Source organism: Paraclostridium bifermentans (assembly GCF_019916025.1).
Taxonomy (GTDB): domain Bacteria; phylum Bacillota; class Clostridia; order Peptostreptococcales; family Peptostreptococcaceae; genus Paraclostridium; species Paraclostridium bifermentans.
Genome location: NZ_CP079737.1, coordinates 461,370 through 576,712 on the forward strand (window position 1 = coordinate 461,370; position 115,343 = coordinate 576,712).

The window sequence follows — 115,343 nt, forward strand, 5'->3', positions numbered from 1 at the left end:
GATGAAGAAGTTGCCAAGTTTTTAGTAGAAAATGCTAAAGTTGCATTAAACAATGGACCTTCATTTGGGATAGGTGGACAAGGATATCAAAGAATAAACTTAGCTTGCCCTAGGTCTATGGTTGAAGAAGCTTTAACAAGAATAAAAAATGCTATAGATTTATTATAAAAAACTTAGACCTCAAAATTATATAAGAATTATTTTGAGGTCTATATCTTAAGGGTTATGAAAACGATACCAAAAAATAATTGAAAAGAAAGGAAGTTTCCCCATGTGTAAAAATGTTGAAAAAAAGAAACCTACATTTAGATTTGCAATTTTAGTTATGCTTGCGATTATATCTTTGACTACAGTTGGAATGGTTGTATTTAAAGCATCTATAACAACTATGTTCTTATTATCTTGGCTAATAGTTGTTCCGGCGGCTATGAAATTAGGTTATACAAATAGTGAAATTGAAGAATTTGGATTTTCTGTGGGAAAAGATGCGTTTCAGTCTAACTTAATTATATTATCGGTTGGGGTATTAATTGCTACATGGATAGCAGCAGGAACAATACCAACTATTGTATATAGCGGGCTTACGATAATAACACCTAAATATTTTTTACTAACAGCATTAATAGTATGTTCTCTTACATCTATAGCAACAGGTACATCATGGGGAACTTTAGGAACTTCAGGTATTGCTTTAATGAGCATAGGGACAAGCATGGGAGTTCCAGCTGGACTTACAGCCGGAGCTATTATATCAGGAGCATTCTTTGGAGATAAAATATCTCCATTATCAGATTCTACAAATTTAGCTGCAGCTGTCTGTAAGACGGATGTAATAACTCATATAAAACATATGATGTACACTACTGTACCATCATATATAATATGTATAGTTTTATACACTGTAATTGGATTTAAATATGCAAACAATACAATCGATTATAATCAAATCAATGAAGTTATAAATGTTTTAAAAGCTAATTTTAATATAGGATTCATTGCATTACTTCCTATAATTTTTTTACTTATATTGCTTTTATTACAGAAACCACCAATAGTTTCTATACTAGCTTCTGCTATTCTTGGTGGAGTTATAGCTGTTCTTCAAGAAGGAGAGAAAATAGGAGATTTACTAAATTATATGTTAAATGGATATTCGGTAGATACAGGACTTGAATATGCAGATAAACTATTAAATCGCGGTGGAATGATGAGTATGGCAGAAACTGTATTACTAGTATTTATAGTTTTTGTTATAGCAGGGATACTTCAAAAAACTGGATTCTTAGAAGTTTTACTACAACCTATGATTGAAAAAATTGGGAACTCTAGAACTAAGTTAGTAGGAGCAACATTTATAACTAGTTATTTTGCAAATGCATTTAGTTCTTCGATGATGTTTACGTCTGTATTTGTAGGAACTGTTATGTCACCTTTATATAAAGAATTCAAATTAAAACCAGAAAATTTATCTAGAATAATAGAAGATACAGCAACTCTTGGAGGACCATTAATTCCATGGAATTCAAATGCAATATTTTGTAGCCAAACATTAGGTGTGAGCCCATTTGATTTTATACCATATTGTTTTTTAAGTTGGATAACTCCAATCATTTCATTTACTTATGGAGTTACAGGTTTTTCTATGAAAAAATATACAGATGAAGAACTTAGAGAAATTAGCGAACTTGAAGTTGCAGATAACCTATAGTAGTTTATAATTATATAAATTTAAGTTAAAAAAGAAGAGGATGATATTCTCTTCTTTTTTATATTTTAATATGATAGTTATTTAAATTAAGTAGTTTACATATTATTTAATATATTGGATAAAAAGATATTAAATTTAAATACAAATATTATGGAGAATATTATATGGAAGTAAATTTAAAAAAAATGAATTGTAAATTATCTTGTTTTGAAGAACTGCCACCACTAGAGTATTTCAAGCAATTAAATGTATATCAAAATTTGCATTTAAGTAGTAAAAATTTAGATATTTCAAATATAGAAAATACAAATCCTAAAATAGAAATATACTCAACTAAAATAATTGATACAAAGATAACTGAAAGTATAAAAGGTACATCTCTAGAGGGTCAACATTTAAGTGGTAAAAATCTTATTGTTGTAGGAAATATAAACATGAGTTTAATATTAGAATGCAGTACGAAAGGCAAAAAAAATAAAAATGTTAAAAAGAGAGAAGTTATTAACTTTAATATGCCTTTTAGTACAGTTATTGTAATACCAGAGGATATATGTGCAACAAATACAATAGATCTAAGATATTTAATTGAAGATATAACCGTTGCTAAAATTAGTTTAAACCAAGTATTAGTAAGTGTTACTATGTTAATACAGTATATAGACTAATGTAATATTTATTAAAATATAACTATACAAAATAGAAAAGGTGATTCAATGAGGGTTGTCAATGAGTGTAGGGTTGATTTTAAATATAGATTAACTGAGGATAGTCCATTAGTGACTAGAACAAATTTTAGCAATGTAGTATCAACAGAAATAGTGAAAGATATGTTGCATGTAGAAAAATTTGTAGATAAAAAATGCACATATGCATTTGATATACTAACATATAGTATAGTTATAACTAATACAAGTAATTTCACGATTACAAATGTGTTCTTTAAAGATAAAATACCAAAAGGAACTGTTTTTATAGAAAATTCAGTAAAAGTGGATGATATCAAAAAAAGATGTTTAAGACCTGATAGTGGTTTTTATATAAATAAAATTAAATATAGAAGTAGTGTAATTATAAGATTTAAGGTGATAGTTTTACCTCAATGTTTCACACAAACAATAACAAACTTTTCAACTATACAGCAAAATCATATATTAAATATAGAGGAAGAGCCTGTTAAATTAAATATTGATAGTAATATTGTAAGTAGTGAATTTCAACGAAAAGTATTTAAACAAATAAACATATGTGAGAATATAAGGCTAAAAAAAGATATTGTTAAAATTTTAAAATATGAGGTTAATGTAAAAGTCTTAAAATCAAAAATAGTAGATAGTCCAATTAATAGAATTAATCAAAAAAATAAATCTAATATGTGCAACTTAGTTGTTATTGGATCGATAGATTATAAAATACATTTTTTATCTGAAAATAAACAAAATAATAATGCAAATATGATTAGATATCAATTTGGATTTTCGTCATATTTAATGACACCTATAGGAATTGCATACATAAAGAATGAAAATATAAAAGTTAATGTGAATTATGCTTCAGCAAATTTAATAAATAAAAATTTGATAGTTACTAGCACAAATTTATATATGTATTTTGAAAATAATTTAAACACAAATAAAAAATAAACTCCCTTATATAAACATTTAAAAATAGCTTTATATAAGGGAGTTTTTTTACTTTAAAAACTTGGATCTATATTTAATACAGTTTTCTCAGGGTAAGGATTAGTAACTGACTTAGCAGTCACTATAAAGTCATATCTAGTTCCAAGTGGATTATTTGAAGGAATTAAAGCATTTATTTGAATAATCTTAGTTGTACTAGGTGCTAAATTTGACATTATAGGTAATGTTTGTTGATAGAGTGTATTTTTTGGAACATCAGATATTTTAACGTTATCGATATAAAGCGTGTAAGGTATTCCTACCTTTTGTATGATTAATGTGAAATCATCGTAACCTCCACCTGTATTTTTGAAGTAGTCTAGTATAACAGCAGTATTACCAGGTTGTGTAACTATAAATGAAGTAGAGTCATTTATTTTAGTTAAAGGATCTGGAGTAAGTGATACACCAGGAACTAAAGTACAAGTTATGATATTACTTTTTTCACCACTGTAAACTTTTGAAGTTGATATATCATTATAGTAAGATACAGCAGTTGCTTGTGTAGATATAGAAGTACCAGCTCTAAGTGTTGATTGAGGAACTACTGTAAAGTATACATATCCCGTTGTGGAAGCATCTAGTTGTGGTATTGATATAATAATTTTCTTTGAAGTAGAGTTATAAGCAGCAGTGCAAAATACTGTAGTATTTATTTCATAAAATAAAAAGTTTCCACTTATAGGTATTTCAACAGTTCCATTTATAAGTTTAATAGCACTATTATTTTGGAAGGTTAATTTAAACTGCATTACTGAGTTTATATTTATATTTGCATTTTGATTATATACTACAGAGTTAGATTTATCCGTTGCAGTTAAATTTAAAACTAAGTTAGGATGGTTTATAGCTATAGTTAAACTTTTACTAATACTAGAAAAACTTCCTCCTTGAATTTGTTGATATAAACATTGAACAGTATTAGATTGAGTTGATGTTGTTGAATTTAAACTTTTATTTGCATTAGTAATTTTACATATCATAGTATAATTAATTGTTTGTATATCGTTTCTAGCATCTATAGTACCTTCACTAGGGAATGTTACTACATTAGAAGAAACTGTTGGAGTAATAGGAATATTGTTTCTTGTAGTTGGCCCTAAATAAGATTGACCTCCACTTGGTAGAGTATCTTTTAGATATAGACCATAAGCAATAGTTCCTTGAGGAACAGTAACTCCTATTAAATAAGTTATATTAGATCCAACTTTAAATAAATCTGATATATTAGTTTTTGAAAGTGATATAGCTAATGAAGATAAAGTTATAGATGCAGTTTTTATAAGATTAGAGTACTGATAATTTGAAGAACCTTCCTCATAAATTTGTGAGTAAGGATTTGTATTAGTAGCTGTGGTTGTTATGTTGACTCCAGGAGCTAATACAGAGCTTATTGTAACCTTATAAGTTAAGGTTAAGGATTGACCAGGAGCTAACTTGCTTATGCTTACAACTATATTATTATTTTGTATATTTATAGAAGAATAACTTCCTGAACCACTAACCTTTAAACTACTTGAGTCAAGTGTAAACCATGATGATAAAGTATCACTAAGTGTAAAGTTAAATGCATCTGTTTCAGTTCCTAAGTTATTAGTATTAGATATAGTAACTGAGTAGGTATAAATTTCATTTGATTTTATAGCATTTTTATTAGGACCATTTACAGATTTAGTTAATTGTAAATTTGGAGTACCTATATTAAAGTTTACTTGTGATCTATTGCTATAAGCATATCCATATGTGTTTGTTCCCTTTAACTTCATTAGGTTTGCATTTTGTGTAGATGAACCTAGTTGAGCTATTGGAACTTTAAAGTTAATTGTAGCGGATGACAACCCTGGAATGTCACCATAATAAAAGTCTACACCATGAGGACTTATAAGTTTAGGAGAAGCAATTGGATTATATCCTGTGTATACATAATTTAAGTTATTTATAGGGTCAGCTGAAAGAGGAAAGAAATCATCTATATAAACTTCTTTTTGAATAGCTTTCAAGTTTGAAGCATTATATGATAATAAATATTCAGCTAAATCCCCTGGAGCTAGGGTATTTATATTCTTAGGAGTTCCATCTTTATAGTATCCTTTTACAAATTGTTTTGTTATAGAACCCACACTTATACTAGAAGATACACTAGAATTATCTGTTACTGTAGATAATGGACCAATAAGAATACCTGATATATTTGTAGTAGCTAAAAATGGGTCAGATGCAACTACAGGAAGATTTAAGGATTGACTGTCTTTTTTATATCTATAGTAGCTATCAACTTTTGCAGATATCGTAATAGTTTTAGTTGAGTTTTGAGTAGCTAAGCTAAAGTTATAAGTTAAATTAAATCCTTGAAGTATTGGGTCATCAACAACAGATGTAGGTGTTGATGAACTAGAAATATAATATATTCCATCTGGTAAAAAATAATTAACAACTATATTTTGAATATTATAATACTGACCAACTTTATATACATAAGTGTATGTTACGGCGCTTTGAACATCTACCAAGCTTTTACTTATAGATGTAGTAATGATTAAATCCATAGCAGAAAAGCTAGTATTGCTATCTGAACTTGAAACAACAAGTGGATCAGCTGAGTTCATATTTATAAGCATGTTTAATTGGGTTCCGTGAACTATAAAATTGCCTTGATTATTATTATATTGATTCCAAACAGCATAATTAAAAGTTAAAGTTGTTGTACTACTTACTGACAAATTAATGTTTCCATAATAAATTTGAGTATAAATTTTACCATTTATACTTATTACGCTTATAGTAGGATTTATAAATTTTGATGAATCTGTACCTGATACATTAATGTTTCCTATATATCTAATACCATCTTCTAATAAAATAGATATATTTACTAAAGATGTAGAATTGGAATTATTATAAAACTTACAAGTAGCGGTATTAATTTGAGTATAATCATTTAAAGAAGCTGAAGTACCTGCTCCTTTTAACACCTTACCTGCAGTAGAAATCGTACTATAAAATCTGACAGTCTTAAATGTCATATCTATTTGTTGAGTTAAAACTTCATTTCCTATATCATAAATTCCTCTTGGCATAGTATCAACTTGACAAGAAACAGTGATCCCTGAAAATGTGTAGTCAAAGGGAATCACTGTTCCGTTTTTAAATTTAGTATTACATTTTACAGTTATAGAAAAAGTGTAATCAACTTCAAGTGGAGCTAAATCTTTTAAATTAACCCAAGAATAAGTAATACTATTATCTGCATTAGTTACACTAGATGTTTGGGTTATAGTTGAGCTGGAAAGGACCATACCATCAGGTAATTTTAAAAATAAGCCTAAATTATATAACCTTTGAGATGTACTTAGATTTTTAATTTTTATATTAAATGTAGCTGTATTGCCGACCAATATAGGTATATTTTGGGTTTTATCAATAGTCATATTTAGTATATTTGAAGACATGAAATCACTCCTTTTAATAGAATATATTCAATCTAAATACTTTGTGATACGACAAATTATTTATAAATAATATTTAGACTAAAAAATGAATAAATTAGTCAACTAAAAAGATAAATACCAATAGTATATAGGAGGGTTATTTTAAAGTTATGAAACCTTAAAAGTATAATAGAAAATTAGGAGGAGATATTGTGTCGTTAACACCTAGATTTACAGCTATAGATAAAGCTGTATTAGTAGCTACAGGAAATAGCTTTGTGGTGTGCGGAAGCACTACGGCTACAGGAGCAAATACATCTGATATGATAAAACCGGATGGAAGTACAACAAGAGATTGGTCAGAAGCTGGAAGTACAGCCAATTTAAATATATTATCAAATAGTACAATATTATATGCAGAACTTTTATGGTATTCAACTGTAAAAAGTAATGTACAAGGGGCACAAGATCTTAGAAGTATACAAGACAACCCAATAAATTTTATAACTCCAAAAGGAAGCTATCAAATTTCACCTCAATATACAGATACAAATACAGGCACATCAGGAACTATAGATAGATATAGAGCGGCAGATGTAACATCATATATACAAAATTCTTTATCAGGAAATTATACAGTATCAAATGTACCAATAAGTATTCCAGACACAGGATTAAGTAATAGTAGAGCAGGATGGACTCTTTCAGTAGTTTATAGAAATGACAGCTTACCACCTCAAAAGGTAATATACTTATCAGGGATATCAGTAGCTAAACCAGGATCTCCTTTACAAACAACTATTTCAGGATTTACAACAAGCGCAGATATTTCAAAGCTTAAAGGAAGTGCATTTATATCGTGTGCAAATGGCGAACCTATAAATGGTAATGACTTTTCTTACGCAGGGCCTTCTTTTGCAGAACTTAGTAATATAGGAAACTCAGTAGACAGTCCGAATCCAAATCCTGGAACGGCACCAAACAATCCAGGAAATAACTTCTTTTCAGGATTAATAAATGTAGTTAATCCATTAAATAGCAATAATGGGTTATTAAATATAAGTGGAACTAACGGAAGTAACAATCATGATGGGTTTGTTCCTACTCAAAAATTAGGGGCTAGAAATAAATGGGATATAACTAATGTAGATATAACTAAAACTTTGATACCAAATCAAACATTACTAGCAGGGCAAGTAAACTCAGCGGAGACAGGAGATGGAGTACAACTTTTAGCAGTGGGAACACAATTAAATGTAAATGCACCTAATATGATAGTAAAACTAGATGCATACGATATAGATGGAGATGGAGAGTATAATATACAAGTTGGAGAGCCATTAGTATACGCATTAAGCATAAAAAATGATGGTGCAGTAGATGCTAACAATGTTATTATATCAGCTAATTTAGATTCAAGTACTACATTTATACCAGGGTCTGTAACTGTAAACGAAGTTTCATATCCATCAGCAAATATATCTGCAGGAATAAATCTAGGAACGATACCATCTAAAGGGGTTAAAAATGTATTATTTACAGTTAGAGTGGCTTCAGTACCAACTGGAGGGTTGCTTCATCAAAATGTAAATTATAATTATCAATTTATATCAGGAATGGATAATATAACAAATTATGCAACTACAAATACTATAGAAGTAATTGTTCAAGATGGATTATTGTCAATTTCAAAATCTTCATCAAAATCAACGGCAGTTGTTGGAGATAATATAACTTATACAGTTGATATAAAAAATATTGGAACAGAAATAGCTAAAGACTTATTTTTCCAAGATAAAATAGATTTAAATTGTTCATTTGTAGATGGAAGTGTAATTATTGATGGAACGGAATACACAGAGTATAATCCTGTAAATGGAATAGTACTTCCAAATTTACCTGTAGGAGTATCTACAAAAATAGTTTTCCAATGTAAGGTAAACTCACTACCAGCTTCGACTAAGGTATATAATAACTCATGTATTTCATTTGGATATATATTTAATCAGTATGGATATTTAAGAGAAAAAACTATATTTAGTAATACTACATCTACAACAATTCAGTATGTTGAAGTAATAGGAGAAAGATGTAATAATAATAATTATCCAAAAGTAGGAGATACGGTAACTTATACATTGAGCTTGACTAATACAGGTAATATAAATGCAAATAATGTTCAAGTACTAGAACCAACAATACCAGGTGCAAGCTTTGTAAATGGAAGTGTTAAAATAAATGGAGAAATAGAGCCAACACTAAATCCATTTAATGGATTTGATTTGCCTGATCCAATTCAACCTAAAGAAACAACTGAGGTGGAATATAAAGTTTTAATAAATGAACTTAATCCAGCCAATTTAATAGAAAATATAGCTCAAGTTCCATTTAAATATCAAATATCTACTGAAAGTGGAGTTATACAATCAGAGAAAGATTCTAATAAAGTAGATACAATTGCAAATTATACATGTATGAATATTGTAGAGAGTGTTGACAAGGATTATGCAACTGTAAATGATATTTTATACTACAAAGTTGAGATAACTAACAATGGCAACATAAGTTCTACAAATACAGTATTTTTATCTAGTATACAATCAGAAACTTCATTTATTGCAGGCTCAGTTAGTATAAATGGAATATCTTATCCTGCATACAATCCTAACCAAGGATTTACATTAGGAACTATTTGTGCAGGCGAAACTGTAGAAGTTTTATATCAAGTAAGAGTAAACTCAGTACCTAATCCAAATATAGTTTATAATCAATCAGATTTAGTATATAGTTATCAACCAGACCCTAATGGAAGTATATTAACAAACACAATTTATAGCAATATTGTTCAAACGATAATAAATAAAGCAGCATATACAGTTACAAAATCTGTAGATAAGGCATATGCACAACCTGGAGATTATTTAGTTTATACAACAGTAATTCAAAATACAGGAAATGTAAATTTAACAAATATTAAATTCGTGGATTATTTAGGAGTATATTTATCTTTTTACGAAGGAAGTTTATATGTTAACGGAATAAATTATCCAAATTATAATCCAAATACACAATTTCCAATAGATAACTTACATCCTGGTGATACTGCGACAATAGTATTTGGAGCAACAATAGTTGGAAACACTCCTGTTGGATATATACCAAACACTTCAGAAGTTACACTTAGCTATAAAGAGACTCCATATAGCCCAATCGTAAGTAAAACTGTATATTCTAATACTGTAAAAACTTATGATCCATATGCTCAAATAGACATTGTAAAAAGCGTAGATAAATCATATGCAGGAGTAGGTGAAAATCTAACTTATTCATTTACAGTTGAGAATAATGGAAGCGCAAGTGCAAATAATGTTATTTTCTCAGATATACTTCAATCTGAAATATCTTTTGTTTTAGGATCTGTTTATGTAAATGGGGTAAGTAAACCAAATTATAACCCTCAAACTGGATTCAACTTAGGGACTATTAATATAGGCCAGGTTGTAAATGTTGAATTTAAAGTTAAAGTAGACAGTTTGCCAAATCCTAATATTATTAAAAATAGTGCAACAGCATCGTATAGTTACTATATAGACCCTAATCAACAGCCAATATCAAAAACATCAACAAGTAACACAGTAACTACTGTAATAAATTCATATTCGGCAACCTTAACTAAATTAGTAAATAAATCATATGCAGTTGTAGGGGATGTACTTGATTATGAAGTTGTAGCAAGCAATACAGGAACAATACCACTAACAAATGTAACTTTCAAAGATTTAATTCCAAATGGAGCAACATTTGTAGATGGATCTGTATTTATAGATGGAATTAGTAAACCAAGTGCAAATCCTAATAATGGATTTACAATAAGCGATATTTTACCTGGAGGAAATGTTGTCGTAATGTTTAAAGCAACGGTATCTAGTGTTCCTAATCCTCCTCAAATTAACAACAGTGCAAGTATTAATTTTAAATATCAATTAAGTCCAACGAGTCCATACATTGATGGAACTTTAACTAGTAACACAACAACTACAAATATAAGAAATATAAATGTAAGTAATACAAAGAGCGTAGATAAAACTTATGCAACTGTAGGAGATAAATTAACTTATACTTCTGTAATAACTAATGATAGTAATATAAATATAACAGACACTATATTTACAGATTTAGTACCAAACAATACAACATTTGTAAGTGGTTCTGTTAAAATTGGATCTACAGCATATCCAGATTATGATCCTAATGTAGGATTTACATTAGATACTATAACACCAGGATCATCAGTTACTGTAAAATTTGATGTTACGGTTGAATCTGTTCCGAACAATGGATATGTAACTAACACATCAAACATTAACTATTCATATAAGATAGACCCAAATGGAAGCAGTATAATAAGCAACACAACTAGTAATTCTGTAACAACGTATATAAGATTAGGAAATTTAACGGTTACAAAGGCAGCAGATAGAACTGTGGTTAGATTAAACAATATAATAACTTATAGCTTTGTTATATATAACACAGGAAATACTATATTAAAGAACTTAATGTTTACGGATATGATTCAAGAAGAGTCTGTATTTAATACTGGATCAGTATATGTAAATGGAGTAAATAAACCAAACTATAATCCAGAAACTGGATTTGGTTTAGATGATATAGATATAGGGCATCAAACTACTGTTAGCTTCAGTGTTACAACAGAGCAATTACCACTAGACAATAAATTGCTTAATAAAGCTAGTGTTCAATACTCTTACTATGTAGATCCTAATGGAAGTCCTACTACTAAGTCAAAAGACTCAAACACAACTACTGTTTATGTGTATGATACTATAGTATCTGCAAATAAATCTGTTGATAAGAGTATTGCAAAATTAGGAGACACTTTAAACTTTAGTATAGATATAACTAATGATGGAAATGTGCCTGCTGAATTTGTAGAATTTATAGATAGCTTAGACACACATTTAAAATTTGTAAAAGACTCAGTATATGTAAATGGGCAACAAAAAATAGGATATGATCCAAATAATGGTTTCTCACTAGCTGATATAGAACCTAATACAACAACTACAGTAACTTTTAAAGCTACTATAGATAGTAGACCTTTAGATAATACAATTTATAACTTTGCTACTATAAATTACAAATATACAGTAGGAACTGAGTTAGTAAACGCAACAATAAATACAAACACAACAATGACGTTTGTTGCAGTTGGAGAATTAACACTTACAAAATCAGTAAATACAAATTATGCTACAGTTGGAGATAATTTAAGCTATTCAGTAATTATAAAAAATACTGGATCAGTTAATGCAACTAATTTAACATTTACAGATTTAATGCCAAATGCAACTTCATTTAACAATGGAACAGTGGTAGTAGATGGAACACCTAAGCCAACGTTCAATCCTGTTGATGGATTTGCATTAAGTGATTTAACACCAAATCAATATCATGTAGTATCATTTAGTATTCATGTAGATTCATTACCTCAAAGCGGAAAAGTAGAAAATACTGCAGATGTAGAATTCACTTATAAATTAACACCAACTGATAATCCAGTTACAATAACATCTACATCTAATAAAGTTACTACTTTTATCAATTTAGGGTTATTAAATCTTACAAAATCAGTAGATAAGATGTATGCAACTATAAATGATATATTAACGTATACAATAAATATAATAAATCAAGGAAATGCAACTTGTTCAAATATTATATTTAAAGATTTAGTTCAAATAGATGCAAGTTTTGTAAGTGGATCTGTTTATGTAAATGGAGAAAATAAACCAAATTATGATCCTAATGCAGGATTTAGCTTAACTGATATAACAGGATATGGAAATGCAACAGTTAGTTTCAAGGTTAAAGTAAATAGTATACCTCCAGGAGATTATACTTTATACAATACTGCTACAACAAATTATAGTTATAAGATAGACCCAGATAAGACTCCAGTATCAAAACAATCAACAAGTAATACAGTAAGTACTGTTATAAATGTAGGTTCATTAACTGCAACAAAATCAACTAGCAAATCATACGCAACAATTGGAGATGTATTAACATATACAGTTAATATATTAAACAATGGGAATGTTTTAGCTAAGAATGTAAACTTTAGAGACGTTATCCCAACAGGATTAACTTTTGTTACAGATTCTGTAACTATAAATGGAGTATCAAAGCCTGGATTTAATCCATATTCAAGCTTTACTTTAGGAGATATAATATCAGGAGATACGGTTGTAGTTAAATTTGATGCAACTGTAAGCTCATTGCCTACACCTTCATTAATCAGCAATATGGCTAATTTAACATTTGCATATAAAATAGACCCTAATGGAAGCGATGTATATGGGCAAACAAACTCTAATAAAGCAGATACTCAAATAAATTTAGGTTCACTAAATCTGACTAAGACTGTAAATAAAAATTATGCTACAACAGGAGATACAATAATATATACAGTAGTTGTAACTAATAATGGGAATGTAAATGCAACTGATGTAATTTTCACAGATAATTTACAATCAGATGTGATATTCAATTCAGGTTCAGTTAAAATAGATGGTGATATTTATGAAGATTATGATCCAAACCAAGGATTTAGTTTAGGAACTATAGAGCCTTTAGCTAGCGTAACTGTTTCATTTACAGTTACTGTAATACAGCAGCCAACACAAGACTCAGTATTAAACTATGCAGTAGGAACATTTAATTATAAAGTTAATCCTAGTGGTCAAAATTATAGTAAATCATCAATATCAAACACAGTTTACACTATTATAATTTATCCTAAGTTAAGCATGGCTAAGTCTGTAAATAAATTATATGCAACTTTACAAGATACGTTAAATTACAATGTATTAGTTAAAAATGATGGAAATACAACTATATCTAACTTAGCATTTGCAGATACATTGTCAAATGGAGCTATATTTAAGGCGGGAACAGTAACAATCGATGGTATTAGTTACCCTGATTATGACCCGATAGCAGGATTTAACTTACCAAATAATCTTATAGCAGGAAACACATCTTTAGTACAATTTAATGCAATTGTAAACTCTGTACCAACACCACCTCAAGTAACAAACTATGCTGCTTCAAATGGTGTGTACAAAGTAGATCCACAAGGTGGAAACTATCCTATATCAGCAACATCTAATACAGTAACAACTAATATTAATGTTGGGAGTTTATCTAATACAAAATCAGTAGATAAGTTATATGCAAAAGTAAATGATACGATAACTTATACTTCAACTATAATTAATACAGGAAATGTAAATGCAACTAGTTTAAGATTTACTGATTTATTACAATCAGAATTAAGTTATGTATTAGGAACTGTAAGAATAAACAATGTATTATATCCAGCATTAGACCCGACTATAGGTTTTGATTTATCAGATTTAGCACCTAATCAAACAGTAACAGTAACATTTGATGCGAAGATAAACTCTTTACCAGTGCCGGCTTATATAACAAATACTTCTCAAATTCAATTTAGTTATAAAATAGATCCTAGCGGAACTTTATCAACAAAAACTCAATTAAGTAACTTAGTAACAACTAATGTAGTTTTAGGAAAACTTAATGTAGTTAAAACTGTAGATAAAGCAATAGCTACAATAGGAGATATATTAAACTACACTATAACTCTTACAAATGTAGGAAATGTTATAGATAATGAGGTATTATTCCAAGATACTCCATCTACGGGGGCTCAATTTAAAACAGGTTCTGTAATTGTAAATGGAGAAAGTAAACCAAGTTATGATCCTACAGTTGGATTCAGTATAGGTGATATAGGAATAGGAAATGTTGTAATAGTTCAATTTAGTGCAACTGTGACTTCAGTTCCACCTTCTAATAAGGTAACTAACCAGGCTGTTATACCATTTAAATATTTAGTAGATCCAAAACAGCCTCCATATAGTGATACAGCTTACTCAAATACAGTAACTACTAATATCGCTTATGGTAATTTAAATGTAACTAAGTCTGTAAATAAAAAATATGCTACTATAGGCGAAAAATTAACTTATACAATCACAATTGAAAATGTAGGAAATATAAATGCTACTGATGTAGTATTTGTAGACTATACTCCTCATAATTCTATATTTGTATTAGGAACTGTAACTGTAAATGGTGTTCCTCATCCAGATTACAACCCATCAGCAGGATTTAATTTAAACACTATGGTTCCTGGTCAAATTATAACTGTTGTATATCAAGTTCAAGTCATAGATTTATGCTAATATAGATTATTTTAATCTCGAAGTTATTAATAACTTCGAGATTTTCTTTTTATTTGTGTTTATATGAAATAAGTTTTAGTTTAGAATATAGTTATTACATAAATTCTTTATGGAGGGGATAAAATGGAATCAAAAAAGTATTCAGATATTAAAATAACTATATTAAAAAAATTAAAGGTGAATGATATTTTTGTAGAATATGCAAAAGAAAATATGCCATTAGTTTGCGCTAAGGGTGAAGTTGGAGATGAATTTATATCAAAAAATTGCGAAATGCCAGAGCGATTTTGCAAAGGGGCATGGACAGGATTAAAAAGTAAAGTTGAATTTTTAGCATCAGGGAATAATAGCCCTTATGTAAAACAAGAGGGCGTTGCAATACATTCTTGTAATGATGGGTTACACCCTGTTATATATAAATTAGAAAGAATATAAGAAAAAGGCTGATTTTTAAAATCAGCCTTTTTAATTTAATTTAATTCACTTATTTGACTATCTATTGAACTACTGCTTATATTTTCATCAAAAGTTAAATCAACTTCATCCAAAGATACAACTTTAGTTTTATGTTTAATTTTATATCCAACATATAAAGCTATGAATAAAGGTATACCTATATAAGAAGCTATTAAACTATGCCAGTCAACTCCATTTGGAGTTATACAAGAGTATCCTTGGCCTAATATTATTATCAAACACATTATAAGTGCTAATATAGGTCCGAATGGATACCATTTAGCTTTAAACTTTAATTCTTTTAAACTATGACCTTGATGGATATATGCTTTTCTAAATCTATAGTGACAAACTGCTATACCAACCCATGCTATAAATCCAGCAAGTCCAGATGCAGCAACTAACCAAACATAAACTGTACTTTCTGCAAATATACCAGTTAAGAAACATGCAGAAGCTACTAATGTAGTTAATATTAATGCATTTACAGGAACACCTCTTTTATTAGTTTTTGCAAAAACTTTAGGTGCAAGTCCTTCTTTAGCCATTGAATGAAGCATTCTAGTTGATGCATACATACCTGAATTACCTGCAGATAAAACAGATGTAAGTATTACTGCATTCATAAGTGAAGCAGCACCAGCTATTCCTGCTTTTTCAAAAACCATAGTAAATGGACTTTCAGAAACACCAGCCTGAGTAAAAGGTATAATAGCACCTAAAACAATTATAGTTCCTAGATAAAATATTAATATTCTCCAAAAAATTGATTTTATAGCTTTTGGTATAGTTTTTTCAGGTTGCTCACTTTCTCCGGCTGCAACTCCTATAAGTTCTGTACCTTGGAATGAGAAACCTGCAACTAAAAATATAGCAAATACAGATTTTATACCACCATGAAATGGTCCATCTGCTATAAAGTAATTATGAAATCCTATCTCATCAGAACCCATTACACCAAGTATCATTAAAACACCTATTATTAAAAATATTATTACAGTTACAACTTTAATTCCTGCAAACCAATACTCAGATTCGCCATATGCTTTTGCTGATAAAAAGTTTAAACCTACAATTATAGCTAAGAAAAATATACTCCAATAAAATCCAGGTACATCAGGGAACCAATATTTCATAATTAATGATCCTGCAACCATTTCAGCTGCTATAGTTATTGCCCAGTTATACCAATAGTTCCATCCAAGAGCAAAACCAAGTGCTGGATCAATAAACTTTGTAGCATAAGAGCTAAAAGATCCAGATATAGGCATATATGTTGCCATCTCACCTAAACTAGTTATTAAGAAATAAACCATTATTCCTATTAACCCATATGCAAGTAATGCACCACCAGGACCTGCTTGGTGAAGAGTATCACCCATCGCAAGGAATATACCTGTACCGATCGATCCTCCTAGAGCAATCATGTTAAGATGTCTAGCTTTTAACCCTCTTTTTAAATCTTGATTTTCATTACTCATTTTACTTATCCTCCTTATGGTAGTTAGTTATCCATAAGTAAGTAACTAAGATAATAAATCTTTATGAAAATAAAAAATTCACTTCGCTCATGTCGCCAACGACTTCGTCCGTTGCTCAAAAAGCTTTTTTACGCTCAAAACATATTATATGGATATAACTAAGTTTCATAGGTTATCTACGAATTTTAAATAATTATAATTCCTTAAGCGTAAAAAAAGCCATGAGACTATGCTCATGACTTTATACGAAAAAATTCATACTAACTAAGTATGATGATACCGTACGCTTTCATTGAAAATAGCACTCCACAAAATGTGACAGTCTTATATATATTTTATATAAGCCCAGTAAATAGTATTAAAGCTATTAACTATTCACTTCGGCGAAATTTCCTTTCATATTACTTCATCGAGCTTATCTCCATAATACTACTAATAAGTTTCGCGCCTCTATCTCAGTTATCTACTTGTTGTATACAATTATAAAACAAATTTGAAATAAGTCAATAAAAAAAATTATATTGGTAAAGTTAACTATTTTCAGATGATTTATAAAAATGAGAAAAATTAAGTTAAATTGGTAAAGAAAATCATTGATATACCGATAATATATAAATATTTAACACTATAAAAATAGTTAAGGATGTGATCCATTAATTGATATCACATCCTATTTTTCTAGTTATACATATTATGTTGACTCATGTAATTGTAAATTTTTTCTCCGTGTTCTTGTTCTTCTTTTTGAATATGATTTAAAACTTGGCGTATGTTTTTATCTGCAAACTCAAAAATAGCTGTATTATATGTAGATGATACATATTTTTCAGTACTAAGTGAGTCTTGGCATAACATTTTATCTTGTTCATTATAAGCATTCATTTGTGATGATTGTAAATTCATGTTAGGCATAGTATTTGAACTTTGCATATTTGAGTTTTGGTTCCCTTGGCTTTGACCTTGACCTTGATTAATATTAGGAACAGTACCACTTAAAATTTGATTTATTGAAGTTAAGTGTTGTTGTTCATGTTGAGAAAGTTCATTAAATAAGCTTTTTAGTTGTGGGTCTGAAGCTTTTTGAGCATATTCTTGATATTTTTGAACACATAATTGCTCATGGCTTTTTTCGTCTTCTAATAACATTTTTTCTTTAGCAGTTAAATTTAACATAAAATCCACCTCCACTAAATAGTCTGCATAATAAACAATATATTATTCATATATGATAAAATTAGTACATGATATAAAATTGCCTTTAAAGGAGTATGAAAAGTGAGAAATGAAAATTTAAGTCTAAATAAGATAATAGATTTCAAAAAATGGGATAATTTACAAGATTATCTTTCGCTAGTTACGAAAATGGCAATAGTTATAGTGGACTATAAAGGAAATCCGATAACTAAACACAGTAGATGCCACAAATTTTGTGAGTTAGTAAGAGGTAATTCTAAATTATCAAAGTACTGTGAAAAATGTGATTCAAGAGGTGGGTTAGAAGCTGTACGAATGAATAAACCATATATATATTTATGTCACTACAATATAGTTGATGTTGCTATACCTATTATATTAGATGAAAAATATATAGGTGCAATAATGGCAGGACAAGTGAGAATAGATGATTATGAATCAACAGATATGTTAGAACAAATATTAAAAGTTCCAGACAAAGTACTAGAACAAAATGACATTTCAAATCAACTTAATCAATATTATAATGAACTACCTGTTTTATCATATAAAGAAGTAGAAGATACATCTAATATGTTATTTTTACTATCTAATTATATAGTAGAAGAGGCATTAAATAAAAATTTGATTTTAGAGATGTATGAAAAAACTATGAAAAATGGAATAGAGATAGATAGCAAGACTTTTAATGGATATAGTATAAAAAATATAGAAAGTGTTAAAAAAGAAATTTCCAATGCTATTGTGAATAGATATATAACTTATGATCATAAAGAAGACAGCGAAGAAATTAATGTAAGTAAAACTTTAAAGCCAGCAATACAATATATATATAACAATAAAAGTGAAAATATATCAATGGAAAGTATGGCTAAGTTATGCCATGTTAGTTCAAGTTATTTTAGCAGACTATTTTCAAAAGAAATAGGTGAAAATTTTTCAACATATATATCAAAGCTTAAGATTAAATGGGCAAAAGCTCTTTTAGAAGAAACTGATATGACAATAAATGAAATCAGTGATGAACTTGGATTTAGCGAGTCTGGATACTTTATAAAGATATTTAAAAAATATGAAGGTGTAACCCCAAATTTATACAAGAAACATCTTAGGTAATAGATAAATTGAATTTGTTAAAAAAATTTCGAAAAGTACATAAATTCCAATTATATAATTTTAGTTCAAAAAATTACGGTTTTAAATCGTAATTTATTAACATCTATGTCCAATGTATTTTTGGGAAAACGGTATTATAATTAAGTTAACTTAAAAAATAATATCACTACAAAATACAAAGGAGAGATTAATATGAGAAAAGCATTTATATGTCCTACAAAATATGTACAAGGTCAAGATGAGTTATTAAATTTAGGGTACTTCATAAAAGTATTTGGGGATTCAGCTTTATTAATCGCACATAAAGATGATATAGAACGTGTTAAAGATAAATTAGATTCAACTGCTAAAAAATTTGGGGTAACTTTTGTTGAAAGTAACTTCAAAGGAGAATGTTCAAGAGAAGAAGTAGAAAGATTACAAGAGTTAGCTAAAAAGAATAAATGTGCATGTACAATTGGTCTAGGTGGAGGTAAAGCAATAGACACTGCTAAGTGTGTAGCTCAAGGAGATAACTTAATAATAGTTCCAACTATAGCTGCAACAGATGCACCTACAAGTCATTCAGCAGTATTATATACACCAGATGGAGCATTTGATGATTATGCATATTTCAAGCAAAGCCCAAGTGTAGTTTTAGTTGATACTACAGTTATAGCTAAAGCACCAACTAGATTCTTAGTTTCAGGAATGGGAGATGCTTTATCAACTTACTTTGAAGCAAGAGCAACAGCTAGTTCATATTCAAATGTAAATGCAGGATTACCTTGTGGTTACAGAGAAGGGTCGTGCGGAGAAGCTAAGGGAACTAATACAGCATTAGCTTTAGCAAAATTATGTTATGAAACTCTAATAAATGATGGAGTTAAAGCAAAAGTATCATCAGATTGTAACTTAGTTACTCCAGCTTTAGAAAACATAATTGAGACAAATATTCTTTTATCTGGACTTGGATTTGAAAGTGGAGGATTAGCAGCAGCTCATGCTATACATGATGGACTTACTATATTAGAAGGAACACATAAATACTTCCATGGTGAAAAAGTTGCATTTGGAACAATAGCACAATTAGTTTTAGAAAATGCACCTAAAGAAGAAATAGAAGAAGTATTAGAATTTTGCTTACAAGTAGGGCTTCCTGTTTGTCTAGAAGATATAGGGGTAGAAACTATTACTGAAGAAGAATTAAAAGAAGTGGCTGAGAAAGCATGCATTAAAGAAGAATCTATATATTCTATGCCATTCCCTATAAATGTTGATGAAGTTGCAGCTGCAATAATAACAGCTGATAGCATAGGGAAAAACTATAAAAACAGATAGAGGTGTGACATTATGAAAAAAATAATAAATAAACCAGAAACTGTGGTTATGGAAATGTGTAATGGAATAGCTATGGCGCATCCAGAACTTGAGTTTTTAAAAAAATATAAAGTAATTAAGAAAAAAAATATAAATAAAAATAAAGTTAGTTTAATAAGTGGTGGTGGAAGTGGTCATGAACCAGCACATGCAGGATTTGTAGGAAAAGGTATGTTAGATGCAGCTGTTTGTGGAGATGTGTTTGCATCACCTTCTCAAATACAAATATATAATGCAATAAAAGAGACTGCAAGTAATAAAGGAACATTACTAATAATCAAAAACTATAGTGGAGATATTATGAATTTTAGAAATGCAGCACATCTTGCTATAGAAGATGGTTTGATTGTTGACTATATAAAGGTAGATGACGATATTGCTGTTGAAGATAGTTTATATACAGTAGGTAGACGTGGAGTTGCAGGAACAGTTTTAGTTCATAAAATAGCTGGAGCTGCAGCTGAACTTGGTATGAGTTTACATGAAGTAAAGGAAGTTGCACAAAAAGCTGCTAATAATGTTAGAAGTTTAGGGTTTGCACTTACATCATGTACTGTACCAGCAAAAGGAACGCCTACATTCCAATTAGAAGAAGATGAGATAGAATTTGGAGTTGGAATACATGGAGAGCCAGGTGTAAGAAGAGAAAAAACATCTTCTGCAGATGAGCTGGCTAAAAAAATGGTTAATGATATATTAGCAGATATGAAAATAGAAGATTCAAATGAAGAAGAAATTGCATTGATGATTAATGGCTTTGGAGGAACTCCACTTCAAGAACTATATTTACTTAATAACTCTGTTATACGTGAATTAGCTAAGAGAAATATCAAAATATGTACAGCTTTTGTTGGAAACTATATGACTAGTATAGATATGGCAGGAGCATCTGTATCTATAATGAAATTAGATAATGAGCTAAAACATTTATTATCTCAAGTAAGTGAAGCACCTGGATTTAAGGTTTCAGGAGCTTTCGTACCAGTAGAATATACAGATATATATGAAGATGAAAATAATACAGATGATTCAAATATATGTTTTGAAGTGCAAACTAATAAAGATTTTTCAAATATAGAAGATTATAGATTCACTTTAGAAAATATGATCTATGTAGTTGATAAAATGAGTGAAATAATAATAAAAAATGAAGTGCCATTCTGTGAATTAGATTCTTATGCTGGAGATGGAGATTTTGGAATGAGTGTTGCAAAAGGATTTAAGCAATTAAAAAGAGAATGGGCAAATATACTTTCAATAGAAGACCTAACTATTGGTAAATTCTTAAATGAGTGTTCTATGGTAATAATGGAATACTGTGGAGGAGCATCAGGGCCAATATGGGGAAGTGCTTTTAGAGCAGCAGGAAGATATGTAGGAGATAAAGATGAACTTACTGTTTTAAACTTTGCTAATATGATGGATGCAGCTGTTAATGGTGTACAAGCTACAGGTGAAAGATCATTTGGTAGAGGAGCTGGAGTAGGAGATAAGACTTTAATAGATGCATTAGTACCATGTGCAAACTCATGGGAATTAAGCGTAAAAGAAAATGATACATTTAAAGAAGCTTTTGAAAAAGCAGCAAGAAAAGCTGTAGAAGGAGCCGAGGCAACTAAAGAAATAGTAGCTCGTATGGGTAGAGCAGGAACTGTTGGAGAAAGAAGTTTAGGATATCCAGATGCAGGAGCTCATGCTCTTGGAGTAATATTTACTGAAATATCTAATGATTTAAAATAGTCATCCCATGAATTTCATTTTATATAGATTAAGAACCTCAACTTATTAAAGTTGAGGTTCTTTTTTATTTATTACATTTTAATATTTTTAAAATACAATTTAATTTGCAATTCATACAATCTAACTCGTCTTGCATCTTCATGTTATCAAATTTTAAATCCCAAGCAAATTTTGCTAAAGTTGAAAAATTATTATTTATAGCTTCTAAACCGTAAACTGGGTTAGTTAGTTCATCGTAAATTAATTCTAATAAATCATCTTGTGTTGAGAATTTTAAAACAAACGCATCTGTAAACCCAGTTAAAGTCGAATCATATGCTCTAGTCGTAGGGAAGTTTGAAGAACCGGTATATCCAGTTGCATATATATTGTTAAAATTATCTACAGCTATTCCAAATCCTATTTCAAACAAATTTCCATGTATATAAGCTGAAAATGGAATAGATGAGCCAGATGAACTTATTTCAGTTATAAATACTGCAAAAGCGTAATTAGGAGAATTAGGGCCTATATTAAGTGTTGTAGGAAAATTTAACGAAGAAGTATAACCAGTAATATAAGCGTTATTAGAAGCATCTAAGTCTATTGCGAAAGAGATTTCATTACCGTTACCATGTATATATGATGAATATAAAAGTGAAGATAGGTTTGAATTAATCTTAGTAACAAAAACACTAGGAGATCCAGAAAGAGCATTAGGACCTAGCTGATTTGCAGGGAAATTTGTTGACTGAGTATAGCCGGTAATATAAGCGTTACTAGAAGAATCCAGGGCAATATCATAACTAATATCGAAAGAATTGCCATGTATATAAGCTGAATAAGGAAGTGCTGTTCCTAAATCATTAACTTTAATTATATATACTGAAGCAGATGCATTGCTTAGATTATTAGGCCCAAGTTTATTGATCACAGGAAAATCTGAAGAATAAGTATAACCTGTTATATAAGCTTCAGAAAGAGCGTTAACATCTATGCCTAGCCCCCAATCATCTCCATTTCCATCAATATATACAGAGTAAGGCAAGTTTGTTCCTGTACTATCAATCTTAGTAATAAATACTGCATTTTTATTACCGTTTAAAACGGTATAAGTTGATGGATAATTAGAGGAAGTAGTATTACCTGTAATGTAAGCATTATCGTTTGAATCTAAAGCTATGGCATATCCCCAATCATTACCATTTCCGTGTATATATACAGAATAAAGTATATTACCTCCAGTAGAATCAAGTTTAGTAACAAATAGAGCCTTATTTCCATCAGGGTTTATACCTTGGTTAAAAGTTGTTGGAAAATCAAGGGAAGTAGTAAATCCAGTGATATAAACGTTATTGTATAAGTCAACAGCTATTCCGTAAGACTGATCATCTCCATCGCCATTTATATAGGTAGAGTATACTAAATTTCCAGTAGAATCAAATTTAGTTACATAAATAGCCCAAGTACCATTATATGGAGAGCCTATTATTGGATTTGTTATTGGGAAATTACTAGAGCCGGTGTAGCTAGTTACATAAGAACTTCCACTAGAATCAACAGCAATAGCTTTACCAAACGTTTGAGCATCGCCACCTAAATAAGTTGAAAAGAAAAATATAGGGTCAATTATCAAATCTATAGAGTCAACATAGTTATCTATATCTATTAGAACCTCATTAGCATTTAAAATAAAATTAGACTTAATAGAATTTTTAAAGGTATCAACAATTTGATATGAGCTAGGTTTTATAATTTTAAAATTAGATGGGCCAATAGAAATTACTATGTTTCCATTTTCATCTAACTTAATGTTTTCATGTCCCTCGAATTTAAACTTAATATCATTTGGATTCCCACCAGGTTTAACTATAAAGTCATATTCTAATAGGCCTTCATTAAAATAAAATATTAAATCTATATTATTGTAAATTTCAGTATATTTAATTTTAGAAAAAGTAGGTACACTAGAAATACCTTCTTTAGGTAGACTGTGACCAAAATAATTAGATTTTGATTGTAGTATATCTTCACCAGTTAACTTAACATTAGAGTTAAAATTAATAAATGATAAATTAATAAAGTTTATTACAGGATTGCAAATAGGATCTGAAAATGGGTGTTTAGGATTTTTAAGATTACTTATATGATCATTTAGTTCATATTCAGAAAAAGGATTTATGATACCTATTGTTATTTTATCTTTTAAAAAAAATAACATATAAGATCCATATTTTACAAAAAACTTAGAGTCATCAAAGTGTTGACCTAAGTTTTTTTCGAATCTATATGGAGACTCTAATGTTGAAAGATGATCCGATTGTATATTCATGAAAGTAGCTCCTTTAGTAAGTATAATATCTTAATATTAATATATTAAGTGAATATACATAATGTGACAAAAAATAAAAAACGCAATATAAAACGAGTAGATGCTTATATTGCAGTTTTTTATTTAGTATTTAATTATTAATTTCCATAATAAACATTTAAATACATTTGTTTGATTTCGCTCATTAATGGATATCTAGGGTTAGCACCAGTACATTGATCATCGAATGCTTGCTCAACCATTTCATCTAAGCTTTCTAAGAATGTACCTTCATCTACACCCCAATCTTTTATAGTCTTAGGGATTCCAACAGTAGATTTTAATTCATCTATTTTATTTAATAGTTTATTAAATTTATCTTCATTTGAATTTCCATTAATACCTATGAATGAAGCTATTTCAGCATATCTTTCTAAACATTGAGGATATTTATATTGAGGGAATATACCCATTTTTATAGGAGCAGAAGATACATTGAATTTTAAAACTTCATTTATTAAAAGTGCATTAGCAACACCATGAGGTATATGGTGGAATGAACCTAATTTATGAGCCATAGAGTGACAAACTCCTAAAAATGCATTAGCAAATGCCATACCCGCCATTGTAGAAGCGTTAGCCATTTTTTCTCTAGCTTCAGGATCAGTTGTTCCGTTTTCATAAGCTCTTGGAAGATATTCAAATATAGATTTAACAGCTTGAAGAGCTAAACCATTTGTATATTCAGTTGCCATCATAGATGCATAAGCTTCTAAAGCATGAGTTAAAGCATCTATACCAGAAGCTGCAGTTAATCCTTTAGGCATACTCATCATTAAGTCAGAATCAATTATAGCCATATTTGGCATTAATTGATAATCAGCTAAAGGGTATTTAATTCCTGTATCTTGATCTGTTATAACTGCAAAAGGTGTAACCTCAGAACCAGTACCAGCAGAAGTTGGTATGGCTACAAAGTAAGCCTTTTCGCCCATTGTAGGGAATTCATAAACTCTTTTTCTTATATCCATAAATCTCATAGCTAAGTCGCCAAAGTCTATTTCTGGATGTTCGTACATTGTCCACATGATTTTACCTGCATCCATTGCACTACCACCACCTATGGAAATTATTACATCTGGTTTGAAATCAGCCATAGCTTTAGCACCAGCTTTAGCAGTTTCTAATGTTGGGTCTGGCGCAACATCATAGAATGTATGGTGTTTAATATTCATTTCATCCAATAAATTAGTTATAGGTTTTGTATATCCATTTTGATAAAGGAAACCATCTGTAACTATAAAGGCTCTTTCTTTTTTTAGAACATGCTTAAGCTCCTGAAGAGCAACTCCTAAACAACCTTTTTTGAAATAAACTTTTTCTGGGGCTCTAAACCAAAGCATATTTTCTCTCCTTTCAGCTACAGTTTTTATATTTATTAAATGTTTAACACCTACATTTTCAGATACAGAGTTTCCTCCCCAAGACCCACATCCAAGTGTTAAAGATGGAGCTAATTTGAAGTTATATAAATCTCCTATACCACCTTGAGAAGCAGGAGTATTAACTAAAACTCTACAAGTTTTCATAGAATTTCTAAATTTTTCAAGTTTGTCATGTTGAGTTATTGTATTTAAATATATAGAAGATGTATGGCCTAAACCACCATCGTATATAAGTTGATCTGCTTTAGATATTGCATCATCAAAGTTTTTAGCTTTATACATTGCAAGTACTGGAGATAATTTTTCGTGAGCAAAAGGTTCAGATATGTCAACTGATTCAACTTCACCAAGTAAAATTTTAGACTCTTTAGGTATTGAAAGTCCAGCTAGTTCAGCTATTTTATACGCAGGTTGACCAACTATATCTGCATTTAGACCTCCGTTTTTATTTAATAAAATGCCTTTTACTTTTTCTATTTCAGATTTATTTAATAGGTAAGCACCACGTTTTACAAATTCAGATTTTACATTTTCATAAATACTTTTTAAGACAATAACTGATTGTTCAGAAGCACATATCATACCATTATCAAATGTTTTTGAAAGTAGTATTGAATTTACAGCAGTTTCTATATCAGCACTATCGTCTATTATTGCAGGAGTATTACCGGCTCCAACACCTATTGCTGGTTTACCTGAAGAGTATGCAGATTTTACCATACCAGGACCACCAGTTGCTAATATAATATCAGCACTTTCCATTATAGTTGTTGTCATTTCAAGTGATGGTTCATCTATCCATCCTATAATTCCTTCAGGAGCACCTGCTTTTACAGCAGCTTCAAGAACTACTTTTGCAGCTTGAATAGTTGATTTTTTTGCTCTAGGGTGAGGTGATATTATAATACCATTTCTAGTTTTTAGGGCAATTAAAGTTTTAAATATTGCAGTTGAAGTAGGATTTGTAGTAGGAATTACTGCAGCGATAACACCTATCGGTTCAGCAATTTTAGTTATACCAAAAGCTGAATCTTCTTCTATAACTCCACAAGTTTTTACATCCTTATAAGTATTGTATATATATTCTGAAGCAAAATGATTTTTTATAACTTTGTCTTCTATTATACCCATATTAGTTTCTTCATGTGCGATCTTTGCTAAAGGAAGTCTTTGTTGATTAGCAGCCATTGCTGCAGCTAAAAATATTTTATCAACTTGTTCTTGAGTATAAGTTGAAAATAGTTTTTGAGCTTTTTTGATTTGATCTAGTTTGATGGCTAAAGATTCTGGTCCATCAACTATTGATTGATTAGTTTTTAACAATTCTTGTTTCATTTATGTTCCCCCCTTGGTTTAATTAAGCTGTAACATTTAAAAATGTATGCAACTTTTTATTGTTTAGTGATAAAATTCATTGAAGATTTTTATACAACTATAATTATTTTTATCGGGTGATATAACTTAATGTAATTCTTGACTGAGATAAATGTACTAGCTTGTTAAAAAATTAATTTGTTCTTCAAAAACATTTTAGCAAAAAAACAACCATAAGGGAAGGAAAAAATTGTTAAAAATAAAACTAAATTAATAAATAAAATTGCAAACGTTATCTAATTTTTTATATTAAGTTATAACGTATGTTACAGAATTAAATTAAATAAGTGGTTATAATAGATATATGAAAAAAATTAAATTAATATATTAAGGAGAGATATTTATGAGCGATTACGGAAACTTACAAAAAATTAAAGACGGGAAAAGAACTTATGCAATAACTCCACATATACCAGGGGGATTTGTTTTACCTGATACACTTATAAAAATAGCTGAAGTTACAAAAAAATATAATGGTGTTCTTAAGCTAACATCTGGACAAAGAATTTTAATAACAAACTTAAAGCAAGAAGATTTAGTAAGTATATGGAAAGATTTAGATATGGAGCCAGCAGTTAAAAATCAAAACTCAGTTAAAAATGTAGAAATATGTCCAGCTAACTTTTGCAAACGTTCAAAATATCCAACTATAGGAATAGGAATGAAAATAAGTAAAAACTTTCACGGAATGATACTTCCAAATAGAACTAAGATAGGAGTTGCAGGTTGTAGGAATGCTTGTACTAGTGTGTACTCTAAAGATATAGGTGTACTTGTAGATATAGATGGAAAGTTTTTCGTAACAGCAGGTGGTAGTGCTGGATTTTATCCAAGAAGTGCAGATGTAATAACTAAGGGACTTACGGAAGAAGAAGCTTATAATTTAGTAAAAACAATACTTGAATATTATAACGAGTATGGACAAATGGGAGAAAAACTAGGAGATTTTATGGACAGGATAAGCATCGAGAAGTTTAGAAGGGATGTATTAAAAACATTGAAGTTAAAAGAAATTTTAGAGTAGCAAGTTAAATTGCTACTCTTTTTAATTTATGTAGATAAAATTTAAAATATCTTTATTGTCTGTTAAAAATGAATTTTTAGATTTTTACAACATTTACCAAAAATGTTTTGGTATAGAAATACCGGGTATCTAATTAATACAAACACGAGTGATGCCAAAGGTTCTAGGGATAGTAATCCGGTATTGTTATGTGAACTTATAAAAATTAAATATCAGGAGATGATTAAGATGAAAGAGGCACAAGCTGCCAAAAAAAATTCACTTAGCTTATTCGCATTCTTTGCAATGACCGCATCAATGGTTATGACAGTTTACGAATATCCTACATTTGCTACATCAGGATTCAATTTAGTATTCTTCTTATTACTTGGAGGTATATTATGGTTCTTACCTGTAGCATTATGTGCAGCAGAAATGGCTACAGTTGAAGGGTGGCAAGAAGGTGGAATATTTGCTTGGGTTGGAAACACTTTAGGTGAAAAGTTCGGATTCGCAGCAATATTTTTCCAATGGTTCCAAATTACAGTTGGATTTGTAACAATGATTTATTTTATATTAGGTTGTGTTTCATACATATTCAATTGGAATGCATTAAATAATGTTCCGGTTATCAAGTTTATTGGAGTATTAGTGATATTCTGGTTGTTAACATTTTCACAATTAGGCGGTACAAAAAACACAGCTAAAATAGCAAAAGCTGGATTTATATTTGGTATATTAATACCAGCAGTAATCCTATTTGGATTATCAATAGCATACATAGTACAAGGAAATCCTATAGATGTAAAAATAGGAGCTAAATATTTTGTACCAGATTTTTCAAAAGTAAATACACTAGTTATTTTCGTATCATTTATATTAGCATATATGGGAGTTGAAGCATCAGCATCACATGTAAATGAGTTAGATAATGCTAAAAAGAACTATCCATTAGCTATGATTATATTAGTTATATTAGCTATAGTACTTAACACAATTGGTGGATTAACAGTTGCAGCAGTAGTTCCACAAGGTCAATTAAGTTTAAGTGCAGGAGTTGTTGAAACATTTAAAGCTTTAATATTACATTTTGCTCCTCACAGCACATGGCTTGTAAAATTAATAGCTATATTATTAGCACTAGGAGTAATGGGTGAAGTTAGTGCATGGGTTGTAGGTCCATCAAGAGGTATGTATGCAGCAGCTCAAAAAGGTATTTTACCAAAATCACTAACTAAAACTAATGAACATGATGTTCCTGTAAACTTAGTTTTCGTACAAGGAATAATAGTTACAATATGGGCAGCCGTTCTTACTTTCGGTGGTGGAGGAAACAATGTATCTTTCCTTACAGCTATATCATTAACAGTTGTTATATACTTAGTGGGATATTTATTATTCTTCATAGCTTACTTTACATTAGTACTTAAAAAAGATAATTTAAAACGTTCTTATCATGTACCTGGTGGTAAAACATTTAAATTAATAGTTGCAGCATGTGGATTTGTAACATCAATATTTGCATTAGTAATTTCATTTGTTCCATCAAATCAATTAAATGCTAAAAGTGCTCATGAATATTTAACTATATTAATAGTAAGTTTTATAATTACAGTTTTAATACCATTTGTAATATATGCAATTACATCTAAAAAAAGAGAAGTTAAAACAACAAAATAATAAATAAAAGTGGTAAAACATATAAGGAGGTTTTTAAAATGTTATACGGTAAAAAAAATCAATTAGGAGATAATTATGATACTCCAATATTTGGGACAACAGAATCTGGCTCTAGCGTGCCAAAAGATGTTCTAGGGAAAGATTCTATTGCACCAAATGTAGCTTATAGATTAATCAAAGATGAGCTAATGAATGAAGGAAATGCAAGACTTAACTTATGTACATTCTGTCAAACATATATGGAAGATGAAGCAACACAACTTATGGCAGAAACACTAGAAAAAAATGCTATAGACAAATCTGAATACCCACAAACAACAGAGATGGAAAACAGATGTGTAAATATGATAGCAAACTTATGGAATGCACCAAAAGAGTTAAATTATATAGGAACATCAACAGTAGGATCATCAGAAGCATGTATGCTTGGTGGTATGGCAATGAAATTCAGATGGAGAAATAGAGCAGAAAAATTAGGAATAGATGTAACAAAGAGAAAACCAAACTTAGTAGTATCTTCAGGATTCCAAGTTTGTTGGGAAAAATTCTGTGTATACTGGGATATAGAGATGCGTTTAGTACCAATGGATGAAGAGCATATGAGCTTAAATGTAGATAAAGTTTTAGATTATGTAGATGAATATACAATAGGGGTAGTAGCACTTCAAGGTATAACATATACAGGAAAATTTGATGATATAAAAGCATTAGATGCATTACTTGAAGAATACAATAAAACAGCAAAAATAAGTGTACCAATACATGTTGATGCTGCATCAGGTGGATTATTTACACCATTTATAGATCCAGATATGGAATGGGATTTTAGATTAAAAAATGTAGTATCAATAAGTACATCAGGACATAAATACGGATTAGTATACCCAGGTATAGGATGGGTAATATGGAAAGATGAAGAGTACTTACCAAAAGAATTAATATTTGAAGTAAGTTACTTAGGAGGATCAATGCCAACAATGGCAATAAACTTCTCAAGATCAGCAAGTCAAGTAATAGGACAATATTACAACTTCTTAAGACTTGGATTTGAAGGATATAGACAAATACATCAACGTACAAAAGATGTGGCTATGTATTTATCTAAAGAAATTGAAAATACAGGATTATTCAAGATTTACAATGATGGGGAAAATTTACCGATAGTATGTTATAGATTAGTTGACAATGCTAATGTAGAGTGGACATTATATGATCTAGCAGATAGATTAGCAATGAAAGGATGGCAAATACCAGCATATCCATTACCAATTAACCTAGACAAAACAATAATACAACGTATAGTATGTAGAGCAGACTTAAGTCATGATATGGCTGAATTATTTATAAGAGATTTAAAAACAGCTATAAAAGATTTAAATGATGCAAATGTATTAGTACATGGTAAAAAAGAAGAAAACAAAGTTTATGGGTTCACTCATTAATTAGATTGAAATGTTTTATTCAGCAACTAGTGCTAAATTAATTGTACTAGTTGCTTTTTATTTTAAAATTATAAGTTTGGAGGTAATTAAGGTGAATTATTATATTAGTATCCTTTTTCGTGCAATACCACTATTAATGGGAGCTATATGTTTAGGATATGGTATTTATGTTAAAGATTTAGGTCAAGCGATAGGGTCAGACTTTGTAGTCGCAGGTCATGTTTTAATATACTTAACTTCTATATGCATAGCTTTATTTACTACAGCTGCAACAATAATATTACAGATTATAAATAAATACAATAAATTTTATAAATGGTCATTGCCAACAATAGGTTATTTAGCAGGTATAGTTACAATTATTATGGGTGTGATTTTATGGAGAATAGGGATATATATACCTCCGTATTTTGTATCTGGAAATGTAGTTGTAGGATTAGGTTTAATAACTTGTTGTGTTTCAACGGTGGCTACAGCTTCAACTAAATTTATGATGATTCCACAAAATGGATCTAATTTAAAAGAAGGAGAAAAACCAGAAGGAGGATTTAAAGAGTCTACTGTAAAAATACTTATAGGAATACCAGCTTTATGTACAGCAATTGCCTTTTTTAGAGGAATATATTTATTATTCAACTCAGTTTCAAGTGACTATTTAGTAGCGGGTCATGTTTTGATAGGAATTGGATTTGTTTGCGCTAGCTTAATTCTATTAGTAATTAGTATAGTTAGACAGATACAAAACACATTTACAGACAAAGAACGTTATAGATGGTCGATACTTGTAGCTGTATTTGGAACTATAGATATATTATGGGGAATTGCAATATTGTCTACATCTAAAGATCCGATTATGATAGCTCCAGGTTATGTTTTAATTGGATTAGGTATCGTATGCTACAGTATTTTAAGTAAAGTATTATTATTAGGAATGGTTTGGAGAAAGTCAAATCCATTAGCAAAAAGAGTACCTTTAATACCGGTATTCACAGCGCTTATATGTTTATTTATGGGAGCGTTTTTATTTGAATCTGAGATATTTAATATAGCTTATTTTATTCCGGCGCGTGTAATGATTGGTCTTGGAGCAATTTGTTTTACTTTATTTTCAATAGTATCAATATTAGAAAGTGGAACATCTTCGTCAAAATAGCAAGAAAAATTGCAAAAAAAATGTTTAGCTAGTTTTAAATGTGGTATATATAAAATATAATAAAAAACTAAGATATTTAAAGTAAACTAAAGTATTTAGAAGATAAATACTTAAAAATAATTATATATAAGTTGATTTTAATTATATTTGTTTTTTATTGATAAAAATACATAAAATTTATATGATATAGTTCATATATGAGGAGGCTTTTAAAATGTTATATGGTAGAAAAGATCAATTAGGAGATAGTTATGATACTCCAATATTTGGGACAACAGAATCTGGCTCTAGCGTGCCAAAAGATGTTTTAGGGAAAGATTCTATTGCTCCAAATGTAGCTTATAGATTAATCAAAGATGAGCTAATGAATGAAGGAAATGCAAGACTTAACTTATGTACATTCTGTCAAACATATATGGAAGATGAAGCAACAAAACTTATGGCAGAGACATTAGAAAAAAATGCTATAGATAAATCTGAATATCCACAAACAACAGAGATGGAAAACAGATGTGTAAATATGATAGCAAACTTATGGAATGCACCAAAAGAATTAAATTATATAGGTACATCAACAGTAGGATCATCAGAAGCATGTATGCTTGGTGGTATGGCAATGAAATTCAGATGGAGAAATAGAGCAGAAAAATTAGGAATAGATGTAACAAAAAGAAAACCAAACTTAGTAGTATCTTCAGGATTCCAAGTTTGTTGGGAAAAATTCTGTGTATACTGGGATATAGAGATGCGTTTAGTACCAATGGATGAAGAGCATATGAGCTTAAATGTAGATAAAGTTTTAGATTATGTAGATGAATATACAATAGGGGTAGTAGCACTTCAAGGTATAACATATACAGGAAAATTTGATGATATAAAAGCATTAGATGCATTACTTGAAGAATACAATAAAACAGCAAAAATAAGTGTACCAATACATGTTGATGCTGCATCAGGTGGATTATTTACACCATTTATAGATCCAGATATGGAATGGGATTTTAGATTAAAAAATGTAGTATCAATAAGTACATCAGGACATAAATACGGATTAGTATACCCAGGTATAGGATGGGTAATATGGAAAGATGAAGAGTACTTACCAAAAGAATTAATATTTGAAGTAAGTTACTTAGGAGGATCAATGCCAACAATGGCAATAAACTTCTCAAGATCAGCAAGTCAAGTAATAGGACAATATTACAACTTCTTAAGACTTGGATTTGAAGGATATAGACAAATACATCAACGTACAAAAGATGTTGCTATGTATTTATCTGATGAAATAGAAAAAACAGGATTATTCAAAATTTATAATAATGGGGAAAATTTACCAATAGTATGTTATAGATTAATTGACAACGCTAATGTAGAGTGGACATTATATGATTTAGCAGATAGATTAGCAATGAAAGGATGGCAAATACCAGCATATCCATTACCAATTAACCTAGACAAAACAATAATACAACGTATAGTATGTAGAGCAGACTTAAGTCATGATATGGCTGAATTATTTATAAGAGATTTAAAAACAGCTATAAGAGATTTAAATGATGCAAATGTATTAGTACATGGTAAAGAACCAGAAAATAAAGTGTACGGATTTACTCACTAATATAAAAATATAGTATAGATTGAAAAAGTCTTAGTGTTATTTAAAAAATACTAAGACTTTTTTTATTGTTTGTTAAATTGAAAGCTAATGAAACTTAAATTGCAAAACTGAAATAAAATGAAATTTTTTTTGCAAAAAAAGTTTAATAGGATTATAATAGGGTAAATATACAATATACAATTAAAAAATTATTTTAGGCCTATGATAATTTACATTGAGAAGAATTAAGACAAAATAGGAGATGATTGACATGAAAGAAGAAAACGCAGCTAAAGGGAATTCACTTACTTTGTTTGCATTCTTCGCAATGACTGCATCAATGGTTATGACTGTATATGAGTATCCTACATTTGCTACGTCAGGATTTAATCTAGTATTTTTCCTTTTACTTGGAGGCATATTATGGTTTTTACCAGTAGCATTGTGTGCAGCAGAAATGGCCACAGTTGATGGCTGGCAAGAAGGCGGAATATTTGCTTGGGTTGGAAATACATTAGGAGAAAGATTCGGATTTGCAGCGATATTTTTCCAATGGTTCCAAATTACAGTTGGATTTGTAACAATGATCTATTTTATACTAGGTTGTTTTTCATACATATTCAATTGGAATGCTTTAAATAATGTTCCAGTTTTAAAATTTATAGCAGTTTTAGTTGTATTCTGGGGATTAACATTATCACAATTAGGTGGAACAAAGAATACTGCTAAGATAGCAAAAGCAGGGTTTATACTTGGAATAGCCATACCAGCTATAATACTATTTGGAGTATCGATAGCTTATTTATTACAAGGTAATCCGATAGATGTAAAGATAGGAGCTAAATACTTTGTTCCTGATTTTTCAAAAGCAAATACATTAGTTGTTTTCGTATCATTTATATTAGCATATATGGGTGTTGAAGCATCAGCATCACATGTAAATGAATTAGAAAATTCTAAACGTAATTATCCATTAGCTATGATTATATTAGTTATAGTAGCTATAATACTTAATACAATTGGTGGATTAACAGTAGCCGCTGTAATTCCACAAGGTAATTTAAATTTAAGTTCAGGCGTAGTTGATACTTTTAAAGTTTTAATACTACACTTTATACCAAATGGAACATGGATTGTAAAATTAATAGCTTTACTATTAGCATTAGGTGTAATGGGCGAGGTTAGTGCATGGGTTGTAGGACCATCAAGAGGTATGTATATAGCAGCTCAAAAAGGAATTTTACCAAAATCATTAACTAAAACTAATAAACATGATGTTCCAGTAAATTTAGTTTTTATACAAGGTATAGTAGTTACGATATGGGCAGCAGTTCTTACACTTGGAGGTGGTGGAGACAATGTTTCATTCCTTACAGCTATATCACTAACAGTAGTTATATACTTAGTAGGATATTTACTATTCTTCATAGGATATTTTAAATTAATACTTAAAGACGGAGATTTAAAACGTTCTTACCAAGTTCCTGGTGGAAAAATATTTAAGTTAATAGTTGCAGCATGTGGTTTCTTAACTTCAATATTTGCATTGATTATATCATTTTTCCCACCAAGTCAATTAGTTGGCAAGAGTATACATGAATACTTAACTATATTAAGTGTGAGTTTTGTAATAACAGTATTAATACCATTTGTAATATATTCAATTACATGTAAGAAGAATAGATAATATAAAATAATTAAAATAAAAAAACAAACAGCGTAATTCAGGGAGGTTTTTCAAAATGTTATTCAAAAAAGAAGATGATTATAGTACACCAGTGTTTGGGACAATAGAGTCTGGCTCTAATATTCCAAAAGACGTAATAGGGAAAGATTCTATTGCTCCAAACATAGCGTATAGATTAATAAAAGACGAGTTAATGAATGAAGGAAATGCAAGACTTAATTTAGCAACATTTTGCCAAACATATATGGAAGATGAAGCAACACAACTTATGGCAGAAACACTAGAAAAAAATGCTATAGACAAATCTGAATACCCACAAACAACAGAGATGGAAAATAGATGTGTTGATATGATAGCAAACTTATGGAATGCACCAAAAGAATTAAATTATATAGGTACATCAACAGTAGGATCATCAGAAGCATGTATGCTTGGTGGTATGGCTATGAAATTTAGATGGAGAAACAGAGCAGAAAAATTAGGTATGGATACAACAAAGAAAAAACCAAACTTAGTAGTATCTTCAGGATACCAAGTTTGTTGGGAAAAATTCTGTGTATACTGGGATATAGAGATGCGTACAGTTCCAATGGATGAAGATCATATGAGTTTAGATATAGATAAAGTTTTAGATTATGTAGATGACTATACAATTGGTATAGCAGCATTACTTGGAATAACATATACAGGAAAATTCGATGATATAAAAGCATTAGATGCTTTAATAGAAGAATATAATAAAACAGCAAAAATAAGTGTACCAATACATGTTGATGCTGCATCAGGTGGATTATTTACACCATTTATAGATCCTGAGCTTGAGTGGGATTTTAGATTGAAAAATGTAGTATCAATAAGTACATCAGGACATAAATACGGATTAGTATACCCAGGTATAGGATGGGTAATATGGAAAGATGAAGAGTACTTACCAAAAGAATTAATATTTGAAGTAAGTTACTTAGGAGGATCAATGCCAACAATGGCAATAAACTTCTCAAGATCAGCAAGTCAAGTAATAGGACAATACTATAACTTCTTAAGACTTGGATTTGAAGGATATAGACAAATACATCAACGTACAAAAGATGTGGCTATGTATTTATCTAAAGAAATTGAAAATACAGGATTGTTTAAGATATATAATGATGGTGAGAATTTACCTATAGTATGTTATAGATTAAGAAATGAAGATGCTGTACAATGGACATTATATGATTTAGCAGATAGATTAGCGATGAAAGGATGGCAAATACCAGCATATCCATTACCTGTTAACCTAGATAAAGTTATAATACAACGTATAGTGTGTAGAGCAGATTTAAGCTATGATATGGCCGAATTATTTATAAGAGACTTAAATACAGCTATAGATGATTTAAATAAAGCAACTATATTAGTTCATGGTAAAAAAGCAGAAAATAAAAAATATGGTTTTACTCATTAATTATATAAAAAGAAGCTAATTCAATTGAATTAGCTTCTTTTTATATAAATCAATATAAGTATTAAATTTAAATACTAAATGCCCATACATTTTTAGCTTCTTTTAAAAATACGTCAACGTCCCAAGTTTTGCTACTTCTTTCTTTACTATCAGAGTCATTAACTATTATCTTTCCGTCATCAGTAACACCAGTTAAAACAATATAGTGACCTTCTGTTGTAAAATGTCCAGGACCCATAGTTGCTATAACTGGATTTCCTTTTTCAAGGTTTGAGATAATACTTGAAGCACTTAAAGGTATAACCTTACCTTTAAGACCTAATTTTTTAGCTCCATCAGTCATTAATGACCAAGCTGTACCAACACCATCTACTAGATATCCGTTTTTAACACTAAAGTTTTCAATATATTTTGGGCTGAAGTTCTCATTTCCAGTAAGACCTACAGCAACCATTGATAGGGCTGTTGGACCACAACCATTAATTGCAAAATAATCAGGGCCATATTTATCATAACCCCATCTTTCATCCCATTGCATGTATAAAGGTATTTCGCCTTTTGTATAACTTCCTTCAACAGGTGTTGATACTTCAGTTTGTCCACCTTTATGATCTACAAAATCAGCGACGAAATCTATTGTTTCAGGCTTTTTAGATGCCATGGCTAAAAATTCAGGAGGATACTCACTTGGATCTTTTAGTATGTCATAAATTTTAGGATATACAGGAGCTAAATTTATTAATTTCTGAATTACAGGATCTTTTGATTCAAGTAATTCTTTAGACAATTCAACAGTTTGTGGGCTTGCATATCCAACTGTGGTTGAAAATGCATTTGATACCCCTTTATATCCTATAAATATACCTAATGATAAAACTATGGGTAAAGCAATAAGTTTAATTTTGTGCTTGTTTAGCTTTTGTTGCTTTTTTACGCTATGTTTTCCTTTTGCATAAGCCAATTTCTAATCCTCTCCTCTAATGTATAAAATCAAGTCTACTATAATTATACAACTTTAAATTAAATACAATATAACAAAACTGTAACAAATTTTTTCTATAAATAAATTGACAATTTCAAACATGGTTACAAAAAAGTAACTAATTAATTAAATCAATTAAATTTGATATAATGTAATATATGATATATTGATTTGGAGGTAATTTATTGTGTTTAAGGATATAGAAATAGATTGTAAAAACATATTAGATAAATATTTTGATTTAGTTGATTATGAAGCATGTGAGTATTGTTTTACTACATTATATATGTGGAAAGATTTATACAATACAAAGTACTATGTTGAGGATGATTTTGCTATAGTTGCAGGAGAATATGAAAACAAAGGTTTTATAATACTCCCTTTAGCAAAAAAAGAAAATATGAATAAAGCTTTTGACTTTATAATTAAAAACTTTGAAAGACAAAATAAACAAATTCATTTAAAAGCTATAAATAAAGAAGTCGTTGAATACTTACAAAGTGTTTATGGAAATAGATTTGAGTATATTGAAGAACGTAACAACTTTGATTATATATATGATGGAGAAAGTCTAAGAACTTTATCTGGAAGAAAAAATCAAAAGAAAAGAAACCATCTAAATAGTTTCGTTAAAGAATATGGTGATAGAGTAGAATATAAAAAATTAGAAGAAGCAGACTTTGATGAATGTATAAATTTATTAAAAGAGTGGTCAATAGATAAAGAGGAAAGTATAGAACTAGATAGTGAATTTAAAGCAATAAAAAGGATATTTAAGAATTATGAAAAATTAAAAGATACATTAAAGATAAGTGGTATATATATTGACTCTAAATTAGAAGCATTTTCTATTGGAGAAATGTTAAATGATAATATGGCGGTAATACATGTTGAAAAAGCAAATGCGGATATAAGAGGATTGTACCCTTATATTAACCAACAGTTCTTATTAAATGAATTTAGTGATGTTGAATTTGTTAATAGAGAAGAAGATTTAGGTATAGAAGGTCTTAGAAAAGCGAAGCTTTCATATCACCCAGTTAAATTTGCTGAAAAATATACTGTAATAGAAAAATAAAATGTTAAATTATTGAAATAAAGGCATTGTCATAGAAATTGGCAATGCCTTTTGTTATTATAAAGTCATGTCGAAAAAAATAGAAAAATGTAAAAAAAGATATATGCAACATTAATATACAAAGAGTATAATATTAATTGCTTAAAGTAAGAAAAACAATATTATATGTGAGAAAGAAGTGACACTTATGAGGAAAATTTTATATGTTCGTATTGTGAAAATTGCTTTGATCGGAGGCGCTATACTAATTTTATTAGGCTTTGCAAGGCATATATATAAAAGTAAATTTGGTCAACCAGAAGCAAATCCAGAAAAAGGCGTAGCTAAAATAAAAGAATTAGAATCAGAAGATATATCAAGTATAAGAAATGAAATTGAAAAAAATAGCGATGATAATTCAAATATAGATGAAAACAAAAACGATGTAAACTTTGAAAAGGTATTTGAGGATTCAGTAATAATGGGGGATTCAAGAGGAGAGGGACTAACAGAATATGGGTTTTTAAGTCCATCATCAGTTGTAGCATATAAAGGAAGAAATGTAATAGAGGCAAAAGGAGATGTATCAGAAGTTGTTAATCTTTCACCTAGTAATATATTTTTAACTTATGGGATGAATGATTTACAATTGTTTAGTAATTCTAAGGACTTTATTAATAAGTATGAAATACTTATTAAGGATATTAAACAAAAACTACCAAGTTCTAAAATATATGTAACTTCTATCATACCAACAACACAATCAGCTATGGAAAAAGATCATAGTTTTAAGAATGTGTACAGTTTTAATAAGGCATTAGAAGATATGTGCAAGGATTTAAATGTGGAGTTTATAAATGTTAATGATAGCGTTAACTCAAAGAATAACTTGTATGAGCCAGATGGTATACATTTTAGTGCTAAATTTTATAATGGGTATTTAAACATTTTAAAGAATAAGGCTAATCTATAGATAGGAGTGAGTGTTTTGAAAAAGTTTAAAAAGTACATTTTAACGCTTAGTTTTGTATGTACTATGTTTATTGCTAGTGGGTGTGGAATAAATAACGATAAGTCTGCTAGTAGTATAACTGAAGATATTAGCAAAACTGTTAATTTAAATAACATGGAAAAAAGTGATAGCAAATCTTTAAGAAGATTTTTTGGTTTAAACTCTAGTGAGTTTGAAGATTTTTCAATATACATACCTAAATCTACGATGGATGTAGAAGAAATGCTTGTGATAAAAGTAAAAGATAAAGGCCAAATTCAAGGAATAGAAGATGCTATAGATAGTAGAGTTAATAAGCAAATTGAAAGTTTTAGTGGATATGGACCAAAACAAGTAGCATTACTTCAAGATTACGAAGTTAAAGATAAAGGTAACTTCGTATTTTATGCAGTTTCAAAGGATTTAGATAAACTGACTGATGCATTTAAAGAAAGTATCAAAAATTAAAAAAGAGAGGTAAACCAATGGTTTTTAGTAGTATAGTATTTTTATTCACTTTTTTACCTATAACCTTGATTCTATATTATATTTCACCTAGAAAAATGAAAAATATAGTCTTATTGTTAATTAGTTTGATTTTTTATGCATGGGGAGAACCTGTATATGTTTTTCTTATGATGTTTACTACTGTATTTGATTATTTAATAGGACTACTTATAAATAAATATAGAAGAAATAAGATTAAATCCAAACGAATATTTATATTTGCTGTTTTAGTGAATTTAGGTATATTAGGATTTTTTAAATATTATGGATTTGTAATTGAAAATATAAATAGCGTATTTTCTTTAAATATTGGATACAATCAGTTGCCACTTCCAATAGGAATATCATTTTATACGTTTCAAACATTATCATACGTTATTGATGTTTATTTAGACAAGGTAAAAGTTCAAAAGAGTTTAATATCTTTTGGTCTTTATGTAACCATGTTTCCGCAGTTAGTTGCAGGACCTATTGTTAGATATACAGACATAGATTATCAGTTAAAGCACAGAACTCATAGTATGAATAAATTTGGAGAGGGTGTAGATAGATTTATACAAGGACTTTCTAAAAAAGTATTGCTTGCTAACAATATAGGTATGATATTTACCAGTATACAACAATATGATGCAAGTGAAATATCTGTATTAACAGCTTGGCTTGCAATAGCTGCATATACTTTACAACTATACTTTGACTTTAGTGGATACTCAGATATGGCAATAGGTCTTGGTAAAATGCTAGGGTTTGACTTTATAGAGAACTTTAATTATCCATACATATCTAAAAGTGTTACTGAATTTTGGAGAAGATGGCATATATCTTTAGGAAGCTGGTTTAGGGAATATGTTTATATACCTTTAGGAGGGAATAGATGTAGTACGATATTCCAACTTAGAAATCTATGTATAGTATGGTTTCTTACAGGACTATGGCATGGAGCTGATTGGAACTTTATATTATGGGGCTTATACTATGGATTGATCTTAATAATAGAGAAGTTTTTATTAAAGGATATACTAGAAAGAATGCCTAGCGTTATACAGCATATATATACAATGGTACTAGTTATGATTGGATGGACATTTTTTGGAATTGAAAGTATACAAAAATCTTTAGAATACATAAAAGTAATGTTTTTCTTAAATGGAAACAAGATAATTGATTCAACATTTATTTATTATTTACATACAAATTTAATTCTTTTAATAATTTTAATATTATGTTCTACGCCTATAGTTAATAAGGTATTTAAAAAAATTATAAAAAATGGAAAAATGGAAGGAGTTACATTGGCTGTAATAGTCCAATTTGTTTTGTTATTTTTAAGTATAGCGTACTTAGTAAATGAAACATATAATCCTTTCTTATACTTTAGATTCTAATAAGGGGTGAGAACTTTGAAATTTACAAAAAAAGATACGAGAAAATATAAAAATATATATGTAAAGTTAATGGCAATAATGTTTTTAGTAACAATATTTTCGTTTGTAGGACTTAATTTGATAACTAAAGATAAGCAGTTTTCAGAAAATGAAAATAGACTTCTAGAACAAAAGCCCAAATTTACATTAGATAGATTGTTTGAAGGTAGATACACTAAAAAATATGAAAAGTATACTGTTGACCAAATGGTTGGAAGAGATGAGTTTATAAAAATTAAAACTAAAGCAGATGACCTTATGGGGAAAAATAGTGAAAACGGTGTATTTAAATGCGATGATGGATATTTAATAGAAAGCTTTGGGAAACCAAATGAAGAGTATGTGAAGGCTAATATAGAAGCTATAAACAAGTTTGCAGATAAACATAAGAACATAAAGACAAGTATGTTAATAGCACCAACAGCTGTTAATATATTAGAGGATAAATTACCTGCATTTGCTCCTGTTTATAATCAAGACGAGTATTTAAGTAGATTGTCAAAATCTATTGACAACAAAATAGATTTTGTAAATATATCAAGTGAAATGAAAAAACATAAAGATGAATATATATATTATAAAACGGATCACCATTGGACTACATTAGGAGCATATTATGCCTTTTTAGATTTTGCAAAGCAATCAGGATTAAAATCTCAACCTAATAGTTATGACAAGTACAGGGTGTCAAATGATTTTTATGGAACTCTATATTCAAAGAGCGGTTATAAAGTAAAACCTGATCAAGTTGATATATACACGCCTAAAGATAAAAATGATCAGGTAATAGTAGAATATAAAGAAGAGAAGAAAAAATCTCCAACTATATATGAAAGTGAAGCATTGAAGAAAAAGGATAAGTATGAAGTTTTCTTAGGTGGAAACCATCCAGTTGTAGATATAAAAACTACAAGTGAAAGTGATAAAACATTGCTACTAATAAAAGATTCTTATGCGAATAGTTTTGTTCAATTTTTAACTCCATATTATAAAGAGATTATAATGGTAGACCCAAGATATTATTATGAAGATATAGAAAAATTAATTAAAGAAAAGAACGTTACGGATTTACTTTACTTGTATAATGCAAACACATTTTTTAATGATTCATCATTAGCGCCAGTATTAAATAACATATAAAATTCGCTTTGATTGAGCGACTACGAACTACTTTATTTCGCTCAAATTTCATGGCGTCAACGACCACTTGACAAACTCGTGTCCCGTTACTTAAACGACTTTGTACGTTGCTCAAAAAGTTTTTTACTATAAAAATTATAGGATATTGATATAACTAAGTTTCATAAATTAACAATAATGCATGAGTAAGTATAATTTTCAAGTGTAAAAAAATTAATAAAAAAAATAAAAAAAGAAACTGTATCTAGAGTGTAGATTTAGAGCGGTTTCTTTTAAATTTTTATGATAAATTTAAAAAAATATGGGTATTAATCAACTTGAATATATACTATATATGGTATAGAATGGACTATGTGCTTACTACATATAGTATAAAAAATACTCATATGAACAACATAAAATTATAAAAGTCAATACTTTTGTAGAATAAAATTTAATCAATCAATATGTATTAGACAAAAGGAGAGTTTTATGAATAAACAATTAAATATAATTAAAAGAGATGGCAGTGTTGTAAAATTTGATAAAACAAAAATAGAAAATGCAATACTAAAAGCTATGAAGTACGGAAGTGGAATATATGAAGAAGAAATGGCTAAAGAAATAGCCAATGAAATTGAATTAAGTTTTAATCAAACAAAAGACGTAGCAACTGTTAATAAGGTTGAAGATATGGTTTATAAAAATTTAATAAATCATAAACATGAATTAACAGCTAAAGCATATGAGGGGTATAGAGCGGTTCAATCATTTAAAAGAGAAGTTAATACTACAGATGATAGTATTTTAGGTCTTTTAGATAACAGTAATGAAGATGTTATGAATGAAAATTCTAATAAAAATGGTTTGTTAGCTTCAACTCAAAGAGATCTAATAGCTGGGGAAGTATCAAAAGATATAGCTAGAAGAAAGTTAATTCCAGCTCATATAGCACATGCTCATGATGAGGGAGTTCTTCATTATCATGATATGGATTATGCTATACAACCTATTCATAACTGTATGCTTATAAACTTAGAAGATATGCTAAATAATGGTACAGTAATAAGTAATAAGTTAGTTGAATCACCAAAGTCATTCACTACAGCTTGTACAGTTACTACACAGATAATAGCTCAAATTGCTAGTGGGCAGTATGGAGGTAACTCTATAACTATAAAACATATTGCTCCATTTTTAAGAGTTTCATATGATAAATATTTAAACAAATATAAGGATAAGTATCCAGAAGAAATGGCTAAAGATTTAGCTGAAGATAGAATGTTAGAAGAGTTAAAAAATGGAATTCAAACTATAAGATATCAACTATCTACATTATATACAAGTAATGGTCAATCTCCATTCTCAACTATTTACTTAGAAATTGAAGAAGGTAACGAGTATGAAAGAGAAATGGCTTTAATTTGTGAGGAAATGATAGCTCAAAGATTAGAAGGAATGAAAAACTACAAAGGACAAGAAGTAGGAGAAGAATTCCCTAAGTTAGTTTATCTATTAGATGAGCATAATTGCTTAGAAGGTGGTAAATACGACTACATTACTAAACTAGCAGCTAAATGTAATACAAAGAGATTAGTACCTGATTATCAAAGTGCAAAAATAATGAAAAAAAATTACGAAGGAAACACATTCCCACCAATGGGATGTAGATCACACTTGAGTCCATGGAAGGATGAGAATGGAAATTATAAATGGTATGGAAGATTTAACCAAGGTGTAATTTCTTTAAACTTAGTGCAAGTTGCATTAACAGCAAATCAAGATATGGAGAAGTTCTGGGAGATATTAGATGAAAGATTAGAACTTTGTAGAGAAGCTCTAATGGTTAGACATGATTTATTAAAAGGTGTAATATCAGATGTATCACCTATACATTGGCAACATGGTGGTATAGCAAGACTTAAAAAAGGAGAAAAAATAGATTCATTATTAGAAAATGGATACTCAACTCTTTCTTTAGGTTATGTTGGTGTGTATGAAATGACACAAGCTATGCTTGGAATTAGTCATACTACTAAAGATGGTGAAAAATTTGCACTTGAAGTAATGAATCACTTAAATAATACTTGCCAAAAATGGAAGGATGAAACTGGTCTTGGATTTGGGTTATATGGAACTCCAGGAGAAAGTTTAACTTCAAGATTTTGTAGAATAGATAAACAAAAATTTGGAGAGATAAAAAATGTTACAGATAGAATGTATTACACAAATTCATATCATGTTCATGTAAGTGAAGAAATAGATGCTTTTGAAAAGTTAAAATTTGAAAGTCAGTTCCATGATATAAGTTTAGGTGGATGTATAAGTTATATAGAAGTTCCTGATATGAGTAAAAACTTACCTGCAGTAGAACAAATAATAAATTATATATACCACAATATACAATATGCTGAGATAAACACTAAACCTGATATTTGTTATTCTTGTGGTTATACCGGAGAAATAAAGTTAGATAAAGATTTAGAATGGTATTGCCCTAATTGTGGAAATAGAGATAAGAATGAAATGCAAGTTATGAGAAGAACTTGTGGATATATAGGTGCAAATATGTGGGGAAAAGGACGTACACAGGAAATAGGCGAAAGAGTTTTACATCTATAAGGTTGGAGTGATGAAAATGAGATTTTCTAAAATAAAAGATAATGATATAGCTAATGGATTAGGGATAACTATGTCTTTTTGGACTCAAGGATGCCCGCATCATTGTAAAGGATGTTTTAATAAAGAGACATGGGACTTTGATGGAGGACAAGAATTTAAGCAAGAAAACTTAGATTATATTATAGAAAACATAAATAAAAATAATATATATAGAGATTTAGCAATATTAGGAGGAGAACCATTATGTTCTCAAAATGTTGAAGGCGTAATTAGTTTATGCAAAGAATTTAAAAGTCATTATCCAAATAAACTTATATATTTATGGACAGGATATACTGTAGAAAAATTTAATGAAAATCAAAGAGAGATTTTAAATTATATAGATATATTAATAGATGGACAATTTGAAGAAGAACGAAAAAATTTATCTATAAAATTAAGAGGTTCTTCGAATCAAAGAGTTATAGATGTAAAAAAATATTTAGATAAAAATGAAATCATTTTATATGATCTTAATTAATAAAATAGACTAACCAATTATAAATTATATTGGTTAGTTTTTTTATATTCTTAATGATAATAATTTTCATTTACAACAAATAATACCTATGTTATACTAAAGACATAGAGAAAAGCCTTCTCTACAAAAAAATGATGCTATAAATTTATAAAGTACTCAATCCCGCAGATATAGTTTAAGTTTAATGTCCGGAACATAAACTATTAGTACTTTTAAATTTGTGCCAAAAATTACACTCAAAAACTAAAAAACTTCTTAAAAAGAGTCATGATTGTATACATGACTCTTTTTAATGATAATGAAAGTCATTTACATAAAATAAAAATTATGATATAGTGTATACAGGCTTAAAGTTATCGCGGCAAAATTTCTAATTTTATAGGAGATGATAATTATGGCAAAAATGATGGGACCTAGATTTAAACAATGTAGAAGGTTAGGACTTAATGTGTGTGGACATCCAAAAGCTATGGATAGAGCAACTAGAGGAACTTCTAGAGCAGATAAAAAACTTTCACCGTATGGATTGCAATTACTAGAAAAGCAAAGATTAAGAGCTTATTACGGGGTTTTAGAAAGACAATTTTCTAACTGTGTAAAAAAAGCTATGAAAGCTCAAGGAGAAACAGGTACGGTACTAGTTCAATTACTAGAATGTAGGCTAGATAACTTAGTTTATAGATTAGGACTAGCTAGCTCTATAAGACAAGCTCGTCAAATGGTAGTACATGGACACATACTAGTTAATGGAAATAAAGTCGATAGACCTTCTTATGGAGTATCAGTAGGAGAAAAGATATCTCTAAGAGAGAAATCTAAAAAGAACTCTATGTTTATTGATAGTTTTCAACAAAATGCTAATAGCCAATATTCTTACCTAAGCAAGGACCTTGATGATGTGTCGGGAACTCTTACTAAAATACCTGAAAGAAACGAAGTTCCAATAGAAATAAATGATATTTTAGTTGTTGAGTACTACTCTAAGCTTAAGTAGGTAATTAATTAAAATAAAGAAATGTAGAGCTTTAGTTCTACATTTTTTTTATATTAATTAATTATTTCAATTTAAGATACAAAGAATTTTATTTAAAGGTAATAATAAAGTAGAAAACTAGTTACGAATAAGTAACTAATTGTTATAGATAAAAACTGATGATATATTAAAGTTATTATAAAACATAAATAAAGGAGAAATGAAAATGAGTAGAATAATAAATACAGAAGAATTTAACGTAGAGGTAGAAAATGCAAGTGAAACAACAGTAGTGGACTTTTTTGCAACATGGTGTGGTCCATGTAAAATGTTAGCTCCAGTATTCGATGAATTAAGTGGAGATATAGATGAAGCTAAATTTTTAAAAGTAGATATAGATCAAAGTTTAGAGTTAGCTAGAAAATTCCAAGTAACTACAGTGCCAACAGTAATTGTATTTAAAGATGGAGAAGAAGCTGAAAGATTAGTAGGATTTATACCTAAGCAAAAGTTAGAAGATATGGTAAAAGCTCATATATAATTAATATAGAGAGGAATGTTGAATATGAGATATGATATTGCAATTGTAGGAAGCGGACCAGCTGGTTTAGCAGCTGCTATAAATGCTAAGATACGTAATAAAAATATAATACTATTTGGATCTCACAATGGAAGTGATAAATTAGTTAAAGCTCCATCTATAGATAATTATCTAGGAATTTATGATGTAAGTGGAGCAGAGTTGAGTGAAAAATTTACTAATCACGTAAAAGAGATGGGAATTGAAATAACTCAACAAAGAGTTAATAATGTATACCAAATGGGAGATTATTTTGCATTAGCTGTTGGAGATGAAATTTATGAAGCTACAACGGTAATAATAGCGACAGGTGTACAATATGGAAAAATGATTAAAGGGGAAGAAGAATATTTAGGAAAAGGCGTAGGATATTGCGCTACATGTGATGCTGGATTATATAGAGATAAAGTTGTAGCTATAATAGGATACAATCATGAAGGAGAAGAGGATGCAAACTTTTTAAGTGAAATAGCATCAAAAGTTTATTATATACCTATGTATAATTTATCTAATAAGTTAGATTCTTCTATAGAAATAATCGATAGTAAACCTATAGAAATAAAGGGAGATACATTGGTAAATAAACTTGTATTAAAAGATAGAGAGCTAGATGTGGATGGGGTTTTCGTTATAAAGGATAGCGTATCTCCTAGTTATATGGTTCCTGGGTTAGAAGTTGAAGGACCTCATATAAAAACTGATAGAGAAATGAGAACAAATATAGATGGACTTTATGCTGCAGGAGATTGTGCAGGTAAGCCATATCAATACTTAAAGTCTGCAGGGCAAGGGCAGATGGCAGTTTCTAGTGCTATATCACAGTTAGATAAATTAAGAATAAAACAAATGGGATTAGAAAAATAATATAAAGTAAATAACCTAAAATTCAAGAAAAATTAAATCTTGTTATTTTAGGTTATTTTTATTTGAATAATGAATAAGATTAGTTATAGAAAAAAGCTATAATAAAACTTGGATATGCAAAATTCATAATAATCAAAATTGGACAAAATATTGGCGATATTATAACCTTGTATACACAAATAAAAATAGGAGGGCCAAATTAATGTACAATGTAAGTGATATGACATTTGACTGTCCAGTTGAAGCTCTATCTAGCATAGTTGGTAAAAAATGGGTAGCAAGAATAGTTTGGGAGATCCAAGATAGTAGAATTAGATTTGGAGAGTTGCAAAGAAAAATAGATGGATGTAGCAAGAAAATGTTAGTTCAACAACTTGATTTATTAGTAGAAAATAACATTGTTATAAATAATAAAAAAGTAGTGAAGAATAGTATAGAATCTACTTATTATTTAAGTAAATCAGGGCTGGAGTTACTACATGTTATTGCCAATATGATAAAGTGGAGCAACGAACATATAGTATGTAATGATTAAAATTTTAAAATTTTGAAAAGTAAAAAAATTAGAAGTTACCAAAAAGTTACCAGTTGATATAATTTTTAGGACTTGTTATATTATATAAAAAAGCAAAGCCTTTAACTTTGCAAAAAGTATAAGGAGGAACACATGAATTACACATTTTTCTCAGAATTCCTTATGGTAACAAATTGGTTAACTTTGTTATCGGTAGGAATATTAATAGGACTATTCTTTATAGTCAAAAAATTAACTAAAAAGCTTAATTTTACCAAATTGATGATATCATCAATTGCAATGGGAATTGGCTTAGGGTTAATAATTCAATTTATAGCAGGTTTTCCAAATGACCCTACAAAAGTCACTTGGTTAACAGAAGTATCTAAATGGTATGGATTATTTGGATATGGATTTATGGATTTATTAAAAATGCTAGTAGTACCTTTAGTATTTGTTTCAATTGTAAGAGTTATAATGAACTTAAAACAAGGTGAAAATTTAGGTAAGTTGACAGGTAGAACTATTTTTATGCTACTTGGAACAACAGCTATAGCAGCAGCAGTTGGAATAATAGTTGGAAATTTATTTAAACTGGGAGTGGGACAAGAAGTAGCTAATCAAGCTACAGAACAATTAAGAGAAGTAACACCTGTAGTAGATACTTTAAGAGGGTTACTACCATCAAACCCAGTAGATGCTATGGCACAAGCAAATGTAGTAGCTATAGTTATATTTGCAGGATTTATAGGTATAGCAATAAAAAGATTGAGTAAAAAGCACGCAGATACAATTAAACCTTTTGTAGACTTAATTGAAGCGTTTTATAAGATAATAATAAGTATATCGATAACTGTTATAAAGTTAATGCCATATGCTGTAGTTGCATTAATGGCAAGTTCTATAATTGATAGAGGGATATCTTCTATAGTAGGTGTTATAGATTTCATATTAGCTTTATATGTGAGTGTTGCAATAATGTTTATAGTACACTTAATAATAATATCGATTAATGGGGTTAATCCTATTAAATACTTAAAAAATGCATCTAAACCTCTTATATTAGCATTTACTTCAAGATCTAGTTTAGGAACATTACCAGTTACTATAGAAACATTAAATGATAATTTAAAAGTAGATCAAGGTATATCTAGCTTTGTTGGAAGTTTAGGCGCTAATATGGGTATGAATGGTTGTGCAGGAATATACCCAGCATTAATGGCTGTGACTGTAGCCAATATGTCAGGAACAACTATGAACTTTAGTTTCTATGTAATGTTATTAATAGTAATAACAATAAGTTCTTTAGGAATAGCAGGAATTCCTGGTACGGCAACTATGTCTGTATCTGTTGTTATATCAGGTATGGGACTAGGAGCATACTTCCCATTATTAGGTGGAATAATTGCTATAGATCCAATATTAGATATGGGACGTACAATGCTTAATGTAAATGGAGCAATGGCATCAACTATAGCAGTTGCAAATAGTTTTGATGAGATAGATAAAAATTCTATAGAATAGAATAAATATAAAAAATAGACTAAGATAACTATCTTAGTCTATTTTTTATGCACTTAGTAGAAATAAATAAAATTATAAGCCCGACTATAGCTGTAGATATTGAAATTATTATATGAAGATCTACAGAATATTTAAATACATAGGAACATGCATTATCTAAAGCATGAAATAGTATACATAGCCAAATGCTATTTGTTTCCATATATATAAATGTTAGAACAAATGATGATGCTAAGCAGCTCAATGCAAAAGGTAAAAAGTTTAGATGTTGTTGAGGAGACCCAACAACAAACCAAAGTGGTAAATGCCAGCAAGACCAAATTAATCCTATTAATAAAGAACTTTTCAAAGGTGAATACTTGGACAATAACTTAGGGAGTAAAAAACCTCTCCAACCTATTTCTTCAAGTCCGCCACCGAAAATCATAAATGGTGCAATCCATGTTAAAAAAATTAATGGATAAGTTAATAAAATATATTTATCTCTAAAAAAGCATACAACTATAAATGGTGTTGTCCATAAAATTAAAATAGTAATTAAAACATAAAGGTATTCCTTGAAACTTCTTTTCATATCTATACAACTTTTTAAAAATCTACTAAAATCATTTTTTGAGTAGAATTTGTGAACAGTAAGTATACCTGCTATAGCTGGGGAGTATCCAGATAAAGCATAAAAAATCATAAAAATAGGAGAACCGTATGTTAATACTCCTAATTGAGTAAGTGGAATTGTAACTCCAAATCCCATTATGCAGGTTATAAATATTATGAAAAAAAAGTATTTAACTTCATTAGACATATGAACATATACCCCCAATCTAAGTAAAACTCAAATATATTAAAATATATTTGAATAATAATAATATATACCTATTTGACTAAGGTTAAACATAATTAATTAAGCTGGAAAAACAAAATAATGATTTATAAGAGTTAATAAAATTGAAAAAACAAATATTATAACTATTATAATCATATGTCTTTTTTTATTCATTACAACAAGTGCTATATACTCTCTTATTAACGCATTAGGAAGAAAGTATATAGCAGTTTTTGATCCTAGACCATTACTTTTCAAATTAGCCATTCTTGCGTATATGCTAGCTCTAAAAACATGATAATTATTAGTTACAAATATACTTTTATAACCATTAGGCATTAAATTATCCATAATAACTTTTGAAAATTTCATATTTTGTAGCGTATTAACTGAGTTATCTTCAATAATTGTATCTTTAGATGGTATCCCTTTACTTAATGCATATTTTTGCATAGCTAGACCTTCTGGAATATCTTCATCTGGACCTTGACCTCCAGAAAAAATGATTTTAGGAGAAAAAGAAACCTTAGACTGTTCATTATAGAAAGTTATAGCTCTGTCAATTCTGCTAGCAAGTAGAGGAGGAACTTTATCGCCAAAAACTCTACTACCTAACACTATTATGAAATCTTGATCTTTCTTTGGTTTATTAAATTGAGATATTAAAGAAATCATTAAGAAATTAAAAATACTAAATAAGAAGTAAAATTCTAAAAGTAAAAAACTACCTAAAAAAACAGTTACATCTTTTGGTAAGAATTTTTCTGGATTAAAAAATGTTAAAATTAAGTGGAAAACAAGTGCTAATCCTAAAAATAGAGTTAACATATTAGATAAATTTCTACTTTCCTTTTTCATAACAATTTTAGCATTTAAAAATAAACCGAAAATAAGGGCGTAAATTCCAAATATCGAAACAATCATAAATATGATAAATAAGATTAAAAATAAAACTATTAAAATTCGGTTTCCTGTAGAAAATGCTAAGTATGTAAATGAAATAGCAAAAGATATAAGAAATATATTAAAAAATAATCCGTTAACAAGTCTTCTTCTATCCTTAAAATAAGATATTAAAAAGATAGACAATGTTATTATTGGAAACAAATAAATAAAAAACATACGTTACCTCCTAAATAAAAATGAAATATATATTAGATTCATTATATATTTTTTCAATAATTAAGTTAATAGATACGTATAAATGTAATAATAAAAGAATAGTTATATCATAAAATAAAATTTATAATGAAAATAAATTATATTTTATGATATAACTATATAACAAGAATTAAAAAAGAGAGGTACGAGTATGAATAATATAGTAGTTATATGTGAAGATATAAACTGTGGTAATAAATTACAGCAATCAGCCAAAGAATTCAACTATGACGTTAAATTTGAAATACAAAATGAAGATACAATTATAAATGAAATATCTGAAAAAGATATAAAAGATGCAAGTGCTGTTTTATTTGTAATAAATAAAGGTATAGAAGAAGTCAATGAAATCGAAAGATTCATAGATGTTGAATATTATGAAGTAGAGCCTTGTATAGCATTAGAAAATCCTAAACAAGTTATAAGTGAAATAATAGCTGATTTAAACTAAAGAATAGTAAGAAGCTTTGTGGTTAATCTCAAAGCTTTTTTATATTTATAAAAAAATAAAATTAAATTTTAAAAAAGTATTGACGATGTCAAATTAAGGTGGTATAGTATTACTTGTCCTTAAGAAACGGACGAAACACAAAAGAAAAAATGAACTTTGAAAATTAAACAGTAGGTTAATTATAAAAATTCTTTTTTTAAAGAATTAAACACAAACAACCAAGCCAGATATTCAGATAATGATTAGCTGAGCGATGGACAACTTTTTAAATTATATTTGAGAGTTTGATCCTGGCTCAGGATGAACGCTGGCGGCGTGCCTAACACATGCAAGTCGAGCGATCTCTTCGGAGAGAGCGGCGGACGGGTGAGTAACGCGTGGGTAACCTGCCCTGTACACACGGATAACATACCGAAAGGTATACTAATACGGGATAACATACGAAAGTCGCATGGCTTTTGTATCAAAGCTCCGGCGGTACAGGATGGACCCGCGTCTGATTAGCTAGTTGGTAAGGTAATGGCTTACCAAGGCAACGATCAGTAGCCGACCTGAGAGGGTGATCGGCCACACTGGAACTGAGACACGGTCCAGACTCCTACGGGAGGCAGCAGTGGGGAATATTGCACAATGGGCGAAAGCCTGATGCAGCAACGCCGCGTGAGCGATGAAGGCCTTCGGGTCGTAAAGCTCTGTCCTCAAGGAAGATAATGACGGTACTTGAGGAGGAAGCCCCGGCTAACTACGTGCCAGCAGCCGCGGTAATACGTAGGGGGCTAGCGTTATCCGGAATTACTGGGCGTAAAGGGTGCGTAGGTGGTTTTTTAAGTCAGAAGTGAAAGGCTACGGCTCAACCGTAGTAAGCTTTTGAAACTAGAGAACTTGAGTGCAGGAGAGGAGAGTAGAATTCCTAGTGTAGCGGTGAAATGCGTAGATATTAGGAGGAATACCAGTAGCGAAGGCGGCTCTCTGGACTGTAACTGACACTGAGGCACGAAAGCGTGGGGAGCAAACAGGATTAGATACCCTGGTAGTCCACGCCGTAAACGATGAGTACTAGGTGTCGGGGGTTACCCCCCTCGGTGCCGCAGCTAACGCATTAAGTACTCCGCCTGGGAAGTACGCTCGCAAGAGTGAAACTCAAAGGAATTGACGGGGACCCGCACAAGTAGCGGAGCATGTGGTTTAATTCGAAGCAACGCGAAGAACCTTACCTAAGCTTGACATCCCACTGACCTCTCCCTAATCGGAGATTTCCCTTCGGGGACAGTGGTGACAGGTGGTGCATGGTTGTCGTCAGCTCGTGTCGTGAGATGTTGGGTTAAGTCCCGCAACGAGCGCAACCCTTGCCTTTAGTTGCCAGCATTAAGTTGGGCACTCTAGAGGGACTGCCGAGGATAACTCGGAGGAAGGTGGGGATGACGTCAAATCATCATGCCCCTTATGCTTAGGGCTACACACGTGCTACAATGGGTGGTACAGAGGGTTGCCAAGCCGCGAGGTGGAGCTAATCCCTTAAAGCCATTCTCAGTTCGGATTGTAGGCTGAAACTCGCCTACATGAAGCTGGAGTTACTAGTAATCGCAGATCAGAATGCTGCGGTGAATGCGTTCCCGGGTCTTGTACACACCGCCCGTCACACCATGGAAGTTGGGGGCGCCCGAAGCCGGTTAGCTAACCTTTTAGGAAGCGGCCGTCGAAGGTGAAACCAATGACTGGGGTGAAGTCGTAACAAGGTAGCCGTATCGGAAGGTGCGGCTGGATCACCTCCTTTCTAAGGAGTAATTGCCTACTGTTTAATTTTGAGAGCTTATTGTTCTCAAAATTAGTACTTTGAGCAACGGGATATGAGCTATATTAGCGAATAGACGTTGGCGACGTACTTTAGTACTTTGAAAACTGCATAACATTTAGTGATGATTAAATAAACCAATTATAAGAGAAGAAAACTCTTTAAAAAATAACACTTTTAAGCAATGGGACATGAGTCATATTGACGAATGGACATTGGCGAAGTCATTTAATAACTGGTCAAGTTATTAAGGGCGCAGGGCGGATGCCTTGGCACTAAGAGCCGATGAAGGACGCGATAAGCTGCGATAAGCTTCGGGGAGTTGCACGTAAACTTTGATCCGAAGATTTCCGAATGAGGAAACTCACTTAGAGTAATGTCTAAGTATCATTAAGTGAATACATAGCTTAGTGAGGGGAACCCGGGGAACTGAAACATCTAAGTACCCGGAGGAAAAGAAAGAAATTCGATTCCGTAAGTAGCGGCGAGCGAACGCGGAATAGCCCAAACCAGTGAAGTTTTCTTCGCTGGGGTTGCGGACACATCATCAACAAAGAGGTATCGTAAACGAAGAGAGTTGGAAAGCTCCGCTATAAAGTGTAATAGCCACGTAGTTGAAACGAGAAGACTTTAGATGTGATCCAGAGTACCACGGGACACGTGAAACCCTGTGGGAAGCAGGAGGGACCATCCTCCAAGGCTAAATACTACTTAGTGACCGATAGCGCATAGTACCGTGAGGGAAAGGTGAAAAGAACCCCGGGAGGGGAGTGAAATAGAACCTGAAACCCTGCGCTTACAAGCTGTGGAAGCACTTTATATGTGTGACCGCGTACTTTTTGTAGAACGGGCCAACGAGTTACGATAGTAAGCTAGGTTAAGTACTTAAGGTATGGAGCCGTAGTGAAAGCGAGTCTTAAATGGGCGTTAAGTTTGCTGTCGTAGACCCGAAACCGAGCGACCTATCCATGAGCAGGATGAAGCGAAAGTAAAATTTCGTGGAGGTCCGAACCCACGAGCGTTGAAAAGCTCGGGGATGACTTGTGGATAGCGGTGAAATTCCAATCGAGCTCGGAGATAGCTGGTTCTCCCCGAAATAGCTTTAGGGCTAGCCTCAAGGTTGAGAAATACGGAGGTAGAGCACTGAATATCCTAGGGGGCATTGCGCTTACCGAAGATTATCAAACTCCGAATGCCGTTATTTTATACTTGGGAGTCAGACTGTGGGTAATAAGATTCATAGTCGAGAGGGCAACAGCCCAGATCGTCAGCTAAGGTCCCTAAATGTAAGTTAAGTGGTAAAGGATGTGGGATTGCATAGACAACCAGGATGTTGGCTTAGAAGCAGCCACTCATTTAAAGAGTGCGTAATAGCTCACTGGTCGAGTGATCCTGCGCCGAAGATTACCGGGGCTAAAACTTACTACCGAAGCTACGATATCATTTATGATAGGTAGGGGAGCTTCCTATGCAGGCTGAAGCATGACCGTAAGGACGTGTGGACAGTATAGGAGTGAGAATGTTGGCATGAGTAGCGAGACGTGGGTGAGAATCCCACGGGCCGTAAACCCAAGGTTTCCAGGGGAAGGTTCGTCCGCCCTGGGTTAGTCGGGACCTAAGCCGAGGCCGAAAGGCGTAGGTGATGGACAACAGGTTGAGATTCCTGTACCACCGATAATCGTTTGAGAGATGGAATGACACAGTAGGATAAGCTAACCACACTGTTGGTTATGTGTGGCTAAGTACTGAGGCAGTCAAGGCAGGCAAATCCGCCATGATAATGCTGGGGTACGATGGGGAGCGAAATTAAGTAGCGAAGTAGCTGATTTCACACTGTCGAGAAAAGTTTCTATCGAGATTAAAGGTGCCCGTACCGCAAACCGACACAGGTGGGTGAGGAGAGTATCCTAAGGCCAGCGAGAGAACTGTTGTTAAGGAACTCGGCAAAATGACCCCGTAACTTAGGGAGAAGGGGTGCCACGTTAGGGTTAACGCCCGAGGTGGCCGCAGAGAATAGGCCCAAGCGACTGTTTACCAAAAACACAGGTTTCTGCTAAGTCGCAAGACGATGTATAGGAGCTGACGCCTGCCCGGTGCTGGAAGGTTAAGGGGATCTGTTAGGATTTATCCGAAGCAGTGAACTTAAGCCCCAGTAAACGGCGGCCGTAACTATAACGGTCCTAAGGTAGCGAAATTCCTTGTCGGGTAAGTTCCGACCCGCACGAAAGGCGTAACGATTTGGGCACTGTCTCAACAACAGACTCGGTGAAATTGTAATCCCGGTGAAGATGCCGGGTACCTGCGACAGGACGGAAAGACCCCATGGAGCTTTACTGTAGCTTGACATTGAATTTTGGTGCTACATGTACAGGATAGGTGGGAGGCTATGAAATCGGGACGCCAGTCTCGGTGGAGCTATCCTTGGGATACCACCCTTGTAGTACTGAGATTCTAACCAGATACCTTGAATCAGGTATTGGGACACTGTCAGGTGGGCAGTTTGACTGGGGCGGTCGCCTCCCAAAGAGTAACGGAGGCGCTCAAAGGTTCTCTCAGCACGGTCGGAAATCGTGCGTAGAGTGTAAAGGCAGAAGAGAGCTTGATTGCAAGACATACAGGTCGAGCAAGGACGAAAGTCGGACTTAGTGATCCGGTGGTTCCGCATGGAAGGGCCATCGCTCAACGGATAAAAGCTACCCTGGGGATAACAGGCTTATCTCCCCCAAGAGTCCACATCGACGGGGAGGTTTGGCACCTCGATGTCGGCTCATCACATCCTGGGGCTGTAGTAGGTCCCAAGGGTTGGGCTGTTCGCCCATTAAAGTGGTACGCGAGCTGGGTTCAGAACGTCGTGAGACAGTTCGGTCCCTATCCGTCGCAGGCGTAGGAAATTTGAGGAGACCTGTCCTTAGTACGAGAGGACCGGGATGGACGTACCTCTGGTGTACCAGTTGTTCTGCCAAGGGCATGGCTGGGTAGCTATGTACGGAATGGATAAGCGCTGAAAGCATCTAAGCGCGAAGCCAACTTCAAGATAAGATTTCCCACCGTAAGGGTAAGATCCCAGGAAGACTACCTGGTTGATAGGTCGGAGGTGTAAGTGCAGCAATGTATGTAGCTTACCGATACTAATAGATCGAGGACTTGACCAAGATTATTTAATCTTACAAATGTTATTCAGTTTTTAGAGTACTAACTCTAAATAAAGATTATGCGGTTATTACAGCAAAGAGGATACACCTGTTCCCATTCCGAACACAGAAGTTAAGCTCTTTAGCGCCGATGGTACTTGGTGGGAAGCTGCCTGGGAGAGTAGGACGTAGCCGCGTAATCTTTTTTATTTTACGTGGATTTAAGTGGTGGTTAGTATTAAGTTACATTTGAAGTCATAAAGCTGAGAAGATGCTTTAAAATGACTTCTGCATTGTAACTTAATACTAACCACTTTTTGTTGTGTAAAATAAAAAAGGATTACGCTTGTACGGTATGAGATAAAGAGATAAGGGAAGGTGCTTTAAATGACCGCTGCGCTACGAACAAAGTATCAACCACTTTTTGTTGTGCAAAATAAAAAAGGATTACGCTTGTATAATACAAAAAAAGAAGTGCTTTTGCACTTCTTTTTTATACTTCTCTTCTTGGAATTTCCATTTCGATAGCTTCTTCTATTTCTTTTAGTGTGTTGTGATCTTTAGGGTCAACGAACATACAAGTATAACCTTCTTCTCCAGCTCTTCCTGTTCTTCCTATTCTGTGAATGTAAGTTTCAGCGTTTTCAGGAATATCATAGTTATATACATGAGATACACCACTTATATCTAAACCTCTTGAGGCAACATCTGTTGCAATTAGATATTGTATATCTGCATTTCTAAATGATTTCATTATTCGTTCTCTATGAGATTGTTTAACATCACTATGAAGTTTAGCACAGTTATATTTTCTTCTGTGTAGAACTTCTTCAAGTTTATCAACTCTAGCTTTAGTTCTACAGAAAATTATTCCCATGAATGGGTTGTCTGAATCAAGTACAGCACATAGCGCGTCTTGTTTTCCTCTATCTGTAGTTTCAACTACATTTTGCTTTATATTAGTTAGAGTTATTTCTTCTTTTTCTATACTAACTACAGAAGGATTATTCATATACTTATATGCTAATTTTTTTACTGCAGAATCCATCGTTGCGGAGAAACATAACATTTGACGGTTTTTAGGAGTTTGTCTAAGTATTGTTTCAACTTCAATTCTGAATCCCATAAATAACATTTGGTCTGCTTCATCTAAAACTATTACTTTTAATTTACTAAGGTCTATAGTTTCTCTCTCAATATGATCTAATAATCTGCCTGGAGTAGCTATAACTAGATGAATGTTCTTTTTTAATTTTTTTAATTGAGCACCTATATCTTTTCCACCATACATTGCTAATAAATTTATATCAGTATTCTCACAAAGTTTTTCTGCTTCTTTTGTTATTTGTATAGCAAGTTCTCTAGTTGGAGAAACGATTAAAGCTTGTACATGTCCAAGTTTAGGTGAAATATTTTCTAGTATAGGAAGTAAAAATGCTAAAGTTTTACCAGTACCTGTTTGAGCTTCAGCGATTACATCATTACCAGATTTTATAAGTCCAACACTTTCCTCTTGGATAGGAGTAGGGCTAGTTATTCCCATTATTTTTAATTTTTCTATCGTATTATCATTAATTCCTAATTCTTTAAAATTCATATTATTTACCTCTCAAAATATTGCTAATTTAATTTAAGACAACCTATTAATAATATCATAATAAGGTTATTAATTCTAACTATATTATAAATTATGGTCATAAAATTATGAATATATATGTAAAAATTTATTATTTGATAAAAAATGCAAATAAAAAAGTTCTAGAAATAAGAACTTTTTTAATAAAATGTTTTTTAATTGAAAACTTTTTTCTAAAGACTTAAAAAATATTTAAAAAAATCAGAAAAAATATTAATATTATTTTAATACAAATTAATCAATATTGCTTATTATACACTCAAATAGCAATAAGACTTCAGAGAAGAATGTATTAGGTGGATTTTTTAAGTTAGGAAACTTCTGAAAGCCTTTTAAAATTACAGGGAAATCAGAAAGTTTAGCAAGCGTAGAGTTTTCATTTCCAACGAAACTAATGATTTGAACATTATTATCTTTCGCAGTTTGAACTACCTCTAATATGCTAGAACTTTCGCCTGAATTTGATATAGCTATAAGTAAGACATCTTTAGCATTAGACTTATCTAAAAGTTGTAAATGAGTATTAGCTATGCATTTAAATCCATTTATAACAAAACGCTCGCTCATATAATTTGCAATCATTTGAGAGTATCCTACACCTAGCAACATTATTAATTTGTTTTTAGATTCTTTTAGTATTTTAGATAAAGGAACTAAGTTTAAATTTAGTTGGTTATAAGCATTTGAAAAGATATCTACATTAGTATCTGTTTCATTAGATTTATTAGAATAAGATAAATTATAAATCATGTCTGAATAACCTTCAAAACCTAACTTTTTACAAAGTTTATATATAATAGTCGTTGAAGTAAAGTTGTCCTTAGCAACTTTTCGTATACCTATTTTTTTCAAATTATCAATATTATCGTATAGATATTTTAAAATATTTTGTTCGATTTTGGATAGTTGATACTTATCACGAAGATATTCAAAATTCATATTTAACCACCTCAAAGGCTATTATATATGAATTTAAAAAAAATATAAATAAAAATATATGGAGGTAGACATCATGGTTGAAAAATTTATAAAAGACCCATGGGCAAGAATAAAAACTCGTAATGGTTTAAATGGAGATGAAGTTATATCATCACTTCAAAAGTCTATAAGAAGAGGATTAGAGGAGCAAGCTTGCGAGTTTGCATATGAAATGTACATAACATCACCTCAGATGGAAGAGAAACTATGGAGAAGGTTATTAACTATAACTGTAGAGGATATAGGTATGGGAGACCCAATGGCATGCATTATAGTAAATAATTTATATGAAATGAGAAAACAATTTTCTTATGCAGATGGAGATAGACCTATATACTTCATACATGCAATAAGATATTTATGTAAATGTCAAAAAGATCGTTCAAGTGATTTACTAAAAAATATAGTTATAAAGGGATTTGCAATGGGAAAAGTACCAGAAATACCAGATTATGCACTTGATAAGCATACTGTCAGAGGTGCAGAAATGGGAAGAGACTCATTCCACTTTTTAAATGAGGCGAGCAAAGTTATACCTCAAATGGAGGTAGATAATGATTATAAAGAGAGATATGGAAAAATTTTAGAAGTATACAAACCAGAAGATGCAGTAGAAAGTGCATTCCAATATAATCCTTGGCAAGAATAAAGGGTAGAATTTATAAAAAGGGAGACTGTTTAAATGGGACAAAGTAAGCTTTTAGATAAATTAGATAAAGTATTATCTCCTATTGGAGCTAAAATTGGGAGTCAAAGACATTTAAATGCTATTTCAACAGGTATGATGATGACCCTACCACTAATTGTAGTTGGATCGTTATTTTTAATAATCGCAAATCCTCCTATAAATCCAGAGCTAGTGGATCCTAATAATAGTAATGTTTTTATACAGTTCTTATTATCATGGAAAGAATTTGCGGTTGAAAATTATTCAACTATAACAGCTCCATTTGATATGACTATGGGACTTCTTGGATTGATGTCGGCGTTTGCAATAGCGTATACACTAGCTAGCAATTATAAAATGAATGCAGCTATGTCTGGACTTATATCCACATCACTATTCTTTATGATTTGTGCACCTAGCAATGAAGGCAATATACCAATGTCATTTTTAGGGGCAGATGGACTATTTGTAGCTATTATAATAGGAATTGCATCAGTTGAAATAAGTAGGTTAGTAGATAAAATGAATTGGAAGTTTAACTTGCCTAGTTCAGTTCCTTCTGCTGTTTCATCTTTTATAAACACATTAATACCTCTTTTATTAAACATAGTTGTGTTATATGGGTTAAATGTAATTATAATAGCAAATACAGGAATGAGCTTACCTCAGTCTATAATGAGTATACTTACTCCAGCTCTTAGTGTAGCTGATAATATATGGGGATACTTAATGCTTATTACATTTGGAAATCTTTTATGGTTATTCGGAGTAAATGGTACATCTATAATATTTCCAATAGCATTTGCATTAGGGCTTAGTAATACAGGTCTAAATTCAGATTTAGTTGCAGCTGGACAAGATCCTAATGTTTTAATGAATTTACAAATGTTTAGAATTGCAATTTTAGGTGGAGCAGGAAATACATTGGGGTTAGCTATTTTAATGGCTAAAAGTAAATCCACACACTTAAAATCATTAGGAAGGTTATCTATTGTGCCTGGTATATGTGGAATAAATGAACCTATAATATTTGGAGGACCTATAGTTTTTAATCCTATGCTTGCTATACCATTTATAATAACTCCTATTATATCGGTATCACTTACTTATTTTGCACAAAAGATAGGATTTATAACTTGTGGGTATATAGTAGATCCATCATTTACACCATTCTTTGCACAAGCATACTTATCATCTATGGATATTAGAAATGTTATATTTGTATGTGCATTAGTATTAATAAGTATAGTTACATATTATCCGTTCTTTAAAGTATATGAAGGAAATATGATAAAGAAAGAATTAGAAGAAACTAATGAAGATGAAGATTTTAGTTTTGATGAAATAGATTTTGCATAAAAATAAAAAGAGAAGCATTATGCTTCTCTTTTTATTTTATATAAAACGAATAAATGCTAATACAATAAGCATTAATCCAGAAAGCCAAGAAAGATTTAAATCAACTTTCTCTATAAATTTTTTACCTATATGAACACCTACAAAAAGACAGAAAGTTCCTATAACAAAAGATAGTATAATGACTTGTAAATGATTTATTGATACTAAACTACTACCAAATCCAACGGCTAAACTATCCAATGAAAGGGCAACTGCTAAATATACAGCTTCTTTAAGTGTAAGAGTTTTTGACTTATCGTAATCGGCTTTCGTTTCGTTAGCATAAATCTCTAAAACAAATTTAAAGTCAAAAACTTTAAAAGTCAAAGGTGCGCCTGTGCTAGAAAACTTTCTAACATATGTTTTGAAAAAAGATTCAAATAATCTAAAAAAACCAAGTGATAGTAATAATGCAAAACTTAAAACACTTGCGGTATTTGGAGATAAAAAATCTTTTAAAATTCCACCGAGAGCTAAAGATATGGCAAGAAATAAAGAACAAACTAAGTTTATTACTAAATTAGAATAAAAAGGGATTTTTATTCTATCGGTCCCATAAGCTATACTAGCTACAAAAGTATCTATACATAAAGAAGAAACTAAAATTAACGACTCTATCAACTGAATTCACCCCTAATATATAAAATGATTAATACTATATTATTAAATTAGGGACAAATTAGTGCACAAATATTAAAGGCACCTATTAGAGGTGCCCTTAATTAATATTCATAATTGCTATTAAAATATCTTTTTATAAATGTTTCACAAGTATTATTTAAAGAGTTGATCTGAACATCTGAAGACTTACAAGCGCCATTAAAGTTGTATGTACAATTAGAAGCACTACAAATTATATTTTTAGAAGAAGTTTCACTGTCACATACGGAACTTGTCATTTTAGAAGAATTATCTGCTTCAACAAATGTTTTACAGTAAGTCTCAGGTGTAATGTCAGCATCAAACCCTTCTATATGAATTACAGACGCAGAGCATACTCCGCTATTATTAAAAGTGCAGTTTGTAGATAAACACTTAATCAAAAAAACACCTCCCACTACAATATAAATATATTATTGAGTCAAGCTGGAAAAAATATACTGAAAATTTAAATAGAAATTAAAAAAATATATTGCAAATAGTTCTTAAATGATTTAGAATAGTAAGTCCTAAGATAAATAGATTAAACATTTAGTAGATATTTTGATTAAACTAGCTCATTTGGAGTTAGTTTTTTTTTATTGATTTTAGAAAATACACTAGAAAAATATAAAAATTTATGATATTATTTTACTTTAAATTGGGTTATAGTTATATATGATATGAAATGGATACGTGAAAACTTAAGACTATAATCTATTTATATTATTTTTTTATTTATTTAATTTAATTTTAATTTATTTTTTGAAAAATATCTACTAAATTTACAATTTATCTAGGAGGAAGAACAATGAAAATAGGATTTGATCACAAAAAGTATTTAGAAGAGCAGTCTAAATATATCTTAGAGAGAGTTAATAACTATGATAAGTTATACTTAGAATTCGGTGGGAAGTTAATGTTTGATCTTCACGCTAAAAGAGTTTTACCAGGATTTGATGAAAATGCAAAAATAAAAGTATTACAAAACTTAAAAGACAAATTAGAAGTTGTGATATGTGTTTATGCAGGTGACATAGAAAGAAATAAAATAAGAGGAGACTTTGGTATCACTTATGATATGGAAGTTTTAAGATTAATAGATGATTTAAGAGCATATGAACTAGATGTTAACAGTGTTGTTATAACAAGATTTGAAGGACAACCTGCAACAACAGTTTTTATAAATAAATTAGAGCGTAGAGGTATAAAAGTATATAAACATGCTCCAACAAAAGGATACCCAAGTGATGTAGATACTATAGTTAGTGATGAAGGATATGGAGCTAACCCATATATAGAAACAACTAAACCTATAGTAGTAGTAACAGCACCAGGTCCAAATAGCGGAAAATTAGGAACTTGTTTAAGTCAGTTATACCATGAAAATAAAAGAGGAAATGAAGTTGGATATTCTAAATTTGAAACATTCCCAGTTTGGAATGTACCATTAAAGCATCCTTTAAATATAGCATATGAAGCTGCAACAGTAGATTTAAAAGATGTTAACATGATAGATTCATTCCACCTTGAAAAATATGGACAAATGTCAGTTAACTACAACAGAGATTTAGAATTATTCCCTGTTTTAAAGAAAATAATAGAGAAAATAACAGGAAAAGAATCTGTTTACCAATCTCCAACAGATATGGGTGTTAACAGAGTAGGATATGGAATAGTTGATGATGAAGTAGTTCAAGAAGCTTCAAGACAAGAGATAATAAGAAGATACTTCAAAACAGCTTGTGAATATAAAAAAGGACAAGTTGATAAAGGTGCTTACGATAGAATTAAACTTATAATGGAAGAATTAAACTTAAAGCCAGAAGATAGAAAAGTTGTAATACCAGCTAGAGAATATAGTGCTAAATTAAAGGAAGTTTCAAATACTCCTAACGATATATGTCCGGTAGTTGCATTAGAACTTAATGATGGAACTATACTTACAGGAAAAGCTTCAGAAACTATGAATGCAACAGCTGCAGCAGTTTTAAATGCTATAAAACATTTTGCAAATATAAATGATGATATGCATTTAATATCACCTGTAGTTTTAGAGCCAATCATAAACTTAAAAGCAAATACTTTAGGTAATAGAAATGTTGCTTTAAGTTGTGAAGAAATTTTAACAGCATTAAGTATATGTGCAGTTACAAATCCAACAGCTCAAGCAGCTATGGAAAAATTAAGTATGTTAAAAGGTGCTCAAGCACATTCAACTACTATGTTAAGTTTAAATGATGAACAAACATTTAGAAAATTAGGAGTAGATACAACTTCTGATCCAGAATATCCATCAGCTAACTTATATCAAAATTAATTACAGATATATAACCGTATTGTAAAATTACAATACGGTTTTTTATGCGTAAGGAGGTGCTTTAGTGGATAGTGAAAGAAAAATAATTCATATAGATATGGATGCATTTTATGCATCTGTAGAGCAAAGAGATAATCCTAAGTTAAAGGGAAGGCCTGTTATAGTAGGAGGAAGTCCGGAAGGAAGAGGAGTAGTTGCTACATGCTCATATGAAGCAAGAATATTTGGAATACACTCAGCTATGCCATCTAGTGTAGCTTATGTACGTTGTCCTCATGCAGTTTTTGTGCCTCCAAGATTTGAAGTATATCAAAAAATATCGTATCAAATAAGAGAAATATTTAAAAGATATACAGATATAATAGAGCCTTTATCTTTAGATGAGGCATACTTAGATGTAACTATAAATAAAAAAGAAATAAAATATGCTACTACAATTGCAAAACAAATAAAAGAAGATATAAAAAATGAAATAGGAATAACAGCTTCTGCAGGAGTATCCTATAATAAGTTTTTAGCTAAAATTGCATCGGATTATAAAAAACCCAATGGGCTTACAGTTATAACTCCAGATAAAGCTCAGGAATTTATAGATGATTTACCTATTAATAAATTTTTTGGAATAGGAAAGGTAACATCAAAAACATTAAAAATGATGGGCATAAAAAAAGGTCATGATTTAAGAAATATGAACTTACTTCAATTAGAACAGATATTTAAGAAAAAAGGATATGATATGTACAATTTTGCGAGAGGAATAGATAACAGACCAGTTCAAACAACTAGAGAAAGGAAATCTGTAGGAGCAGAAAGCACTTTTATTTCCAACGTATATTTTGATTCGGATGAATTAAATGAACATATAAAAGATGTTGTACAAGACGTCTGTAAGAGACTCGATTATATCAATAAATGTGGAAAAACTATAACAGTTAAAATAAAATATGAAGATTTCAAGCAAATTACAAAAAGAAGAACATTAGAATCTCCAATATATACATATGACGATATATTCAAAAATACAAATATTTTAATAGAAAAAGTAAAAAATAAAGATAAACAAATTAGATTAATAGGAGTAACTATGTCTAATTTAGTAGAATGCAAAAAAGAGGAATATGAAAATATATCATTGTTTGATAAACTATAAAATAGGTATAAATATATTTGTTAAATATTACTATATACCATGTTTGTTAACAAGCTTAAATATTTTAAAGTTTAATATTTAAGTTTATTAATGAATATGGTATTATATAAAATAATAAATTTAAAATGGAGGTCGATTATGGGGAAACAAGCGACAGATTTAGGTAAAGGTAGTGTTGGAAAATTATTATTTCAATTAGCTTTACCCGCTATAATAGCTCAGCTAGTTAATGTTTTATACAATATAGTTGATAGAATTTTCATAGGAAGAATGCCTAATGGCGAGTTAGCAATGGCTGGTGTTGGAGTAGCATTTCCAATAATAATGATTGTTTCAGCATTTAGTGCATTAGTAGGTATGGGGGGTGCTCCATTAGCTGCTATAAAAATGGGGGAAAAAGATAATGATGGAGCAGAAAAGATAATGACTAATAGTTTTTCTGCACTAGTAATAATAGCAATTATATTAACTGTATCTCTTTTAATTTTTAAAGAAAACATACTTTGGGCTTTTGGAGCAAGTAAAGATACAATAGGATATGCAAATGATTATATTGGTATATATCTTATAGGAACTATATTTGTTCAAATTGGTTTAGGTCTGAATCCTTTTATAAATACTCAAGGTTTTGCAAAGACAGGTATGATAACAGTATTAATTGGAGCAATAATAAATATAGTATTGGATCCAATTTTAATATTTGGATTTAATATGGGAGTTAAAGGGGCGGCTTTAGCGACAATAAGTGCACAGTTTGTCTCTGCAGTATGGGTTTTATTATTCTTAGTTGGAAAGAAAAGTGTTCTTAAAATTAGAAAGCAATATATTATTCCAAGTTTAAAAGTTATCGGACCTATTTTACTTTTAGGTATATCACCATTTATAATGCAAGCAACTGAAAGTTTAGTAATTATATCTATGAATAACAATCTTGCTAAATATGGTGGAGACTTAGCTATAGGTGCAATGACTATAATGAGTAGTGTTATGCAAATAATATTATTGCCTATGATGGGACTGACTCAAGGGGCACAACCGATAATAAGTTTTAACTATGGAGCGGATAAGTTAGATAGAGTTAGAAAAACATTTAGACTATTACTAGTAAGTTGTTTAGTTTACACAACTTTAATGTGGGGAGCTATAATGATGTTCCCACAAGTATTTGTATCTATATTTAATAGTAATCCTCAACTTGTAGAAATAACTGTATGGAGTATGAGAATTTACTTTGCGGGAATACTACTATTTGGAGCACAAATTGCTTGTCAGCAAACATTCCTTGCTTTAGGCCAAGCAAAAATATCTATGATATTAGCTTTACTTAGAAAGATAATATTATTGATACCATTAATATTTATATTACCAGTATTTTTTGAAAACAAATTACAAGGTGTATTAACAGCAGAGCCAGTTGCAGATATAACTGCAGCAATTGTAACGATAATATGCTTTAGTGTATTTTATAAAAAAACTTTATCTATAGATCATTCAATGCAACCAACAGTAGAAATTGCGAAAACTAAAGATGAGTAATTTAAAAAGCTATGGTAAATAAATTTACCATAGCTTTAAATTTATATAAAATTATTATATACATATAACTAAAGGGTATATAATAAAAAGAGAAAGTTAAAACATAGGAGGATTAAATATGAATGCAATTATAGATTTACACTGCCATACTATTGCAAGTGGACATGCATATAGCACACTTAAAGAGAATATAGACGAAGCAAAATTAAAAGGGCTAAAGTATGTAGGTGTATCAGACCATGCTCCTAATATGCCTGGAAGTACACATCCTTTTTATTTTGGTAATTTAGGTGTTATAAAAGAAGAAATAAATGGAGTTAAAGTATTAAAAGGAATAGAAGCTAACATAATGGATTTTGATGGTAATGTAGATATTCCAAAGGATGTAATTGGAAAATTAGACTATGTTATTGCTAGTTTCCATCCACCATGCATAAATCCCGGAAACATAAATGAAAATACAAAAGCAATATTAAATGTAATGGAAAATGAAGAAGTGAAAATAATAGGGCATTTAGATGATAGTAGATATCCTGTTGATTATGAAAAAGTTGTACTAAAAGCTAAGGAAACTAAGACTTTACTAGAGATAAACAACTCTTCATTAAAACCTAATAGCTTTAGAGTTGGAGCGATAGATAATGCAAAAACTTTATTAAATATGTGCAAAAAACATGATGTTAAAGTGCTCTTAGGTAGTGATGCGCATATATACTATCAAGTGGGTAGTTTTGAAAATTGTACAAAAATACTAGAAGAAGTAAATTTCCCGGGAAATTTAGTGGTGAATTTTAACGAAGAATATATAAAAGAATATTTTTTTGGAAAGTAAAAAGAATTAATAATATCAAATAATATATCGTTAGTGATATAATAGTATATGATTAAATACAAAAATTATATAAACGTTTACATAGGAAGGGATGAAGTTTAATGGAGAACAATCAAACTATGCAAGAACTTTTAGAGCAACAAGAAAAAGAAATGAGCAGTATAAAAATAGGTCAAACAGTAAGCGGAAAAATAACTAAAGTATTATATGATGAATTACATTTAGAATTAAATTATGGATTTGAAGGAATTATATCTATATCTGAACTTATATTAGCTAAAGATGAAACAATAGAAGATAAGTATAGTGTTGGACAAGAAATAAGTGGAGAAATAACTAAGATAAATCGTAAAGATGGAACAATGTATTTATCAGCTAAAAAGGCTGTTATTGAAGCTACTAGAAAAGAGCTAAAAGAAGCTTTAGATAACCATACTATATTAACTGTTCATGTAGAAAGAAGCATTGAAAAAGGGTTATTTGCAAGTTACAAAACAGAAACTGTATTTATACCATTATCTCAAATAGATGTTACATTTGTAAACAACACAGCTGCATATGTAGGTCGTGATTTAGAAGTTTACATGATAGAAATGGATTTAAGAAGAAACAGAATAGTTGCATCTCATAGAGAAGTTGCTCATGAAAGAGTAGAAGCTGAAAAAGCAGCTAAGAGAGCACAAATGAAAGCTGATAGAGAAGCTGAAAGAGCTAGAGTTAAACAAGCTAAAGACGATTTATTTAACTCTCTTGAAGTAGGACAAAAAAGAACTGGTAAAGTAAGTAAAATAATGAACTATGGGGCATTCATAGATTTAGGTGGAATAGAAGGATTAGCACATATAAATGAATTAGCTTGGCATAGAGTAGAGTCAGTTGAAGATGTAGTAAAAGAAGGTCAAGAGGTAGATGTATATGTTATAAAAATAGACAAAGAAAATAAAAAAGTAGGACTAGCTATAAAAGACATAAACAATGATCCATGGAATTCTGTAAAAGAAGAAATGCAAGTTGGAGATATTGTTAATGTTAAAGTTTTAAAACTTATAGAAAGAGGAGCTTTTGTAGAAGTTAAACTTGGGGTAGAAGCATTCTTACCAATATCTCAATTAAGCGAAGATAGAGTTATGAAAGTATCTAATGTTGTTAATGTTGGAGACATAATAGATGTTATGATAATAGATATAAAAAATAAAGATAAGAGAATGGTTGTATCATTAAAAGAGGCTACAAAAGAACCTGAAGAAGATTACTCTGAATTTTTAGAAGTAGAAGAGTCATTAGGATCATTAGGAGATTTATTTAAAGATAAATTCAAAGATCTAAAATAGAATAGACGAGAAAAAATAGTATCTAGTATTAACTAGATACTATTTTTATTGTCATATTATAAAAGTATGTATAAAAATATAAGTATTAACTTTTTATTGAATATAAAAAAATACTATGATATACTCAACTTGTAAAAATGAATAGAAGGCTAGGGGAGCTATGATTGGATAGTTGAGAAGTAAAGCCAGAACTTTCAGACCCTAAAAACCTGATCAAGGTAATTCTTGCGTAGGGAAGCTTAATATAGTTAATAAGCATTATTTTTGATGTATATGAAAGCGTTCTCTGTAAAGAGGACGCTTTTTTTCGTAACGGACAAAGACGTTAAATCAAATAAAATTTTACACTTAAGGAGGAATATATGAAGGTAAATGGGAAAGAGATTTATTTAAAACCTGGTACTACGATTTTAAACTTACTAGAGGAATTAAAACTTAAAGTTGATAATGTTGTTGTAGAAGTTAATCTGGATATCATTGAAAATCATCAATATAGCTCATATATATTAAAGTCAGATGATATCGTAGAAGTTATAAGGTTTGTGGGAGGAGGTTAAAGTGAAATTATTTATAAATGAAGATTTAAAAATTTTAAATAAGAATGAAGTAAGTATTAATTTTATAAAAGATAGATTTAAAAAGAATGCAGATGTTGTTATTTTGAATGGATATCCTATTTCAGAAAATAAACTTTTGAAAGATGGAGATAGAGTTACATTAATAAAAAAAGGTGAAATTCCTACATTTGAGGAGTTAGAAAGTTTAATGGTGTCAAGGCATACTCCAAATATACATTCTAGTTTGAAAAAAGGTAAAATTGTTGTGTTGGGACTTGGAGGACTTGGTTCAAATATCGCTATATCACTTGCAAGAATAGGCGTTGGGCATCTAATATTAGCAGACTTTGATGTGGTTGAACCATCTAACTTAAATAGACAACAATACTTTATAAGTGATATAGGTAAGTATAAAACCGATGCAATTAAGAATCATATAAAAAATATAAATCCATTTATAAAAATAGATACTGTAAATAAAATTATAGATTCATCAAATATAAATGAATTTGAGGATGTAGATATTATAATGGAGGCATTTGATAATCCTAGATATAAAGCAGAAATCGCAAGTTTTATATTGAAAAACATGAAAGATAAATATCTTATTTCATCATCAGGGATGGCAGGTTTTTATGATTCCAACATAATAAAAACCAGAATGATAAAAGAGAGGTTTTTTATATGTGGAGATGGAGTTAATGAAGCAAAAGAAGGAGATGGCCTTATGGCACCTAGAGTATCCATATGTGCAAATCACATGGCCAACTTAGCAACAAAGATTTTAATAGAACACATAAAATAGAAGGGGGACAAAATGGATAAATTAGTATTAGGGGGACATGAATTTAACAGTAGACTGTTAATAGGAACAGGAAAGTATGGATCAAATGAAATTTTGCCAAAAGTTATAAAATCAAGTGAAAGTGAGCTTATAACAGTAGCTTTAAGAAGAGTTGATCTAGATAATGAAGATGAAAATATTATGAGTCATATTCCTAAAAATATGACTATACTACCAAATACATCAGGTGCAACAAATCATGTTGAAGCAGTTAGAATAGCTAGAATAGCTAGAAAAATGGGATGTGGAAATTTTATAAAAATAGAAGTAATAAGTGATTCTAAGTACCTATTACCAGATAACGAAGAAACTATAAAAGCTACTAAAATTTTAGCTGATGAAGGGTTTATAGTATTACCTTATATGACTCCAGATTTATATGCAGGAAAAAAACTTGTAGAAGCTGGAGCAGCAGCAGTTATGCCATTAGGAGCACCAATTGGATCCAATAGAGGCCTAAAGATGAAAGAAATGATAAAAATTATGATTGATGAAATAGATATACCTATAATTGTTGATGCTGGAATAGGTAAGCCTTCACAAGCCATGGAAGCTATGGAAATGGGAGCAGCAGCAATATTAGTAAATACTGCAATATCTAGTGCTCAAGATCCAGTAAAAATGGCAAATGCATTTAAATTAGCTGTAGAAGGTGGAAGAGAAGCGTATCTAGCTAAGGCTGGGAGAGTAACAAATTATGCAAATGCATCATCACCTTTAACAGGATTTTTAAGTGAGGTAGGTGTTTAATATTGAGTTTTTATAAATTTATAGATTCATATAAAAGTTTTGATGTAGATTCTTATTTGAAAAATGTAAAAGATGAAGATGTTTTAAGAAGTATAGAAAAGGATAGTTTAGATGAGTATGACTTATTAAACTTGTTATCAAAAACTGCAACTAAGTATCTTGAATTAATGGCTCAAAAGGCAAATGAAATAACAAATAGATATTTTGGAAAAACTATACTTTTATATACACCTATGTATATTTCAAATTTCTGTGTAAACAAATGTGTATACTGTGGTTACAATATAGAGTCTGATATAAAGAGAAAAAAATTAAATGTAGATGAGATATACAATGAAGGGTTAGCTATATCTAAAGATGGATTTAAACATTTACTACTTTTAACAGGAGAAAGTAAAATTCACTCAGACGTAAAATACATAGGAGATGCTGTTTCAGTTTTAAATGATATATTCCCATCTATAACAATAGAGGTTTATCCAATGGATGAAGATGAATATAGATATTTGTATGAAAAAGGGGTTGAAGGGGTAACTATATATCAAGAAACATACAATGAAAAAATATATAAAAATGTTCACTTAAAAGGACCTAAATCTAATTATAAATACAGATTGGATGCTCCAGAGAGAGCTGCAAAATCTGGAATGAGAAGTATATCTATAGGTGCTTTATTAGGTCTTAATGATTTTAGAGAAGAAACATTTTTTACCTTGATGCATGGAAGGTATATAAGAAGCAAATATCCTCAAGTTGATGTATCATACTCAGTACCGAGAATAAGACCTTTTAAAGGGTGTTATGAAAATCTTATAGAAGTTAGTGATAAGGATTTGGTACAAGTTATGATAGTCATGAGGTTGTTTGATAATCAAGGTGGAATAAATTTATCTACCAGAGAAAGCTTGGCCCTAAGAAAAAATTTAATTCCTCTTGGAGTTACAAAATTAAGTGCGGGAGTATCTACTAATGTAGGAGGACATTCATCAGATGGAGAAGGAACAGAACAATTCAAAATAAGTGATGAAAGTAGCGTATTACAAATAAAAAAAATGCTTAATGATATAGGGTACCAACAAATATTTAAAGATTGGGAAAGATTTCAATGTACCTTATAACTAACAGATATTTATGCAGTTATAACAGATATTTAGAAGTATTAGAGGAAGCATCATTTAGTGGTGTTGAAAATATTATATTAAGAGAAAAAGATTTAAAAAATGATGAGTTAAAAAACCTGTATTTTAAAATTAGAGAACGTGTAAATAAAGAAACTAAAATTATAATAAATGGTAATTATGAAGTTTTCAACTCAGTAGATGCTGATGGAATACACATGCCATTTGATATGTTTAAAAATTTAAAAGATAAACTTGAATATAAAGAAAAGATTATTGGAGTATCTACGCATAATATAGAAGAGATTATTGAGGTGAAAAAATATTTAGTTTCTTATTTAATATTTTCACATATATATGAAACTAAGTGTAAATTTGATTTAAAGCCAAAAGGAATAAGTTTATTAAAAAAAGCTCAAAGTGAATTAAATGGATGTGATATAAAGTTAATAGCACTAGGAGGAATTCTACCAAATAATGCGAAAGAAACTTTAAATTACTGTGATGATATCGCAGTTATGTCTAGTATTATGGAATCAGATAATGTAAAAGATACAATTAAAAGTTTTTTATAAATATAGGCTATCCTAAAACCATTGAATAAATGGGTATAGGATAGTCTTTTTACGTTTGAAATTTACATGTAATAGATAGAATAAAAGCACATTATGAACTAATTTTGAATACTATTAATGAAGAGTTAATATAAATATTTTTAAATTTGTTTTTTAGGGGGAAAATAAATGTATAGAAAAGAAGTCAATTATAGACCTATGTTTGATGGAGTGGATTTAACCATAAAACTAGGAGATGGAGCATATGCAACACCTATATGCTTTGACAATGGAGCGACAACACCTCCTTTTAAATGCGTAGACAGAGAAATTTTTAAACATATGCAAATGTATGGATCTATAGGTAGAGGTAAGGGGCCAAAATCAGAGTATTCAAATAGAGTTTATGAAAAATGTAGAGATTATGTTAAGGAATATTTTAACTTAAAAGATGATGATCGATATACTGTAATATTTACTAAAAATACAACTGAAGGAATAAATTTATTAGCAAATGCATTGATAAACAGCAAGTATGATAAAGTTATTACTACAAGAATGGAGCATCACGCTAATGATCTCCCATGGAGATACTATGCAAATGTTATTCATATAGATGTAGATAATCAAGGAAAATTAAAAGTAGATGATATAGAAGAACAATTAATTAAAAATAGAGGCGAAGTTAAGTTTGTAAGTGTAACTGGAGCATCTAATGTAACAGGATATGTAAATCCAATACATCATATAGCTAAGTTAGCGCATAAGTATGGTGCTAAAATTATTGTAGATGCAGCTCAATTAGCTCCTCATAGAGAAATTAATATGAAAGGAACTGGAAATGATGACGCTATAGATTTTTTAGCATTATCTGCGCATAAAATGTATGCACCATATGGAACTGGAGTAGTTGTTGGACTTAAAGAGGATTTAGAAGATAAAGAACCGTTTTTAAAAGGTGGTGGAGCTGTAGATTTAGTTTTTGACTATGATATTTACTGGAGCGAATTACCGTCAAGATTTGAAGCTGGAACTCCTAACTATTTAGGCGTTGTAGCTATGTATACAGCTATGAATAAACTAAAAGAAATCGGATTTGATAAAATTCAAGAACATGAAGAATTACTTAAAAATAGACTTATAAAAGGCCTTGAAGATATTGATAGGGTAGTACTTTATGGAGACTCAAATGACAAAGATAGATTAGGCGTTATTACTTTTAATGTAGACGGTATAAATTTTGATTCAGTAGCTGATAGATTATCATATATTAGAGGGATTGCAGTAAGACAAGGAGCGTTTTGTGCACACACTTATGTAAGAAGATTGCTTGGAATAGATGATGCAGAAGCTCAAAAACTATTAAATAGAGATTGTAAAGTAGCTGGTATGGTTAGAGCTAGTTTAGGACTTTACAACACAACTGAAGAAGTAGATGAATTTTTAAATACTATGGAATTTATGATAAATAGATGCAGACACTTTGAAAATAATATATTTTAATTTATGTGAATAATATAAATCTTTGGTAGAAAACTAAGGATGAGGTGATAATTATGGATAAACATGATGAACTTATAAAAGAGCTAAATAAGTTTTTAAGAGGCGTTCATATGGGAGCAGACACATTTAGAGTTTATCAAGATAAAGCTGAAAATAAAGAATTAAGAAGTGAACTTACAAAAAGTATGGTAATATTTAGAGAACAGGACGAAAAAGTAAGTTCATATATAAAACAACTTGGTGGAGAGCCAACTACTTCATTAGGTGTAGCTGGAGAAATGGCAAGTATGTTTGAAAAATTAAAGGATATGTTTATAGATAATGACAAAGAATTAATTAAACATACTATAAATGCTATTGATATGGGAATCGAGGGTGGAAACAATTTATTACATTCATATAAAGATGAACACTTAGATAAAAGCATATTCCAGCATTTAAATGAAATGGTTAGTCAATATAAGGTTATGAAAAATAAATTTGAAATAATGTACAAATCACTTTAATAAAAAGCTTGATTATATTTTATATAATCAAGCTTTTGTTATGTAAAAGAAAAAATAATATAGCAAAAAAATAGATTAATAGATATTATTATTATGTATAGCTAAATGTCAGAAAATTCTTTAAGAAAAGAGGTGCAAATATGAAAGAAAGGGTAGATTTAACAGAAGGTAGAATTACAGAAAAACTAATAAAGTTGGCACTTCCTATAATGGGTACGTCTTTTATACAAATGGCGTACAATATGATAGATATGATCTGGGTAGGAAAGGCTGGAAGCAGTGCTGTTGCAGCTGTAGGTACAGCAGGTTTTTTCCCATGGCTAGGAATGGCTCTTATAGCTATATCTAGGGTGGGAGGAGAAGTTCAAGTAGCTCAGAGTATGGGTAAAAATGATATTGAAAGCACTAAGTCGTATATAAAAGCAGCTATAGAAGTTAATATAATATTAGCTGGTTTATACACTTTAATACTACTGGTGTTTAAGGATGGACTAATAGGATTTTTTAATCTTGGAGATGCAGATGTTATAAGGATGTCTAAGGAGTATCTTGTTATAGTAGCTATAGGAATGATATTTTATTTTATAAATCCAATATTTACTGCTATATTTAATGGAATGGGTAATAGTAAGACTCCGTTTAAAATAAACACAATAGGACTTATAACTAACATCATATTAGATCCATTACTTATAATAGGATTTGGACCAATACCTAAATTAGGAGTAGCAGGAGCTGCTATAGCTACAGTTTTCTCTCAAGCTGTAGTAACAATGTGTTTTATAGTCATGATTATAAAGAGAAATGACCAATACTTTAAAATTACGTTTTTTAAAAATATAAATTTAAAATATTATAAGGAATTGGGTAAGCTAGGTATGCCAGTGGCAATACAAAGTGGTATGTTTACCATATTTTCAATGCTACTTGGAGTAATTGTAGCATCATGGGGACCAGTAGCTATTGCAGCTCAAAAGGTTGGGGCTCAGATAGAAGCTATTTCTTGGATGACTGCAGATGGGATAGCTGTGGCGTTTAGTAGCTTTTCGGGTCAAAACTATGGAGCCAACAAATATGACCGAATAAATAAAGGGTTCAAGATAACTCTCATAATTGCTAGTTTGTTAGGTATATTAAATACATTAATTTTAATATTTGGAGGAAAATCCATATTTACTATATTTATAAATGAAACTGAAACTATAGCTGAAGGAACAAAATATTTAAAAATATTAGGTTATTCTCAGTTATTTATGTGTGTAGAGATAATAACATCAGGAGCATTTAAGGGTATAGGAAGAACGTATATACCATCTATTGTAGTAACTGTATTAACTGGGGCAAGGGTTCCTATAGCATATTTTTTATCAAGTCCAGAAATTTTAGGTTTAAGTGGAGTTTGGTGGAGCATAACCATAACTAGTATAATAAAAGGAATGCTTATGCTAAGTATATATGTATATCTATTAAAAGCTAATAAACTATATAGAGAAAATAGACATGATATAAAAACTAAAACAATATTAAGGTGATAAAGTTAAAAGTGCTAGTTAATATAATTAGCACTTTTTGTAAACTATATTAAATTGTAGAAAATCAATTTAACATAATTTTTTATGGAAATAAAAAATCATACAAATACTAGCTAAGTTAATGGTATAATAGAAACTTAGGAAGAAAATTTGATTCGAGTTAATAAAAGTAGTTAATAATAAATATAAATGACATATAAGTAGGTGATTAAATGACAAATAAATTTTTACCAATATGCAAACAAGATATGGTAGATAGAGGATGGGAACAAGTAGACTTCGTATTAGTAACAGGAGATGCTTACGTAGACCATCATAGTTTTGGTACAGCTATAATATCTAGAGTTTTAGAAAACGCAGGATTTAAAGTTGGAATAATAGCACAACCAGATTGGAAAACAACAGAAGACTTTATGAAATTAGGAGAGCCTAGACTAGGATTTTTAGTTAACTCTGGAAATATGGACTCTATGGTAAATCATTACTCAGTAAGTAAAAAACATAGAGATAAAGATATGTATTCTCCAGGAGCTAAAATGGGGCTTAGACCGGATAGAGCTGTTATAGTTTATTGTAATAAAATAAGAGAAGCATATAAAGATGCGAAAATAATAATAGGTGGAATTGAAGCTAGTTTAAGAAGATTTGCGCATTATGATTATTGGAGTGATAGAGTAAGAAAATCTATGCTTATAGATAGTCAAGCTGATTTGTTAGTTTACGGTATGAGTGAAAAACAAATCGTAGAAGTTGCAAATGCATTAAATGATGGTTTTGAACCAAAGTATATAAGACATGTAAATGGGACTTGTTATATAGCAGATAGCAAAGATGAAATATATGATGATTATGTAGAGATACCATCATTTAAAGATGTTTCTTCAAGTAAAGAAGAATATGCTAAAGCATTTAAAATTCAGTATGATGAACAAGACCCATATAGAGGTAAGGTTATAATACAAAGACATGGAGATAAATATTTAGTTCAAAACAAACCTGAAAAACCATTAAATAGAGAAGAACTAGATGAGGTTTATGCACTTCCTTATGCTAAGGATTATCACCCTATATATAAAGCTATGGGCGGAATACCAGCAATAGAAGAAGTTAAATTTGGAATCGTAAGTTCTAGAGGATGCTTTGGAAGTTGTTCGTTCTGTGCTATAACATTCCATCAAGGAAGAGCTGTACAAAGTAGAAGCCATGAATCTATATTAGATGAAGCTAAATATATAACTGAACTAGATGATTTTAAAGGATATATACACGATGTTGGGGGACCAACAGCAAACTTTAGAGATGCAGCTTGTAAAAAGCAAATAACTAAAGGTGCTTGTAAAAATAAACAATGTCTACACCCAGAACCATGCAAAAACTTAAAGGTTGATCACACAGATTTCTTAGAACTTTTAAGAAAAGTAAGAAGTTTACCTAAAGTTAAAAAGGTGTTTGTACGTTCAGGAATAAGATATGACTATGTAATGGCAGATAAAAATGATAAGTTCTTTAAAGAACTTGTTGAACATCATGTAAGTGGACAATTAAAAGTTGCACCAGAGCATATAGCTGAAGAAGTTTTAGATCATATGCAAAAGCCAGCAGGTAACACTTATGATAAATTTAGAGATAAATTCTTTAGGTTAAGTGAAAAAGTTGGGAAAAAACAATATATTATACCGTATTTAATGTCTTCGCATCCAGGTTCTACTTTAAATTCAGCAATAGAATTAGCTGAATATTTAAGAGACACTAAATATCAACCAGAACAAGTTCAAGATTTTTATCCAACACCAGGAACTTTATCAACTACAATGTTCTACACAGGTATAGACCCGTTAACTATGAAACCTGTATATGTTCCAAAGTCTAAGCATGAAAAAGCTATGCAAAGAGCATTGCTTCAATATAGAGCTCCAAGAAACTATGAATTAGTTCATGCAGCATTAGTTGAAGCTGGAAGAGAAGATTTAATAGGATTTGGGCCAAGATGTTTAATAAAACCTAGAGGTGAACATCCTAGAAATTATAACAATAACAATAAAAGCAAGAATAAAAACTCTTCATCTAAATCTTCAGGAAGAGGAAATAAAAAAGACGATAGTCGAGGAAAACGCGGAAATAAAGACTCTAGAGAAAACAACTCTAGAAATAATAAAAATGAAAAAAACGAAAGAAACAGTAAAACTAATAAGATAAAAAGAAAGAAAAGATAAACATAAAAAAGCCCATTTTTTAAATGGGCTTTTTATTATAATTTAAATTGATGCAAATTGACATTTTTCGATAAAATATTTATAATAAAAGTTATGACAAAATTTAAAATATAAGGATTTAGCAAGTCTTGTGCTTATTAAAATTTAGAATAATACTTGCTTTAAATATTTATAAATTATCCAAAATAAAATAGAAAAGGAGGAGAGATGTATGGGAAATAAGCTTACTATAAAAACTATAGTTGCTATAGGGATAGGGTCTGCAGTATTTATGATATTAGGACGTTTTGGATCTATACCAACAGGAATTCCAAATACTAATATAGAAACGGCATATGCATTTTTAGCATTAATGGCTCTGATGTATGGTCCACTTGCAGGATTTTTAATAGGTTTTATAGGGCACTGTTTAAAGGATTCTATATTTTATGGTTCACCGTGGTTTAGTTGGGTTATAGCATCAGCTGTAGTTGGTTTAGTAATTGGTCTTATATCTAAAAAAATTAATATAAGTGGCGGAGAGTTTAATAAAAAAGACATAATAATTTTTAATATTACTCAGATAATAGCAAATGCCCTTGCATGGTTTGTAGTGGCTCCAACTCTAGATATATTTATTTATGCAGAACCTGCATCTAAAGTATATTTACAAGGTGTTTTAGGAGGAATAGGCAATATAATTACAGTAGCTGTTTTAGGAACTGCCATAATAAAAAGTTATGCTAAGACTAAGATACCAACGGGAAGTTTAGATAAAGAACTATAAAAGGAGATTCGTATGAAAAAGAAAATAATAGAATTTAAAGATTTTACTTTTAAATATAGAGTTCAAGCTAAACCTACTTTGAAAAATATCAATCTTACAATTTATGAAGGAGAGAAGGTATTAGTAGTAGGTCCGTCTGGTTCTGGAAAAAGTACTTTGGCTCATTGTATAAATGGTCTTACACCTTTTTATTATCAAGGAAATAGTACGGGTAGCTTGAAAATAATGGGGAAAGAAACTAAGGATATGGGGATATTTGAAATATCTAAAACAGTAGGAACTGTACTTCAAGATCCTGACAGCCAATTTATAGGATTAACAGTTGCAGAGGATATAGCATTTAAGTTAGAAAATGACTGTACTTCTCAAAGCAAAATGAAATCTATGGTTCAAAAAGTTTCAAAGTTAGTAGGAATAGACAAGCAACTTGATTCAGCTCCTTATAGCTTATCAGGAGGACAAAAACAGAGAGTTACATTAGCTGGAGTTACAGTAGATGATGTAGATATATTATTATTTGATGAACCTTTAGCTAGTTTAGACCCAGCTACAGGTAAAAGTGCAATAGAACTTATAGATAGAATAAAAATTGAAACAAATAAAACAATTCTTATAATAGAACATAGATTAGAAGATGTTCTTCATTGTGATGTTGATAGAATTATAGTTATGAGTGAAGGTGAAATAGTTGCAGATATGAATGCTGATGAGCTGATATCTTCAGATATTTTAATTAAAAGCGGAATAAGAGAGCCATTATATGTTACAGCTCTTAAATATGCAGGGGTAGATATAAATCCTGATATGAAACCTGGACATATAAATACTATAGATATAAACAAATGTAGCGATTGTTTAAAGAAATGGGATAGTAATAGTAATACACATGAAGAACAAATCAATGAGGATGTATTACTTGAATTAAAAAACGTATCATTTAAATATGAAAAAAACAAGCCTATATTAAAAGATGTTTCATTTAAAATAAATAAAGGTGAGATGGTTAGTATAGTAGGAAAAAATGGGGCAGGAAAATCTACTATATCTAAATTAGTATGTGGCTTTTATAAACCAACAAGTGGACAAATACTTTTAAATAATAGAGATATAATAGATGATTCTATAAAAGAGCGTGCGGAAAAGATAGGTATTGTAATGCAAAATCCTAATCAAATGATTTCTAAAACTATGATCTTTGATGAAGTTGCATTAGGGCTTAGATTTAGAGGTATTGATGAAGAAACAATAAAGGAAAAAGTATATGAAACATTAAAAATTTGTGGATTATATGAGTATAGAAATTGGCCTATATCAGCGCTTAGTTATGGACAGAAAAAACGTGTAACTATAGCTTCTATATTAGTTTTAAATCCAGAAATAATAATTTTAGATGAGCCTACAGCAGGGCAAGATTTTAAACATTATAATGAGATAATGGAATTTTTAGCAGATTTAAATAGAAAAGGTGTAACTATAATAATGATAACTCACGACATGCATTTAATGCTTGAATATACAAATAGAGCGATAGTTATAGCAGATGGTATTAAACTAGATGACAATACAGCAGCTAATGTTTTAACTAATAGTGAAGTTATAAATCATGCGAACTTAAAAGAAACATCTGTTTACGAGTTAGCTATAAAATGTGGGGTAAGTGACCCAAGAAAATTTGTTAATAAATTCATTGATTATGATAGGAGGATTAGAAGAGTATGAAAACAACAATGCTATCATATATAAAAGAAGACTCGCCTATTCATAATTTAACAGGTGCTACAAAATTAATATTTTTCATGGCTTGGTCAATAGCTTCTATGATAACTTATGATACTAGAGTTCTTGTAGGAATGTTAGTACTAAGTTTAATAATATTTAAAATATCAAAAGTCAAATTTAAAGATGTAGCTTTTGTTATATATTTCATTTTATTCTTTATGGTGTTAAATAATATTGCAATATTTATATTAGGACCATATCAAGGTGTTGAAATATATGGTACAAGAACGGATTTAGTTAAATTAATAGGACCATATACAGTAACAGCTGAACAGTTATTTTATCAATTAAATTTTAATTTAAAAATATTTGCAACTATACCTATGGCATTACTATTTATAGTTACGACTGACCCAAGTGAATTTGCAGCATCATTAAATAAGCTTGGTATAAATTATAAAATTGCATATTCTGTTGCTATAGCTTTAAGATATATACCGGATATACAAAGAGATTATCATGATATATCATATGCACAACAAGCTAGAGGAATAGACATGTCTAAAAAAGAAAAGCTAGGTAAGCGTATAAAAAATATTTCATCTATACTTATGCCATTAATATTCTCAAGTTTAGAGAGAATAGAAGTTATAAGTTGTGCTATGGAACTTAGAGGATTTGGAAATAAAAGAAAACGTACTTGGTATAATGCAAGAAAGTTTAGAACTAGTGATTACGTAGCAATATTATTAGCTATAGTAATATTATTTGGATCTTTATATATTACATTTAAAAATGGAAATAGATTTTATAATCCATTTGTATAGTAAAAACAAGTTAATAAAATTACAATAAAATGTAAATACCCATAATAATTCTATATAGAATTATTATGGGTATTTTTAATATAAGAATAATACATGCTTATAAAGCTAGATTATATATAGCTAGAACATCTTCCCAGTTAAGTTTTTTTAGTCCACCAATAAGAATTTCTTTTCCATCATTAAAATTAGTAGATTTTTTTGCCATTAAATCCAAATTAGATTCGTTGATATTAAGCTCTTTTAAACTAGTAGGTAATTCTAGTTTTTTATAGAATGATTTTAATTTTTCAATTCCCTCATTTATAATTTCTTCTTGAGACTTGCATTCTTTTTCAACACCCATAACATTTACAGCAAATTGTTCAAACATAGGCATATTTTCTTTATATACATACTTCATCCATGCAGGAGTTACAACAGAAAGGCCTGCTCCATGTGCAACATCATATATAGCGCTAAGCTCATGTTCTATTTTATGAGAAGCCCAATCTTGTTCTCTTCCTAAACCAAGTAATCCGTTATGAGCAATATTTCCAGATAAAGCTATTTCAGCCCAAGCATCATAGTTTTTATTATCATTTATAATGATTGAACCATTTCTCATTATAGTTTTTAATGTGCTTTCACATAAACCATCAATTAAATCTGTATTAGATGTATTAGTAAAGTAACGTTCCATTATATGACTCATCATATCACTAATTCCATTAGCAATTTGATTTTTTGGTAATGTGAAATAAAGTTCTGGATTAATGATGCTTAATAACGGTCTAAGCAATTCGCAACCACAAGATAATTTTAGTTGTTTTTCCTCATTTGTAATAACTGTTCCAGTACTAGATTCACTACCAGCTGCAGGTATAGTTAGAATGGTTGAAACTGGAATAGCTTCTTTAATTTCTATATCTTTGCAGTAGAAATCCCAAACATCTCCGTTGTAAGGGACTCCGATTGCTATAGCTTTAGCAGAATCTATTACACTTCCTCCACCTACAGCTAAAATAAAATCTATTTTTTCCTTTCTGCATAATTCAATTCCCTCGTTAACAAGAGATAAACGAGGGTTTGGTTTTACTCCTCCTAGTTCAACAAAATCTATTTGATTTTCTAAAAGTGAATTTATTACATCTTCATATACTCCGCTTTTCTTTATACTTTGCCCACCAAAGTGGAATAAAACTTTATTAGCATAAGGTTTTATTAACTTTCCTATATTTTTATGTTCATCTTTTCCAAAAATTATTCTAGTTCTATTTTGATAATCGAAGTTTAGCAAATTCAATTCCTCCTAAATTTTTATACTTATTTAAATCGTGTAGTTATTTAATAGAATTTTCTTAAGCTAATATTAATACTTAGAGTTAACTCTAAGTCAATAGCTTTTATTTTAAATATTGACAATTATTTTTATAAGAAGTAATGTAGAGCTAAATAAATTATAGGAGGATGAATAATGAATTATACAATTTCAGAGGTAGCTAAAAAATTTAATTTAACTCAGCATACAATTCGCTACTATGAAAAAGAAAATATAATTTCACCTCATAGAAATAAAAATGGTATACGTTATTTTACAGATGAAGATTTAGACCAAATTGAAATGGTGTGTTGCCTTAAAGCTACGGGAATGTCCATAAAAGATATAAAATCTTATTTTAAACTTTGTTCACAAGGAGATAAAACTTTGGAAGAGAGGTTGGAAATTTTTAATTCGCATAGGGAACACATATTAAAAGAGTTTGAGCTATTACAAAAACATCTAGATAAAATTGATGATAAAATCAGTTGGTATAAAGGTTTTATGAAATCTAAGAGGTGTGATTGATAAGAAATATATGTTAAATTTAATATATAAGTTATTTTAGGGAGAGTGATTTTTATGGCTAAAACAAAAGTAAAAACTAATGCAATGAGAATTTTAGATTCTAAAAAGATAAAATATAATATGCTTTCATATGATGTTTCAGATGATCATGTGGATGGAGTATCTGTAGCAAACAAAATTGGAAGAGATGTAAGTGAAGTATATAAAACTTTGGTTACACAAGGAACTAGTAAAGAGTTATATGTATATGTAATACCTGTTAATGAAAATTTAGATTTAAAAAAGGCTGCGAAAGTAGCAGGAGAAAAAAAGGTAGAGATGATACATGTAAGTGATATAAACAAACTAACTGGATATATAAGAGGTGGATGTTCTCCTGTAGGAATGAAAAAATTATACAAAACTTTTATAAATGAAACAGCAAAAGATTTAGAAAATGTTATAGTGAGTGCTGGGAAAATAGGATATCAAGTAGAACTAAGTCCATTTGACTTACAAAAAGTTATAAATAGTAAATTTGAAGATATAATATAAGTAAGTTAAAAAAAGAAAGTTGGGATTAAATGAATGTAGATTTTTTTAGGCAAGATGCAATTACTTTATCAAAACAATTACTTGGAAAGTATTTAGTGAGAAAATATGATGATCAAGAAATTATAGTTAAAATAGTTGAAACTGAAGCTTATATGGGAATAACGGATAAGGCTGCTCATGTATATGGGGATAGAAGGACAGATAGAACAGCACCGTTATATGAAGACGGAGGAACCATATATGTTTATTTGATATACGGAATGTATTACTGTTTAAACATTTCTGCAAATATTAAAGATACACCTCAGTGTGTACTTATAAGAGCAGTAGAGCCTATTAAAGGAATTGATGATATTTCAATAAATAGATATGATAAAGTATATGAAGAATTAACTACATATCAAAAGAAAAACATTACTAATGGACCAGGAAAATTATGCAAAGCTCTTAAAATTGAAAAAGATTTAAATTTCAAAAGTGTATTAGGTAATGAGCTGTCTGTAAAAGATTCTATTGATAATGGTAAGGAAGAAAATTTTGAAATTGTTGAAAGTAAACGTGTAAATATCGATTATGCTCAAGAAGCTAAAGATTATTTATGGAGATATTATATAAAAGATAATAAATATATATCAAAAAAATAGTTGTCTAAAATAATAGACAACTATTTTTTTGATTAAGGTAATTAAGCTTAATAACCTAAGCAAAGTAAATTTTTAACTAAGTAAAACTATGCTTATAATAGGAATTGTAACTATAGATATTAACGTAGTTAAAAATACAGCTTGAGATGCAAGTTGATCATTTGCATCATAGCTTTTTGCCATGATTGCTGTATTTGATGCCGCTGGCATTGCAGATATAACTACAGGTACACCTAATAATAGTGGATTTTTAATATATAAGCTTAATAGAAAATAAACAACAGATGGAACGACTAAAAGTCTTATAAATGATACTATATATAACTTTTTATTTATAAAAGTTTCTTTAATAGGAGAATTAGCTAGTAAGCTTCCTATAACAATCATTGATAAAGGAGTTGTTATACTTCCAAGCATATTTAAAGTATTAAATATTGGAAGTGGAAGTTTAATTCTTAAAAGGAATAATGAAAGTCCAGTTAATACACCTATAATTGGAGGACTTATAATAGATTTAATTGAAAACTTATATTCACTATTATGTTTATTTAACAAATAAGTTCCAACTGTAAATACGAAAAAATTAAAAGGAAGATTAAAAATTGCTGTGAAAAATATAGCTTCTTTGCCTAAAACAGCTTCGATAACTGGATATCCCATAAATCCAACATTAGAGAATACAATTATATATTGATAAAGACCACAATCTTTATCACCTTTTATAAAAAATTTAAATAAAAAAGCTATCAATATAGTTGTAGAGTACATTAGTATTGAAATTATTATTAAAGATACAATATCACCTAGTAAACTAGGATTAAATTCCATTTGCATAGCGCTAATTATCATAGATGGTAAAAACAATCCCATTATCAGTTTTGTAAGTCCAGACGTGGTATGTTTATCTATTAACCCCTTAAAGCTAGATATGTATCCAACTAAAATAAGCAAAAACAAAACGGTTATTTGAATAAATATATTATTAAAGTCCAATATATCACCCCCTATAATTATTATATAGAGGATTAGAAGATAATGAATAAAGTTATTAAAAATAAATTGAAAATATTTAAATAAAATGTATATAATTCAAAAAATGGTAAATAATTAAAATATAAGAGATAATTAATCTCCCCCAAAACTTTAAGATATCTCTTACAACCATAAAACTCATATATCCCCCATTAAAGCATATACTTTCGGACAGTATGTGCTTTTGTTTTTTTTGAGTAAAATATAATGCAAAGAAAGAATTAAACGAATTTTGTTATTGTTAAAATAATTAAAAAATGATAAAGTTTTATATATAGTCGAATATTAAACTTGAAAATGGGGGATAAGTTCGTGAGAATTATAAAGTCATCAGAAATTACAAAAGTTGTAAGAGATATGTGTATAAAAGCAAATATATACCTAGGGGAAGATGTTGTAGAATCTTTAAAAGAAAATAAAGAAAAAGAAAATAGCGAACTAGGAAAAAATATATTAAATATATTAATAAAAAATTGCGAAATTGCAAAAGAAAAACAAATGCCTATATGTCAAGATACTGGAATGGCTGTATTTTTTGTAAGTATCGGTCAAGATGTACACGTAGAAGGTAAAAATATAAGCGATGCAATAAATGAAGGTGTAAAGCAAGGTTATGAAGATGGCTTTTTAAGAAAATCAGTTGTAACTCCAATAGATAGAAAAAATACACAAGATAATACACCTGCAATAATTCATTACGATATAGTTGAGGGTGATAAAATAACTATAGAGTTTGCACCAAAGGGATTTGGTAGTGAAAATATGAGTAAGATGAAAATGTTAAAGCCATCTGATGGTATAAAAGGAATACAAAAATTTATTATAGAAACAGTTAAAGAAGCTGGTCCAAATCCATGTCCACCTATAGTTGTTGGTGTTGGAATTGGAGGAACTATTGAAAAGTGTGCGCAGATAGCAAAAAAATCTTTATTAAGGGATATAGGACAACATAATAAAGATGAAAATATAAAAAATTTAGAAATACAAATATTAAAAGAAATAAATAACTTAGGAATAGGGCCTCAAGGATTAGGTGGAAATACAACTGCGCTTGCGGTTAACATAGAGACATTTCCAACTCATATAGCTGGACTTCCAGTAGTTGTAAATATAAATTGTCATGCGGCAAGACATAAAAAGGCTATAATATAAAGGGGGATAAATATGAAAAAAATAACTCTTCCCATAGATAATGAAACAATAAAAGAACTAAAGTGTGGAGAAATGGTAAGTATAAGTGGTGTAATTTATACAGCTAGAGACGCAGCTCATCAAAGAATGGTTAATGCTATAGAAGAAGGTGAAAAATTGCCTTTTAACGTAGAAGGGCAAGCTATATATTACGTAGGACCAACACCTCATAAAGATGGAGAAGTAATAGGTGCTGCTGGACCGACGACAAGTTATAGAATGGATGATTTAACAGCTCCTTTATTAGATAGAGGATTAAAGTTAATGATAGGTAAAGGAAAGAGAAATGATGTAGTTATCGATTCGATGAAAAAAAATATATGTGCATATTTAGCTGCCATAGGTGGCGCAGGTGCATATATATCAAACTCTATTAAAAAGGCTGAAGTTATAGCTTATGATGATTTAGGAGCAGAAGCTGTAAGAAGATTAGAGGTTGAGGACTTATTTGCAGTAGTTGCAATCGATTGTTATGGCAATAACATTTATGAAATGAATAAATAACTATAAATCAAAATATGAAAGAGGTTAGGTTATGACTAAAAATTACTCAGAGTTAGCATTAGAAATGCATGAAAAGAATAAAGGAAAAATAACTGTTTGTAGTAAGGTTAAAGTTGAAGATAAAGATGATTTATCTATTGCATATACTCCAGGAGTTGCAGCTCCATGTATGGAAATATCTAAAGATGAAGATTTAGCATATAAATATACATCAAAAGGAAATATGGTTGGTGTAGTTAGTGATGGAAGTGCTGTATTAGGTTTAGGTAATATAGGAGCTAGTGCATCAATACCAGTAATGGAAGGAAAAGCAATACTATTTAAGGAATTTGCAAATGTAGATGCATTTCCGATATGTTTAAAGACGAACGATGTAGATGAAATAGTAAACACTGTAAAATTAATGGAACCTGTATTTGGAGGAATTAACTTAGAAGATATAAGTGCTCCAAGATGTTTTGAAATAGAAGAGAAATTAAAAAAAGAGTTAAACATACCAGTTTTTCATGATGATCAACATGGAACAGCTATAGTTTTATCTGCGGCTATAATAAACTCATTAAAATTAATAAATAAAAAAATAGAAGACCTAGAAATTGTTATAAATGGACCTGGAGCAGCTGGATTAGCAATAGCTAAAATGTTAATAAGCATGGGAGTTAAAAACATTGTGTTATGTGGATTAAATGGAGCTTTAGAAGAAGGTATGGATGATTTAAACTGGGCTCAAGAAGAAATGTTAAAGGTTACTAATATCCATAACGAAAAAGGATTATTAGCTGATGTAATAAAAAATAAAGATGTATTTATAGGAGTTTCAGGCCCTAACTGTGTAACAAAAGAAATGGTAGCTACTATGAACGAAAAATCTATAATATTAGCAATGGCAAATCCAACTCCAGAGATAATGCCAGACCAAGCAAAAGAGGGTGGAGCTTACATAGTTGGAACGGGAAGAAGTGATTTTCCAAATCAAGTAAATAATGTGCTTGCATTCCCAGGTATATTTAGAGGTGCATTAGATGTAAGAGCTACTGAGATAAATGAAGAAATGAAAATAGCAGCAGCTAATGCAATTGCAAATTCTATAAAAATAGAAGACTTAAACCCTGATAATATATTACCTAAATCTTTTGACAGAGATGTAGCTAAAAATGTAGCAGAAGCTATAAAAGAAGCGGCAATAAAAACGGGAGTAGCTAGAATATAAAACTACTATACTAATATAGATGATACAAAAGGATGAATGTATAAGTTAAATCTTACATATTCATCCTTTTATAATTAAATATATGTAGAGATAGAAAAAAATTTTAATATAGTCTATAATTGAATGTATAAATATTAAAAATAAATATATAGACAATTTAAATACAAAAGGGGAAATAAATATGAATGAACCTATTTATAAGCAAATAGAAGGTCACATTAGAAACTTAATACAGTCAAAGACTTTAAAGCAAGGAGAATTAATACCTTCTGAAAAACAATTAAGTGAAGAGTTTAATGTGACTAGAATGACTGTAAGATCAGCATTAAATAATTTAGTAAAAGATGGATATATAACTAGGCAAAGAGGCGTAGGGAGTATTGTTTTAGCAAATAAAGTATATGACAACATCTCTGCGGTAAGCGGTTTCACGGAAGAAATGGAAAATAAGGGGTATAAAGTTTCCAATATATTGGAGGAACTTAATGTTATTGAAGCTGATGAAGAGCTTATGAATAAATTAAATCTTACTGAAAAAGAAAATGTATGGGAAATTAAAAGAATACGTTTAGCTAATGATAAGAAAATATCGTATATGGAGACGTATATGCCTGTAAAATTATTCCCAAATTTGAAAAAATCTCATTGTGAAGGATCTTTATATAATTATGTTGAAGAAATTTGTGGATATAAGATAGCTATATCTGAACGAGAAGTAAGTTCAGTTTTAGCGAATGATGAGTTAGCTAATTTATTAGACTTAACAAAACCAGAAGCCTTATTATATATAAGTCAGGTTTGCAAATTACACAATAGTGATGTTTTTGAATACTCACACACATACCATTATGGGTATACATTAACTTTAAGTGCTGTATCTGAATAATCAGATACAGCTTTTTTCGCTTAAAGAAAGCAATTTACTCAAATAAAGGCAAATAAAAAAATGGGAAAATGTTTTTATAAAAATACTTGAAATGTATATACATTTAAAATATAATATATATAACAATAAAAAGAATATATAAACTTTATAAATCATAAGTTTATATAAACTATGTATTTATAAACATTTTTATTTAGCTAATAAGGATTAATTTAAGTTTTAAGAAAACGATTTCTAAAAATTAAAGGGAGGATTATTATGGGAGCGATAATGAAGTTTATGGATAAGTATATTATCCCAGTAGCTGGAAAGCTAGGAGCACAAAGGCATTTAGTAGCTGTAAGAGATGGATTCGTAGCAATGATACCGATAACTATGATAGGAGCATTAGCAACATTAGTAAATAATTTACCTATACCAGCTTATCAAAATTTTATGAAAAATACTTTTGGAGAGACTTGGACTACATTAGGTGGAGATTTATGGTGGGGATCAATTGCAACTATGGCTTTATTCCTAGTTGTAGGAGTAGCTTATAATCTTGCAAAATCATATGATGAAGATGGTTTACAAGCAGGACTTATAGCTCTTAGTATATTCTTTGTAATGTCACCTCAAGTAGCTAACATAGTTACTGAAGCAGGAGACAAAGTTAGCGGATGGGGATTTGTCCCAAGTGGATATATTTCAAACTCTGCATTATTTACAGCGATAGTAATAGGATTACTAGCAACTGAAATATTTGTTAAGCTATCTAGGATTAAGAAAATAAATATAAAAATGCCAGATGGAGTACCACCGGCAGTAGCAAGATCTTTTGCTAAGTTAATACCAGGTATGTTAACTATAGCTATATTTGGAGCAATTGGATTATTAATAAAAACATTATCAGGTGGATTATTCTTAAATGATTTATTAAATACTTATCTAGCAGCACCGTTAAAAGGAGCAGCAGACTCATTAGGCTCAACTATGTTAATTACTTTCTTTATACATGCATTATGGACTATAGGACTTCATGGGGCAAACATAGCAATGCCTATAACAGAAACATTATTAATGGATTTAGGAGCAGAAAATGCAGCATTAGCACAAGCTGGAGCTACTGAAGGGTTCCATACTTTAGCAGGAGCATTCTTTGATGCATTTGTATACTTAGGTGGATCAGGTATGATTCTTGGATTAATAATAGCTTTAATAATAGCTGGAAGAAGACGTAAGGATATGATAGCTTTAGGATTAGCACCATCAGTATTTAATATAAGTGAACCAGTAATATTTGGATTACCAATAGTATTGAATCCAATATATATGATACCTTTCGTTTTAGCTCCTGTTGTATGTTCAGCAGTTGCATATTTAGCAATAGATATGGGATTGGTAATGCCTGTAATTGCAGCTAAAATACCTTGGGTAACACCACCTATACTAGGAGGATTCTTAGCAACTGGTCACTGGAGTGGAGCAGCTTTAGCAGCAGTTAACCTGTTAATATCAATAGTTATATATATACCGTTTGTAATAGCGGCAGAGAAAATAGATAAGAGAAAAGCTACTTTAGCTACAGATCAAGGTAATGATGACGATTTCAGTTTTGACGATTTAGAATTTTAGAAATAACGATAGGAGATATGACTATGAAAAAAGGACTAAAGATAGTAACTATAGGTGGAGGATCAAGTTATACTCCGGAACTTGTAGAAGGGTTTATAAAAAGATACAAAGAGTTGCCAGTAAAAGAATTATGGCTAGTTGACATAGAAGAAGGAAAGCATAAGTTAGAAATAGTAGGAAATCTAGCTAAAAGGATGGTTAAAAAAGCTGGAATAGACATGGAAATACATCTAACTTTAGATAGAAGAGAGGCATTAAAGAATGCAGACTTTGTTACTACACAATTAAGAGTAGGGTTATTAGAAGCTAGAATAAAAGATGAAAGTATACCTTTATCACATGGAGTAATAGGGCAAGAAACTAATGGAGCAGGTGGACTTTTTAAAGCATTAAGAACTGTACCTGTTGTTCTTGATATAATAAAAGATGTCGAAGAATTATGCCCTAATGCATGGATAATAAACTTTACAAATCCTACAGGTGTAATAACAGAAGCTGTATTTAGATATACTAATTTTAAAAACTATATAGGATTATGCAATGTCCCTATAGGAATGAGAAATGGAATAGCTAAATTATTTGAAGTTGAAAATGAAAGAATTCAAATGGATTTTGCTGGACTTAACCATATGGTTTATGGTCTTAATGTAGCTTTAGATGGAGAGGATGTTACAGATGAAGCGATAGATAAATTTGTACACTCAAAGTTAACAATGCAAAATATAAAAGCTATAGAGTTTAATGCAGATTTCGTTAAAAACTTAGGCTTAGTTCCTTGTCCATACCATAGATATTATTATAAAACTAAAGAAATGTTAGAAGAAGAATTAAATGAGTTTGCAAAAGGTAAGGCTAGAGGTCAAGTTGTTAAAGAGCTAGAAGATCAATTATTTGAATTATATAAAGATGAAAATCTAGATATAAAACCACCTCAATTAGAAAAAAGAGGAGGAGCTTATTATAGTGATGCAGCGTGTAATTTAATAAGTTCTATATATAATGATAAAAGAGATATTCAAGTAGTTAATACAATTAATAATGGGGCTATAAGAAACTTTAAAGATAATCAAGCAGTTGAAGTAAGTAGTGTTATAACAAAAAATGGACCTAAACCATTATCTATAGGATATTTACCAGATGCTGTAGATGGATTAGTAAGCCAAATAAAATCATTTGAAATGTTAGCGGCAAAAGCTGCTGTATACGGAGACTACGATGCAGCATATTTAGCTCTATGTATAAATCCATTAATACCTTCTGATGATTTAGCAAAAACTATATTAGATGAAATGATGGAAGCTCATAAAGAATATTTACCGCAATTTAATAAGTAGAACTGTTTCGGGGGGAATAGGATAAAAAGGGTACTAAATAGTGCCCTTTTTTTATATTTAAAATATATGGTATACTATATTTTAATAAAAAGTTAAATTATATAAAAATATAGTATGGAGAATTTATATGAGTAAAAAAAATATTATAATAGGAATAATCAGCATATTAGTAGTTGGTGTGCTAGTTTCAGTTGTTTTTGAAAATAGAAAAAAACCTTTGAATTCAAAGGAAGATCAAATTGAAGTATCTGAAAATAAAGATAAAAATAAGATAGAACCAATCTCAAAAGAAAATGCACTAAAGGTATTGAAGGCTACATATGGAGATGGGGTGTCTAATACGGAAGAAGATATAAAGCAAGTGGGTAATAACTATGAAGTTAAAGTTAACGTATCTATAGAAGAAAAAGACGATGAAGGAGAGGTTCATTATCACGAACAAGATATGGGAACTCACAAAATCGATATATATACTGGTGAAATTAAAGATACAAAGGAAAAATAAAAAAAGAGTATGGGTATCCATACTCTTTTTTATATTAGACGAGTTCCTTCTTCATCTTGAGATATTAACCCTTTTTTCATAAGAACTCCAAGTGTACGTTTGAAGTTTTTCTTACTACAACCAAATACTGATGCAATATCAGCTGGATCAGATTTATCATTTAAAGGCATGAACCCTCTAGAAGCATTGTTTAGATGGTTTATGATTTTACTTTCTAACTCATTTAATTCTTGCTCTCTACCTTGTCTTGGAGTAAGACCTAGCTTGCCGTCCTCGTATACTTTTATAACATTTAAATTTAATTTGTCTCCGATGTTAAGTTTTGTAAAGTATTCGTTATGAAGTATAACTCCTTCAAATTTATTGTCAACACAAACCATCGCACTATCGTTAGTTTGGAATCCATAAACAACACCTGTAACATTATCTCCTACGTTATACTCAGAGTCAGTAGATAAATAACCTTCTATTCTAGTAGTAGCAGCTATTCTTTCAGTTTTATCTAAATATATATAAAATAAATATTTATCACCTTTTTTTATATCGTAATGCTTTGAACTAAAAGGAACTAAAATATCTTTTTCAAGTCCAATATTAATAAAGTAACCTATTTTAGTAGCATCTACAACTTCAAAGTAACCTATTTCGCCAACTTTAGCCAATGGCGGGTTTAAAGTAGCTGCTAATTTATCTTTAGAATCTCTATATACAAATACATTTACCTCATCACCAGGAATTAAAGCCTCATAATTTGTAAATTTTCTATGCATGAAAATATCATCAGAAGTATTTCCTGTTTGTGCGTCTAGGAAAAAACCGAAATCAGCTTTTCTAGCTATTTTTAATTTGTTGAAATCACCTATTTTTATCAAGTACGTTCACCTCTTTAATTTTATATTAAAAATTACATATTCTATTATAATACCATATTTATGGGTATCTTATAAATAAAATATAAAATAACTAAATTAAAAAAAGAAAATGTATATTCTATTGAAGTTCTACAATAAAAATAGTATAATTGGTATATACCAAAATTGGTATATACCATATAAAAAGAGTGGTGGTTTATATGAAGTTAGTAAATAAGAATATTGATATCCCTTTACATATACAACTTATGAAAATAATAAGGGAAATGATTGATTTAGGTGATCTTAAACCAGGGGATTCTATAATTCCAGAAAGAGAACTTTGTAATATTCAAAATGTAAGTAGAATGACAGTAAACAAAGCTATAGTTAATTTGGTAAATGAAGGATTTTTATATAGAGTTCAAGGAAAAGGAACTTTCGTTTCTGCTCAAAAAGAAAGAAATAGATTTTCTAGTATGCAAGGATTTACCGAGGTTATGAAGAATAAGGGGATGGATATAAAAACTGATATTTTATCATTTGAGGAAAATGAAAAGGATGAGTATATAAGACAAGTTTTAAAGATAAATAATGAAAATGAAAAGGTATATAGAGTTGAAAGGTTAAGGTATATTGAAAACGAACCTTTTGGAATTGAAATAAGTTATATACCAAAAAGTATTTGCAACAACCTGGAAAACGATTTGAAAGAAAAAAACTCTTTATACAATATAATAAATGAAGTTTATGGATATAAGATGAAAAAAGCTGAACAGATAATAGAACCAATGATTTTATCTGAAGAAGAATCAAAACTTTTAAAACAAAGCAAAAATACTTTAGCGCTTAAACTTAAAAGAACTTCGTACGCAGATGGAGATTTACCTGTAGAGTACACTATATCCATATTTAGAAGTGATAAGTACCAATATGAAATAACATTAAATGCATAGGAGGTATAATTATGAAGGCTATAATAAATGGAAAAATTTTATTAAGAAATGAAGTATTAGAAAATAAGGTTTTAGTATTTGATAAAAAGATTATAGATATAACAGATGAAGTTCCAAGTGGATGTGAAGTTATAGATGTTAAAGGTAAGTTAGTATCTCCAGGGTTAATAGATATACATATACATGGGAATATGGGAAAAGATACGATGGAAGGTACAGATGAGGCTATAGATATTATATCTAAATCAGTAGCAAGACATGGTGTTACGTCATATCTACCTACTACTATGACAATGGATGAAGAATCAATTTTAAAAGCATTAGAATCTATAAGACGAGGTATGAATAGAAGTACTGAGGGAGCTAGGGTTATAGGAGCTCATTTAGAAGGGCCGTTTATAAATAAAATATACAAAGGCGCACAAAATGGAAACTATATAACTAATCCTAGTTATGAATTAGTGAAAAAATATGAAGATGTAATAAAAGTTATAACTTATGCACCAGAAGAAGATATAGATTTTACATTTACAAAATCTATAAAAAGTAATACTAATATAGTTTTATCTATAGGTCATAGTGCGGCTACATTTATAGAGGCTAGAGAAGCTATACGATTAGGTGCTAGCAATATCACTCATACATTCAATGGAATGACAGGTTTAAATCATAGGGATCCAGGGGTTGTTGGAGCTGCATTGACAACAGATGCATATTGCGAATTTATATGTGACACTATACACATAACTAAAGATCTATTCCAATTTATATTAGATAGTAAAGGTAAAGAAAGAGTGGTATTAATAACTGACTCTATGGAAGCAGGAGGATTAGAAAACGGAACATATAGTTTAGGTGGACAGGCTGTAATAGTTAAGGATGGAGCAGCTAGATTAGAAAATGGGTCTCTTGCAGGAAGTGTTTCAAGTTTAAATAATATGGTGAAGAATTTTTATAAAAATACAAATTTAAATATAAATGAAGCAATACACTTAGCTTCTTTAAATCCAGCTAGTTCACTAGGAATAAGCAATGATAAGGGAAGTTTAGATATAGGAAAAGATGCAGATATAGCTATATTTGATAATGAATTAAATTGTTACATGACTATTGTAGATGGAAATATAGTTTTTAAAAGAAATTAATTATAGGTGGAGGGTTAATATGAGAATACTAGTTTGTAAAAATTATGATGAAATGAGCAAAAAAGCTGCTCAAATAATAGCAAGTCAGGTTACTTTAAAATCAGATTCTATACTAGGTCTAGCAACAGGGAGCACGCCTATAGGAATGTATAAGAATTTAGTGGAAATGTATAAGGAAGGTACATTAGATTTTTCTGAGGTAAAATCATTCAATTTAGATGAGTATTACCAGTTACCGAGAGAGAATGATCAAAGTTACTATCATTTTATGCATGAAAACTTATTCAATCATATAAATATAAAGGAAGAAAATGTAAATATACCGAATGGTATGACTAAGGATATAACACTTGAATGTAAACAATATGATGATTCTATCAAAAATATTGGAGGAATAGACATACAGGTTTTAGGTATAGGACTTAACGCACACATAGGATTCAATGAACCATCAGATGTATTTGTCAAAGGAACAAACTTAGTTGATTTAAAAGAATCTACTATAGAGGCAAATGCAAGATTCTTTGAATCTATAGATGAAGTTCCTAAAAAAGCAGTAACTATGGGAATTGGTTCTATATTTAAATCTAAAAAGATAATTTTGCTGGCATCAGGAGAAGGTAAAGCTGATGCTATACACAATACTGTATATGGAGACATAACTCCTCAAGTTCCATCATCTATACTTCAACTTCACAGAGATACAATATTGATTTTAGATGAAGGTGCGGCAAGTAAGTTAAAAGAGGAAGACTATAAATTAATATAAATTGTATAAATAGCCTGCTAAATAGCAGGTTATTTGCATTTTATAAACTAAAATTAGGAATAAAATAGCAAAATATAATAAAAAAAATATAATTAGGCATACTAAACTTTATGAATATTAATATAAACTAAAATAAATGCTAAATCTACAAATCCTTAAAAACACTGGGTTTTAAAGTGGGAATTAATATAAAAAAATATTTAAAAAAGTATTGAAATTTGTAGCTTAATTTTATATAATATGTCTTGTTGTTTAGAAATTTTAAACAAAAGGTTTAGTAAAAATGATTTAAAATAGGAGGTGGACCATGGATATAGGTGAAAAAATTAAACGATTAAGAATAGAAAAACAGTTAACACAAGAAGAGTTAGCAAATAGATGTGAACTTTCTAAGGGATTTATATCTCAATTAGAAAACAATTTAACATCACCATCCATAGCTACACTTATAGATATATTAGAAATTTTGGGAACGAACTTAAAAGAATTTTTTAATGAAATGGATAATGAGAAAATTTGTTTTTCAAAAGAAGATATGTTTGAAACTGAGGATGAAGAATTAAAATATACATTTAAGTGGTTGGTTCCAAACTCTCAGAAAAATGAAATGGAGCCAATATTAATATCTTTATCTCCAGGAGGTCAATATAAAGAAGAAAAGCCTCATGAAGGAGAAGAATTTGGTTATGTATTAGCCGGTTCAATTTACTTACACATAGGAGATAAGAAGAATAAAGTTAGAAAAGGCGAGAGTTTTTACTTTAAGCCTAGAGCAAATCATTATATATCAAATGCTGGGAAAACAGAAGCTAAGGTTATATGGGTGAGTACACCACCATCATTTTAAGAGAAAGAGGTGATATATTTGTTAGAAAACATAATAGAATTAAAAAATCTATCTAAAAGATATGATGACAATCAAGTTTTAGATAACTTGAGTTTAGACATTAAGAAAAATGAATTTTTAACATTATTAGGACCAAGTGGATGTGGAAAAACTACAACGCTTAAGATAATAGCTGGATTTGAGTACGCTGATGAAGGTAAGGTATTATTTGAAGAACGTGATATCACAGATATACCACCTCATGAAAGACAAATAAATACAGTATTCCAAAAATACGCTTTATTTCCTCACATGAATATATATGAAAATATAGCTTTTGGTCTTAAAATAAAAAAACTACCTAAAGACGAAATAGATAAAAAAGTAAAAGAAATGCTTAAATTAGTTGCACTTGAGGGGTTTGAAAGAAGACAAGTAGAATCGCTAAGTGGAGGACAACAGCAAAGGGTAGCTATAGCTAGAGCATTAGTAAACGAGCCTAAAGTTTTATTACTAGATGAACCTTTAGGAGCATTAGATTTAAAACTAAGAAAAGAAATGCAAATGGAATTAAAAAAAATACAAAAAAAATTAGGAATAACATTTATTTTTGTAACTCATGACCAAGAAGAGGCTTTAACTATGTCGGATAAAATAATTGTTATGAATAAAGGTAAAATTCAACAAATGGGAACTCCTCAAGATATATACAATGAGCCAGAAAATTCATTTGTTGCTAGATTTATAGGTGAAAGTAATATATTTGATGGAATTATGTTAGAAGACTATTTAGTAGAATTCTGTGGGAAGAAATTCAAGTGTGTAGATAAAGACTTTGAAAAAAATGAAAATATTGAAGTTGTAATAAGACCGGAAGATGTAAAAATGGTTGAACCAGAAAAAGGAATGTTAAAAGGAAAAGTTACGTCAGTATTATTTAAAGGTGTTCACTATGAAATTGAAGTTAATGAAAACGGAAGAATGTGGATACTACATAATACACAAAGTGCACAAGTTGGAAGTGAATTAGGGTTAGATATATATCCAGAAGATATCCATATAATGAGAAAAGTGAGCGAATAGATTATGAAGAAAAATAAATCAATTCTTGCTTACCCTTATATAATTTGGAGTGCACTATTTATAGTAGTACCTTTAATTCTTGTGCTGGTTTTCAGTTTTACAGTTGAAAATGGAGATAAGCTGATATTTTCTTTAGAAAATTATAAAAGATTAATTAACCCTATATACTTAAAAGTATTTTTAAGATCTATAGTTTTAGCTGGATCATCAACAATAATATGTTTATTAGTTGGATATCCAGTTGCATATATAATTTCTAAGGCACATATAAGCAAAAGAAATACTTTAATATTATTATTCATACTTCCAATGTGGATGAACTTCCTTTTAAGAACATATGCATGGGTTGCTATTTTAGGTAAAAATGGAATATTAAATTCATTCTTAGGATTATTTGGAATAGAGCCTGTTACATTACTTTATACTAACTTTGCAATATTACTTGGAATGGTATATAACTTTTTACCATTTATGGTACTACCAATATACACATCATTATCAAAAATGGATAATGACTTAATTAATGCAGCTAGAGACTTAGGAGCTAATAGCTTCCAAGTTTTCACTAAAGTTATATTCCCACTTAGTGTACCTGGAGTTATTTCAGGAATAACTATGGTATTTATGCCAGCTGTAACTACATTTGCTATCTCAAGATTATTAGGTGGAGGTAAATTTATGTTACTAGGAGACTTAATAGAGCAGCAATTTACAGTAGTTGGAGATTGGAACTTTGGATCTGCGATATCGATATTTATGATGATTGTAATATTAATATCTATGGCAGTTATGTCAAGATTTGAAGATGACAGTGATAAGGAAGGCGGTGGGTTATTATTTTAAAGAAATTAGCATCGAATATTTACTTAACATTAGTGTTTTTATTTCTATATGCACCAATAATGGCGCTAGCAGTATTTTCATTTAATGATTCTAAATCTATGGCCCACTGGAATGGATTTACATTTAAGTGGTATAAGCAACTTATTCATAATGATAGTATAATGAATGCGTTATATTATACTTTGTTAGTAGCTATAATTTCATCTATAATAGCTACAATAGTAGGAACTATAAGTGCTATAGGAATACATAAAATGAGAGGTAAAAGAAGAAAGTTAATACTTAATATAAACTATCTTCCAGTATTAAATCCAGATATAGTTACAGCAGTAGCATTAATGAGTTTGTATGTATTTTTAAAATTAGAATTTGGATTTACGACTATGTTACTATCTCACATAATGTTTAGTATTCCTTATGTAATACTATCAGTGCTTCCTAAAATAAAGCAACTTCCTCAAAATATAGAAGAGGCTGCTATGGATTTAGGAGCAACACCTATGTATGCTTTAAGAAAAGTTGTTTTACCTCAGATAAAACCAGGGATAATATCTGGATTTTTAATTGCGTTTACAATGTCTATAGATGACTTCATAATAAGTTTCTTTAACACTGGAAATGGAGTTAGCAACCTGTCTATAGAGATATATGGTATGGCAAGAAGAGGAATAAAACCTGAAATTAATGCACTATCTACAATAATGTTTACAGTTGTATTAATTTTACTTTTAATATCAAATAAGAAACAATCTATAGTAAGGAGTGATAAATAATTATGAAATTAAGAAAAATATCAATTTTAATTACTATAGGTTTAATGGTTTCAACTATGCTTACTGGATGTGGGGCTACAGATTCCAAAAAAGTTTTGAATGTATATAATGTCGGAGATTATATAGATGAAAATATAATAACTTTGTTTGAAGAAAAAACAGGAATTGATGTACAGTATGAAACTTATGATACTAATGAAATGATGTATCAAAAAGTTAAAAGTGGAAGTACTAATTATGATTTAATATTCCCATCTGACTATATGGTTGAAAAAATGAAAAGTGAAGGACTTCTTCAAAAAATAGATTTTAAAAATATACCAAATATGAAGTATATAGACAAAAGCTTTTTAAATCCTATATATGATGAAACTAATGAATATAGTGTTCCATATATGTGGGGAACTTTTGGTATATTATATAATAAAAAAATGGTTAAAGAACCAGTTGATAGTTGGGATATACTTTGGAATCCTAAATATAAAGGGAATATAATGATGTTCGACTCAGTTAGAGATACTATGGGAATATCATTAAAAAGATTAGGGTACAGTATGAATACAACTAATCCTAAAGAAATAAATGAAGCAATGAAAGAGTTAATGAAACAAAAAGATTTAGTATTAGCATATGTAAATGATGAAGGTAAAGATAGACTTTTAGGAGAAGAAGTGGCTATGGGTATTGCTTACTCAGGAGATGCAGTGACTTTAATGGAAGAAAATCCTAATTTAGCTTATGCAATACCTAAAGAAGGTACAAATAAATGGGTAGATGCAATGGCAATACCTAAAAGCGCACAAAATAAAAAGGAAGCTGAAATGTTTATAAACTTTTTATTAGATCCTGAAATTGCAAAGATGAATGCTGAATATATAGGATATTCAACTCCTAATGTAGGGGCTTTAAAGTTATTAGATAAAGAGGTAACTTCGAATCCTGTTGCATATCCACCTAAATCTGTTATGGATAAGACTGAAACATTTATTGATTTAGGAGACAAATTAAGATTATATGACGAAGCTTGGATAAAGCTTAAGTCTAAATAAAAAAAGCTCATTTAAATGAGCTTTTTTATTTTTTTGCATAAATTAGCATATAAAAGTTTACAAGATGATATTATAATATAAATTAGAAAGTGGAGGGTAGCATGGGGATAAGAAAAAAGAGAAACTTTAGAAGAAAATTTAAGATTAATAATAAAAAAAATAAAGAGTTGCTTCAAAGTCTTAGTTTGATTTTAGTTTTATCATTTGTTGTGGGAGGAATATACACTGTATATGAAAATAAAAATTACGAAAAAAAAATAGCTAAAATAGAGTCATTGAAGATCGAAGAGGAAAAAATTAAATTTATTAAAGATATTGAAAAAGAAGCTGAAAGTAGTTATAAGGAATATGGGGTATTGCCATCTATAACTATATCTCAGGCTATACTTGAGTCTGGTTGGGGGCAATCAGAATTAACAAAAATCAGTAATAATTTATTTGGAATAAAAGCGGATAAAAGATGGAAAGGTGAAAATGTAGAAGTAGCAACATCAGAAAATTATAGTGATGAAGTAATGGCTAAATTCAGAAAATACAACTCATTAAATGATTCAATAAGAGATCATGCAAAGTTTTTAAAAGAAAATCCGAGATATGCAGAACATGGTTTGTTTGAAGGAAAAGACTATAAATCACAAGCTCAAGCATTAGAAGATGCAGGTTATAGCACTAAAAAAAATGAACAAGGGGAAGCTATATATGCAGATATGCTAATAGATTTAATAGAAAGATATAACTTAAATTTAATAGATTAATAAAAAAATATAAAAAAGTGTTGACTTCAAAAAAAAAGGATGATATTATTATACATGTGCTCAAGAGAGCATGAGTTAAGAACTTTGAAAATTAAACAGTAGGTTAATTATAAAAATTCTTTTTTAAAGAATTAAACACAAACAACCAAGCCAGATATTCAGATAATGATTAGCTGAGCGATGGACAACTTTTTAAATTATATTTGAGAGTTTGATCCTGGCTCAGGATGAACGCTGGCGGCGTGCCTAACACATGCAAGTCGAGCGATCTCTTCGGAGAGAGCGGCGGACGGGTGAGTAACGCGTGGGTAACCTGCCCTGTACACACGGATAACATACCGAAAGGTATACTAATACGGGATAACATATGAAAGTCGCATGGCTTTTGTATCAAAGCTCCGGCGGTACAGGATGGACCCGCGTCTGATTAGCTAGTTGGTAAGGTAATGGCTTACCAAGGCAACGATCAGTAGCCGACCTGAGAGGGTGATCGGCCACACTGGAACTGAGACACGGTCCAGACTCCTACGGGAGGCAGCAGTGGGGAATATTGCACAATGGGCGAAAGCCTGATGCAGCAACGCCGCGTGAGCGATGAAGGCCTTCGGGTCGTAAAGCTCTGTCCTCAAGGAAGATAATGACGGTACTTGAGGAGGAAGCCCCGGCTAACTACGTGCCAGCAGCCGCGGTAATACGTAGGGGGCTAGCGTTATCCGGAATTACTGGGCGTAAAGGGTGCGTAGGTGGTTTTTTAAGTCAGAAGTGAAAGGCTACGGCTCAACCGTAGTAAGCTTTTGAAACTAGAGAACTTGAGTGCAGGAGAGGAGAGTAGAATTCCTAGTGTAGCGGTGAAATGCGTAGATATTAGGAGGAATACCAGTAGCGAAGGCGGCTCTCTGGACTGTAACTGACACTGAGGCACGAAAGCGTGGGGAGCAAACAGGATTAGATACCCTGGTAGTCCACGCCGTAAACGATGAGTACTAGGTGTCGGGGGTTACCCCCCTCGGTGCCGCAGCTAACGCATTAAGTACTCCGCCTGGGAAGTACGCTCGCAAGAGTGAAACTCAAAGGAATTGACGGGGACCCGCACAAGTAGCGGAGCATGTGGTTTAATTCGAAGCAACGCGAAGAACCTTACCTAAGCTTGACATCCCACTGACCTCTCCCTAATCGGAGATTTCCCTTCGGGGACAGTGGTGACAGGTGGTGCATGGTTGTCGTCAGCTCGTGTCGTGAGATGTTGGGTTAAGTCCCGCAACGAGCGCAACCCTTGCCTTTAGTTGCCAGCATTAAGTTGGGCACTCTAGAGGGACTGCCGAGGATAACTCGGAGGAAGGTGGGGATGACGTCAAATCATCATGCCCCTTATGCTTAGGGCTACACACGTGCTACAATGGGTGGTACAGAGGGTTGCCAAGCCGCGAGGTGGAGCTAATCCCTTAAAGCCATTCTCAGTTCGGATTGTAGGCTGAAACTCGCCTACATGAAGCTGGAGTTACTAGTAATCGCAGATCAGAATGCTGCGGTGAATGCGTTCCCGGGTCTTGTACACACCGCCCGTCACACCATGGAAGTTGGGGGCGCCCGAAGCCGGTTAGCTAACCTTTTAGGAAGCGGCCGTCGAAGGTGAAACCAATGACTGGGGTGAAGTCGTAACAAGGTAGCCGTATCGGAAGGTGCGGCTGGATCACCTCCTTTCTAAGGAGTAATTACCTACTGTTTAATTTTGAGAGTTCTTAAATGAACTTTATATTGTGGGGGTGTAGCTCAGCTGGGAGAGCACTTGCCTTGCACGCAAGGGGTCAGGAGTTCGATCCTCCTCATCTCCACCATATTAGTACTTAATTGTACTTTAGTACTTTGAAAACTGCATAACATTTAGTGATGATTAAATAAACCAATTATAAGAGAAGAAAACTCTTTAAAAAATAACACTTTTAAGCAATGGGACATGAGTCATATTGACGAATGGACATTGGCGAAGTCATTTAATAACTGGTCAAGTTATTAAGGGCGCAGGGCGGATGCCTTGGCACTAAGAGCCGATGAAGGACGCGATAAGCTGCGATAAGCTTCGGGGAGTTGCACGTAAACTTTGATCCGAAGATTTCCGAATGAGGAAACTCACTTAGAGTAATGTCTAAGTATCATTAAGTGAATACATAGCTTAGTGAGGGGAACCCGGGGAACTGAAACATCTAAGTACCCGGAGGAAAAGAAAGAAATTCGATTCCGTAAGTAGCGGCGAGCGAACGCGGAATAGCCCAAACCAGTGAAGTTTTCTTCGCTGGGGTTGCGGACACATCATCAACAAAGAGGTATCGTAAACGAAGAGAGTTGGAAAGCTCCGCTATAAAGTGTAATAGCCACGTAGTTGAAACGAGAAGACTTTAGATGTGATCCAGAGTACCACGGGACACGTGAAACCCTGTGGGAAGCAGGAGGGACCATCCTCCAAGGCTAAATACTACTTAGTGACCGATAGCGCATAGTACCGTGAGGGAAAGGTGAAAAGAACCCCGGGAGGGGAGTGAAATAGAACCTGAAACCCTGCGCTTACAAGCTGTGGAAGCACTTTATATGTGTGACCGCGTACTTTTTGTAGAACGGGCCAACGAGTTACGATAGTAAGCTAGGTTAAGTACTTAAGGTATGGAGCCGTAGTGAAAGCGAGTCTTAAATGGGCGTTAAGTTTGCTGTCGTAGACCCGAAACCGAGCGACCTATCCATGAGCAGGATGAAGCGAAAGTAAAATTTCGTGGAGGTCCGAACCCACGAGCGTTGAAAAGCTCGGGGATGACTTGTGGATAGCGGTGAAATTCCAATCGAGCTCGGAGATAGCTGGTTCTCCCCGAAATAGCTTTAGGGCTAGCCTCAAGGTTGAGAAATACGGAGGTAGAGCACTGAATATCCTAGGGGGCATTGCGCTTACCGAAGATTATCAAACTCCGAATGCCGTTATTTTATACTTGGGAGTCAGACTGTGGGTAATAAGATTCATAGTCGAGAGGGCAACAGCCCAGATCGTCAGCTAAGGTCCCTAAATGTAAGTTAAGTGGTAAAGGATGTGGGATTGCATAGACAACCAGGATGTTGGCTTAGAAGCAGCCACTCATTTAAAGAGTGCGTAATAGCTCACTGGTCGAGTGATCCTGCGCCGAAGATTACCGGGGCTAAAACTTACTACCGAAGCTACGATATCATTTATGATAGGTAGGGGAGCTTCCTATGCAGGCTGAAGCATGACCGTAAGGACGTGTGGACAGTATAGGAGTGAGAATGTTGGCATGAGTAGCGAGACGTGGGTGAGAATCCCACGGGCCGTAAACCCAAGGTTTCCAGGGGAAGGTTCGTCCGCCCTGGGTTAGTCGGGACCTAAGCCGAGGCCGAAAGGCGTAGGTGATGGACAACAGGTTGAGATTCCTGTACCACCGATAATCGTTTGAGAGATGGAATGACACAGTAGGATAAGCTAACCACACTGTTGGTTATGTGTGGCTAAGTACTGAGGCAGTCAAGGCAGGCAAATCCGCCATGATAATGCTGGGGTACGATGGGGAGCGAAATTAAGTAGCGAAGTAGCTGATTTCACACTGTCGAGAAAAGTTTCTATCGAGATTAAAGGTGCCCGTACCGCAAACCGACACAGGTGGGTGAGGAGAGTATCCTAAGGCCAGCGAGAGAACTGTTGTTAAGGAACTCGGCAAAATGACCCCGTAACTTAGGGAGAAGGGGTGCCACGTTAGGGTTAACGCCCGAGGTGGCCGCAGAGAATAGGCCCAAGCGACTGTTTACCAAAAACACAGGTTTCTGCTAAGTCGCAAGACGATGTATAGGAGCTGACGCCTGCCCGGTGCTGGAAGGTTAAGGGGATCTGTTAGGATTTATCCGAAGCAGTGAACTTAAGCCCCAGTAAACGGCGGCCGTAACTATAACGGTCCTAAGGTAGCGAAATTCCTTGTCGGGTAAGTTCCGACCCGCACGAAAGGCGTAACGATTTGGGCACTGTCTCAACAACAGACTCGGTGAAATTGTAATCCCGGTGAAGATGCCGGGTACCTGCGACAGGACGGAAAGACCCCATGGAGCTTTACTGTAGCTTGACATTGAATTTTGGTGCTACATGTACAGGATAGGTGGGAGGCTATGAAATCGGGACGCCAGTCTCGGTGGAGCTATCCTTGGGATACCACCCTTGTAGTACTGAGATTCTAACCAGATACCTTGAATCAGGTATTGGGACACTGTCAGGTGGGCAGTTTGACTGGGGCGGTCGCCTCCCAAAGAGTAACGGAGGCGCTCAAAGGTTCTCTCAGCACGGTCGGAAATCGTGCGTAGAGTGTAAAGGCAGAAGAGAGCTTGATTGCAAGACATACAGGTCGAGCAAGGACGAAAGTCGGACTTAGTGATCCGGTGGTTCCGCATGGAAGGGCCATCGCTCAACGGATAAAAGCTACCCTGGGGATAACAGGCTTATCTCCCCCAAGAGTCCACATCGACGGGGAGGTTTGGCACCTCGATGTCGGCTCATCACATCCTGGGGCTGTAGTAGGTCCCAAGGGTTGGGCTGTTCGCCCATTAAAGTGGTACGCGAGCTGGGTTCAGAACGTCGTGAGACAGTTCGGTCCCTATCCGTCGCAGGCGTAGGAAATTTGAGGAGACCTGTCCTTAGTACGAGAGGACCGGGATGGACGTACCTCTGGTGTACCAGTTGTTCTGCCAAGGGCATGGCTGGGTAGCTATGTACGGAATGGATAAGCGCTGAAAGCATCTAAGCGCGAAGCCAACTTCAAGATAAGATTTCCCACCGTAAGGGTAAGATCCCAGGAAGACTACCTGGTTGATAGGTCGGAGGTGTAAGTGCAGCAATGTATGTAGCTTACCGATACTAATAGATCGAGGACTTGACCAAGATTATTTAATCTTAATAAATGTTATTCAGTTTTTAGAGTACTAACTCTAAATAAAGATTATGCGGTTATTACAGCAAAGAGGATACACCTGTTCCCATTCCGAACACAGAAGTTAAGCTCTTTAGCGCCGATGGTACTTGGTGGGAAGCTGCCTGGGAGAGTAGGACGTAGCCGCGTAATCTTTTTTATTTTACGTGGATTTGTGTGGTGGTTAGGATTTAGTTTGCACTTGGGTCATAAAGCTGAAAAGATGCTTTGAATGACCACGGCGTTGCAAACTAAATCCTAACCACTTTTTGTTGTGTAAAATAAAAAAGGATTACGCTTGTACAGTATGAGATAAAGGATAAGAAAAGATGCTTTAAATGACCACTGAGTTGCAAACTAAATCCTAACCACTTTTTGTTGTGTAAAATAAAGAATGATTACGTTTGTGCGAGATGGGATTAAAATAAAATATAGGAAATAGGGAAAATATATTTAAAGGTATCTATATTTGGATATAACTATACTTAGTTAAGATTCGAATAATAAATTTAAAGGAGATGATAGCTTTGAATAAGATTAAGGTTATGACCGTTTTTGGAACGAGGCCAGAGGCCATAAAAATGGCGCCTTTAGTAAAAGAACTCGAGAGTAGAGAAGAAATTGAAAGTATTGTATGTGTAACAGCTCAACATAGACAAATGCTAGATCAAGTTTTAGATATATTTAATATAAATGCAGACTTTGATCTGAATTTAATGAAAAATAATCAGACGCTAACATCTATAACAGTTAGTGCATTAGAAGGAATAGATGAGGTAATAAGAAGATCAAAGCCAGATATAGTGTTGGTACATGGAGATACGACAACAACATTGTCTGCTAGTTTAGCAGCATTTTATAATAAATGTGATGTTGGACATGTGGAGGCAGGGCTTAGGACTTATAATAAATACTCTCCATATCCAGAGGAAATAAATAGACAAGTTACAGGCATTATAGCAGATATGCATTTTACTCCAACTAATACATCAAAGGAAAATTTAATAAAAGAAGGAAAGTGTAGTGATGATATTTATGTAACTGGAAATACGGCTATAGATGCTTTAAAAATAACTATAAAAAAAGGGTATAACAATAAAATATTAGATAAAATTAAAAGTGACAGAATGATTCTACTTACTGCTCACAGAAGAGAGAACTTGGGCGGAAATATGGAAAATATATTTAAAGCCATAAATAAGATAGTAAGCGAATTTAATGATGTTCAAGTAGTATATCCTGTACATTTAAACCCTAAAGTTAAAACTATTGCTGAGGATATTTTAGGTAATAATGAGAGAATACATTTAATAGAGCCTTTAAACGTTATAGATTTTCATAATTTTATGAGCAAGTCTTATTTAATAATGACTGATAGTGGAGGTATCCAAGAAGAAGCTCCGTCTCTTGGAAGACCAGTTTTAGTTCTTAGAGATACAACGGAAAGACCTGAAGGAGTAGAAGCGGGGACATTAAAATTAGTGGGAACAAATTCAAAAGATATATATGATACGGCAAAGGAATTATTAATAGATAAAGAAAGCTATGAAAAAATGTCTAAAGCTTCAAATCCATATGGAGATGGTCTTGCAAGTAAGTACATCGTTGATAGTATAATAAAAAAATACTTGAATAAATAGGTAAAAGTGAATAAAAACAGTAAGTCCAATAAATAATTATAATATAGACTAAATTGTTTAATTGGAGGAATTTTATGTATAGAGTTGTATTAAAGTGTATTAATACAGATTATCTAAATGAGAACATGATATTTGATTGTCAGTATATTGATTTTGATAGTTCAAAGTATAGGTTTGAAAATATAGTTATGAATAATTTTGTTATAAAAGACTTTGAAGTTAATAATGAAGATATAGCATTGATAAAAATAATGTAATAAGTGTGTAGTTATAACTACACACTTATTACATTATACGGACAATTTTAATAACAGTATTATAGCCGAAAGCATGTTCTTTTATATGGTATAATTACTTTATAAAGGAAGGGATAGTTTATGAATATTATAGTAAATGATATTTTAAATGATAGAAAAATTAATGATATTAAGGATAAATATATAGAGTTTGCAAATAAAGAGTCATATAAAACAAATAATATTTTATTATTAGTACCAAACAACAAAATTAAATTTAAATATAACAAGTTAATAAACTTAAAGGTAAGTGAAGAAATAAATATTTCAACATACAACTCATTTTTAATAAAAGAAGTAGTGAAGTTTTGGCCAATTATACAGCAAAAATATAATAATATAATCAGTCATAAAGTAAAACCATCTATTATAAATAGTAGTTTGACCGATTATATTTTAAATAAAATAGTTAAAGAAAAAAGGACTGTAGAGGGATTTTTTAACGATATAACTGCATCTAACAGAAATATTGCAAGTAGTATTAGCTTTAATATAAATAAGGGATGTCAAAGTTTAATAGATTTAAATGATATAGGTAATAGAATTTATTACTCTAAACATAACCAAAGTAAGCTGGATAGATTTTCATACAGTCAAATGCAAGAAATAATAAATGAGTACCTAGATTTATTAGTAAAAAACTCAACTATGGATAATTCAATAGCAATTTATTTGTATAATGAATTTTTATTAAAAGATGAGGAATATGTAAATAACTTGAGAAGAAGAGTGAATTATTTAATAGTAGATAGTTTGGAAAACTGTACAGCAAGTGAAGTTGATTTTATAGATACATTGTTAGACAGTGTAAAAGAATCATATATGTATATAAATCAGACGAAAGACTATGCTGCATTTAATAATGTAGATATGAAATATATTAAAGACAAATTATTTGATAAATGTAAGTTTATTAAAAATAGCGAAGCAAGTGAAGTTAATATAAGTGAATTATTTAAATTAAATAAAGACATCGAATTAAATCAAAATATACAACTGTATAGTCAGATGTTAATTGAGGTCAGTAATAAAGTTGTAGAATTAATTAACAAGGGTTATAGAGCAAAGGATATAGCTATTATTTCACCAATAAACAATACTATTACGGAGTATGAAATAAAAAATATATTATTAAAAAATAACATAGGATTTTATAGTACAAAGCAAGATAAAAGAATAGTTGATTATCCTTATGCACATGCACTAATGGTGGCTTCATGTATATTTTATGAATGTGAAGAACTTTTAAATAATGAAGATTATATTAACTTTATAAGCCTTTTATTAAATACGAACAAAATTAGAGCTAAAAAAGTATTAAGTAAAAAATTAGAGTCAGATAAATACAATGAAATAATAAATTACATAAGAAGTAAGAAGTCAGATGATGTAAATATTTATGAATTTTTAATTAAATTTTATATTGATAAATTATTAGAACTTCCAAAAGGAAAAGAAAATGTGAAGATTTGTAAAAAGATAATTCAAGAAAGTGAGAATTTTACAGAGAATATATCTTTATTAGGAATAAATAATAATAAATCAAAGGAAAAAATATTTATAGAGGCACTAAAATCAAGCATAAAAGATTATTATACTTTATTAGAATTAGAAGATTTTAAAGATGAAGACTTAGTTGTATTGACTACTCCATATACTTACATATCCCATAATATGAAAAATGATATGCAAATTTGGTTGGATATAGGCAGTAACATGTGGAGCATGAAATCTGAAAAAGAAATAAGTAATGTACATGTTTTAAAAAAATCTTTTATTGAAGGAAACATATATACTGAAGATATTGAAGAATTTTATAAAGAGTATTATTTAAAAAATACAATATATAATCTTCTTTTAAATACTGAAAAAGTATATGCATATAAAAGTGAATATACAGTAAATGGGTACATACAAGAAGGAAGTTTGTATGGATTGATTTTAAAGTTAATAGATAAAGGTGATTTTAATGGAAATAAATTATAGAGAAGATCAAACGCCTATAATAAATTATGAAGGTGGAACTATGGCGGTACCAGCAGTACCAGGAGCTGGAAAAACTTTTATAGTTACAAATTTAGTTGCGAAATTAATAAGTCAAGGCAAGCATAGACCAGGGAAAATACTAATACTTACTTATATGAATAGTGCAGTTAATAATTTTAAAGGTAGAATAGCAAAATTATTAGATGAAAAGGGTATAGATGATAAAAATTCATATGAAGTAATGACTATTCATAGTTTGGCAGTAAAGATAATAAAAGAAAAGCCCGAGATTGTAATGTTAAGTGATGAATTTAGCATAGTGGACGACTTAAAGAAAAGTATTATATTAAATGAGAGTATAAATAACTTCAAAAATAATGGAGGAGAAAAAGCTTTTAATTTTTTTGTTAAAGAGCAAAGAGATGAAGAATGGAGAAATAGATGTTTAGAGTCATGGAATCAAGGTTTTTTTGATTTAGTTACAAACTCTATAAGTGAGTTAAAATACAAGGATATTTCACCAGAAAAACTAGAAAATATAATTTTAAATGGACACAAAGGAATATTAAAATGTATTTTACCTATATACAAAGACTATGAAAGAAAGTTGAAAAATAATGGATTATTAGATTATGATGATATTTTAATATTAGCATATAAAGCACTTATCAGTGATGAAGATTTAAAAATTAAATTTCAAAAGCGATATTCATATATATTTGAAGATGAATGCCAGGATTCAAATGAACTTCAAGGAAAAATAATAAAGCTATTATCCGAAGATAATAATAATTTAGTTCGTGTTGGAGATGTAAACCAAAGTATAAATGGAACATTCTCATCATCAGATCCAATGTTTTTTAAGCAGTTTATGGAAGAAGCTGATAGTTGTTACAAAATGGATATGTCTAACAGAAGTTCTAAAGACATTATCGAATTATCAAATAGACTAGTAAAATTAATTACAAAAGAATTTTATTTAGAAGAGTGTAAAAGTGCGCTAGAAGATATGGAAATAAAAACAGTTCCAGATGGTAAGGGATATAAAGAAAATCCTAAACCCGATAAATATTTACTGAATGCAAAATGGTATGAAACATGGGAAAAAGAAATAGTACAAACTGTAAAGTTTGTAGAGTATATAAAAGCTAATACGCCAGATAAGAGTATAGGTATATTGGTTCCATTCAATAATCAAGTAAGGGAAGTAGCTCAAGTTTTGGAAGCTCATAACTTAGAGTTTGATGAACTAGGACCAAACTCATCACATAAAAGGAAGATAATAAATAACATAGGTTATATAATTGATTTTTTATCTCAGTGTGATAGTACAGAAAAATTAATTAATGTTTTAGAAAAGGTGTATATAAATTCTGATAATAAAATAGGTAAAGATGAGTTTTTATGTAAATTAAAAAAATATGAAAGTGAAGATATAATATATGACACAGAAACAGTTATAGAAGATATTGTTATAGATAATAGAGATGAAATATATTTAACCTTTAAAAAAGGGATAGAATGTTTAAAAAATATAATAGAGTATGAATCTATAAAAGTAGATGAACTAATATTGATAATTGGCGAAAATATAGAAATATCAGATGAAGAAAAGGCTATGGTAGAATATATAGCATTTTATGTTAGATACCTAATACTTGATAATCCAAATACAAGCTTATACGATATATCAAAAATACTTTTAGATGATAGAAATAGAGTATTTAATTACATAAGCGAAATAATATATGAAATAAATGGATATGAACCTAAGCCAGGAGGAATTACTGTTTGTACATACCATAAGTCAAAGGGTATGGAATGGGATGTTGTATTTTTACTTGATTTAACAGAATTTAAATTTCCAGCAGATATAAAACAAAAATTCCAAGGAGAATTATGGTATTTAAAAGATAAATATAAAAATCCAGTAGCTATAGCAAAATCTGAGGTTGAGTCAATAGTAACTGGTGATGCCCCTAAGGATTTTATGTACAAGCATAAAATAGATATAATAAATGAAAAAATAAGATTATTATATGTGGGGATAACAAGGGCAAAAGAAATGTTGATGTTATCAGGACATAGTTATAAAGATAATACAACAAATAAAAAGCAACAACAAAAACCATCTTTTTATTTTAATAGTTTAGGTAGATTTATAA

The 115,343-nt window shown here is 30.6% G+C and carries 85 protein-coding genes, 1 tRNA gene, 6 rRNA genes, 1 pseudogene and 2 riboswitches (2 of these 95 cut by a window edge); of the genes and pseudogenes, 78 read left to right on the forward strand and 15 right to left on the reverse strand.

Going from position 1 to position 115,343, the window contains the following annotated elements:
- From KXZ80_RS02385 to KXZ80_RS02400, 4 genes are all read left to right on the forward strand, one after another.
- On the forward strand, window positions 1–168 hold the 3' portion of the coding sequence (locus KXZ80_RS02385) for a MalY/PatB family protein (protein ID WP_226883827.1). Its footprint begins 1,008 nt before the window's first position; 168 of the gene's 1,176 nt are visible here — the last part of the coding sequence; its start codon lies off the left edge, out of view; the stop codon is at window positions 166–168.
- Window positions 169–271: 103 nt separating this feature from the next.
- A complete protein-coding gene (gene nhaC / locus KXZ80_RS02390) occupies window positions 272–1,708 on the forward strand; it encodes a Na+/H+ antiporter NhaC (protein WP_021433987.1) in 1,437 nt (478 codons plus the stop codon).
- 164 nt (window positions 1,709–1,872) lie between these two features.
- Window positions 1,873–2,373: an SPOCS domain-containing protein gene (locus KXZ80_RS02395; protein ID WP_021433986.1), complete on the forward strand. Its 501-nt coding sequence runs from the start codon at window positions 1,873–1,875 to the stop codon at window positions 2,371–2,373.
- Window positions 2,374–2,421: 48 nt separating this feature from the next.
- Complete coding sequence (locus KXZ80_RS02400) at window positions 2,422–3,348, forward strand: DUF11 domain-containing protein (RefSeq protein WP_021433985.1); 927 nt, start codon at window positions 2,422–2,424, stop codon at window positions 3,346–3,348.
- A 53-nt stretch (window positions 3,349–3,401) separates the two neighbouring features.
- Here the strand turns inward: KXZ80_RS02400 and KXZ80_RS02405 are convergent, their stop codons facing one another.
- A complete protein-coding gene (locus KXZ80_RS02405) occupies window positions 3,402–6,836 on the reverse strand; it encodes an isopeptide-forming domain-containing fimbrial protein (RefSeq protein WP_021433984.1) in 3,435 nt (1,144 codons plus the stop codon).
- 191 nt (window positions 6,837–7,027) lie between these two features.
- Between KXZ80_RS02405 and KXZ80_RS02410 the strand changes: the two genes are divergently transcribed.
- Both KXZ80_RS02410 and KXZ80_RS02415 read left to right on the forward strand, forming a co-directional pair.
- Entirely contained in the window at window positions 7,028–15,109 is an 8,082-nt protein-coding gene (locus KXZ80_RS02410; RefSeq protein WP_021433983.1) for a DUF11 domain-containing protein, read from the forward strand.
- 123 nt (window positions 15,110–15,232) lie between these two features.
- Window positions 15,233–15,544 carry a TIGR04076 family protein gene (locus tag KXZ80_RS02415; protein WP_021433982.1) on the forward strand — a complete coding sequence of 104 codons (312 nt, stop codon included), beginning with the start codon at window positions 15,233–15,235 and terminating at the stop codon, window positions 15,542–15,544.
- A gap of 35 nt (window positions 15,545–15,579) precedes the next feature.
- Here KXZ80_RS02415 and KXZ80_RS02420 read toward each other — a convergent pair whose 3' ends face one another.
- On the reverse strand, window positions 15,580–17,046 hold the full coding sequence (locus tag KXZ80_RS02420) for an amino acid permease (protein WP_021433981.1): 1,467 nt from the start codon (window positions 17,044–17,046) through the stop codon (window positions 15,580–15,582).
- A gap of 291 nt (window positions 17,047–17,337) precedes the next feature.
- Window positions 17,338–17,507, reverse strand: a riboswitch (Lysine riboswitch).
- A 217-nt stretch (window positions 17,508–17,724) separates the two neighbouring features.
- Window positions 17,725–18,219: a spore coat protein gene (locus tag KXZ80_RS02425; RefSeq protein WP_021433980.1), complete on the reverse strand. Its 495-nt coding sequence runs from the start codon at window positions 18,217–18,219 to the stop codon at window positions 17,725–17,727.
- Window positions 18,220–18,321: 102 nt separating this feature from the next.
- Between KXZ80_RS02425 and KXZ80_RS02430 the strand changes: the two genes are divergently transcribed.
- From KXZ80_RS02430 to dhaK, 3 genes are all read left to right on the forward strand, one after another.
- Window positions 18,322–19,356: a PocR ligand-binding domain-containing protein gene (locus KXZ80_RS02430; protein ID WP_021433979.1), complete on the forward strand. Its 1,035-nt coding sequence runs from the start codon at window positions 18,322–18,324 to the stop codon at window positions 19,354–19,356.
- Between the two features lie 192 nt (window positions 19,357–19,548).
- Window positions 19,549–20,676 (forward strand): glycerol dehydrogenase, encoded by a 1,128-nt coding sequence (locus KXZ80_RS02435; RefSeq protein ID WP_021433978.1) that lies wholly within the window; start codon window positions 19,549–19,551, stop codon window positions 20,674–20,676.
- Window positions 20,677–20,688: 12 nt separating this feature from the next.
- Window positions 20,689–22,455: a dihydroxyacetone kinase subunit DhaK gene (gene dhaK / locus KXZ80_RS02440; RefSeq protein ID WP_021433977.1), complete on the forward strand. Its 1,767-nt coding sequence runs from the start codon at window positions 20,689–20,691 to the stop codon at window positions 22,453–22,455.
- 64 nt (window positions 22,456–22,519) lie between these two features.
- Here the strand turns inward: dhaK and KXZ80_RS02445 are convergent, their stop codons facing one another.
- Window positions 22,520–24,766, reverse strand: coding sequence for a DUF7948 domain-containing protein (locus KXZ80_RS02445; protein ID WP_021433976.1), 2,247 nt, complete (start codon window positions 24,764–24,766; stop codon window positions 22,520–22,522).
- Window positions 24,767–24,903: 137 nt separating this feature from the next.
- The gene (gene adhE / locus KXZ80_RS02450; protein WP_021433975.1) at window positions 24,904–27,525 is read right to left on the reverse strand and encodes a bifunctional acetaldehyde-CoA/alcohol dehydrogenase; all 2,622 of its coding nucleotides are present in this window, start codon (window positions 27,523–27,525) and stop codon (window positions 24,904–24,906) included.
- Between the two features lie 382 nt (window positions 27,526–27,907).
- On the opposite strand from adhE, the gene KXZ80_RS02455 reads away from it, so the two are divergent.
- The 7 genes from KXZ80_RS02455 to KXZ80_RS02485 all read left to right on the forward strand — a co-directional run bounded on the left by KXZ80_RS02455 (window position 27,908) and on the right by KXZ80_RS02485 (window position 37,573).
- Window positions 27,908–28,588: a nitrite/sulfite reductase domain-containing protein gene (locus KXZ80_RS02455; protein WP_021433974.1), complete on the forward strand. Its 681-nt coding sequence runs from the start codon at window positions 27,908–27,910 to the stop codon at window positions 28,586–28,588.
- A 228-nt stretch (window positions 28,589–28,816) separates the two neighbouring features.
- Complete coding sequence (gene gadC, locus KXZ80_RS02460; RefSeq protein ID WP_021433973.1) at window positions 28,817–30,247, forward strand: glutamate:gamma-aminobutyrate antiporter; 1,431 nt, start codon at window positions 28,817–28,819, stop codon at window positions 30,245–30,247.
- A gap of 38 nt (window positions 30,248–30,285) precedes the next feature.
- Complete coding sequence (locus KXZ80_RS02465) at window positions 30,286–31,689, forward strand: glutamate decarboxylase (protein ID WP_021433972.1); 1,404 nt, start codon at window positions 30,286–30,288, stop codon at window positions 31,687–31,689.
- 91 nt (window positions 31,690–31,780) lie between these two features.
- Window positions 31,781–32,842, forward strand: coding sequence for a DUF2776 family protein (locus KXZ80_RS02470; protein WP_021433971.1), 1,062 nt, complete (start codon window positions 31,781–31,783; stop codon window positions 32,840–32,842).
- Window positions 32,843–33,056: 214 nt separating this feature from the next.
- The gene (locus tag KXZ80_RS02475) at window positions 33,057–34,460 is read left to right on the forward strand and encodes a glutamate decarboxylase (RefSeq protein WP_223132724.1); all 1,404 of its coding nucleotides are present in this window, start codon (window positions 33,057–33,059) and stop codon (window positions 34,458–34,460) included.
- A 250-nt stretch (window positions 34,461–34,710) separates the two neighbouring features.
- A complete protein-coding gene (gene gadC / locus KXZ80_RS02480; RefSeq protein WP_021433969.1) occupies window positions 34,711–36,126 on the forward strand; it encodes a glutamate:gamma-aminobutyrate antiporter in 1,416 nt (471 codons plus the stop codon).
- A 55-nt stretch (window positions 36,127–36,181) separates the two neighbouring features.
- Window positions 36,182–37,573 carry a glutamate decarboxylase gene (locus KXZ80_RS02485; RefSeq protein WP_021433968.1) on the forward strand — a complete coding sequence of 464 codons (1,392 nt, stop codon included), beginning with the start codon at window positions 36,182–36,184 and terminating at the stop codon, window positions 37,571–37,573.
- A gap of 67 nt (window positions 37,574–37,640) precedes the next feature.
- On the opposite strand, the gene KXZ80_RS02490 is transcribed toward KXZ80_RS02485, so the two are convergent.
- Window positions 37,641–38,534, reverse strand: coding sequence for a C39 family peptidase (locus KXZ80_RS02490; protein WP_021433967.1), 894 nt, complete (start codon window positions 38,532–38,534; stop codon window positions 37,641–37,643).
- A gap of 205 nt (window positions 38,535–38,739) precedes the next feature.
- Here KXZ80_RS02490 and KXZ80_RS02495 point away from each other — a divergent pair, with 205 nt between their 5' ends.
- The 12 genes from KXZ80_RS02495 to KXZ80_RS02550 all read left to right on the forward strand — a co-directional run bounded on the left by KXZ80_RS02495 (window position 38,740) and on the right by KXZ80_RS02550 (window position 51,250).
- Window positions 38,740–39,633: a DUF2156 domain-containing protein gene (locus KXZ80_RS02495; protein WP_038285916.1), complete on the forward strand. Its 894-nt coding sequence runs from the start codon at window positions 38,740–38,742 to the stop codon at window positions 39,631–39,633.
- Between the two features lie 214 nt (window positions 39,634–39,847).
- Complete coding sequence (locus KXZ80_RS02500) at window positions 39,848–40,585, forward strand: GDSL-type esterase/lipase family protein (RefSeq protein ID WP_167699377.1); 738 nt, start codon at window positions 39,848–39,850, stop codon at window positions 40,583–40,585.
- 15 nt (window positions 40,586–40,600) lie between these two features.
- Window positions 40,601–41,071, forward strand: a complete 471-nt coding sequence (locus tag KXZ80_RS02505; RefSeq protein ID WP_021433964.1) for a DUF4358 domain-containing protein — start codon at window positions 40,601–40,603, stop codon at window positions 41,069–41,071.
- A gap of 17 nt (window positions 41,072–41,088) precedes the next feature.
- Entirely contained in the window at window positions 41,089–42,495 is a 1,407-nt protein-coding gene (locus KXZ80_RS02510; protein WP_021433963.1) for an MBOAT family O-acyltransferase, read from the forward strand.
- Between the two features lie 15 nt (window positions 42,496–42,510).
- Window positions 42,511–43,674 (forward strand): DHHW family protein, encoded by a 1,164-nt coding sequence (locus KXZ80_RS02515; protein ID WP_021433962.1) that lies wholly within the window; start codon window positions 42,511–42,513, stop codon window positions 43,672–43,674.
- 471 nt (window positions 43,675–44,145) lie between these two features.
- Window positions 44,146–46,275, forward strand: a complete 2,130-nt coding sequence (nrdD, locus tag KXZ80_RS02520) for an anaerobic ribonucleoside-triphosphate reductase (protein ID WP_021433961.1) — start codon at window positions 44,146–44,148, stop codon at window positions 46,273–46,275.
- A 16-nt stretch (window positions 46,276–46,291) separates the two neighbouring features.
- A complete protein-coding gene (gene nrdG, locus KXZ80_RS02525) occupies window positions 46,292–46,795 on the forward strand; it encodes an anaerobic ribonucleoside-triphosphate reductase activating protein (RefSeq protein ID WP_021433960.1) in 504 nt (167 codons plus the stop codon).
- A 394-nt stretch (window positions 46,796–47,189) separates the two neighbouring features.
- Window positions 47,190–47,789, forward strand: coding sequence for a 30S ribosomal protein S4 (gene rpsD, locus KXZ80_RS02530; protein WP_021433959.1), 600 nt, complete (start codon window positions 47,190–47,192; stop codon window positions 47,787–47,789).
- 205 nt (window positions 47,790–47,994) lie between these two features.
- A complete protein-coding gene (gene trxA, locus KXZ80_RS02535) occupies window positions 47,995–48,309 on the forward strand; it encodes a thioredoxin (protein WP_021433958.1) in 315 nt (104 codons plus the stop codon).
- 24 nt (window positions 48,310–48,333) lie between these two features.
- Window positions 48,334–49,212, forward strand: a complete 879-nt coding sequence (locus tag KXZ80_RS02540) for an NAD(P)/FAD-dependent oxidoreductase (protein WP_021433957.1) — start codon at window positions 48,334–48,336, stop codon at window positions 49,210–49,212.
- Window positions 49,213–49,414: 202 nt separating this feature from the next.
- Window positions 49,415–49,747 (forward strand): winged helix-turn-helix transcriptional regulator, encoded by a 333-nt coding sequence (locus KXZ80_RS02545; RefSeq protein ID WP_021433956.1) that lies wholly within the window; start codon window positions 49,415–49,417, stop codon window positions 49,745–49,747.
- A 132-nt stretch (window positions 49,748–49,879) separates the two neighbouring features.
- The gene (locus KXZ80_RS02550; RefSeq protein ID WP_021433955.1) at window positions 49,880–51,250 is read left to right on the forward strand and encodes a cation:dicarboxylate symporter family transporter; all 1,371 of its coding nucleotides are present in this window, start codon (window positions 49,880–49,882) and stop codon (window positions 51,248–51,250) included.
- Between the two features lie 28 nt (window positions 51,251–51,278).
- On the opposite strand, the gene KXZ80_RS02555 is transcribed toward KXZ80_RS02550, so the two are convergent.
- Window positions 51,279–52,052 (reverse strand): CPBP family intramembrane glutamic endopeptidase, encoded by a 774-nt coding sequence (locus KXZ80_RS02555; protein WP_021433954.1) that lies wholly within the window; start codon window positions 52,050–52,052, stop codon window positions 51,279–51,281.
- 99 nt (window positions 52,053–52,151) lie between these two features.
- Entirely contained in the window at window positions 52,152–53,195 is a 1,044-nt protein-coding gene (locus tag KXZ80_RS02560) for a YdcF family protein (RefSeq protein ID WP_021433953.1), read from the reverse strand.
- A 190-nt stretch (window positions 53,196–53,385) separates the two neighbouring features.
- On the opposite strand from KXZ80_RS02560, the gene KXZ80_RS02565 reads away from it, so the two are divergent.
- The 4 genes from KXZ80_RS02565 (at window position 53,386) to rrf (KXZ80_RS02580) (ending at window position 58,806) form a co-directional block, all read left to right on the forward strand.
- Complete coding sequence (locus tag KXZ80_RS02565; protein ID WP_021433952.1) at window positions 53,386–53,685, forward strand: PTS, IIB; 300 nt, start codon at window positions 53,386–53,388, stop codon at window positions 53,683–53,685.
- Window positions 53,686–53,957: 272 nt separating this feature from the next.
- Window positions 53,958–55,459, forward strand: a 16S ribosomal RNA gene (locus KXZ80_RS02570).
- Between the two features lie 255 nt (window positions 55,460–55,714).
- Window positions 55,715–58,629, forward strand: a 23S ribosomal RNA gene (locus tag KXZ80_RS02575).
- A gap of 60 nt (window positions 58,630–58,689) precedes the next feature.
- Window positions 58,690–58,806, forward strand: a 5S ribosomal RNA gene (gene rrf, locus KXZ80_RS02580).
- The 16S, 23S and 5S rRNA genes sit together here, the layout of an rRNA operon.
- 295 nt (window positions 58,807–59,101) lie before the next feature.
- Here the strand turns inward: rrf (KXZ80_RS02580) and KXZ80_RS02585 are convergent.
- Both KXZ80_RS02585 and KXZ80_RS02590 read right to left on the reverse strand, forming a co-directional pair.
- On the reverse strand, window positions 59,102–60,205 hold the full coding sequence (locus tag KXZ80_RS02585) for a DEAD/DEAH box helicase (protein ID WP_021431791.1): 1,104 nt from the start codon (window positions 60,203–60,205) through the stop codon (window positions 59,102–59,104).
- Between the two features lie 273 nt (window positions 60,206–60,478).
- Window positions 60,479–61,183 (reverse strand): MurR/RpiR family transcriptional regulator, encoded by a 705-nt coding sequence (locus KXZ80_RS02590; protein ID WP_021431793.1) that lies wholly within the window; start codon window positions 61,181–61,183, stop codon window positions 60,479–60,481.
- A gap of 73 nt (window positions 61,184–61,256) precedes the next feature.
- Here KXZ80_RS02590 and KXZ80_RS02595 point away from each other — a divergent pair, with 73 nt between their 5' ends.
- Together KXZ80_RS02595 and KXZ80_RS02600 are read left to right on the forward strand one after the other, a co-directional pair.
- Window positions 61,257–61,871, forward strand: a complete 615-nt coding sequence (locus KXZ80_RS02595; protein ID WP_021431794.1) for an AAA family ATPase — start codon at window positions 61,257–61,259, stop codon at window positions 61,869–61,871.
- A 33-nt stretch (window positions 61,872–61,904) separates the two neighbouring features.
- The gene (locus KXZ80_RS02600; protein ID WP_021431795.1) at window positions 61,905–63,248 is read left to right on the forward strand and encodes a PTS sugar transporter subunit IIC; all 1,344 of its coding nucleotides are present in this window, start codon (window positions 61,905–61,907) and stop codon (window positions 63,246–63,248) included.
- A 36-nt stretch (window positions 63,249–63,284) separates the two neighbouring features.
- Here the strand turns inward: KXZ80_RS02600 and ytaF are convergent, their stop codons facing one another.
- Together ytaF and KXZ80_RS02610 are read right to left on the reverse strand one after the other, a co-directional pair.
- Window positions 63,285–63,908 carry a sporulation membrane protein YtaF gene (ytaF, locus tag KXZ80_RS02605; RefSeq protein WP_021431796.1) on the reverse strand — a complete coding sequence of 208 codons (624 nt, stop codon included), beginning with the start codon at window positions 63,906–63,908 and terminating at the stop codon, window positions 63,285–63,287.
- Window positions 63,909–64,009: 101 nt separating this feature from the next.
- The gene (locus KXZ80_RS02610; RefSeq protein ID WP_038284835.1) at window positions 64,010–64,330 is read right to left on the reverse strand and encodes a DUF1540 domain-containing protein; all 321 of its coding nucleotides are present in this window, start codon (window positions 64,328–64,330) and stop codon (window positions 64,010–64,012) included.
- 407 nt (window positions 64,331–64,737) lie between these two features.
- Here KXZ80_RS02610 and KXZ80_RS02615 point away from each other — a divergent pair, with 407 nt between their 5' ends.
- The 17 genes and pseudogenes from KXZ80_RS02615 to KXZ80_RS02695 all read left to right on the forward strand — a co-directional run bounded on the left by KXZ80_RS02615 (window position 64,738) and on the right by KXZ80_RS02695 (window position 83,984).
- Complete coding sequence (locus tag KXZ80_RS02615) at window positions 64,738–66,246, forward strand: DUF1846 domain-containing protein (protein WP_021428561.1); 1,509 nt, start codon at window positions 64,738–64,740, stop codon at window positions 66,244–66,246.
- A gap of 64 nt (window positions 66,247–66,310) precedes the next feature.
- A complete protein-coding gene (dinB, locus tag KXZ80_RS02620) occupies window positions 66,311–67,396 on the forward strand; it encodes a DNA polymerase IV (protein WP_021431797.1) in 1,086 nt (361 codons plus the stop codon).
- A 138-nt stretch (window positions 67,397–67,534) separates the two neighbouring features.
- Window positions 67,535–68,932 (forward strand): MATE family efflux transporter, encoded by a 1,398-nt coding sequence (locus KXZ80_RS02625; protein WP_021431798.1) that lies wholly within the window; start codon window positions 67,535–67,537, stop codon window positions 68,930–68,932.
- A 118-nt stretch (window positions 68,933–69,050) separates the two neighbouring features.
- Window positions 69,051–69,764, forward strand: a complete 714-nt coding sequence (locus tag KXZ80_RS02630; protein WP_021431799.1) for a phosphatase — start codon at window positions 69,051–69,053, stop codon at window positions 69,762–69,764.
- A gap of 101 nt (window positions 69,765–69,865) precedes the next feature.
- Window positions 69,866–71,095, forward strand: a complete 1,230-nt coding sequence (locus tag KXZ80_RS02635; RefSeq protein WP_021431800.1) for a 30S ribosomal protein S1 — start codon at window positions 69,866–69,868, stop codon at window positions 71,093–71,095.
- Between the two features lie 141 nt (window positions 71,096–71,236).
- A riboswitch (TPP riboswitch) is annotated at window positions 71,237–71,348 on the forward strand.
- A 109-nt stretch (window positions 71,349–71,457) separates the two neighbouring features.
- Window positions 71,458–71,652 carry a sulfur carrier protein ThiS gene (gene thiS, locus KXZ80_RS02640; RefSeq protein ID WP_021431801.1) on the forward strand — a complete coding sequence of 65 codons (195 nt, stop codon included), beginning with the start codon at window positions 71,458–71,460 and terminating at the stop codon, window positions 71,650–71,652.
- Between the two features lies 1 nt (window position 71,653).
- Entirely contained in the window at window positions 71,654–72,457 is an 804-nt protein-coding gene (gene thiF / locus KXZ80_RS02645; RefSeq protein ID WP_021431802.1) for a sulfur carrier protein ThiS adenylyltransferase ThiF, read from the forward strand.
- A 12-nt stretch (window positions 72,458–72,469) separates the two neighbouring features.
- Window positions 72,470–73,246, forward strand: coding sequence for a thiazole synthase (locus tag KXZ80_RS02650; RefSeq protein ID WP_021431803.1), 777 nt, complete (start codon window positions 72,470–72,472; stop codon window positions 73,244–73,246).
- 2 nt (window positions 73,247–73,248) lie between these two features.
- Window positions 73,249–74,364 (forward strand): 2-iminoacetate synthase ThiH, encoded by a 1,116-nt coding sequence (gene thiH / locus KXZ80_RS02655; RefSeq protein WP_021431804.1) that lies wholly within the window; start codon window positions 73,249–73,251, stop codon window positions 74,362–74,364.
- The gene (locus KXZ80_RS02660; protein WP_021431805.1) at window positions 74,352–74,939 is read left to right on the forward strand and encodes a thiamine phosphate synthase; all 588 of its coding nucleotides are present in this window, start codon (window positions 74,352–74,354) and stop codon (window positions 74,937–74,939) included. Before thiH ends, KXZ80_RS02660 begins: the two co-directional genes overlap by 13 nt.
- Before the next feature lie 168 nt (window positions 74,940–75,107).
- Entirely contained in the window at window positions 75,108–76,421 is a 1,314-nt protein-coding gene (locus tag KXZ80_RS02665; protein ID WP_021431806.1) for an aminotransferase class V-fold PLP-dependent enzyme, read from the forward strand.
- A gap of 53 nt (window positions 76,422–76,474) precedes the next feature.
- Entirely contained in the window at window positions 76,475–76,927 is a 453-nt protein-coding gene (locus KXZ80_RS02670; protein ID WP_021431807.1) for a DUF2383 domain-containing protein, read from the forward strand.
- Between the two features lie 131 nt (window positions 76,928–77,058).
- Window positions 77,059–78,459 (forward strand): annotated as a pseudogene (locus KXZ80_RS02675) (MATE family efflux transporter); the annotation flags it as partial.
- A 212-nt stretch (window positions 78,460–78,671) separates the two neighbouring features.
- Window positions 78,672–80,672, forward strand: a complete 2,001-nt coding sequence (locus KXZ80_RS02680) for a YgiQ family radical SAM protein (protein ID WP_021431809.1) — start codon at window positions 78,672–78,674, stop codon at window positions 80,670–80,672.
- Between the two features lie 211 nt (window positions 80,673–80,883).
- The gene (locus KXZ80_RS02685) at window positions 80,884–81,438 is read left to right on the forward strand and encodes an ECF-type riboflavin transporter substrate-binding protein (RefSeq protein WP_021431810.1); all 555 of its coding nucleotides are present in this window, start codon (window positions 80,884–80,886) and stop codon (window positions 81,436–81,438) included.
- Between the two features lie 12 nt (window positions 81,439–81,450).
- The gene (locus KXZ80_RS02690; RefSeq protein ID WP_021431811.1) at window positions 81,451–83,157 is read left to right on the forward strand and encodes an ABC transporter ATP-binding protein; all 1,707 of its coding nucleotides are present in this window, start codon (window positions 81,451–81,453) and stop codon (window positions 83,155–83,157) included.
- Window positions 83,154–83,984, forward strand: coding sequence for an energy-coupling factor transporter transmembrane component T family protein (locus KXZ80_RS02695; RefSeq protein ID WP_021431812.1), 831 nt, complete (start codon window positions 83,154–83,156; stop codon window positions 83,982–83,984). Before KXZ80_RS02690 ends, KXZ80_RS02695 begins: the two co-directional genes overlap by 4 nt.
- Window positions 83,985–84,081: 97 nt before the next feature.
- Here the strand turns inward: KXZ80_RS02695 and KXZ80_RS02700 are convergent, their stop codons facing one another.
- Window positions 84,082–85,260, reverse strand: coding sequence for an iron-containing alcohol dehydrogenase (locus KXZ80_RS02700; protein WP_021431813.1), 1,179 nt, complete (start codon window positions 85,258–85,260; stop codon window positions 84,082–84,084).
- A 177-nt stretch (window positions 85,261–85,437) separates the two neighbouring features.
- Between KXZ80_RS02700 and KXZ80_RS02705 the strand changes: the two genes are divergently transcribed.
- Genes KXZ80_RS02705 through KXZ80_RS02715 form a run of 3 tightly spaced genes read left to right on the forward strand, consistent with a single transcriptional unit; the run spans window position 85,438 to window position 86,987 of the window.
- Window positions 85,438–85,809: a MerR family transcriptional regulator gene (locus KXZ80_RS02705; protein WP_021431814.1), complete on the forward strand. Its 372-nt coding sequence runs from the start codon at window positions 85,438–85,440 to the stop codon at window positions 85,807–85,809.
- A 54-nt stretch (window positions 85,810–85,863) separates the two neighbouring features.
- A complete protein-coding gene (gene ybaK / locus KXZ80_RS02710; protein WP_021431815.1) occupies window positions 85,864–86,343 on the forward strand; it encodes a Cys-tRNA(Pro) deacylase in 480 nt (159 codons plus the stop codon).
- Between the two features lie 29 nt (window positions 86,344–86,372).
- Window positions 86,373–86,987 carry a DNA-3-methyladenine glycosylase gene (locus tag KXZ80_RS02715; protein WP_021431816.1) on the forward strand — a complete coding sequence of 205 codons (615 nt, stop codon included), beginning with the start codon at window positions 86,373–86,375 and terminating at the stop codon, window positions 86,985–86,987.
- Between the two features lie 72 nt (window positions 86,988–87,059).
- Here the strand turns inward: KXZ80_RS02715 and KXZ80_RS02720 are convergent, their stop codons facing one another.
- Window positions 87,060–87,980, reverse strand: a complete 921-nt coding sequence (locus KXZ80_RS02720; RefSeq protein ID WP_021431817.1) for an AEC family transporter — start codon at window positions 87,978–87,980, stop codon at window positions 87,060–87,062.
- Between the two features lie 351 nt (window positions 87,981–88,331).
- Here KXZ80_RS02720 and KXZ80_RS02725 point away from each other — a divergent pair, with 351 nt between their 5' ends.
- The 7 genes from KXZ80_RS02725 (at window position 88,332) to KXZ80_RS02755 (ending at window position 95,263) form a co-directional block, all read left to right on the forward strand.
- Window positions 88,332–89,171: a fumarate hydratase gene (locus KXZ80_RS02725; protein ID WP_021431818.1), complete on the forward strand. Its 840-nt coding sequence runs from the start codon at window positions 88,332–88,334 to the stop codon at window positions 89,169–89,171.
- Between the two features lie 12 nt (window positions 89,172–89,183).
- Window positions 89,184–89,714 (forward strand): Fe-S-containing hydro-lyase, encoded by a 531-nt coding sequence (locus KXZ80_RS02730; protein ID WP_021431819.1) that lies wholly within the window; start codon window positions 89,184–89,186, stop codon window positions 89,712–89,714.
- 31 nt (window positions 89,715–89,745) lie between these two features.
- The gene (locus KXZ80_RS02735; RefSeq protein WP_021431820.1) at window positions 89,746–90,924 is read left to right on the forward strand and encodes an NAD(P)-dependent malic enzyme; all 1,179 of its coding nucleotides are present in this window, start codon (window positions 89,746–89,748) and stop codon (window positions 90,922–90,924) included.
- Between the two features lie 181 nt (window positions 90,925–91,105).
- Window positions 91,106–91,810 (forward strand): GntR family transcriptional regulator, encoded by a 705-nt coding sequence (locus KXZ80_RS02740; protein WP_021431821.1) that lies wholly within the window; start codon window positions 91,106–91,108, stop codon window positions 91,808–91,810.
- Window positions 91,811–92,068: 258 nt separating this feature from the next.
- On the forward strand, window positions 92,069–93,424 hold the full coding sequence (locus tag KXZ80_RS02745; RefSeq protein WP_021431822.1) for a PTS sugar transporter subunit IIC: 1,356 nt from the start codon (window positions 92,069–92,071) through the stop codon (window positions 93,422–93,424).
- 23 nt (window positions 93,425–93,447) lie between these two features.
- Window positions 93,448–94,758 (forward strand): 6-phospho-beta-glucosidase, encoded by a 1,311-nt coding sequence (locus tag KXZ80_RS02750; protein WP_021431823.1) that lies wholly within the window; start codon window positions 93,448–93,450, stop codon window positions 94,756–94,758.
- Between the two features lie 127 nt (window positions 94,759–94,885).
- A complete protein-coding gene (locus KXZ80_RS02755; protein ID WP_021431824.1) occupies window positions 94,886–95,263 on the forward strand; it encodes a hypothetical protein in 378 nt (125 codons plus the stop codon).
- 29 nt (window positions 95,264–95,292) lie between these two features.
- Here KXZ80_RS02755 and KXZ80_RS02760 read toward each other — a convergent pair whose 3' ends face one another.
- Entirely contained in the window at window positions 95,293–96,135 is an 843-nt protein-coding gene (locus KXZ80_RS02760) for a CvfB family protein (protein WP_021431825.1), read from the reverse strand.
- Window positions 96,136–96,335: 200 nt separating this feature from the next.
- On the opposite strand from KXZ80_RS02760, the gene KXZ80_RS02765 reads away from it, so the two are divergent.
- The 17 genes from KXZ80_RS02765 to KXZ80_RS02845 form a co-directional block, all read left to right on the forward strand.
- A complete protein-coding gene (locus KXZ80_RS02765; protein WP_021431826.1) occupies window positions 96,336–97,070 on the forward strand; it encodes a GntR family transcriptional regulator in 735 nt (244 codons plus the stop codon).
- Between the two features lie 11 nt (window positions 97,071–97,081).
- The gene (gene nagA / locus KXZ80_RS02770) at window positions 97,082–98,215 is read left to right on the forward strand and encodes an N-acetylglucosamine-6-phosphate deacetylase (RefSeq protein ID WP_021431827.1); all 1,134 of its coding nucleotides are present in this window, start codon (window positions 97,082–97,084) and stop codon (window positions 98,213–98,215) included.
- Window positions 98,216–98,234: 19 nt separating this feature from the next.
- Complete coding sequence (nagB, locus tag KXZ80_RS02775; RefSeq protein WP_021431828.1) at window positions 98,235–98,984, forward strand: glucosamine-6-phosphate deaminase; 750 nt, start codon at window positions 98,235–98,237, stop codon at window positions 98,982–98,984.
- 307 nt (window positions 98,985–99,291) lie between these two features.
- Window positions 99,292–99,831: a helix-turn-helix domain-containing protein gene (locus tag KXZ80_RS02780; protein ID WP_021428548.1), complete on the forward strand. Its 540-nt coding sequence runs from the start codon at window positions 99,292–99,294 to the stop codon at window positions 99,829–99,831.
- A gap of 18 nt (window positions 99,832–99,849) precedes the next feature.
- The gene (gene potA, locus KXZ80_RS02785; RefSeq protein WP_021431829.1) at window positions 99,850–100,893 is read left to right on the forward strand and encodes a spermidine/putrescine ABC transporter ATP-binding protein; all 1,044 of its coding nucleotides are present in this window, start codon (window positions 99,850–99,852) and stop codon (window positions 100,891–100,893) included.
- A gap of 3 nt (window positions 100,894–100,896) precedes the next feature.
- Window positions 100,897–101,736 (forward strand): ABC transporter permease, encoded by an 840-nt coding sequence (locus KXZ80_RS02790; protein ID WP_021431830.1) that lies wholly within the window; start codon window positions 100,897–100,899, stop codon window positions 101,734–101,736.
- Window positions 101,737–101,834: 98 nt separating this feature from the next.
- Window positions 101,835–102,509, forward strand: coding sequence for an ABC transporter permease (locus tag KXZ80_RS02795; RefSeq protein ID WP_334292041.1), 675 nt, complete (start codon window positions 101,835–101,837; stop codon window positions 102,507–102,509).
- Window positions 102,510–102,511: 2 nt separating this feature from the next.
- Window positions 102,512–103,558, forward strand: coding sequence for an ABC transporter substrate-binding protein (locus tag KXZ80_RS02800; protein WP_038284851.1), 1,047 nt, complete (start codon window positions 102,512–102,514; stop codon window positions 103,556–103,558).
- 101 nt (window positions 103,559–103,659) lie between these two features.
- On the forward strand, window positions 103,660–104,313 hold the full coding sequence (locus tag KXZ80_RS02805) for a glycoside hydrolase family 73 protein (protein ID WP_052011289.1): 654 nt from the start codon (window positions 103,660–103,662) through the stop codon (window positions 104,311–104,313).
- Window positions 104,314–104,512: 199 nt separating this feature from the next.
- Window positions 104,513–106,014, forward strand: a 16S ribosomal RNA gene (locus KXZ80_RS02810).
- A gap of 58 nt (window positions 106,015–106,072) precedes the next feature.
- Window positions 106,073–106,148 (forward strand) — tRNA-Ala (locus KXZ80_RS02815).
- 165 nt (window positions 106,149–106,313) lie between these two features.
- Window positions 106,314–109,228: ribosomal RNA gene (locus tag KXZ80_RS02820) — 23S ribosomal RNA — on the forward strand.
- 61 nt (window positions 109,229–109,289) lie between these two features.
- A 5S ribosomal RNA gene (rrf, locus tag KXZ80_RS02825) occupies window positions 109,290–109,406 on the forward strand.
- A gap of 377 nt (window positions 109,407–109,783) precedes the next feature.
- Complete coding sequence (wecB, locus tag KXZ80_RS02830; protein ID WP_021431995.1) at window positions 109,784–110,896, forward strand: non-hydrolyzing UDP-N-acetylglucosamine 2-epimerase; 1,113 nt, start codon at window positions 109,784–109,786, stop codon at window positions 110,894–110,896.
- Between the two features lie 74 nt (window positions 110,897–110,970).
- Window positions 110,971–111,153, forward strand: coding sequence for a hypothetical protein (locus KXZ80_RS02835; RefSeq protein WP_021431996.1), 183 nt, complete (start codon window positions 110,971–110,973; stop codon window positions 111,151–111,153).
- A 120-nt stretch (window positions 111,154–111,273) separates the two neighbouring features.
- Window positions 111,274–113,178 carry a hypothetical protein gene (locus KXZ80_RS02840; protein WP_021431997.1) on the forward strand — a complete coding sequence of 635 codons (1,905 nt, stop codon included), beginning with the start codon at window positions 111,274–111,276 and terminating at the stop codon, window positions 113,176–113,178.
- On the forward strand, window positions 113,162–115,343 hold the 5' portion of the coding sequence (locus KXZ80_RS02845) for an ATP-dependent helicase (RefSeq protein ID WP_021431998.1). It continues 29 nt past the right edge of the window; the window shows 2,182 of its 2,211 coding nt (coding positions 1–2,182); it begins with the start codon at window positions 113,162–113,164; its stop codon lies off the right edge, out of view. The genes KXZ80_RS02840 and KXZ80_RS02845 overlap by 17 nt, the downstream gene beginning before the upstream one ends.

What these genes read in the sequence shown, in the direction of transcription:
- rpsD (WP_021433959.1), top strand. Translation starts at nt 47,190, where the DNA reads ATGGCAAAAATGATGGGACCTAGATTTAAACAATGTAGAAGGTTAGGA.
- KXZ80_RS02565 (WP_021433952.1), top strand. Translation starts at nt 53,386, where the DNA reads ATGAATAATATAGTAGTTATATGTGAAGATATAAACTGTGGTAATAAA.
- KXZ80_RS02395 (WP_021433986.1), top strand. Translation starts at nt 1,873, where the DNA reads ATGGAAGTAAATTTAAAAAAAATGAATTGTAAATTATCTTGTTTTGAA.
- KXZ80_RS02755 (WP_021431824.1), top strand. Translation starts at nt 94,886, where the DNA reads ATGAGTAAAAAAAATATTATAATAGGAATAATCAGCATATTAGTAGTT.
- KXZ80_RS02555 (WP_021433954.1), bottom strand. Translation starts at nt 52,052, where the DNA reads ATGTCTAATGAAGTTAAATACTTTTTTTTCATAATATTTATAACCTGC.
- nagA (WP_021431827.1), top strand. Translation starts at nt 97,082, where the DNA reads ATGAAGGCTATAATAAATGGAAAAATTTTATTAAGAAATGAAGTATTA.
- thiS (WP_021431801.1), top strand. Translation starts at nt 71,458, where the DNA reads ATGAAGGTAAATGGGAAAGAGATTTATTTAAAACCTGGTACTACGATT.
- KXZ80_RS02465 (WP_021433972.1), top strand. Translation starts at nt 30,286, where the DNA reads ATGTTATACGGTAAAAAAAATCAATTAGGAGATAATTATGATACTCCA.
- trxA (WP_021433958.1), top strand. Translation starts at nt 47,995, where the DNA reads ATGAGTAGAATAATAAATACAGAAGAATTTAACGTAGAGGTAGAAAAT.
- nrdG (WP_021433960.1), top strand. Translation starts at nt 46,292, where the DNA reads ATGAGATTTTCTAAAATAAAAGATAATGATATAGCTAATGGATTAGGG.
- KXZ80_RS02685 (WP_021431810.1), top strand. Translation starts at nt 80,884, where the DNA reads ATGGGAAATAAGCTTACTATAAAAACTATAGTTGCTATAGGGATAGGG.
- KXZ80_RS02405 (WP_021433984.1), bottom strand. Translation starts at nt 6,836, where the DNA reads ATGTCTTCAAATATACTAAATATGACTATTGATAAAACCCAAAATATA.
- KXZ80_RS02625 (WP_021431798.1), top strand. Translation starts at nt 67,535, where the DNA reads ATGGGGAAACAAGCGACAGATTTAGGTAAAGGTAGTGTTGGAAAATTA.
- KXZ80_RS02630 (WP_021431799.1), top strand. Translation starts at nt 69,051, where the DNA reads ATGAATGCAATTATAGATTTACACTGCCATACTATTGCAAGTGGACAT.
- KXZ80_RS02780 (WP_021428548.1), top strand. Translation starts at nt 99,292, where the DNA reads ATGGATATAGGTGAAAAAATTAAACGATTAAGAATAGAAAAACAGTTA.
- KXZ80_RS02795 (WP_334292041.1), top strand. Translation starts at nt 101,835, where the DNA reads ATGGCCCACTGGAATGGATTTACATTTAAGTGGTATAAGCAACTTATT.
- KXZ80_RS02475 (WP_223132724.1), top strand. Translation starts at nt 33,057, where the DNA reads ATGTTATATGGTAGAAAAGATCAATTAGGAGATAGTTATGATACTCCA.
- KXZ80_RS02545 (WP_021433956.1), top strand. Translation starts at nt 49,415, where the DNA reads ATGTACAATGTAAGTGATATGACATTTGACTGTCCAGTTGAAGCTCTA.
- gadC (WP_021433973.1), top strand. Translation starts at nt 28,817, where the DNA reads ATGAAAGAGGCACAAGCTGCCAAAAAAAATTCACTTAGCTTATTCGCA.
- KXZ80_RS02805 (WP_052011289.1), top strand. Translation starts at nt 103,660, where the DNA reads ATGGGGATAAGAAAAAAGAGAAACTTTAGAAGAAAATTTAAGATTAAT.
- KXZ80_RS02800 (WP_038284851.1), top strand. Translation starts at nt 102,512, where the DNA reads ATGAAATTAAGAAAAATATCAATTTTAATTACTATAGGTTTAATGGTT.
- KXZ80_RS02660 (WP_021431805.1), top strand. Translation starts at nt 74,352, where the DNA reads ATGTACCTTATAACTAACAGATATTTATGCAGTTATAACAGATATTTA.
- KXZ80_RS02670 (WP_021431807.1), top strand. Translation starts at nt 76,475, where the DNA reads ATGGATAAACATGATGAACTTATAAAAGAGCTAAATAAGTTTTTAAGA.
- KXZ80_RS02665 (WP_021431806.1), top strand. Translation starts at nt 75,108, where the DNA reads ATGTATAGAAAAGAAGTCAATTATAGACCTATGTTTGATGGAGTGGAT.
- KXZ80_RS02510 (WP_021433963.1), top strand. Translation starts at nt 41,089, where the DNA reads ATGGTTTTTAGTAGTATAGTATTTTTATTCACTTTTTTACCTATAACC.
- nhaC (WP_021433987.1), top strand. Translation starts at nt 272, where the DNA reads ATGTGTAAAAATGTTGAAAAAAAGAAACCTACATTTAGATTTGCAATT.
- KXZ80_RS02835 (WP_021431996.1), top strand. Translation starts at nt 110,971, where the DNA reads ATGTATAGAGTTGTATTAAAGTGTATTAATACAGATTATCTAAATGAG.
- KXZ80_RS02590 (WP_021431793.1), bottom strand. Translation starts at nt 61,183, where the DNA reads ATGAATTTTGAATATCTTCGTGATAAGTATCAACTATCCAAAATCGAA.
- nagB (WP_021431828.1), top strand. Translation starts at nt 98,235, where the DNA reads ATGAGAATACTAGTTTGTAAAAATTATGATGAAATGAGCAAAAAAGCT.
- KXZ80_RS02715 (WP_021431816.1), top strand. Translation starts at nt 86,373, where the DNA reads ATGAATGTAGATTTTTTTAGGCAAGATGCAATTACTTTATCAAAACAA.
- KXZ80_RS02680 (WP_021431809.1), top strand. Translation starts at nt 78,672, where the DNA reads ATGACAAATAAATTTTTACCAATATGCAAACAAGATATGGTAGATAGA.
- KXZ80_RS02695 (WP_021431812.1), top strand. Translation starts at nt 83,154, where the DNA reads ATGAAAACAACAATGCTATCATATATAAAAGAAGACTCGCCTATTCAT.
- KXZ80_RS02540 (WP_021433957.1), top strand. Translation starts at nt 48,334, where the DNA reads ATGAGATATGATATTGCAATTGTAGGAAGCGGACCAGCTGGTTTAGCA.
- KXZ80_RS02615 (WP_021428561.1), top strand. Translation starts at nt 64,738, where the DNA reads ATGAAAATAGGATTTGATCACAAAAAGTATTTAGAAGAGCAGTCTAAA.
- KXZ80_RS02600 (WP_021431795.1), top strand. Translation starts at nt 61,905, where the DNA reads ATGGGACAAAGTAAGCTTTTAGATAAATTAGATAAAGTATTATCTCCT.
- dhaK (WP_021433977.1), top strand. Translation starts at nt 20,689, where the DNA reads ATGAAAAAAATAATAAATAAACCAGAAACTGTGGTTATGGAAATGTGT.
- ybaK (WP_021431815.1), top strand. Translation starts at nt 85,864, where the DNA reads ATGGCTAAAACAAAAGTAAAAACTAATGCAATGAGAATTTTAGATTCT.
- KXZ80_RS02745 (WP_021431822.1), top strand. Translation starts at nt 92,069, where the DNA reads ATGGGAGCGATAATGAAGTTTATGGATAAGTATATTATCCCAGTAGCT.
- KXZ80_RS02635 (WP_021431800.1), top strand. Translation starts at nt 69,866, where the DNA reads ATGGAGAACAATCAAACTATGCAAGAACTTTTAGAGCAACAAGAAAAA.
- KXZ80_RS02415 (WP_021433982.1), top strand. Translation starts at nt 15,233, where the DNA reads ATGGAATCAAAAAAGTATTCAGATATTAAAATAACTATATTAAAAAAA.
- KXZ80_RS02455 (WP_021433974.1), top strand. Translation starts at nt 27,908, where the DNA reads ATGAGCGATTACGGAAACTTACAAAAAATTAAAGACGGGAAAAGAACT.
- KXZ80_RS02740 (WP_021431821.1), top strand. Translation starts at nt 91,106, where the DNA reads ATGAATGAACCTATTTATAAGCAAATAGAAGGTCACATTAGAAACTTA.
- KXZ80_RS02550 (WP_021433955.1), top strand. Translation starts at nt 49,880, where the DNA reads ATGAATTACACATTTTTCTCAGAATTCCTTATGGTAACAAATTGGTTA.
- KXZ80_RS02750 (WP_021431823.1), top strand. Translation starts at nt 93,448, where the DNA reads ATGAAAAAAGGACTAAAGATAGTAACTATAGGTGGAGGATCAAGTTAT.
- KXZ80_RS02445 (WP_021433976.1), bottom strand. Translation starts at nt 24,766, where the DNA reads ATGAATATACAATCGGATCATCTTTCAACATTAGAGTCTCCATATAGA.
- adhE (WP_021433975.1), bottom strand. Translation starts at nt 27,525, where the DNA reads ATGAAACAAGAATTGTTAAAAACTAATCAATCAATAGTTGATGGACCA.
- KXZ80_RS02735 (WP_021431820.1), top strand. Translation starts at nt 89,746, where the DNA reads ATGACTAAAAATTACTCAGAGTTAGCATTAGAAATGCATGAAAAGAAT.
- gadC (WP_021433969.1), top strand. Translation starts at nt 34,711, where the DNA reads ATGAAAGAAGAAAACGCAGCTAAAGGGAATTCACTTACTTTGTTTGCA.
- KXZ80_RS02840 (WP_021431997.1), top strand. Translation starts at nt 111,274, where the DNA reads ATGAATATTATAGTAAATGATATTTTAAATGATAGAAAAATTAATGAT.
- KXZ80_RS02730 (WP_021431819.1), top strand. Translation starts at nt 89,184, where the DNA reads ATGAAAAAAATAACTCTTCCCATAGATAATGAAACAATAAAAGAACTA.
- KXZ80_RS02485 (WP_021433968.1), top strand. Translation starts at nt 36,182, where the DNA reads ATGTTATTCAAAAAAGAAGATGATTATAGTACACCAGTGTTTGGGACA.
- KXZ80_RS02765 (WP_021431826.1), top strand. Translation starts at nt 96,336, where the DNA reads ATGAAGTTAGTAAATAAGAATATTGATATCCCTTTACATATACAACTT.
- KXZ80_RS02425 (WP_021433980.1), bottom strand. Translation starts at nt 18,219, where the DNA reads ATGTTAAATTTAACTGCTAAAGAAAAAATGTTATTAGAAGACGAAAAA.
- KXZ80_RS02790 (WP_021431830.1), top strand. Translation starts at nt 100,897, where the DNA reads ATGAAGAAAAATAAATCAATTCTTGCTTACCCTTATATAATTTGGAGT.
- KXZ80_RS02585 (WP_021431791.1), bottom strand. Translation starts at nt 60,205, where the DNA reads ATGAATTTTAAAGAATTAGGAATTAATGATAATACGATAGAAAAATTA.
- KXZ80_RS02420 (WP_021433981.1), bottom strand. Translation starts at nt 17,046, where the DNA reads ATGAGTAATGAAAATCAAGATTTAAAAAGAGGGTTAAAAGCTAGACAT.
- KXZ80_RS02400 (WP_021433985.1), top strand. Translation starts at nt 2,422, where the DNA reads ATGAGGGTTGTCAATGAGTGTAGGGTTGATTTTAAATATAGATTAACT.
- KXZ80_RS02705 (WP_021431814.1), top strand. Translation starts at nt 85,438, where the DNA reads ATGAATTATACAATTTCAGAGGTAGCTAAAAAATTTAATTTAACTCAG.
- KXZ80_RS02560 (WP_021433953.1), bottom strand. Translation starts at nt 53,195, where the DNA reads ATGTTTTTTATTTATTTGTTTCCAATAATAACATTGTCTATCTTTTTA.
- KXZ80_RS02595 (WP_021431794.1), top strand. Translation starts at nt 61,257, where the DNA reads ATGGTTGAAAAATTTATAAAAGACCCATGGGCAAGAATAAAAACTCGT.
- nrdD (WP_021433961.1), top strand. Translation starts at nt 44,146, where the DNA reads ATGAATAAACAATTAAATATAATTAAAAGAGATGGCAGTGTTGTAAAA.
- KXZ80_RS02690 (WP_021431811.1), top strand. Translation starts at nt 81,451, where the DNA reads ATGAAAAAGAAAATAATAGAATTTAAAGATTTTACTTTTAAATATAGA.
- KXZ80_RS02435 (WP_021433978.1), top strand. Translation starts at nt 19,549, where the DNA reads ATGAGAAAAGCATTTATATGTCCTACAAAATATGTACAAGGTCAAGAT.
- KXZ80_RS02650 (WP_021431803.1), top strand. Translation starts at nt 72,470, where the DNA reads ATGGATAAATTAGTATTAGGGGGACATGAATTTAACAGTAGACTGTTA.